At 40.5% G+C, this 105,602-nt stretch carries 91 protein-coding genes and 1 tRNA gene; 26 read left to right on the forward strand and 66 right to left on the reverse strand.

From position 1 onward, the window contains the following. The 6 genes from pnp to QZ576_RS12730 form a co-directional block, all read left to right on the forward strand. Nucleotides 1-1,983 (forward strand): polyribonucleotide nucleotidyltransferase (gene pnp / locus QZ576_RS12705; RefSeq protein ID WP_297097731.1); only part of this gene is annotated, 1,983 nt, incomplete at its 5' end. 132 nt (nucleotides 1,984-2,115) lie between these two features. Beyond that, entirely contained in the window at nucleotides 2,116-2,598 is a 483-nt protein-coding gene (locus QZ576_RS12710) for a SoxR reducing system RseC family protein (protein ID WP_297097733.1), read from the forward strand. A 109-nt stretch (nucleotides 2,599-2,707) separates the two neighbouring features. Next, nucleotides 2,708-4,834 carry a prolyl oligopeptidase family serine peptidase gene (locus QZ576_RS12715; protein WP_297097735.1) on the forward strand — a complete coding sequence of 709 codons (2,127 nt, stop codon included), beginning with the start codon at nucleotides 2,708-2,710 and terminating at the stop codon, nucleotides 4,832-4,834. Nucleotides 4,835-5,145: 311 nt separating this feature from the next. Further along, nucleotides 5,146-5,775 (forward strand): deoxynucleoside kinase, encoded by a 630-nt coding sequence (locus QZ576_RS12720; RefSeq protein ID WP_297097737.1) that lies wholly within the window; start codon nucleotides 5,146-5,148, stop codon nucleotides 5,773-5,775. Between the two features lie 95 nt (nucleotides 5,776-5,870). After that, nucleotides 5,871-7,622: a hypothetical protein gene (locus QZ576_RS12725; protein ID WP_297097740.1), complete on the forward strand. Its 1,752-nt coding sequence runs from the start codon at nucleotides 5,871-5,873 to the stop codon at nucleotides 7,620-7,622. A 143-nt stretch (nucleotides 7,623-7,765) separates the two neighbouring features. Continuing rightward, complete coding sequence (locus tag QZ576_RS12730; RefSeq protein WP_297097741.1) at nucleotides 7,766-9,136, forward strand: dipeptidase; 1,371 nt, start codon at nucleotides 7,766-7,768, stop codon at nucleotides 9,134-9,136. Between the two features lie 157 nt (nucleotides 9,137-9,293). On the opposite strand, the gene QZ576_RS12735 is transcribed toward QZ576_RS12730, so the two are convergent. Further along, entirely contained in the window at nucleotides 9,294-11,054 is a 1,761-nt protein-coding gene (locus QZ576_RS12735) for an alpha-L-fucosidase (protein ID WP_297097744.1), read from the reverse strand. Nucleotides 11,055-11,308: 254 nt separating this feature from the next. Between QZ576_RS12735 and QZ576_RS12740 the strand changes: the two genes are divergently transcribed. The 5 genes from QZ576_RS12740 to QZ576_RS12760 all read left to right on the forward strand — a co-directional run bounded on the left by QZ576_RS12740 (nucleotide 11,309) and on the right by QZ576_RS12760 (nucleotide 17,907). Continuing rightward, on the forward strand, nucleotides 11,309-12,088 hold the full coding sequence (locus QZ576_RS12740) for a hypothetical protein (RefSeq protein ID WP_297097746.1): 780 nt from the start codon (nucleotides 11,309-11,311) through the stop codon (nucleotides 12,086-12,088). Continuing rightward, the gene (locus tag QZ576_RS12745) at nucleotides 12,081-13,253 is read left to right on the forward strand and encodes a radical SAM protein (RefSeq protein ID WP_297097748.1); all 1,173 of its coding nucleotides are present in this window, start codon (nucleotides 12,081-12,083) and stop codon (nucleotides 13,251-13,253) included. Before QZ576_RS12740 ends, QZ576_RS12745 begins: the two co-directional genes overlap by 8 nt. Beyond that, nucleotides 13,165-14,838, forward strand: coding sequence for a polyprenyl synthetase family protein (locus QZ576_RS12750; protein WP_297097749.1), 1,674 nt, complete (start codon nucleotides 13,165-13,167; stop codon nucleotides 14,836-14,838). Before QZ576_RS12745 ends, QZ576_RS12750 begins: the two co-directional genes overlap by 89 nt. Then, nucleotides 14,831-15,664, forward strand: a complete 834-nt coding sequence (locus QZ576_RS12755) for a prenyltransferase/squalene oxidase repeat-containing protein (RefSeq protein ID WP_297097751.1) — start codon at nucleotides 14,831-14,833, stop codon at nucleotides 15,662-15,664. Before QZ576_RS12750 ends, QZ576_RS12755 begins: the two co-directional genes overlap by 8 nt. A gap of 446 nt (nucleotides 15,665-16,110) precedes the next feature. Continuing rightward, the gene (locus QZ576_RS12760) at nucleotides 16,111-17,907 is read left to right on the forward strand and encodes a prenyltransferase/squalene oxidase repeat-containing protein (protein WP_297097753.1); all 1,797 of its coding nucleotides are present in this window, start codon (nucleotides 16,111-16,113) and stop codon (nucleotides 17,905-17,907) included. On the opposite strand, the gene QZ576_RS12765 is transcribed toward QZ576_RS12760, so the two are convergent. The 9 genes from QZ576_RS12765 to leuS all read right to left on the reverse strand — a co-directional run bounded on the left by QZ576_RS12765 (nucleotide 17,904) and on the right by leuS (nucleotide 33,323). Continuing rightward, nucleotides 17,904-18,641, reverse strand: coding sequence for a hypothetical protein (locus tag QZ576_RS12765; protein ID WP_297097755.1), 738 nt, complete (start codon nucleotides 18,639-18,641; stop codon nucleotides 17,904-17,906). The two genes, QZ576_RS12760 and QZ576_RS12765, sit on opposite strands and share 4 nt — an antisense overlap. A 22-nt stretch (nucleotides 18,642-18,663) precedes the next feature. After that, nucleotides 18,664-20,280 (reverse strand): hypothetical protein, encoded by a 1,617-nt coding sequence (locus QZ576_RS12770; protein WP_297097757.1) that lies wholly within the window; start codon nucleotides 20,278-20,280, stop codon nucleotides 18,664-18,666. Then, nucleotides 20,273-24,121, reverse strand: coding sequence for a hypothetical protein (locus QZ576_RS12775; protein WP_297097759.1), 3,849 nt, complete (start codon nucleotides 24,119-24,121; stop codon nucleotides 20,273-20,275). Before QZ576_RS12775 ends, QZ576_RS12770 begins: the two co-directional genes overlap by 8 nt. Continuing rightward, nucleotides 24,103-25,698, reverse strand: coding sequence for a cytochrome c3 family protein (locus tag QZ576_RS12780; RefSeq protein WP_297097761.1), 1,596 nt, complete (start codon nucleotides 25,696-25,698; stop codon nucleotides 24,103-24,105). Before QZ576_RS12780 ends, QZ576_RS12775 begins: the two co-directional genes overlap by 19 nt. Nucleotides 25,699-25,702: 4 nt before the next feature. After that, a complete protein-coding gene (locus tag QZ576_RS12785) occupies nucleotides 25,703-27,037 on the reverse strand; it encodes an NAD(P)-binding domain-containing protein (RefSeq protein ID WP_297097763.1) in 1,335 nt (444 codons plus the stop codon). A 4-nt stretch (nucleotides 27,038-27,041) separates the two neighbouring features. Next, on the reverse strand, nucleotides 27,042-27,911 hold the full coding sequence (locus QZ576_RS12790) for a hypothetical protein (RefSeq protein ID WP_297097765.1): 870 nt from the start codon (nucleotides 27,909-27,911) through the stop codon (nucleotides 27,042-27,044). Between the two features lie 321 nt (nucleotides 27,912-28,232). Further along, complete coding sequence (locus tag QZ576_RS12795) at nucleotides 28,233-29,510, reverse strand: peptidoglycan DD-metalloendopeptidase family protein (RefSeq protein ID WP_297097767.1); 1,278 nt, start codon at nucleotides 29,508-29,510, stop codon at nucleotides 28,233-28,235. 116 nt (nucleotides 29,511-29,626) lie between these two features. Continuing rightward, entirely contained in the window at nucleotides 29,627-30,505 is an 879-nt protein-coding gene (locus QZ576_RS12800; RefSeq protein ID WP_297097769.1) for a YitT family protein, read from the reverse strand. A 166-nt stretch (nucleotides 30,506-30,671) separates the two neighbouring features. Beyond that, on the reverse strand, nucleotides 30,672-33,323 hold the full coding sequence (gene leuS / locus QZ576_RS12805) for a leucine--tRNA ligase (RefSeq protein ID WP_297097771.1): 2,652 nt from the start codon (nucleotides 33,321-33,323) through the stop codon (nucleotides 30,672-30,674). 233 nt (nucleotides 33,324-33,556) lie between these two features. On the opposite strand from leuS, the gene gdhA reads away from it, so the two are divergent. The 6 genes from gdhA (at nucleotide 33,557) to QZ576_RS12835 (ending at nucleotide 43,201) form a co-directional block, all read left to right on the forward strand. Continuing rightward, a complete protein-coding gene (gene gdhA / locus QZ576_RS12810; protein WP_297097773.1) occupies nucleotides 33,557-34,912 on the forward strand; it encodes an NADP-specific glutamate dehydrogenase in 1,356 nt (451 codons plus the stop codon). 138 nt (nucleotides 34,913-35,050) lie between these two features. Continuing rightward, nucleotides 35,051-35,902: a UDP-2,3-diacylglucosamine diphosphatase gene (locus QZ576_RS12815; RefSeq protein ID WP_297097775.1), complete on the forward strand. Its 852-nt coding sequence runs from the start codon at nucleotides 35,051-35,053 to the stop codon at nucleotides 35,900-35,902. Between the two features lie 80 nt (nucleotides 35,903-35,982). Then, on the forward strand, nucleotides 35,983-38,385 hold the full coding sequence (locus tag QZ576_RS12820; protein ID WP_297097777.1) for a TonB-dependent receptor: 2,403 nt from the start codon (nucleotides 35,983-35,985) through the stop codon (nucleotides 38,383-38,385). 494 nt (nucleotides 38,386-38,879) lie between these two features. Continuing rightward, entirely contained in the window at nucleotides 38,880-39,515 is a 636-nt protein-coding gene (locus QZ576_RS12825; RefSeq protein WP_297097779.1) for a hypothetical protein, read from the forward strand. Between the two features lie 49 nt (nucleotides 39,516-39,564). Continuing rightward, nucleotides 39,565-40,041 (forward strand): hypothetical protein, encoded by a 477-nt coding sequence (locus tag QZ576_RS12830; protein WP_297097781.1) that lies wholly within the window; start codon nucleotides 39,565-39,567, stop codon nucleotides 40,039-40,041. 550 nt (nucleotides 40,042-40,591) lie between these two features. After that, the gene (locus QZ576_RS12835; protein WP_297097783.1) at nucleotides 40,592-43,201 is read left to right on the forward strand and encodes a TonB-dependent receptor; all 2,610 of its coding nucleotides are present in this window, start codon (nucleotides 40,592-40,594) and stop codon (nucleotides 43,199-43,201) included. 137 nt (nucleotides 43,202-43,338) lie between these two features. Here QZ576_RS12835 and QZ576_RS12840 read toward each other — a convergent pair whose 3' ends face one another. The 10 genes from QZ576_RS12840 to QZ576_RS12885 all read right to left on the reverse strand — a co-directional run bounded on the left by QZ576_RS12840 (nucleotide 43,339) and on the right by QZ576_RS12885 (nucleotide 55,757). Then, complete coding sequence (locus QZ576_RS12840) at nucleotides 43,339-43,956, reverse strand: hypothetical protein (protein WP_297097785.1); 618 nt, start codon at nucleotides 43,954-43,956, stop codon at nucleotides 43,339-43,341. A gap of 104 nt (nucleotides 43,957-44,060) precedes the next feature. Beyond that, nucleotides 44,061-44,756 carry a hypothetical protein gene (locus QZ576_RS12845; protein ID WP_297097787.1) on the reverse strand — a complete coding sequence of 232 codons (696 nt, stop codon included), beginning with the start codon at nucleotides 44,754-44,756 and terminating at the stop codon, nucleotides 44,061-44,063. Nucleotides 44,757-44,918: 162 nt separating this feature from the next. Further along, nucleotides 44,919-46,760 carry a M56 family metallopeptidase gene (locus QZ576_RS12850; protein WP_297097789.1) on the reverse strand — a complete coding sequence of 614 codons (1,842 nt, stop codon included), beginning with the start codon at nucleotides 46,758-46,760 and terminating at the stop codon, nucleotides 44,919-44,921. A gap of 2 nt (nucleotides 46,761-46,762) precedes the next feature. Next, a complete protein-coding gene (locus QZ576_RS12855) occupies nucleotides 46,763-47,128 on the reverse strand; it encodes a BlaI/MecI/CopY family transcriptional regulator (protein WP_297097791.1) in 366 nt (121 codons plus the stop codon). Between the two features lie 487 nt (nucleotides 47,129-47,615). Further along, nucleotides 47,616-50,888, reverse strand: a complete 3,273-nt coding sequence (locus QZ576_RS12860) for a glycosyl hydrolase (protein ID WP_297097793.1) — start codon at nucleotides 50,886-50,888, stop codon at nucleotides 47,616-47,618. Between the two features lie 203 nt (nucleotides 50,889-51,091). Further along, complete coding sequence (locus QZ576_RS12865) at nucleotides 51,092-52,696, reverse strand: hypothetical protein (protein ID WP_297097795.1); 1,605 nt, start codon at nucleotides 52,694-52,696, stop codon at nucleotides 51,092-51,094. 55 nt (nucleotides 52,697-52,751) lie between these two features. Continuing rightward, nucleotides 52,752-53,501, reverse strand: coding sequence for a LytTR family transcriptional regulator DNA-binding domain-containing protein (locus QZ576_RS12870; protein WP_297097797.1), 750 nt, complete (start codon nucleotides 53,499-53,501; stop codon nucleotides 52,752-52,754). A 3-nt stretch (nucleotides 53,502-53,504) separates the two neighbouring features. Then, the gene (locus QZ576_RS12875) at nucleotides 53,505-54,554 is read right to left on the reverse strand and encodes a sensor histidine kinase (RefSeq protein ID WP_297097799.1); all 1,050 of its coding nucleotides are present in this window, start codon (nucleotides 54,552-54,554) and stop codon (nucleotides 53,505-53,507) included. 1 nt (nucleotide 54,555) lies between these two features. Then, nucleotides 54,556-55,278: a DUF5668 domain-containing protein gene (locus QZ576_RS12880; RefSeq protein WP_297097801.1), complete on the reverse strand. Its 723-nt coding sequence runs from the start codon at nucleotides 55,276-55,278 to the stop codon at nucleotides 54,556-54,558. A gap of 89 nt (nucleotides 55,279-55,367) precedes the next feature. Further along, entirely contained in the window at nucleotides 55,368-55,757 is a 390-nt protein-coding gene (locus tag QZ576_RS12885) for a hypothetical protein (RefSeq protein WP_297097803.1), read from the reverse strand. A gap of 404 nt (nucleotides 55,758-56,161) precedes the next feature. Here QZ576_RS12885 and QZ576_RS12890 point away from each other — a divergent pair, with 404 nt between their 5' ends. Continuing rightward, nucleotides 56,162-56,299, forward strand: coding sequence for a hypothetical protein (locus QZ576_RS12890; RefSeq protein WP_297097805.1), 138 nt, complete (start codon nucleotides 56,162-56,164; stop codon nucleotides 56,297-56,299). Nucleotides 56,300-56,525: 226 nt separating this feature from the next. On the opposite strand, the gene QZ576_RS12895 is transcribed toward QZ576_RS12890, so the two are convergent. After that, nucleotides 56,526-58,229 carry a glutamine--tRNA ligase/YqeY domain fusion protein gene (locus QZ576_RS12895; protein ID WP_297097807.1) on the reverse strand — a complete coding sequence of 568 codons (1,704 nt, stop codon included), beginning with the start codon at nucleotides 58,227-58,229 and terminating at the stop codon, nucleotides 56,526-56,528. A 110-nt stretch (nucleotides 58,230-58,339) separates the two neighbouring features. Between QZ576_RS12895 and folB the strand changes: the two genes are divergently transcribed. Both folB and QZ576_RS12905 read left to right on the forward strand, forming a co-directional pair. Then, a complete protein-coding gene (folB, locus tag QZ576_RS12900) occupies nucleotides 58,340-58,690 on the forward strand; it encodes a dihydroneopterin aldolase (protein WP_297097809.1) in 351 nt (116 codons plus the stop codon). A 540-nt stretch (nucleotides 58,691-59,230) separates the two neighbouring features. Then, nucleotides 59,231-59,301, forward strand: a tRNA-Cys gene (locus QZ576_RS12905). A 275-nt stretch (nucleotides 59,302-59,576) separates the two neighbouring features. On the opposite strand, the gene QZ576_RS12910 is transcribed toward QZ576_RS12905, so the two are convergent. The 4 genes from QZ576_RS12910 to QZ576_RS12925 form a co-directional block, all read right to left on the reverse strand. After that, nucleotides 59,577-61,250, reverse strand: coding sequence for a hypothetical protein (locus QZ576_RS12910; RefSeq protein WP_297097811.1), 1,674 nt, complete (start codon nucleotides 61,248-61,250; stop codon nucleotides 59,577-59,579). Nucleotides 61,251-61,338: 88 nt separating this feature from the next. After that, entirely contained in the window at nucleotides 61,339-61,893 is a 555-nt protein-coding gene (locus QZ576_RS12915) for a type II toxin-antitoxin system antitoxin SocA domain-containing protein (RefSeq protein WP_297097813.1), read from the reverse strand. A gap of 532 nt (nucleotides 61,894-62,425) precedes the next feature. Next, entirely contained in the window at nucleotides 62,426-63,169 is a 744-nt protein-coding gene (locus tag QZ576_RS12920) for a hypothetical protein (RefSeq protein WP_297097815.1), read from the reverse strand. Between the two features lie 195 nt (nucleotides 63,170-63,364). Further along, nucleotides 63,365-64,276: an Abi-alpha family protein gene (locus QZ576_RS12925; RefSeq protein ID WP_297097817.1), complete on the reverse strand. Its 912-nt coding sequence runs from the start codon at nucleotides 64,274-64,276 to the stop codon at nucleotides 63,365-63,367. A gap of 278 nt (nucleotides 64,277-64,554) precedes the next feature. On the opposite strand from QZ576_RS12925, the gene QZ576_RS12930 reads away from it, so the two are divergent. Together QZ576_RS12930 and QZ576_RS12935 are read left to right on the forward strand one after the other, a co-directional pair. Continuing rightward, on the forward strand, nucleotides 64,555-65,688 hold the full coding sequence (locus tag QZ576_RS12930; RefSeq protein WP_297097820.1) for a HEPN-associated N-terminal domain-containing protein: 1,134 nt from the start codon (nucleotides 64,555-64,557) through the stop codon (nucleotides 65,686-65,688). Nucleotides 65,689-65,738: 50 nt separating this feature from the next. After that, entirely contained in the window at nucleotides 65,739-66,347 is a 609-nt protein-coding gene (locus QZ576_RS12935; RefSeq protein WP_297097822.1) for an Abi-alpha family protein, read from the forward strand. Here QZ576_RS12935 and QZ576_RS12940 read toward each other — a convergent pair. The 6 genes from QZ576_RS12940 to QZ576_RS12965 form a co-directional block, all read right to left on the reverse strand. Then, entirely contained in the window at nucleotides 66,344-67,882 is a 1,539-nt protein-coding gene (locus QZ576_RS12940; protein WP_297097824.1) for a DUF4041 domain-containing protein, read from the reverse strand. The genes QZ576_RS12935 and QZ576_RS12940 overlap by 4 nt on opposite strands. A gap of 230 nt (nucleotides 67,883-68,112) precedes the next feature. Beyond that, nucleotides 68,113-68,586, reverse strand: coding sequence for a hypothetical protein (locus QZ576_RS12945; RefSeq protein WP_297097826.1), 474 nt, complete (start codon nucleotides 68,584-68,586; stop codon nucleotides 68,113-68,115). 125 nt (nucleotides 68,587-68,711) lie between these two features. Further along, the gene (locus tag QZ576_RS12950) at nucleotides 68,712-69,923 is read right to left on the reverse strand and encodes a hypothetical protein (RefSeq protein ID WP_297097827.1); all 1,212 of its coding nucleotides are present in this window, start codon (nucleotides 69,921-69,923) and stop codon (nucleotides 68,712-68,714) included. A 121-nt stretch (nucleotides 69,924-70,044) separates the two neighbouring features. Further along, on the reverse strand, nucleotides 70,045-70,254 hold the full coding sequence (locus tag QZ576_RS12955) for a hypothetical protein (RefSeq protein WP_297097829.1): 210 nt from the start codon (nucleotides 70,252-70,254) through the stop codon (nucleotides 70,045-70,047). 446 nt (nucleotides 70,255-70,700) lie between these two features. Continuing rightward, nucleotides 70,701-71,009, reverse strand: coding sequence for a helix-turn-helix domain-containing protein (locus tag QZ576_RS12960; protein WP_297097831.1), 309 nt, complete (start codon nucleotides 71,007-71,009; stop codon nucleotides 70,701-70,703). A 60-nt stretch (nucleotides 71,010-71,069) separates the two neighbouring features. Further along, nucleotides 71,070-71,363, reverse strand: coding sequence for a hypothetical protein (locus QZ576_RS12965; protein ID WP_297097833.1), 294 nt, complete (start codon nucleotides 71,361-71,363; stop codon nucleotides 71,070-71,072). A 196-nt stretch (nucleotides 71,364-71,559) separates the two neighbouring features. On the opposite strand from QZ576_RS12965, the gene QZ576_RS12970 reads away from it, so the two are divergent. After that, on the forward strand, nucleotides 71,560-71,835 hold the full coding sequence (locus tag QZ576_RS12970) for a helix-turn-helix transcriptional regulator (protein ID WP_297097835.1): 276 nt from the start codon (nucleotides 71,560-71,562) through the stop codon (nucleotides 71,833-71,835). Nucleotides 71,836-71,857: 22 nt separating this feature from the next. On the opposite strand, the gene QZ576_RS12975 is transcribed toward QZ576_RS12970, so the two are convergent. The 19 genes from QZ576_RS12975 to QZ576_RS13065 form a co-directional block, all read right to left on the reverse strand. After that, nucleotides 71,858-72,100, reverse strand: coding sequence for a helix-turn-helix domain-containing protein (locus QZ576_RS12975; protein ID WP_297097837.1), 243 nt, complete (start codon nucleotides 72,098-72,100; stop codon nucleotides 71,858-71,860). Between the two features lie 132 nt (nucleotides 72,101-72,232). Next, a complete protein-coding gene (locus tag QZ576_RS12980; RefSeq protein ID WP_297097839.1) occupies nucleotides 72,233-72,970 on the reverse strand; it encodes a UPF0489 family protein in 738 nt (245 codons plus the stop codon). A 621-nt stretch (nucleotides 72,971-73,591) separates the two neighbouring features. Beyond that, nucleotides 73,592-73,741: a hypothetical protein gene (locus tag QZ576_RS12985; RefSeq protein WP_297097841.1), complete on the reverse strand. Its 150-nt coding sequence runs from the start codon at nucleotides 73,739-73,741 to the stop codon at nucleotides 73,592-73,594. Nucleotides 73,742-73,768: 27 nt separating this feature from the next. Continuing rightward, nucleotides 73,769-74,320, reverse strand: coding sequence for a hypothetical protein (locus tag QZ576_RS12990; RefSeq protein ID WP_297097842.1), 552 nt, complete (start codon nucleotides 74,318-74,320; stop codon nucleotides 73,769-73,771). Nucleotides 74,321-74,351: 31 nt separating this feature from the next. Then, nucleotides 74,352-74,888 (reverse strand): terminase small subunit, encoded by a 537-nt coding sequence (locus QZ576_RS12995; protein WP_297097844.1) that lies wholly within the window; start codon nucleotides 74,886-74,888, stop codon nucleotides 74,352-74,354. Then, the gene (locus tag QZ576_RS13000) at nucleotides 74,889-75,218 is read right to left on the reverse strand and encodes a hypothetical protein (protein ID WP_297097846.1); all 330 of its coding nucleotides are present in this window, start codon (nucleotides 75,216-75,218) and stop codon (nucleotides 74,889-74,891) included. A 26-nt stretch (nucleotides 75,219-75,244) separates the two neighbouring features. Then, the gene (locus QZ576_RS13005) at nucleotides 75,245-75,517 is read right to left on the reverse strand and encodes a hypothetical protein (RefSeq protein ID WP_297097848.1); all 273 of its coding nucleotides are present in this window, start codon (nucleotides 75,515-75,517) and stop codon (nucleotides 75,245-75,247) included. A 107-nt stretch (nucleotides 75,518-75,624) separates the two neighbouring features. Next, nucleotides 75,625-76,599, reverse strand: a complete 975-nt coding sequence (locus QZ576_RS13010; RefSeq protein WP_297097850.1) for a DUF4373 domain-containing protein — start codon at nucleotides 76,597-76,599, stop codon at nucleotides 75,625-75,627. Next, nucleotides 76,599-76,970: a hypothetical protein gene (locus QZ576_RS13015; RefSeq protein WP_297097851.1), complete on the reverse strand. Its 372-nt coding sequence runs from the start codon at nucleotides 76,968-76,970 to the stop codon at nucleotides 76,599-76,601. The genes QZ576_RS13010 and QZ576_RS13015 overlap by 1 nt, the downstream gene beginning before the upstream one ends. A gap of 7 nt (nucleotides 76,971-76,977) precedes the next feature. Then, a complete protein-coding gene (locus QZ576_RS13020; protein ID WP_297097853.1) occupies nucleotides 76,978-77,301 on the reverse strand; it encodes a helix-turn-helix domain-containing protein in 324 nt (107 codons plus the stop codon). A 115-nt stretch (nucleotides 77,302-77,416) separates the two neighbouring features. Continuing rightward, nucleotides 77,417-78,259: a hypothetical protein gene (locus QZ576_RS13025; protein ID WP_297097855.1), complete on the reverse strand. Its 843-nt coding sequence runs from the start codon at nucleotides 78,257-78,259 to the stop codon at nucleotides 77,417-77,419. A gap of 4 nt (nucleotides 78,260-78,263) precedes the next feature. After that, nucleotides 78,264-78,494 carry a helix-turn-helix transcriptional regulator gene (locus QZ576_RS13030; RefSeq protein WP_297097857.1) on the reverse strand — a complete coding sequence of 77 codons (231 nt, stop codon included), beginning with the start codon at nucleotides 78,492-78,494 and terminating at the stop codon, nucleotides 78,264-78,266. A 143-nt stretch (nucleotides 78,495-78,637) separates the two neighbouring features. Continuing rightward, nucleotides 78,638-78,838, reverse strand: coding sequence for a hypothetical protein (locus tag QZ576_RS13035; protein WP_297097859.1), 201 nt, complete (start codon nucleotides 78,836-78,838; stop codon nucleotides 78,638-78,640). Next, entirely contained in the window at nucleotides 78,793-79,242 is a 450-nt protein-coding gene (locus QZ576_RS13040; RefSeq protein ID WP_297097861.1) for a hypothetical protein, read from the reverse strand. The genes QZ576_RS13035 and QZ576_RS13040 overlap by 46 nt, the downstream gene beginning before the upstream one ends. A gap of 26 nt (nucleotides 79,243-79,268) precedes the next feature. Further along, nucleotides 79,269-80,657, reverse strand: coding sequence for a phage integrase SAM-like domain-containing protein (locus QZ576_RS13045; RefSeq protein WP_297097863.1), 1,389 nt, complete (start codon nucleotides 80,655-80,657; stop codon nucleotides 79,269-79,271). A 525-nt stretch (nucleotides 80,658-81,182) separates the two neighbouring features. Further along, nucleotides 81,183-81,758 carry a hypothetical protein gene (locus QZ576_RS13050; protein ID WP_297097865.1) on the reverse strand — a complete coding sequence of 192 codons (576 nt, stop codon included), beginning with the start codon at nucleotides 81,756-81,758 and terminating at the stop codon, nucleotides 81,183-81,185. 313 nt (nucleotides 81,759-82,071) lie between these two features. Next, complete coding sequence (locus QZ576_RS13055) at nucleotides 82,072-82,548, reverse strand: hypothetical protein (RefSeq protein ID WP_297097867.1); 477 nt, start codon at nucleotides 82,546-82,548, stop codon at nucleotides 82,072-82,074. Further along, complete coding sequence (locus QZ576_RS13060; RefSeq protein WP_297097869.1) at nucleotides 82,532-83,137, reverse strand: exosortase/archaeosortase family protein; 606 nt, start codon at nucleotides 83,135-83,137, stop codon at nucleotides 82,532-82,534. The genes QZ576_RS13055 and QZ576_RS13060 overlap by 17 nt, the downstream gene beginning before the upstream one ends. Before the next feature lie 310 nt (nucleotides 83,138-83,447). Next, nucleotides 83,448-84,266, reverse strand: a complete 819-nt coding sequence (locus QZ576_RS13065) for a hypothetical protein (RefSeq protein WP_297097871.1) — start codon at nucleotides 84,264-84,266, stop codon at nucleotides 83,448-83,450. Between the two features lie 355 nt (nucleotides 84,267-84,621). Here QZ576_RS13065 and QZ576_RS13070 point away from each other — a divergent pair, with 355 nt between their 5' ends. Beyond that, nucleotides 84,622-85,368, forward strand: coding sequence for a 1-acyl-sn-glycerol-3-phosphate acyltransferase (locus QZ576_RS13070; protein WP_297097873.1), 747 nt, complete (start codon nucleotides 84,622-84,624; stop codon nucleotides 85,366-85,368). Here the strand turns inward: QZ576_RS13070 and QZ576_RS13075 are convergent. Both QZ576_RS13075 and QZ576_RS13080 read right to left on the reverse strand, forming a co-directional pair. After that, entirely contained in the window at nucleotides 85,352-86,713 is a 1,362-nt protein-coding gene (locus QZ576_RS13075) for an APC family permease (RefSeq protein ID WP_297097875.1), read from the reverse strand. The genes QZ576_RS13070 and QZ576_RS13075 overlap by 17 nt on opposite strands. Nucleotides 86,714-86,724: 11 nt before the next feature. Continuing rightward, a complete protein-coding gene (locus QZ576_RS13080; RefSeq protein ID WP_297097877.1) occupies nucleotides 86,725-87,360 on the reverse strand; it encodes an O-methyltransferase in 636 nt (211 codons plus the stop codon). 571 nt (nucleotides 87,361-87,931) lie between these two features. Here QZ576_RS13080 and QZ576_RS13085 point away from each other — a divergent pair. Together QZ576_RS13085 and QZ576_RS13090 are read left to right on the forward strand one after the other, a co-directional pair. After that, entirely contained in the window at nucleotides 87,932-88,369 is a 438-nt protein-coding gene (locus QZ576_RS13085; RefSeq protein WP_297097878.1) for a peptidylprolyl isomerase, read from the forward strand. A 514-nt stretch (nucleotides 88,370-88,883) separates the two neighbouring features. Then, nucleotides 88,884-89,207 (forward strand): hypothetical protein, encoded by a 324-nt coding sequence (locus QZ576_RS13090; protein WP_297097879.1) that lies wholly within the window; start codon nucleotides 88,884-88,886, stop codon nucleotides 89,205-89,207. A 64-nt stretch (nucleotides 89,208-89,271) separates the two neighbouring features. Here QZ576_RS13090 and QZ576_RS13095 read toward each other — a convergent pair whose 3' ends face one another. The 14 genes from QZ576_RS13095 to rsmH all read right to left on the reverse strand — a co-directional run. After that, a complete protein-coding gene (locus tag QZ576_RS13095) occupies nucleotides 89,272-89,721 on the reverse strand; it encodes a GatB/YqeY domain-containing protein (protein WP_297097881.1) in 450 nt (149 codons plus the stop codon). An 18-nt stretch (nucleotides 89,722-89,739) separates the two neighbouring features. Next, complete coding sequence (ftsZ, locus tag QZ576_RS13100; RefSeq protein ID WP_297097907.1) at nucleotides 89,740-91,128, reverse strand: cell division protein FtsZ; 1,389 nt, start codon at nucleotides 91,126-91,128, stop codon at nucleotides 89,740-89,742. 24 nt (nucleotides 91,129-91,152) lie between these two features. Further along, nucleotides 91,153-92,508: a cell division protein FtsZ gene (gene ftsZ / locus QZ576_RS13105; RefSeq protein WP_297097883.1), complete on the reverse strand. Its 1,356-nt coding sequence runs from the start codon at nucleotides 92,506-92,508 to the stop codon at nucleotides 91,153-91,155. An 11-nt stretch (nucleotides 92,509-92,519) separates the two neighbouring features. Next, nucleotides 92,520-93,803: a cell division protein FtsA gene (ftsA, locus tag QZ576_RS13110; protein WP_297097885.1), complete on the reverse strand. Its 1,284-nt coding sequence runs from the start codon at nucleotides 93,801-93,803 to the stop codon at nucleotides 92,520-92,522. Between the two features lie 2 nt (nucleotides 93,804-93,805). Next, nucleotides 93,806-94,558 (reverse strand): hypothetical protein, encoded by a 753-nt coding sequence (locus QZ576_RS13115; RefSeq protein ID WP_297097887.1) that lies wholly within the window; start codon nucleotides 94,556-94,558, stop codon nucleotides 93,806-93,808. Beyond that, nucleotides 94,555-95,943, reverse strand: coding sequence for a UDP-N-acetylmuramate--L-alanine ligase (gene murC, locus QZ576_RS13120; protein WP_297097888.1), 1,389 nt, complete (start codon nucleotides 95,941-95,943; stop codon nucleotides 94,555-94,557). Before murC ends, QZ576_RS13115 begins: the two co-directional genes overlap by 4 nt. 1 nt (nucleotide 95,944) lies before the next feature. Further along, complete coding sequence (murG, locus tag QZ576_RS13125) at nucleotides 95,945-97,051, reverse strand: undecaprenyldiphospho-muramoylpentapeptide beta-N-acetylglucosaminyltransferase (RefSeq protein WP_297097891.1); 1,107 nt, start codon at nucleotides 97,049-97,051, stop codon at nucleotides 95,945-95,947. After that, nucleotides 97,032-98,255 carry an FtsW/RodA/SpoVE family cell cycle protein gene (locus QZ576_RS13130; RefSeq protein WP_297097893.1) on the reverse strand — a complete coding sequence of 408 codons (1,224 nt, stop codon included), beginning with the start codon at nucleotides 98,253-98,255 and terminating at the stop codon, nucleotides 97,032-97,034. Before QZ576_RS13130 ends, murG begins: the two co-directional genes overlap by 20 nt. Then, nucleotides 98,255-99,592 (reverse strand): UDP-N-acetylmuramoyl-L-alanine--D-glutamate ligase, encoded by a 1,338-nt coding sequence (murD, locus tag QZ576_RS13135; protein WP_297097895.1) that lies wholly within the window; start codon nucleotides 99,590-99,592, stop codon nucleotides 98,255-98,257. The genes QZ576_RS13130 and murD overlap by 1 nt, the downstream gene beginning before the upstream one ends. A 1-nt stretch (nucleotide 99,593) precedes the next feature. Next, nucleotides 99,594-100,844 carry a phospho-N-acetylmuramoyl-pentapeptide-transferase gene (gene mraY, locus QZ576_RS13140; RefSeq protein ID WP_297097897.1) on the reverse strand — a complete coding sequence of 417 codons (1,251 nt, stop codon included), beginning with the start codon at nucleotides 100,842-100,844 and terminating at the stop codon, nucleotides 99,594-99,596. Nucleotides 100,845-100,853: 9 nt separating this feature from the next. Continuing rightward, on the reverse strand, nucleotides 100,854-102,311 hold the full coding sequence (locus QZ576_RS13145) for a UDP-N-acetylmuramoyl-L-alanyl-D-glutamate--2,6-diaminopimelate ligase (protein WP_297097899.1): 1,458 nt from the start codon (nucleotides 102,309-102,311) through the stop codon (nucleotides 100,854-100,856). Between the two features lie 92 nt (nucleotides 102,312-102,403). Beyond that, entirely contained in the window at nucleotides 102,404-104,503 is a 2,100-nt protein-coding gene (locus QZ576_RS13150) for a penicillin-binding protein (protein WP_297097901.1), read from the reverse strand. A gap of 2 nt (nucleotides 104,504-104,505) precedes the next feature. Further along, on the reverse strand, nucleotides 104,506-104,856 hold the full coding sequence (locus tag QZ576_RS13155) for an FtsL-like putative cell division protein (protein ID WP_297097903.1): 351 nt from the start codon (nucleotides 104,854-104,856) through the stop codon (nucleotides 104,506-104,508). Between the two features lie 2 nt (nucleotides 104,857-104,858). After that, nucleotides 104,859-105,602: 16S rRNA (cytosine(1402)-N(4))-methyltransferase RsmH (gene rsmH / locus QZ576_RS13160; protein WP_297097905.1), on the reverse strand; the 744-nt coding region annotated here is incomplete at its 5' end.

A 105,602-nucleotide genomic window follows, 5' to 3' on the forward strand; every position in this document is an offset into this window, starting at 1 on the left:
CCACTTTTCCCGGAAGATTACCACGCTGAAACCGCGGTAATGATCTCACTGATCTCATCAGGAAAAGATGAAATGCCAGATTGCCTGGCAGGATTAGCAGCATCAGCAGCTATCGCTGTTTCAGATGTTCCTTTCACTACTCCGATTTCAGAAGTTCGCGTAGCCCGCATCGGTGGCGAATTCGTTATCAATCCAACATACTCGCAATTGGCCGAGGCCGATCTTGACATTATGGTTGGAGCATCGTTCGACAACATTATGATGGTTGAAGGCGAAATGGATGAAGTGTCGGAAGATGTAATGTTGGAAGCGATTAAAGTTGCACACGACGAAATTAAAAAGCATTGTAAAGTTCAGGAAGAACTGGCTGCAGAACTGGGAGTTGTAAAACGTGAATACTGTCACGAAAACAACGACGAAGAATTGCGTGCACAGGTAAAAGCCGATCTTTACGAAAAAGCATACGACATTGCCAAACAACAAATTACCAACAAAAGCCTGCGTATGGAGTCTTTTGCTGCTGTTGTTGACGAATATGTTGAAGCTTACCTTGAGGCAAACGCCGAAAACGAGGAGCTTGATTTGGTAGCCAACGAAAAATTGATTCGCCGTTACTACCACGACGTAGAAAAAGAAGCTATGCGCCGCATGATCCTTGACGATGCAATTCGTTTGGATGGCCGTAAAACTAACGAAATCCGTCCTATCTGGGTAGAGGTTGATTATCTTCCTGGTGCACACGGATCATCGATTTTCACCCGTGGAGAAACCCAATCGTTAACTTCGATTACATTGGGTACCAAAATGGATGAAAAGATTATCGACCAGGTAACTGTTCAGGGAAAAGAGAAATTCCTTTTACATTATAACTTCCCTCCATTCTGTGTTGGCGATCCTAAAACGCCACGCGGAACCAGCCGTCGCGAGATCGGTCACGGAAACCTGGCACACCGCGCATTGAAGAAAATGCTTCCTGCAGATTCGCCTTATGTAGTTCGTATTGTTTCTGATATTTTGGAATCAAACGGATCATCATCGATGGCAACTGTTTGTGCCGGAACAATGGGATTGATGGACTGCGGATTGAAGATCAAAAAACCGGTATCGGGTATCGCAATGGGATTGATTACCGATAAAGGTGCTTCAAAATACGCCGTTCTTTCTGACATTCTTGGTGACGAAGACCACCTGGGTGACATGGACTTTAAAGTAACCGGTACTGCCGATGGTATTACCGCTACTCAAATGGATATTAAAGTTGACGGACTGCCATACGAAGTGCTTGCAGAAGCATTGCAACAGGCAAAAGAAGGCCGTTTACACATTTTAGGCGAAATGCTTAAAGTGATTCCTGAAGTTCGCGAAGACTTTAAACCAAATGTTCCACGTATCGAAACCGTTCAGATTCCTAAAGATATGATCGGTGCGGTAATCGGACCTGGTGGAAAAGTTATTCAGGCGATTCAGGAAGAAACAGAAACTGTAATCGTAATCGAAGAAGTTGACGATGCAGGTTTGGTTCAGATTTCTGGAGCAGGTTTAGAGCCAATTGAAGCTGCAAAAGCAAAAATCAAAGCAATTACTGCACTTCCTGAAGTTGGTGAAATTTACCAGGGAAAAGTAAAATCGGTTGTTTCTTTCGGAGCATTTATCGAGATTATTCCTGGAAAAGAAGGTTTGTTGCACGTATCTGAAATGGCTTGGGAACGCGTTGAAAACGCAGAGGACTTTGCCAAAGAAGGCGAAATTGTTGAAGTGAAACTGATCGGTGTTGACGAAAAAACCGGTAAACTGAAACTTTCGCGCAAAGTGTTGCTTCCAAAACCAGAAGGTTACGTAGAGCGCCCACCAAGAGAAAATCGTGGTGGTGACCGCAGAGGTGGAGATCGCCGTCGCGATGACCGCAGAGGTGGCGACAGAAGACGTGATGACCGCAGAGGTGGCGATCGCAGAGACTTCCGTCCTCGTCGCGATAACGACTAAGAGCTGAATAAATTTCAAGCAAAATAATAAAAACGCTCCGCCTTTTGGTGGAGCGTTTTTTGTTTCCCGGTGACCAATGACAAGTGACATTTCACTTCCTTTTCTTAACTTCGCCATCAAAATTTGAAAAACATGGGTAACTGGTCAGAAGAACTTCACAATAAAATAGACGAACAATTACAAGGCGGCAACGATAAAGACCTTCGCTTTTTCCGTATCGACGAGTTTAAACGCAACATCGCACGTGTTGACGATTTTTCCGGCAGCTGCCCCGAGTGTCAAAGAAACCGGATCGATATTGCAGAAGCGGTTGACACCATCCATCAGGCAGTAAACCATGTTGGTAAAGATCGCCGAACTTACGACCGACTGATTACCCGCCTCTCGAAACACATGCAAAAGGAACACGGTTTTTATGCACCGTATTATTTCACCTACCTCATTTCTTTCTTTGGAATTATAGCTGGTTCTATACTTGGTTACCTGCTTATGCAGCTAAATGCCGACATTAAACTCGAATTGTTCCTTATTGGTTTTTCCATCTGCCTGTTGCCAACCTATGTTTGGGGGCATTTAAAAGACAAAAAGCTCAGAAAAGAGAAGCGGCTTATGTAAGTCCGGTCAACAAAAACAGTGGTATGCTGTTACCTTTCCAACACTCGCATGACTGATATCAAGGAAATTGTAATCAAGAATTATTTATTTAGCGAAAAACAACTGCACAATGAAGAACACTGTTTTATTTGTACTGGCATCAATTGTTCTGTTTGCCTGTACTGAACAACAAAAAAAATTGGATTATCCTGTGACAAAAAAAGGAGACGTAAAAGACACCTATTTTGGTGTTGAAGTGGCCGACCCGTATCGTTGGCTCGAAGACGACCACTCGGCCGAAACTGCCGAATGGGTGAAAGCAGAAAACAAAGTAACTTATGGCTACCTGAACCAGATTCCGTACCGAGAAGAATTAAAAGAAAGACTTTCGTCGATATGGAACTACGAAAAAGTGGGTGCGCCGTTTAAGGAAGGCGACTGGACCTATTTTTACAAAAACGACGGACTGCAAAACCAATATGTGGTTTACCGTTTTAAAACCGGGGCAGATGAATCAACTGCCGAAGTTTTTCTCGATCCTAACACTTTTGCGGAAGACGGAACAACTTCGTTAGACGCTTTGAGTTTTTCGGAGAACGGTAAAATTGCCGCTTATTCGATCTCTGAAGGAGGTAGCGACTGGCGTAAGATCATCATTATGGATACCGACTCCAAAACGCAAATTGGCGACACTTTGATTGATGTGAAATTTACCGGTATTTCGTGGAAAGGCGACGAAGGATTTTTCTACTCAAGCTACGACAAACCAAAGGGAAGTCAGTTATCGGCAAAAACCGATCAGCATAAATTGTACTACCATAAAATGGGCACGGCTCAAAAAGAGGATGAGCTGATATTTGGTGGAACACCCGAGCAAAAACACCGTTACGTAAATGGGTATGTTACTGATGACAACCATTATTTGGTAATTACGGCCGCTATTTCTACTTCCGGCAACAAATTGTTTATTAAAAACCTTACAAAACCAAATAGCAAGTTTATTACCATTCTTGCCGAAGACAAGAGCGATACTCAGGTAATCGACAATGTGGGCACTAAACTCTACCTGGTTACCAATTTAAATGCACCTAACCAAAGAGTTGTTACTACCGATGTAAGTAATCCAACTCCTGAAAACTGGGTGGATTTTATTCCTGAAACAGAAAATGTACTTAGCACGTCAACCGGCTGTGGCTACTTCTTTGCCGAATACATGATAGATGCGGTTTCAAAAGTCTACCAATACGATTACAACGGCAAAATGATTCGCGAAGTAGAATTGCCCGGAGTTGGATCTGTTGGTGGTTTTGGTGCCAAGAAAAAGGCTACTGAGATGTATTACACTTTCACCAACTACATTACACCGGGAAGCATTTATCAGTATGATTTTGAGACCGGCGAATCGGAATTGTACCGCAAACCGGCTATCGATTTCAATCCAAATGATTTTGAAAGCAAACAGGTGTTCTACGCCTCGAAAGACGGCACGAAAATTCCGATGATCATTACCTACAAAAAAGGCACAGAACTGAATGGAAAGAACCCAACGATCCTTTATGGTTACGGTGGTTTTAACGTTAGCCTTACACCAAGTTTTTCGGTTACCAACGCTGTTTGGCTGGAGCAAGGTGGTGTTTATGCTGTTGCCAATTTACGCGGTGGTGGTGAGTACGGTAAAAAGTGGCACGACGCCGGAACAAAAATGCAAAAGCAAAATGTTTTCGACGATTTTATTGCCGCTGCTGAATATCTGATTGCAGAGAAATATACATCGAGCGATTACCTCGCCATCCGTGGCGGATCGAACGGTGGATTATTGGTTGGAGCGGTTATGACACAACGTCCTGAGCTGATGAAAGTGGCACTTCCGGCAGTTGGTGTAATGGATATGTTACGTTACCACACCTTTACAGCAGGTGCAGGTTGGGCCTACGATTACGGAACGGCCCAAGACAACAAAGAAATGTTTGAATACCTAAAAGGTTATTCGCCGGTGCACAATGTAAAAGCCGGCGTTGCTTATCCGGCAACACTGGTAACCACCGGCGACCACGACGACCGTGTAGTTCCGGCACACAGCTTTAAATTTGCTGCCGAATTGCAGGCCAAACAGGCAGGCGATAATCCGGTTCTTATACGTATTGAAACGGATGCAGGTCACGGAGCAGGAACACCGGTAAGCAAAACCATTGAGCAGTATGCCGATATTTATGGCTTCACATTGTGGAATATGGGTATTAAAACGCTGGCTGAATAAAATTCGGAGTCTCCGGATGATGAATATGAATAACCCCATCCTTTAGGGTGGGGACTAGCACATTCAGACTGATCGCAGGAATAAAAGGGAATTTTGTAAATTAAAAATTACAAAATTCCCTTTTATTCCTTTTTCTCTAACCTATTTTCCGTCCCCGCCTTAAAAGACGGGGCTAGTTATAGCTCATTCCCCAAAGCCGGAATTATATTGAAAAATTAATTGTAAACAAGCCGGAATTTTCAATCAAGAAATACTACTTTTGGATTCCCGGTAGCACGATTTGTTACCGGGAATTTTTATGTTGAAGGATAATGCAATTTCTGGTTATTGAGGGAAATATAGGGGCCGGCAAATCAACACTTTCGCGAATGATTGCCGAAGATTACAACGCCAAACTGGTGTTGGAGCAATTTGCCGACAACCCATTTCTGCCGAAGTTTTACAAAGACAAAGAACGTTATTCATTTCCGCTGGAACTATCGTTTTTAGCCGATCGCTACAACCAGATAAAAAACGAAGTGCTCAACCTCGATCTTTTTCACCCGTTTATGGTGGCCGACTACTATTTTGCGAAAACAGCAATTTTTGCCGAGAACACCTTAAAAAAAGATGAGTACCATCTTTTCCGGCAAATCTTCAACATTATTTTCGAATCGATGCCCAAACCCGATTTATACGTTTACCTCCATTCAGATGTCGACCGACTGATGAAAAATATAAAAATGCGCGGGCGCGATTATGAACAAAATATGGATCCTGTTTACCTGGCTAAAATCGGTGACGGATACTTTAACTTTTTTAAACAAATTTCCTCCTTCCCAATACTGATTATCGACATTAATGGCATCGATTTTGTGCAAAATCCTGACCATTATCAGCAATTGAAATCCGCCATTTTTAATAGTGAATATAAATTAGGGATAAACCGTCTGATATTGTGATAAAAACATGAGCTACAGCTTTCAAATAATGAAAAGCTTTTTATTTTTGTCTGCTCGAATGTGAATTTTTAATTTAAGTATAAATAATGTCTGTTATGAGAAGAATCAACTTTAAACCTATCGCCCTTTTCGTTGGTGTTGCGGTTGTATTGTCTGGATGTTCCGGACTAAACAAAATGAAGAAAAATGCCGATCAAATTAACTTCAAAGTTACTCCTGAAGTGCTCGAAGCACACGCGAGTGAAGTTGGGGTAGCAATCGACGCCCGTTTCCCCGCCAAATACTTCAATAAAAAAGTAACTCTAACAGCCACTCCGGTATTAAAATACGAAGGTGGCGAAACTGCTTACCAGCCGGTTTCTGTTCAGGGCGAAAACGTTGAAGCCAACAACAAAGTAATTAGCTACAACGGTGGTAACGTAAGTTATAAAGATGCTGTTGATTACAAAAATGCAATGGCAAAATCAGAGCTTTACGTAAACATCAAAGCTTCTCAAGGTGCTAAGTCTGTTGATTTCGAGCCAATCAAAGTTGCTGACGGTGTTATCGCTACAAGCGAAAAAGTGATCATGATCCCTAAAGCTATTTTAGGTGTTCAGCGCGAAGCTAACAACAGCGGAAAATACGATCCGAACATCGACGCTTTCCAGCGCATTGTTCCTGATGAAATGACAGCAGACATCAAATACCTGATCAACCGTTCGAACCTTCGCCGCGAAGAGACTTCGAAAACTGAAGTTTCGGCTTTGGAAGACTACACTAAAAAAGCAAACGAAGACGAAAGAATCGACCTGAAAGATGTTGAGATTTCGGCTTACGCTTCTCCTGATGGTGAGATCGATTTGAACACTGACCTTGCTGCAAAACGTAAAGAAACTTCTTCAGCATTTTTGGCTAAAAAATTAAAAGAAGCCGGTGTTGATGTTCAGTTGAAAACAAAATACACTCCTGAAGACTGGGACGGATTTAAAACATTGTTGGAGCAATCGAACATTAAAGACAAAGAACTGATCCTTCGCGTACTTTCTATGTACAACGATCCTGAAGTTCGCGAGCGCGAAATTCGTAACCTGAGTGTTACATTTACTGCTGTTGCTGACGAAATTCTTCCTGAGTTACGTCGTGCAAAAATGACTACCAGCGTTGATATGATCGGTAAAACCGACGAAGAATTAAAAGCTGCTGCCAAAGCTGATCCTGCTTCTTTAAATCCTGCAGAATTGCTTTACGCTGCTACTTTATTCGAAGATCTTAACGAACAACTTTCAGTATACAACTCGTTCGTTAAAGCCTATCCAAACGACTGGAGAGGCCCGAACAACGTAGGTTATGTAATGGTTCAGCAATACAAATATGCCGATGCAAAACCAATGTTCGACAAAGCTGAGAAATTGGCGAACAACGAGCCTATCGTTAAAAACAACGTTGGTGCTGTTACTTTAACTGAAGGCGATGTTGAAGGTGCTGAAGCTTTATTTGGAGCTGCTGCAGGTGCCGGCGACGCTGTAAACTACAACATGGGTATTGTTAGCATTAAAAAAGCAGAGTACGACAGAGCTGTTCAGTACTTCAACAAATTTGCTGATGTAAACTCAGGATTGGCAAAATTACTGGCCGGGAACAACAACGGCGCAGTTAAAGATCTTGACGCTTGTACAATTGAAGGTTGCTACATGACAGAATATTTCAAAGCTGTAATTGGTGCTCGTACTGCAAAAGAATCGTTATTGTTCGACAGTCTGAAAGCTGCTGTTGACATGAACGCGGACTTGAAAGCAGTTGCCAAAACAGATATGGAATTCGCAAAATATTTCGACAATGCTAAATTTAAAGCTATTGTTGACTAATTAAGTTGTGATAAACTTATTGAAAGGGCGGTCGTATGATCGCCCTTTTTTTGTGCGTCGGTTCATGACAAAACCTCTTTTTTAATCCTGCTAAAAACACTATTTTCATCGTCAATTATTTAAGGAAAACACAATTAAAAGTTATGGAATACATTAATAAATATGTAGAGGAAAACAAAGACAGGTTTTTGGAGGAATTATTCGGATTGATCCGCATTCCGTCGATCAGTTCGATTGCCGCCCACAAACCAGATATGTACAAAGCTGCTGAATACTGGAAAAAAACATTGCTGGAAGCCGGCGCCGACAAAGCCGATATTTTTGAGACCGCAGGTAACCCGGTAACTTATGGTGAAAAGATTATCGATCCCGCTCTGCCAACCGTTTTGGTTTACGGACACATGGACGTTATGCCGGTTGATCCTATTGATTTGTGGGATACCCCTCCGTTTGATCCGCAAGTGCGCGATGGTAAGATTTACGCCCGCGGGGCCGACGATGATAAAGGACAGGGAATGATGCACGCCAAAGCTTTCGAGCTGATGGTAAAAACCAACACACTGCCCTGCAATGTAAAATTTATGATTGAAGGCGAAGAGGAAGTTGGATCACCGAACCTTGGACTTTGGTGTGAGCAAAACAAAGAAATGCTTAAAGCTGATATTATTTTAGTGTCTGACACATCAATGTTGGCTGCCGATATTCCTTCAATTACAACAGGATTACGAGGTTTGGCCTACTGGCAGGTAGAAGTTACCGGCCCAAACCGCGACCTGCATTCCGGATTATTTGGTGGCGCTGTTGCCAACCCAATTAATGTACTTTGTTCGATGATCGACCAAATGGTTGACGAAAACGGAACAATTACCATTCCCGGATTTTACGATACGGCACAGGAAGTTTCGGCTGAAGAACGTGCGTTGCTGGCTAAAGCTCCGTTTAACGAGGAAAAATATAAAAAAGCCATTGGCGTTGATGAGCTGAAAGGAGAAAAAGGATTTACAACTAGCGAACACACCGGCATTCGCCCGTCGTTTGATGTGTGTGGTATTTGGGGCGGCTATACAGGCGAAGGTGCAAAAACCGTATTGCCATCAAAAGCATTTGCTAAAATCTCATCGCGTTTGGTACCCGATCAGGATCACGAAAAAATAGCCGTGCTTTTTAAAGAGCACTTCGAAAGTATTGCGCCCAACTCGGTAAAAGTTGAGGTTACCTCATTACACGGTGGCCCTGCTTATGTTTGCCCAATTGATATTCCGGCCTACCAGGCAGCTGAAAAAGCTTACACCGATACTTTCGGAAAGCGTCCTGTACCTGTTCGCTCAGGAGGTAGTATTCCAATTATCTCAACTTTTGAGAAGGTACTTGGAATTAAAACAGTATTAATGGGCTTCGGACTTGAATCGGATGCCATCCACTCGCCCAACGAGAACTACCCGCTGGAGCAGTTTTACAAAGGCATAAAAACCATTCCGCTATTCTATAAATATTTTGCGGAGATGAGTAAATAAAAACTTTAATAAGTGATGCGCTTAGTGGTTCAAAACCGCTAAGCGCCTTGCTTAATCCATACCAGCGGTCATTCTGAGCATAGCGAAGAATCTGTCACTTAGAAACTCTGCTGTAACAGATCTCTCTCCGTCAGCCGACGGATCGAGATGACAATCCTCATTGCTTCAGCTTTATCAACTCCAAATACATCAACTGTTTATCGCGATTATTTCCTGCAGCAGGCAACAACGAAATTGATTGTTCACCGCTTTCCTTTATTTCAATTTCACCCAGTTTCAATAATTCATACTCCTCTCCGGTATCGGGAATTTCAGCTTCTATTTTCTGATCGCCTAAGGTAACTGACACTCCTCCCTTTTCAGCACTCCATACCAAAGCTTCAACACGATATTTTCCCGGTTCTGCATCAAAAATCCACTCCAGTCGTGTTCGTGCATCTATCCAGTTTGTTACAACCGAATTTGATCCGCTGCCTTTTAAAACGGCGTGTTCTCCATAACCTGGATTATAAATATCGGCAAAATCAGCGGGCAGCAGTATACTTCCCTCTTTTAGATGTGGTTTATTACTGGTTACTGTCATCTCTCCGCGAATCTTCACAACCACAACCGTATTTATCTCATCAAATATCACCGATGGCGCATGAATATGTAAATCACCATCTTCAAATTTCCAGGCAAAATGCTGCTGCTGATTCGCCAAAAGATAAACATCTCGTACATTCGCTTCCAGTCCTGGCACCCGCAGCAAACCATCTTTTGGCCAGTCGAAAACGTGTAGATAAAGATTGGTTACGCCTCCTTCTTTTTTGGTAGTACAACGTCCCCACGGAAGTTTATAAAACGGACTCGCGCTGGTACCATAAATCGATTTACCGTTTTGTTGCATCCAGTGCCCCATTTCTTTTAGCCTTTCAACACTGGCTTTCGGGAATTCACCTTTTGCAGTTGGTCCCACATTCAATAACAGATTGCCGCCTTTACTGGCAATATCAACCAGCATCTTTATTAGCTCCTCTGATGATTTCCAATTTTCGTCGTACCATTTGTAGCCCCAGCTGGTGTTCATGGTCATACACACCTCCCAATCGTAATCCAGTCCTGTTGGCGGCACATGCTGTTCCGGTGTTTGAAAATCTCCGGGCCACGGACGATACAAACGGTTATTTGTGATCAGATTTGGATAATCATCGGTTACTGCTTTTAATGCGTTAGCCGCTTCTTCTATCATTCCGCGTGGCGTGTCCCACCACAAAATGTCAAGTCCACCGTAATTTTCGAGAATTTCTTTTACCTGTGGCACCGCTTTTCCATTAATGTAATTCATCAGTGGTTCGCGTTTCAGATCCGGATCCCAATGCGGTTCGCCCTCTTCAATGTTCCAGTACGTTCCGCCCGGCTCGTGCCAGTCTTGCGCCTGCGAGTAGTAAAAACCAAGTCGTATCCCTTCTCTTTCACAAACTTCAGCGAGTTCTTTTAACGGATCGCGATCAAATGGCGTGGCATCAACAATATTGTATTTGCTGGCTTTTGAATGAAACATTGCAAAACCATCGTGGTGTTTCGAAGTAATTACAATGTATTTCATTCCGGCATATTTAGCCAGTTTCACCCATTCTTCGGCATCGTATTTATCGGGATTAAACGATTCGGCCAATTTCTCATATTCCTTCACCGGAATTTTCGCATTCGCCATAATCCACTCACTAATACCAGGAATACGCTCGCCTTTCCATTCCCCTGCCGGCTCGGCATACAATCCCCAGTGGATAAACATTCCGAAGCGGGCTTCACGCCACCACTCCATTTTTTGGTCGTGAGCCGACAGTTCAACATTCTTTTTAGGTTTCTGCTCCTTTTCCGAATTGCACGAAACAAAAAGCAGGGCAAACAAGGCAATAAGCAATAAGCGGTTCATAATATTTTGATTGTCTGTTTCAATGTACTGGTATAAATTTCGGAATAATTATTACAAAATCAGGTCATTCCTCGTCTTTTGTGCCATTAATTCAATGTGCGTACCTTTTCCTCTGCCAATCGGGTCAACTCATCTGCAAAACAATTTTATTCATCGCGGTTAACAGCCTATCCGTCTTAATTGATTGTTAAAGGCGGGCAAGCATTTTTAAGTTGAGCAGAATTTTGCTTATTTAGCTTTTCATTACCAGAAAAATGACAAACAAAACTTGCCTGATTTTTTGCAACTGTGGTGCGGGCATCATTTCCGACGAAAAAAAGGATGAGCTTTCCGAAGCTTTCAAACCGCTCGGAGTTGATATTTACGAACTACACGACCTGTGTGCTTTTTCGCTCAATGAAAAAGATTTCCTGCACAATCTGGATAAAGATTACGATAAAACATTAATTGCCGCGTGCTATCCGCGAGCCATTAAAAATATGTTTGAGCAGAATGGGGTGCAACTGAGCAATTACGAGGTATTTAATTTCAGGGAAGCCGGTGCCGAACAAATTACTGCAGAGTTATCCGGGAAAATCGAAGAAAAACAAGACGAAACATTTTACGAAATAAAAAAGACCGACCTGAAAGTTCCGGCCTGGTACCCGATTATCGATAAATCGCGTTGTACCCTTTGCGGACAATGTGCACGGTTTTGTGTTTTTGGGGTTTATTCGTACAATAAAAAAAGTCTCGAGGTTGTTAATCCGTTGTCGTGCAAAAATAACTGCCCGGCTTGTGGACGAACCTGTCCGGCTTCGGCAATCATTTTCCCACGATTACCCGAGAATTCAGCTTTATCAGGAGCAGAACCAACAGGGGAAAAAACATCTGGAAACGATCAAAAAGGGAATTTGTTTGTTATGCTGAACGAACGAAACAACGCCCGGAGAAATATTTTCAAACAAGGCGCTTTTCAACAAGCCGAAGAAGAGAAAAAGAGAGCCCTGGAAGAATTAAAGAACAGCTTTAAGAACCCAAAAAACGATGCTTAAACAACTACTGAAAACAGATAAAAAATGCTTGTATAAGTTTGCATATAACATGGGCATAAAAGGCGCCCGTGGCATTCAGCGTTTTCAGAAACGCATAAAAAATGGCGATTTTTTCCCGGCATTCCATTTTATTTCGGTTACCGACGATTGTAACCTGAATTGTCAGGGATGTTGGGTAACGCATAAAAAACAAAATGCGCGAATGTCGCCCGAAATGCTGGATTCTATCATTACGCAATCAAAAGCAAAAGGATCCTATTTTTTCGGAATACTGGGTGGCGAACCATTGATGTATAAACCACTTTTTGATGTTTTTGAAAAACATTCTGATTGCTACTTTCAACTATTTACCAACGGCACATTGCTGACTAAGGAAATTGCTGAACGTTTGCGCAAACTGGCCAACGTTTCGCCACTGATTAGTTTTGAAGGCGACAACGAAGTTGCCGATGTGCGTCGCGGAGGAAAAAACGTTTACCAAAAAGCGCAGGCTGCCATCGATCATTCAACCGATGCAGGATTGATAACTGGTGTAGCCATGAGTGTTTGCAAATCAAATATCGATCTTGCTTTTTCGGATGAATTTATTCAATCGCTGATCGATCGCGGGGTGCTTTATTTGTGGTACTACATTTATCGTCCGGCGGGACAAGACGCCACTGTTGACCTCTGTCTTTCGGCAGAACAGATTGAGCAACTTCGTCAGTTTATGGTCGATGCTCGTAAGAAATACAACATTGCCATAATCGATGCTTACTGGGATGAAAATGGCAAAGGATTGTGCCCCGCAGCATCGGGATTGAGTCACCATATTAATGCATCGGGCGATATTGAACCTTGCCCTGTTATTCAGTTTGCCACCAACAATGTGGCCGATGGTGATCTGGAAAGTGTTTACCGCAATTCAACTTTTTTGGCAGGATTTAAAACAGAAATACCAAAACTGACCACGGGGTGCATCGTCATGGACGATCCGCAGTGGTTGGTAAATTATACAAAACAACACGCCGCAAAAGATACATCGGGCCGGGATAACGAAGCCGAACGACTGAGCAAAATGGTAAAAGTTTCCAGCCATGGCTCGGCAAAACCCGTTCGCGAAAAGAGTTGGGTGTATCGCTTTGCAAAAAAACGGGCATTTTTTGGCTTTGGCGCCTACGGATAATATGAAGGAGACAAACGGCATATTGAAAGTTCCTGAGGAATCGTTCATACGCAACAAAATGCGTAAGGCTGCTGCTGCTATGGTCGAAAAAATTGGTCTGCGCCCACCTGTCAACATTTTGAAACTGGAGCAACTTGCAACCGCCATGATCGCTGATCAGGAAATCTCAGAAGAGTTTATTCCTTTTGCCATGGTTTTGTTGGGCAACGAATCGTGGCGCAAAACGGTAAAAGCCACGCCCATGAGCCGTCGTCTTTTATTACTTCCTCAATGTTTAAACAATAAGGAAAAATGCGAGGGCATGTTCGACGAATTGGGATTGAACTGCGCCGGATGTAAAGCCTGCCCTATCGATGATCTGTTAATTGAAGCCGAATCGAAAGGTTACGCCAACCTGGTGGCCGAAGGAACTACCGTTGCCGTTGGTTTGGTGGAAGAAGGATCGATTGATGCCGTAATTGGTGTGAGTTGTATGCCGGTGTTGCAACGTTCGTTCGAGCCGGTGTCAAATGCTGCCGTTCCGGTAATCGGAATTCCGCTACTTTTTGATGGTTGCGAAGACACCCGCGCTGACATAAAATGGATTCTGGATGAAATGCGTTCGTTTGAATCTGATGAAGAACACCAGCCTATTTCGGTATCGTTGTTAAAGAACCGCATTGAAGATTTTTTCACCAAAGCAAACATCGAAAAATACATTCAGGGCCGCGATAAAACCGAACAAATTGTACAGGAATATTTGCTTGTTGATGGACAGAGAATACGTCCCCTGCTTACAGCTTTAAGTTATCTGGCTTACTCAAATACTGATAACGATGAGCTTTTACAGCCTTTAACGCTTATTATCGAGTGTTTCCATAAGGCATCCCTTATTCACGACGACATTGAGGACAATGCCAACCAGCGTTACAACACGCTTACAGCACATGCAAAATACGGCGTACCTCAGGCCATTAATGCCGGTGATTTCCTGATTGGCAAAGGCTATGAGTTGCTGAGTGATCTGGATGTTTCGAATGCAACCATCAAAAACTGCCTGCGTTTTATTGCACGCTCACACATACAATTAACACGCGGACAAGGTGTCGACATTCTTTTTAACGATGGCAAAATTCAGTTGCTGCCCGATGAGATGATCGGGGTTTTTAAAAATAAAACCGGCGAAGCCATTAAAGTGGCCTTGCTTTTGGGAGCAATTGTTGGTGAAGCAAACAAACAGGAACAACAAATTCTGGAACAATTTGCTGATTATATGGGAATTGCTTACCAAATTCGCGACGATCTGAATGAATATACAGAACCACACACCGCCGAAAAAACCGGAGATTATCCGTTCCTGCTGGCCTTGCTGAATAAACATTTTGCAGATCAGGATAAAGAGACACCAGCAAACTTGTTCGAACAGGTAACCGAATTCAGAAAGCTGATTGATGAAAACGGATTACAGGAAGTTGCAAAAGAATACCTACAGAAATACGTCGACAACTGTTACGCAGAACTCGATAAACTGGAAAATTCCAAGCTACGCCTGAGCCTTTATGGTGTGATGGGAAAAATCTTTAAGTCAGAAACTACCAATGAGTAAACCAAAGAAGATCGCGATCTACAAAAAACTGGTTCGGCGACTTTCTTTAGGATTTGAAACTTTATCGCCCGAAATACAACACGAAATCATTGATTTTATTAAAAGTCAGCAACACGCTTCGGGTGGCTTTTGCGATCGTGCCGGAAATCCAGATCCGTATTACTCGCTTTTTGGTTGCTGGTTAAGTTTAGCCATCGGACAAAACACCGAAATTGAGCAATTAAAAACATACATTTCAAAACACCCGGCAACATCAAGTAGAGTCGAAGATCTGGCGCTAAACCTGATGAAAACGGAGTTGTTTCCGCAACAAAAAAACGAATCAGTATTCTCGTTGCTCAGGAAAGTTTTTTCGGGTCACAACTTTATGGATATTTCTTACCGTTTTTTTCTGCTGGCATTAACCATTGATGCCACTGCGAAAAATCGTTTTCTCTTTAACCTGATGGCACGCGTTTGGTTATCCTTTTACAAGGTGAAAGAAAACTCGCCGTGTAGTTTAGTCGCAGCACTTTGTTTTGCCCGTTTCGATTTGGGATTGGGCTACAGAAAATACCAGAAATTGCTATTGGAATTTCACCAGTTGCAGGCAGGTTTCAGGGCTTTTGAAACTACACCTTTCAGCGACACATTATCAACCGGCGTAGCACTTTTTTCTTTGGCTGAAACCAATTACGATCTGCGACTGATCACTCCCGATTGCCTTGATTTTATTCAAATGAATTATCTTTCAGGAGCCTTTCTTTCCGGTGATGGTGACGAAACACGCGATTTGGAATATACGTTTTATGGGTTGCTGGCATTGGGAAGCCTTGTAAGAAATTAAGTAAAAAGGAAAAAGTTGAAAGGCAAAAGGAGAATGAATGATGAATACTCAGTGACACTCGGTTTTTAGGAACCGCAGATAGGCGGAGAACTAAAAATGGTTAGTGGAACTAGTCCCGACCGAAGTGTCGGAAATGATTAACGATTTTAGATTTCAGAAGGAGTTGGCAATTAGCAATTAACAGTTGGCATTGAGTCCTGTAGGGACGAGATATCGGTAGCCCAGTGCTTTAGCTCCGGGGTTAGAACATACAAACCAACTGCGCTCCACGACGAGGCATAGATCAGAGATCGATAAGAGTCTGGAGCAAGAAAGATAAAGCGATGATAAAAGAAAAGGAATATTGAATGATGATTAACGATTTTAGATTTTTGAAGGAATAGGTAATAAGCAAATTGCAATAGGCAAAATTCTAATGTGCCTAATGTGGTTTAAAAAGGAAGAAATTGAAAAAAGAACAGTTAGAAATACTATTTAAGGAACTCAGCGATATTTTGCTAAGCGAGCTTAACGATGACGGCTTCTGGTCGGGAGAATTATCGTCGAGTGCGCTTGGTGTGGCTGTTGCTATTGCGGCACTTCATTTTCACGATGCCACACTTCATCAGCAGGAAATTGAAAAAGGGCTGAAATGGCTTTCCTCCCATCAAAATGCTGACGGTGGTTTTGGAGACACACCCGAAAGTCCGGCCAATATTTCAAGCTCTTTACTTTCTTATGCTACCTTGAACCTTTACACAGAAAACAATCCTGAAGTAAAGTCAACACAGCAAAAACTGGCTGACTACCTAAAAACACAAAATGTTGATGTTCGCTCTGATCAGGTGGCAAAAGTAATTCTCGATCACTACCAAAAAGATTATACATTCTCGGTACCGATTTTAACGCTGTGTGCACTTTGCGGCATTCCCGGCGACGATGGTTTTAAACACATTCCGCAGTTACCTTTCGAGCTGGCTTTGTTGCCGCGCAAATTTTATCGTTTGCTGAATCTGAGTGTGGTTAGTTATGCAATTCCGGCACTGATTGCCGTTGGGATTGTGGTTTTCCGCAAGAAAAAATCTAACGGATTAACACGTGCCATTAGAGCAATAGCAGAAAAGAAAGCCCTAAAAATTCTGGAACGATCGCTACCCGAAAGTGGAGGTTTCCTGGAAGCGATTCCACTGACTGCATTTGTTGCCTTAAGCCTTATAAATGCGGGATTAAGAGATTCGATTGTTGTAGACAAAGGAATTGCCTTTTTAAAGCGTACACAACGTGAAGATGGCAGCTGGCCCATCGATATTGACCTCTCAACATGGGTAACCACACTTAGTGTAAAAGCGTTGGGAGAAAGAAAAGACGAAGTATTGTCGGAAACACAACAAAAGCGAATTGTCAATCATTTGCTATCGGTGCAGAATAAAACGGTGCATTCGTTTAACGGCACTTTGCCGGGTGGCTGGAGTTGGACAAACTACTCAGGTTCTGTTCCCGATTGCGACGATACGCCGGGAGCCATTCTGGCACTTTTAGATCTAGCACCTCATCATACAATCAGAGAAGAAATATTGAGTGGAGGAGAATGGCTGCTGAAACTTCAAAATAACGATGGCGGTTTCCCTACTTTTTCGCGTGGCTGGGGAAAATTACCTTTCGATCAGAGTTGTGCCGATTTAACCGGGCACTGTGTTTTAGCGCTTGCAAAACTACTGAATGTATACAAGTTAGAGCTGAGTTTAAAACAGAATAAACAATACTCGACTGCCATAAACAAAGCCGTCGACTATCTGGAAAACCACCAAAAAGAAAATGGTTCTTGGTTACCTCTGTGGTTCGGAAATCAACATACCGACAATCATGGAAATCCGGTATACGGAACTGCGCGGGTACTCACCTACGTTCAGAAAGCAAAATTATTGTTGAAAGATGAGCCTATTCTAATTAATCGAATTCAAAAAATGATCGCTGACGGAACGAAATTTCTGCTTAAAGTTCAAAACGAAAATGGCAGTTGGGGAGGAGACTTTGGAATTGAAGGTTCGATTGAAGAAACAGCACTTGCCGTTGCCGCTTTAAACGGCACAAAATCACAAGCTGAAATCGAAAAAGGATTGGCCTGGCTCGAGAATTATTACAAAAAAAATGGGCTAAAAAAAGCCCCTATTGGATTGTATTTTGCATCGTTGTGGTACGATGAAAAATTATATCCTTTAACAGCTTATCTCGAAGCTATTAAAGGATATATTGATACTTATTAAATCTGTGTTCCCTCTTTTTCTACCAGGGATCCATCTTCCATAATTACATCGTAGAAATAACCGGCGCCAAAATCTTTTTCCAACGTAAGTTTTCCTTTAAAAGTAACTACGTCGCCAACTTTAACATTGGCTTGTGTTGTAATTGTCAGGTCGAATTTACCATCGGTACCGGTACCATCCTGAATGTGCACCCAGTTTTTACCCATCACCTGCTCGTTCACCTTTACAACAGCTCCCTTAATTTCAAATTCTTTGCTGCTGTAATCAGCTTTATTGGCAAAAACATCAGCAATCTTCAGCTCTCCATCGGCTTTACTGATTTCAACTTCAGCATCATTTGCAGCCACTTTTCCCTGATGTGATGGCGGCATGGTGCCACCACCCATGGCAGGCTGCTCTGCTCCCGGTGTTTTGCTGATCTTATTGACAAAATAAATCACATCAAAAGTTTTGTCGATCTCTTTACTGTGGAAATTTTCCATTGGCAGCGCATCGTAGTAGTATAAAACTTCGCCCGGATTCACGTCTTGTTTGGCAACAGCAATCCACTTTGCAATGCCATTTTCGGTAGCACTAATGTAGGTGTAACTTCCTCCCTGAATCACTTCCGAGACTTTAATCATATTGAATGCGCCTTCGCTCTGAGCCTGAGCCGGCGTGTTGTTTTTGTTTCTTACACACGATAAAAACATGCCGGCAACTGCCAGTATCATCAAAATCTTAGTCATCTTCATCCTCATAATTCTTTTTATTGTTTTAAAATTTAATTCTCAAGTTAAGGTACAACCTGTTAAACAACTTTTGATCCTGAAATGTTGCCTCGTAATTGGCCGACAAATACAGTTTTTTGCTGAATTGCCACGACAAATCAAGCTCGCCAATGTGCTGCTGCAAATTAGTTAAAGTATTTACATATTGAAAATCTACCCAACGATAATGCAACATTGTATACAATTTTCCTGAAACCAGATCTTTTGATAACCGTGCGCCGTAAACCTGCCCGTCAAGATAGCTGGTTTGCATCAAATTGGCGGTGATACTCAACGACGCATTCAGCGCCGGAACTTTTGTCCAGGTTGCAAAGCCATTCAATGTTTTTGTGGGTCGCGGATCGTCGTCGCGAAAACGTGTCCCCGCGCTGGCTCCAACAATGAAACCATTTACTGGCCGGTAGTTTATTCTGGCGCGTATTCCTTGCCGGCTTGCCTGTTGCAAAATTTCGTCGGCATAATTCCGGAATGTTTCGTAGTAGATCACATTTTTCCGATTATCATACGAACCAAAAACTGAAAATCGTTTTGAAAAGCGATAACGCGCCGAAAAATACAGGCTGGTTAAACTCACTGTGTTCGTGGGCTTATCATTTTCAAGTTTGTACAAATCGAGCTCCAGCGAAGAAAATAAGGTTAGATTTTTAATGGCTGAGTTGGTGTGCTGCATGTAAACAAACCGGCGGTCGACATTCCCCGTATTTCGCTGCTCGAAATAAGCCATCGACGACTGCACAAAACCATTGGACGTTTTTTGGCTTTGCCCGACGTAAGCACCGTATTCGAACAAATCGAAATTGTAGCCGTAATCCTGGTAATCTGGCCGCGAACCGCCAACAATTCCGGCGAACATATTTTTAAATTTATATTCGAACTGAATCCCGTCAATGGCCCCAACATTTGCAATGCGCGGATTAATTTTTCGTCCGGCCCACAAAGTTGCCGACTCATTTATATCGTATTTCAGCGCCAGACTATACACTTTCAATGCATTATTCAGGTTCTCCTGCACCACATCCCACTGATTTAATTTATGCGTGAAAGACACATAAGTTTCAGCAGATATTTTTGATCCTGACAGATGCGAAGCTTTTGCCGACAAAGTATAACGAAAGCGGTGAATATTATCCGCTTCATCAGAAAAATTGGAGTAAGAAGACAAAGACAATCTGCCGTTTATATCTTGTGTTCTCGACGGTTCTTTTGTCGGTTCCTGAGCAATTAGAACCTGTTCATTCACATCCTTTTCAGGCAGTTCCGGTTGAGGTTCTATAACTTCCTGAATCGACTTTTTTGTTCTGACAAAAATGACATCATCTACTTTAAATGAGTGCTCACCTAATTTGGAACACAAACAAGAAATGGAAGATTGATGGTCAACAATTAGAGCTGGTGTCAAACCGTTTTCGTTTCTAATAAACAAGGTGTCCCCGTTTTCAATTTGCTCAGTAGAAGCAAAACGCACATAAATATTCTCTCCGGTTATGTACGACACTTTTCCTTCAAGTAAACCTGCAGATTCCTGAGCATTCGCCGCCATTGTTCCCAAAATCAAAAGAAACAATCCCAATAATCTGATATTTGGTTTTCGAATCTTAATCATCCTCTGCAATTCCAAGTGGGTGACAATCGAAACAACTTGTTGCCGTGTAGACATAATCATTTACCTCGTTGTGATGGCTGTCGGTTTCGGTTTGACTGTGCTCATGACATGTTATACACGAAAACAATGCAAAGTTATCGGCTTGATAATGGCAATCGATGCATGAATTCCACTGCCCATTATGCCTTCCGCTATAAATCGGAAAGTACTGACCGTCGTGATCAAAAGTGGATGGTTCCCAGGCATTTTCCGAATGACACGATTCGCAGTCGATCGGGAAATTAGCAGCCGTATGCGACGGATCTGTTGTGTTATTATATTCTGCCGAATGACAACCATAACAAGTGGTTGCCGTGGAGGTATAGTTTCCTTCGTGACACAAAAAGCAGTTGGCTGAGACCACGGCGTGCGCACCATTCAATGAATAATAATCGTTGTGATTTGGGAAAAGCGCCGGCTCCCACCCCGGATTAGTAGTGTGGCAATCGTCGCAACTTACAGCCAATCCCAATGATGAATGATTTGGATTTGCCGTATTATTATAATCCGTGAGGTGACACGAATTACACAACATCGATGTCCCGGCATAACCATCGGTATGACAGGCGGTGCATTCGGTTGCGATGTGAGCTCCGGTTAAAGGGAAATCGGTTAAATTATGATCGAAAGTAGCATCTTCCCAACTGTTTACACTGTGGCATTGCAAACAATCTGTCGGATAATTCGAAGCCAGATGATTTTCTGCTGAATTATAATTTTCCTGGTGGCAACTGATACAAGCCGGATCGGCGGCGGTGGTTGTTCCCAAATGGCAGTCAGCACATTGTCGCCCATCGTGGCCTCCGGTGAGTTCGAAACCGGTTGTTACGGTGTGATTAAACGGAGAAGGTATCCAGGCTGTTGTGGTGTGGCACGTTTCACATTCATTCGACAGACCGGCACTGGTATGATCAGGATTTTGGGCTGTGTTGTAATTTTCGATGTGGCATGAGTTGCAAAGCGTCGATGTTCCGGTATAACCATCTGTATGGCAAGCAGTACATTCCGTTGCAATGTGAGCTCCGGTTAACGGGAATTCCGTTAAATTATGATCGAAGGTAGCATCGTCCCAGCTATTTACGCTGTGGCATTGCAAACAATCTGTTGGGTAATTCGAAGCCAGATGATTTTCTGCCGTATTATAATTATCCTGATGGCAACTGATACATGCCGGATCGGCGGCGGTGGTTGTTCCCAAATGGCAATCTGCACATTGCCGACCATCATGGCCCCCGGTGAGTTCGAAACCGGTTGTTACGGTGTGATTAAACGGAGAAGGTATCCAGGCTGTTGTGGTGTGGCACGTTTCACATTCATTCGACAGACCGGCACTGGCATGATCAGGATTTTGAACTGTGTTGTAATTTTCGATGTGGCATGAGTTGCAAAGCGTCGATGTACCGGTATAACCATCGATATGACAGGCAGTACATTCGGTCGCGATGTGAGATCCGGTTAACGGAAACTCAGTTAAATTGTGATCAAACGTTGCACTTTCCCAGCTGTTTACGCTGTGGCATTGCAAACAATCTGTTGGGTAATTCGAGGCCAGATGATTTTCTGCCGTGTTATAATTCTCCTGGTGACAACTGATACATGCCGGATCGGCAGCGGTGGTTGTTCCCAAATGGCAATCTGCACACTGTCGCCCGTCGTGCCCACCGATAAGTTCAAAACCTGTTGTTACAGTATGATCAAACGGAGAAGGAATCCACGCCGTTGTGGTGTGGCACACTTCACATTCGTTCGATAGACCGGCACTGGCATGATCAGGATTCTGTGCGGTGTTATAATTTTCGATATGACATGAATTGCACATCGTCGATGTTCCTGCATAACCATCGGTGTGGCAAGCAGTACATTCCGTTGCAATGTGAGATCCGGTTAAAGGGAAATCGGTCAAATTATGATCGAAAGTAGCACTTTCCCAACTGTTTACGCTGTGGCATTGCAAACAATCGGTTGGGTAATTCGAGGCCAGATGATTTTCTGCCGTGTTATAATTTTCCTGATGGCAACTCATACACGCCGGATCGGCGGCAGTGGTTGTTCCCAAATGGCAGTCAGCACATTGTCGCCCGTCGTGCCCGCCGGTAAGTTCGAAACCGGTTGTTACGGTGTGATCGAACGGAGAGGGTATCCAGGCTGTTGTGGTGTGACACGTTTCACATTCATTCGATAGACCGGCACTGGCATGATCAGGATTCTGTGCAGTATTATAATTATCGATGTGGCACGAGCTGCATAGCGTCGACGTTCCTGCATAACCATCGGTATGGCAAGCTGAACATTCCGTAGCAATGTGAGATCCGGTTAACGGGAAATCGGTTAAATTATGATCGAAGGTAGCATCGTCCCAGCTGTTTACACTGTGGCATTGCAAACAATCAGTTGGGTAATTCGAAGCCAGATGATTTTCTGCCGAATTATAATTTTCCTGATGGCAACTGATGCAAGCCGGATCGGCAGCGGTGGTTGTTCCCAAATGGCAATCTGCACATTGACGACCGTCGTGGCCACCCGTGAGTTCAAATCCAGAAGTTATTATATGATCGAATAACGATGGAGTCCATCCATCTTCATTGTGGCACGGTTCACACTCCAAAGAAATACCTGCCGATAAATGATTCGGATTTGCAGCCTCGTTATAGTTTGAGGTATGACAACTACTGCACGCGCTTGAAGTCCCCGCAAAACCATTGGTATGACAGCTCAAACAATCGCTTTGTACGTGTGCGCCCTTCAGTGGAAATCCGGTTGTTTCGTGGTTAAATGCACCTTCTTCGCGGCCCAGCGGATGACAGGCAAAACAAGCCAGACTATTGTACGAGTAACCGTTTATTCCCCGATGTTCGTCATCCATTTCATTTTGATTGTGCTCATGACAATCGATACAGCTAAACACCGAATAATTATTTTGTTGCGTGTGGCAATCAAAACAATCGTTCCATTCACCACGGTGTTCGCCTGAATAAATGGGGAAATAATAATCATCGTGAACAGTAAACTCTGCCGGACTCCAGCCCGGATCGGTTGTATGACAGTCGGTACATTGCGTTGAAAAACCGCTGCTCTGGTGCGACGGATTTGTTGCCGAAGCAAAATCAGTTTCATGGCAGCTAAAACAGTCCGTTGAAACCGGTTCAAAAATTCCCGAAGTATGACATTCAATACAACTGCTTACTGCATGTCCTTTTGTCAACGGGAAAAAATCGTGATTTATGCCTTGTGCCGACCACGAAAATGCATCAACACGATGACATTCAATACAGTCGGTTGAGAAACCGGATTCCACATGATTCGGCTCTGTTGTTGCGTAATAATTCTGGCTATGGCAATCGATACACTCCACTCCAAGTGGCTGAAATTCTAACAACGATGCGCTGGTATGACATGCCGAACAATCGGCGGTGTTGTGCGCACCCAACAAAGGGAACCGACTGGTTTGATGAATTTCGGTGATGTTGCTGACCAGCCAGGAGCGGAAATCGTGACAACGGTTGCAATCGAGGCCAACTGTGTTGTTGTGCATGTCGTTGTGACAATCGATACAATTCGTTTTTGCATCGTTAAAAACCAGGGTTGTGTGGCACGCTCTGCAATCCGTAAAAGCATGCTGCCCTTCAAGCAAAAAATCGGTTGAATCATGCGAGAAACGTGCCGTCGCTTCCGAGAACGTCCACCCTTCGGTGGTGTGGCAGTCGAGGCAATCGAATGAAAGATCCGCACCGTGAGGATTCTCCTGTGCCCTCAGTTGAAAAACCGAAAACAACACCACAGCTATTAATGACAACTTGCGCATGTTATATCTTCAAATTTGTATACGATGTAATTACGGATTAAATTATCGGTGGGTTTATGGCAGGCAATACACTCCAGCCCTTCATGTTTTCCATCGATCTTAAACCGTGCACTATTATGATTGAATTTTTCGGGCAACCAGTTGTTAAACGTGTGGCACCGCTCGCAATCATTTTTCCCCAGTTCCTCAAACTGCCCAAAATGAATATCATCATGGCAGTTCGCACAGTCAGCCGCGAGTCCTGCAAATTGTTGCGTTACAACTCCGGCCGTTTCGTTAAAGTGGCAATCGCGACACGAAGCCGCTTTATGTTTTCCTTCAAGGTTAAATTTGGTTTTTGTATGATCAAATTCTACTTGACTCCAAATCACCTCATTATGACAAGTACGACAATCGAAATCAGGCATAAATTTGCTGCTGATCTTATTTTCATGAATATTTTCGTGACAGGTAACACAATTGATTTCTTCGAACTTAAAATTCCATTCTTCGCCTTTTTTATGGCACTCAAAACAAGGTGTCGCCATGTGTGCGCCGTTTAAGGCAAATTCGGTTTGGTTGTGCCGATCAAGACCAAATGAAGACGGCGAAAACCCATGAACGGAATGACAGGAATTACAATCGGGTGAAAGCCCGTTTTTAGCAAACTGACCTTTATGAAAATCGCTGTGACAATCGGTACAATTAGCATGAGGCAAAGCTTTTGTGTGATTCCCGGAGGTATGGCATTCTTTACAATCTACCGCAACATGTTTGCCTCGCAATGGATAATCGGTGTTGTTGTGGTTAAATGCGCCAATGTTCTTCACCTGCGTGAATGAAAACTCATCGTGACATTTCCGGCAGTCGTTGCCAAATTTATTGTTGTGTACATCCTCGTGGCAGCTGGTACAGTTGGCAAATTTTACGTCAGCAAACTGTTGAAATGTCTTGCCATTCAACGTGGTTTTTTCATGGCATTTGGAACAATCGACTTCCCGGTGTTTCCCAACCAATGGGAATTTAGTTGCTGCGTGATTAAAACCGGTAGCCGGGACAAAAGCTTCCTGGTTGTGACAAGCCGTACAATTCTGCGACAAAGTATTCTGGTGAACATCGGTATGGCAATCGATACATTCCGTGCCCATTCCGAGGTAAGTTTCGGCTGATTTTTTCTGCGAAATTTTGTTTTTAATTAACGCGGCTTTATGACAATCGGCACAGTTTATCTCAGCATGTTTTGCCTCCAGTTTAAAACCCGTTAAATCATGATTGAAAGTATCTTTATCAATCCGAATCACCTTAAAATCGCGACCATAATGTTCGCCGTGGCAAGCTGCACATCGTTGCCCGGCTACTTCTGACGAGGCATGATAACCTTTCTTCTGGTCCATCAGATTTTTTATTTCGGTATGACAGGCCAAACATTTTGCCGACGTTTCCTTCTCGCCCAAAACATGGCACTTTGTGCAGTTTGTAAGACCTTCCAAATGGGCATGCGCATCCGACAATTCTCCCGGCGACAATTGTGCAAAGGCCTTAACAGCAATAAAAAATACTGCCAAAAGAATTCCGGTATGTTTACCTACGATTTTCAAACTTCTAAGCGTGTTTTAATATTGCCTCGCCAAATTTTGTGGTTATTTCAATTCCTGCATTTCGTAAAAACTCGGTGGGCAATTCGCCACCAGCGAAAATGTATATCAACTGATTTTCAAGGACCAACTCCTCATCTTGCTGCGCAATTTCTATGTGCACACAATCTTCTTCAATAGCGTGTACGTTTGAATTTAAAATCACTTCCAGGAGTTTCGAGTCAATGGCTTCGTCAAGTTTTTTTCTGTTTTTCGGTTTTAGGCGCGAAAAAGTTTCTTTCCGGTACGAAAGAGTAACTTCATTTCCGGCAGCCAGCAACAAAGCTGATTCGATAGCCGAATCGCCACCACCAACAACCAATATTTTGTTGCCCGAAATAAGCTCAGGTTCGAGCAACCGGTAAGCAACTTTTGGTAAATCTTCGCCCGGAACATTTAATTTCCGCGGTGTACCGCGCCGGCCGATGGCCAGCAAAACGCGCTGTGAGGAATACAATTCTCCATTGCTGCATTCCACCCGAAATCCCTGTTCGGTTTTGGTTATTTTATTTACCTTTTGTTTTTCGTTGATTTTAATTTCGTTCTTCGACAGAACCTCGTTCCACAAATCCAGCAATTCGGGTTTGCTGGTTTCGTACAATTTTACCTTTCCATACAACGGCAAATCCATTGGCGAGGTCATTACAATTTTTGCCCGCGGAAAAGTGTAAACCGTTCCGCCCAGCGTATCCTGTTCGAGCGTAACGGTTTTTAACTTCAGGCGTTTTGCCTCCAGTGTTGCAGAAATTCCTGCCGGCCCGGCGCCAATTACAACCAAATCATATTCAGTACCACTTCCCGGTTTTATTCCTTTTGCCAGGTTTTGAACAGCTTGTCTTCCCTGCTCTACCGCATTTCTGATCAATCCCATTCCGCCCATTTCGCCGGCAATAAACATCCCTTTTACATTGGTTTCGAAAGTTTGATTAACATGAGGCAGATCAACGCCCCGCTTTTCGGTTCCGATAAAAAGTGAAATAGCTTGCGTTGGGCAGGCATGAAAACAGGCTCCGTGCCCCACACACTGGCTGGCATTTATAACGGTTGCTTTTCCATTTCGGATTCCCAGAATATCATGTTCGGGGCAGGCACGAATACAGGCTCCGCTCTGAATACATGAGTTGACATCTACCACCGGATGCAAGGAAACAGGTTCGTGCAATCCGTCTTCTTTTGCCCGTTGTATCTTCTCTTCAACAATTCTTGATTCACGTCGTAATTTCCGGATATAGATGAAAACTACTCCCAGCAGAAATAATACTACGGCGCCGTAAATCAATATTTGTTCAAGTAGGTTTTCCATAATTTTAAAAAATCCATGTGTAACCAAACAGCAAAGCCACAACAATATGAACCAACATAATCACCAGCATAATTAGGGCAAACGGAAGGTGTGCCACGTGCCAGTAGCGCATCAATTGTTGCATGGTTGAAAGCCACGCAATCCGGCGATTCATGATAATTTTTGACTTCAATATTTTTATTGCCTTCCGGTAATTTTTGCCTTTAAAGCCTTTCTCTTTCAGTTCTTTTCGCAATTCGGTAATTAACGACCGCTCAAAACGTAATCGATTTGCCAGTCGTTTCACGTAATTTCCTTCCTCTCGGTACGATTGTGTTTTTAATGCTGTATTTACTTTCTGTAAACCGGCTGACAGTGCCTCATTCCCATTGCTGAATTGTGCCCAAAGTTCAGTTTCCATTTTGTTCAATTCGTTAAGGCTCATCTCCCGTCCTTCTATGGTGCGCGGAATTTGAAGATAGATAACCCGGCCAATTACTCCGCTAATTACCACTGCCACCATACTCCAAAAACTTACAGCGACAATTCCTCCGAACTTAAATGAGGTGTGAAACAAGACCATGATCGGTCCCAGTGTGCATAAAAAAATATGAAACTCAAGCCAGTATTTTAATACTCCCAGCCGCGAAAGGAACTTGAATCGTTTGCGCGCCATATAACCAAACACGCCAACTACCATAAACGTAGCTCCGATAATTCCGAGTCCGTGACCGATTAATCCGGTTGGTCTCAACAATGCATCTTGTTCATGAAAATGTCGTTCACCAATAGCTGACACGTAATAATCAGCTCCGTAAACAAGCAAAAAGACAAATACAAAAATTGTAATTGATACTAACGTTAGTAAATACAACGAATGCCACAGCCGTCCCATTTATCTTCCACAATTTAGGTTTGTTACTTAAAGCTATAACTAATTTCTCAATTGATATACGTTCGAAACAGGTAGAATAGTATTTTAAACTGTCTCGAAATTAGAAAGTTACACTTTTGAGCTAATTTATTACAAACTATGGTGCATATTTTTACTGCACATTAGTTATCTGGCTTATTAACTGAGAATTAAATTGAAGATTTGGCAACCAGCAATTTATAGCGGGTCTAAATTTTAATTGGGGGATCTCTAATATGTTATTGAAGAAAAGAGCTGTAACCGAGAAACGTAGCGATAGCCCCGATTATAAAACTTGTGAGACTAATTTGAATTCGCAAGAATTTGTTCCAGATCATCCCACTGGATTTTTTGCAACTCTTGTATCATTGAGTCTTTAAATATGGTAAAGCGTTCCATATGCAAGGAATCTATAGGATCTACAGGATCTGCTTTCATTTTTAAAGGATCAATTGCCTTTCCATTCATGTGTACTCTAAAATCAAGATGCGGACCTGTTGCCAATCCCGTTGCTCCAACATAACCAATTTCATCGCCCTGCCGAACCCGAACTCCAGTTTTTATTCCTTTCGCAAATCCGGACAAATGCATGTATGTGGTAGTATAAGTATGGTTGTGCTTTATCTTAAGATAATTCCCTCCGCCACCTTTCTGGTAAGCTTTGGCAATAACGGTACCATCGCCAATAGTCATAACCGGTGTTCCTTTTGGTGCCGCATAATCCACTCCATGGTGCGGACGACGAATACGCAAAACCGGATGCATCCGACCGTTTGAAAAACGCGAACTTATACGATAAAATTCCAAAGGAGCTTTTAAAAATTCCTTTCTCAAACTATTTCCTTTGTCGTCATAATAATCCCAGACAGTATCCTGCTTGAACCAATACGCATAGTTGGGTTCACCGTAATGTTCGAATTCAACAGCATAAATGTTACCAATGCCAACAGATACCGAATCAACATATTTTTCATCATAAATTAAGCGATAACGATCACCTTTTTGAATTCCAAAAAAGTCGATAGTCCAGGCGTATATTTTAGACAGTTCAAGAGAGAGAACAGGATCTTGTCCGTTATCTATCATTGCGTTCCACAACGACGATTCGACAACACCTTGTGCAGTTCGTTGCCGGGTTTTAACTTCATTTTCGCCCTGGTAAATTCCCAATGTATCGGTTAACTCGAACACCGTATATTCAACCGGCGAGTTTTCGTAAACAAAATATTTGGCTACAGGAATTGAATCGCGTGTTGAAAGAATGCAGAAATTTTCGCCGCTTTTAATTTTACGCACGTCAAAAACGTCTTTTGATTTTCGGGCAATTTTATCGATGGTGCCCATGCCCACACCACGCGCATTTAAAATCTGGCTGAGGTACTGGTTGTTCTTTACTTTGCCCATTTCAAGCGAAAAAGAATCAACCGGAAGGCCGTATTTTAATACCGGCATCTTCACTTCAACAACGGTATCTAACACCGGTGCTTCCTCCTGTTGAACTTTTTTTGGTGCACACGAAAACAACTGACTCAGTGCAACTACGAGTCCCATCCCCACAACTATCGATCTCAATTTCCTCATCTTCAAATTTTATTAAACGCAAAAATAAGAAAACTGAATAGATAACAAGATTAGTATGTATTTATTTAAAAAATTGAATTTTTAGGGAAGAAAAAAATTAGTGCAAAGAGCAAAGTTTACAGTTTTAACTTGTCAAAGCCCTGACCATAAACGCCCATCACGCTGCCCATTGAAATAAACGCATCCGGATCGATTTGTTTGATCTTACGAAAAATAGCACCCGTTTCCTTTTTACGAACAACCGACATTACAATTTTTGTTTCCTTTTTGGTATACCATCCCGAACCATCGAGCAAGGTAACACCACGATAAAGATCCTTCCCGATATATTCAGCAATTTGTTCGTATTCGGTTGAAATGATAAACATTTGCGCCGAACGGTTGGCACCACTTAAAAACGAATCGAGCGCGTACGACACTACCCACATCATTACGTAACCGTAAACCAGCTTTTCAACCGATTGAAAAACAAAATACACCGACGCAATAATTACCACATCGCAAAGCATAATAACGCGGCCCGGACTAACATTTCGATATTTATTAACGATCATGGCAATAATATCCGTTCCGCCGGTGCTGCCACCACGCGAAAAAACAATGCCTAAACCAACACCGCTAATCATACCTCCGAGCACAGCCGACAGAAACATGTCATCAACCAGCGGTTCAGACAGAATATCCTGGAACACCCCAAAAAATGTAGAAACAACGACAATACTGTAGATTGTTTTTACACCAAAATTGGCGCCCAAAAACTTAATGGCAATCAACACCAATACAATGTTTATTGAGAAATAAGTGAGACTGACCGGAATTTTGGTGGCGTAAAATACCACCGCGGCCACACCACTAATTCCACCACCGGCTATCTCTGCAGGAATAACAAACATCGTCCATGCCATTGAAAAAAGAAACAATCCAAATGTCATGATCCCGTAATCCTGAATAATTTTAATCAGGTTCCTGTGTGTTGCAAAAAGTTTTGTAAACATCTCAGCAATTTTTGTGGTTTAAAAATCGCGCAAATGAACAAAGCCTTTACTGAAAAAATTGTGATGATTGTCAGGGATTTGCGAAATAATATAGAATTAAAAAACGAAAGGGCAACCGTACGATTGCCCTTCCAAATATCTCTTTAAATACGTAATCAGAAAATTACTATCCAATTGCTATATTAATAATCTTTTTCGGTACAAAAATAAATTTTCGAACGGTTTTTCCTTCCATCCACCTGGCAGCACGCTCGTCGGCAAGCACTGTCTTTTCAATCTCGTCTTTTGGCATATCCAAAGGTAACTCAATTTTAAAACGCATTTTACCGTTAAACGACACCGGATATTCGTGTGAATCTTCAGTCAGTAAACTCTGATCGACTGCCGGCCAGGCTTCGTAAGCCAAAGTTTCCTTGTTTCCATACATCGACCACAATTCCTCAGCCATGTGAGGCGCGTAAGGTGCCAGTATTTTGGCAAAAGTTTCAGCCGTTTGTTTGGTAACTTTTCCCTTTTTAATGGCCAGGTTATTGAATACCATCAACGCCGAAATTCCGGTATTGAACTTCAGGTTTTCAATATCGTGCTCTACTTTTTGTATGGTTTGATGCAGCAATTTTGCCACGTCTTTATCTTCTTCCCCATCAACAATTTTATCCATATCGGCAAAGAAACGGTAAGCGCGTGCCAGGAAGTTGAAAACTCCTTTCACACCGTTTTCGGCCCATGGTTTACGCTCATCAAGCGGCCCCATAAACATCTCGTACAAACGCAATGAGTCGGCACCGTAATGTTCGATCACATCATCAGGATTCACCACATTCTTCAGCGACTTCGACATTTTTGCTACGATCTGTCTCAGCTCCTCCCCTGTTTCTGTGTGGAAATATTTGCCGTCTTTTTCCTCTACCAAATCAGAAGCTACTTTCGCTCCTGTTGAAGTTTCGTAGGCAAAAGCCAGAATCATTCCCTGGTTAAACAGTTTTTGGAATGGCTCTTCGGTTGAAACAACGCCTAAATCGAACAACACTTTGTGCCAGAAACGCGAGTACAACAAGTGCAGAACAGCGTGCTCGGCACCTCCAACATACAAGTCAACAGGCATCCAGTATTGTTCCTTTTTCACATCAAAAATGCTGTCTTCGTTATTCGGATCGATGTAGCGCAAGTAGTACCAGCACGATCCCGCCCACTGTGGCATGGTGTTGGTTTCGCGACGACCTTTACGTCCGTTTTTATCGGTAACCATCAACCAGTCTTCGGCGTTTGCCAAAGGCGACTCACCGGTTTCACTTGGTGTGTATTCTTCCAGATTTGGCAATTGTAAAGGCAGATTTTCATCTTCTACCAAAGTAACTTCGCCATCTTCCCAGTGAATTACAGGGAAAGGCTCGCCCCAGTATCGCTGGCGGCTGAACAGCCAGTCGCGCAGTTTAAAGTTAACTGTTGCTTTACCAATTCCTTTTCCTTCCAACCACTCAACAACTTGTTGAATACCTGCAGCTTTATTTAGTCCGTTGATATCTAATCCTGTTTCATCACTCGATGAGTTGATGTATGCACCATCTTCTGTCCAGCAAGCATCGCCAGCTAAAATCTCATCGCGGTTCTCAGCATCTTTTGGATCAAGGATACAGTTGATTTGAATATCGAATTCTTTAGCAAACTCAAAGTCACGGGTATCGTGTGCCGGAACTGCCATAATCGCTCCTGTTCCGTAGCCCATCAACACATAGTCGGCTACCCAAATCGGAATCAACTGCTTGTTCACCGGATTCACAGCATAACGACCGGTAAATACACCGGTTTTTTCTTTTGCTAAATCCGTACGATCCAAATCCGATTTTAAAGCCGCAGCTTTTATATAAGCATCAACTGCTTCTTTCTTGTCTTCAGTAACAATTTCATTTACCAATTCGTGTTCAGGAGCAATTACCATGTAAGTTGCACCAAACAAAGTATCAGGGCGAGTAGTATAAACACGTAAGTTTTTATCTAATCCGTCGATAGAAAAATCCACCTCAGCACCGGTTGATTTACCGATCCAGTTACGCTGCATGTCTTTTACACCTTCCGGCCAATCCAGCTTTTCAAGGCCACTCAGCAATCTTTCGCCATAATGAGGAATACGCAGCAACCATTGTTTCAGGTTTTTGCGAATTACGGTGTTACCACATTTTTCGTGCGAACCATCGGTCAGCACCTCTTCGTTGGCACAAACTGTTTTACACGAGTTACACCACCAAACCTGTGCGTTGTCGTAGTAAGCCAGGCGTTTTTCGCCAATGTATGTTTTTACAGCCTCTTCGCCTTTTGCTTTTACATCTTCAGGAATAACCAACTCCGAAATTGGTCGTCCTTTTTGTTGCTCTTCATCAAAATAGGTGTCGTATAATTTTTTGAAGATCCACTGAGTCCACTTAAAATATTTCGGATCAGTAGTGTTTATCTCGCGGTCCCAGTCGTAGCTCAAGCCAATAGCTTTAATCTGGCGACGGAAATTATCGCAGTTTTTCTGAGTGGTAATTGCCGGGTGCGTCCCCGTTTGCATGGCGTACTGTTCAGCAGGCAAACCAAACGCATCGTAGCCCATCGGATGCAACACATTAAAGCCTTTCATACGTTTGTAACGGCTTAAAATATCGGTTGCAGTATACCCCTCGGGGTGACCAACATGTAGCCCCGCTCCCGATGGATACGGGAACATATCGAGTATGTAATATTTTGGTTTTGAGTAGTCGTCGTTGGTTTTAAACGTTTTGTTTTCCTCCCAGTACTTTTGCCATTTCGGCTCTATTTCTGCGAATTTATATTCCATTTTCTTACTTAATAAGATTCTGATTTTAAAGGCGCAAAGATAAAATTTTTGTTGGATGTATCAGGTGATTTTACACATTCAAAATAAATCAGATGAAAATGTTTGAGTTTACAACTAATTAGCCAACATAGCTAACAGACTAACATTTTGAGCATTAATTAATATGCTGAAAAGCAATAAGATAACTTCTGGCTTTTTCGTAACTTCAACATATAAAAACTAAAACCATTAAAATGAACACTAAAAACTGCCAATTATTTGTTCAGGATTTTATGAACTACGTGCGGGCCAAAGATCCGAGGCAACCCGAATTTCATCAGGCTGTGCATGAAGTTGTTGAATCGCTGGCCGATTTTCTGCTCGACAATCCGAGGTATCTTCATGCCCAAATTTTGGAACGACTGGTTGAGCCGGAACGTATCATTCAGTTTCGTGTTCCGTGGATCGACGACCGGGGAAAAATTCATATCAACCGCGGTTATCGTGTTGAAATGAATAGCGCAATTGGGCCTTACAAAGGAGGACTGCGATTTCACCCAACCGTAAACCAAAGCATTCTTAAGTTTTTGGCTTTTGAGCAGGTTTTGAAAAACAGCCTGACTTCGCTGCCGATGGGTGGCGGAAAAGGAGGTTCTGATTTTGATCCGAAAAACAAATCGGACAACGAAGTAATGCGTTTCTGCCAAAGTTTTATGACCGAACTGTCGCGTCATATCGGGCCGTACACCGATGTGCCTGCCGGCGATATTGGCGTTGGCGGTCGCGAAATTGGCTTCTTGTTTGGACAATACAAACGCTTACGAAACGAGTTTACCGGAGTGCTTACCGGAAAAGGTGTTGAATGGGGAGGTTCGCTTATCAGACCCGAAGCGACCGGTTATGGTGCCGTGTATTTTGCCAAAGAAATGATGGAAACCCGCGGCGAAAGTTTTAAAGGGAAAGTGGTTGCTGTTTCCGGATCAGGAAATGTGGCACAATTTGCTACAGAAAAAGTTATTGAGCTTGGCGGCAAAGTAGTGACATTATCCGATTCAAGTGGTTCGATTTACGATCCGGAAGGTATTGACCGTGAGAAACTGGATTTTGTGATGGAGTTGAAAAACGTGCATCGCGGAAGGATAAAAGAATATGCCGACAAGTATGCAGTAAAATATATGGAGAAACAGCGTCCGTGGAGTGTGAAATGCGACGTGGCTTTGCCTTGTGCAACTGAAAATGAACTGAATCTTGAAGAGGCAAAAATGCTGCTTGACAATGGTTGTTTTGTGGTTGCTGAAGGCGCCAACATGCCAAGTACTGAGGATGCCGTTCATTATTTCCTTCAAAAGCAAATTCTTTACGGCCCGGGTAAAGCTGCCAATGCCGGCGGAGTTGCTGTATCAGGTTTGGAAATGACACAGAACAGTATGCGTCTGTCATGGAGCCGCGAGGAAGTGGATACTAAGTTGCACTCTATAATGCGCAACATTCACGAAATGTGTGTGAAATACGGAAAAGAAGGAGCCGATTTTACCAACTACGTTAAAGGTGCAAACATTGCAGGATTTGTAAAAGTAGCCAATTCTATGATGGCTCAGGGATTGGTCTAATTACTAACCAATAATTTATATTCGATCCGGCCTGAATGTTCAGGCCGGTTTTTTCATGCAAAAACTTCACAAATAATTAGCTTTTGCTTTACACATAATTCATTACTGCACAGCATATTTGTAGCACACACTTGAATTATGGCAAAGCAAGTAAGAAAACCTGACATTGTTGTTGTTTCCGATTTTCACCTCGCTACACATGCCTGCAAAGCTGCAGAAATCCACAAATACCTAAAATCCATCCTTCCGAAACAGTTAATTCTGAACGGTGATATTATCGATGCCTGGAGATTTTCGCGGAACTACTTCCCTAAAGCCCATTTAAAAGTGGTGCGCCAACTGATAAAAATGATGGAGAAAGGAACCGAAGTGGTTTATATAACCGGCAACCACGATGAGTTTTTACGTGAACTGGGAAACACAACCATGGGGAAACTCCGGATAGTTGACCAAATTACCCTCCATCTGAACAACCAGAAAACACTGATTTTTCATGGCGACCTCATCGATTCGGTTATTCACAAAGCCAAGTGGCTGGCCAAGGTTGGAGCAGCGGCATATGGTTTTGTTTCGTTATTTAATCAGCTCCTGAACTTTGTTCTAAAGAGGTTACATATCGACGACATTGTACTTTACAAGTGGTTAAAGCAATTGTTTGGAGCACCAAATACCGATAAATCGAGATTTGAAACCAAGCTGGCAAAACTAGCCTACGATAAAAATGTAGATCTGATAATTTGCGGGCACACCCACCGTGCAGTCGATAAAATGCTCCGTTACAATAATCGTTCTATTCGTTACATTAACACGGGCGACTGGGTAGAAAATTTTACTGCTGCGGAATTTGAAAACGGCACCTGGAATTTGTGTAATTATGCAGCAACTTTTAAAGCTGTTGAGACTAACGATACTGAACCTGAAGACCTTGTGATTCCGACAAAAAAAGAACTTTACGCCACACTTTTTAATCAACTTGTATTTCATAACTAATCTCCCGCCGAAAGAAGGCATCGGGGCATAATTTTTGTTGTACTGCGCCCAATTAACAAATTTGCAATAAATTGTTTCCTGTGATAAAATTCAAACTAACTGTTTTTATACTTCTGCTTTCTTTTTCCGCGGTATATGCTCAATCTTATGTACGCGTATTAAATGCGAAAACCGGTTCGCCAATTGAGCATGCCATGCTTATTTCTGAAAACTTTATTACACAAACCGATGATAACGGGAAGGCCAATTTGGAAGGTTTTAAGCCAAATGAAAAAATACTTTTCAAACATTCATCGTACATATCGTATGTAAGTACCCGCCAAAAAATTGAAAACCAAAGCAGCACGGTATTGTTGGTTGAAAGTCCGGTTCGGTTAGATGAAGTGGTTGTTTCGGTTAACCGCTGGAAACAGTCGAAAACAGAGATTCCGCACACGATAAAATCGATACAGCCGGAAGAAATAATGCATTACAATCCGCAAACCACTGCCGACATGCTCGGTACCGAAAGTGGTATTTTTATCCAGAAAAGCCAGATGGGTGGCGGCAGCCCGATGATTCGTGGATTTGCTGCCAACCGCGTACTGATTATGGTTGACGGAATCAGGATGAACAACGCCATCTACCGCAGCGGAAACCTGCAAAACGTAATTTCTGTTGATGCGCAAAGCCTGCAAAATACCGAAGTTATTTTCGGTCCGGGTTCGGTAATTTATGGAAGCGACGCGCTGGGTGGCGTAATGAGTTTTAACACCCTTTCGCCCAAACTTTCTACAAACGATAATTTTGAGACTTTTGGAAAAGTATACGGGCGCTACTCAAGTGCCAACTTCGAAAAAACCGGCCATTTCTCGTACAATTTCGGTGGAAAAAAATGGGCATCGGTAATTAGCGCCACTTTTACCGATTTTGATGATCTGACCATGGGAACTTCCGGCCCCGACGAATATTTACGTCGTGAATATGTGAAAGATGCAGCGTATTCCGGAGAAGATCAGATTGTGCAAAACAGCAACGACCGTAAACAAATATACACGGGTTATAACCAGTTTAACTTGTTGGGCAAACTGCGTTACAGACCAAATGAAGCTGTTGATATTGTGTTGAGTGCTCAGCACTCGCAAACCGGCGATATTCCGCGTTACGACAGGTTAATTGAATACAAGGGTGATGAGCTAAAATATGCCGAATGGTATTACGGTCCGCAGGAATGGACGCTTGTATCGGGGCGACTGCAATGGGAAAAAGAAATGTTGTTGTTCAATAAAGCGAACTTGTTGTTGGGCTATCAGGATTACGCCGAGAGCCGCCACGACCGCAAACGGAATAACGACATACTGCGCAACCGTACCGAGAATGTAAATGTATATTCGGTCAATCTCGATTTTGGAAAAAATATCGATAAAAAGAGTGATCTGTTTTACGGGTTGGAAGGCTATTTTAACAAAGTCGGTTCAACCGGATTTTCCGAAGATCTGATTTCGGGCGAGCAGGAAGATATTGCTCCGCGTTATCCCGACGATTCGAAATATTCGAGTCTGGCTGCTTATTACTCGTTTAAATATGCCATCAGCCCAAAAATTATTTTCCAAATGGGATCGCGTTTTACCTATACACATTTGGAAGGCGAATTCGACACCGATTATTATCAGTTTCCTTTCGATGGTTTCAATATGAACAATTCGGCATTTAACGGCAACCTGGGACTTGTTTGGCACCCAACTACCGACTGGCAGATCAATATTCACGGCTCCACCGGTTTTCGCTCGCCCAATATTGATGATGTTGCCAAAGTTTTCGATTCGGAACCCGGAACAGTTGTGGTTCCCAATCCCGACCTGAAACCGGAATATGCCCGAAACCTGGAGATAAGCATCATCCGCTCGTACCAAAATAAGGTTAAAGTTGAACTCACCGGTTTTTACACCTGGTTAAAAGATGCCATGGTTCGGCGTGCTTTCGATGGATTGGGACAGGACTCTCTTTTATACGATGGCGAAATGAGCCGCGTGGAAGCATTGGTGAATGCCGAGTCGGCAACAATTTACGGAACAACCGTGAATGTAGATTACCTGTTTAATAACCAGTGGCGCACCCGCCACGATATTACCATTACAAAAGGAGAAGATTCGGAAGGATTGCCCATGCGGCATGTGCCGCCGGTATTTGGTTCGTCGCACATTATTTTCGAAGGGCCAAAATTGTACCTCGATTTTTATGTAAACTACAATGGCAAACTTAATTTCGAGGACCTCGCGCCCGACGAACAAGACAAACCACATTTGTATGTTCCCGATGAAAACGGCAACCCGTATTCGCCATCGTGGTGGACCGCCAATATAAAATCGAACTACCAATTGAATTCGAACCTGACGCTGAGCGGCGGAATAGAAAATATATTTAACAAACGCTATCGCCCTTATTCTTCAGGGGTTGTATCGGCCGGAACAAACTTCGTTATTTCAGCATTATTTAAATTTTAGATGCGGTTAGCTTTACTTTTCATCGATTAAAATTTTAACATTTCCTAAACTCACTGACAGTCTGCAACTTTCGATTTCTTTTTAATACAAAAGAAAATTTACCATACTAAAAATACGCAACTGCCGTTTTTACACAGAAGGCAGAAAACAATCTACGAGAGAAGATTTTATTTATTTAATTCGGTATTGCCTTCAAAGAGGGACGCCAGGCGTCCCTCTTTTTTATTCTCAAAAAAACACGAATAATATTTATACCCATCCTCTTATCCTTCCCTGCTTGCAAGGAAGGACGATTAGTTTGTGGTTCAAAAAATATACTCTAATCTCTGCAAGTCTCTATTGTTTTTGGAGGCCAATCGTCTCTCCTTTCATGAAGGGAGAGACAGGAGAGAGGGTAAGTTCACCAACTCCTCTCACTGGGAGTAATTCTCCGGAAATGAGTTTTTGCTAAACAAATTCTCTAAAAATCAGTTCTTCGTTATAACTATTTTAGCATGACCAGAATAAAAAACGAAAGCCATTTTAAAGAACTGTGCGACTGGTGCACCGGTTTAGAACCCAAACTTGAGAAGGTAATTCGCGAATACGATTATCCTCCACTTTGGTACCGGAAACCGGATTTTGCAACACTCATTCTAACCATTTTAGAGCAGCAGGTTTCGCTGGCATCGGCAAAAGCGGCATACAACAAACTGGTGGAGAAAATAAAAGATGTTACTCCTGAAAACTTATTGAAACTTACTGACGAAGAGTTGCGCGCTTGTTATTTTAGCCGTCAGAAAATACAATACAGCCGCATTCTTGCCAACGAAATAGTAAGCGGCAATCTCGATCTTGCTGAATTAAACGAAATGGACGAAGCAGCCATTCGCAAAATTCTGATAAAACTAAAAGGCATCGGTAACTGGACCATCGATATGTATGTTCTGATGAGCCTTCATTATTCCGATATTTTTCCTCCCGGAGATCTGGCAACCATAAAGGCGGTTTACGAACTCGAACTTGTATCTCCCGAAGCCACAAAAGATGACATTATTGATTACATGAGACGTTTTTCGCCCAACCGCTCGGTGGCAACTTATATTCTGTGGCATTTTTATATTCAAAAACGAAAGCTGGTTTTGGAGTAAAAGTTAAAGAAGAAAATCGGGCTCCAAAGATTTTCACTACCTTTAAACCATGCTCGTTTCAAACAAAATCTCAAGAACATTGGAAGGCCCCTATCGTTTTATCGGCTTCTATTTTGTCGTTGTAAGTGCAATGTCGTTGTACGAGCAAGCCTGGATAATTTTCAGTATTCATGCTGTTGTGGGTTGGTTTCTGCTGGGCTCCTATTCCGGCGTTGATATCGACACCGAAAAACAACGGTTCCGAAGTTTTAATATGTGGTTTGGCGTTTTAAAAACCGGAAAATGGGAACCGGTTGCCAAATACCTCGGCCTTACATTAATATCGATGAATAAAGTATACAGTTTGTATAGCCGTTCGAACCGTAATATAACTTCGAAAAAGAAGGAATTCAGAGTATATTTTGTGAATACAAAAAAACGACCTGCCATTGCCGTAAAAAAATGTAAAACAAACGATGAAGCACAACGATGTATGGATGAAATGGCCATTTGGTTGCATTTGCCGGTTTATAGTACAAAGCATTAATTCCTTAGGATTAAAGCTTTATTCATAGCTAATTTTTAGAATGTCTTTTCAGACAGAAAATCCTTTTTCCTATAGCTGAAAAAGGATTCAAAAAAGCCACCGCTGACGATAAAAAGCTAAAAATAAATTCCTTTCACTAAAATCAAGAAACTCCTCCTTTTAGCCCTTCGTACCTCAGTGCTAACGAGCGTCAAACAGACTTGATTTTTTCACGCTCTCTCCATTTATTTTCTTAACGCTTTTTCTCGAAGGCGGACTTGATGGCAAATTTTGTGCGGGCGTGTCAAAAATCCGTCAGTCGGGCTAACCCACTACATTGAAAAAACGCAAAGGTTTTTTTTGACAAGATTTTTGGTTCCTTTTGATCGAATGCAAAAGGAACTGCCCGTCTGGCATGAAGACAAAAGTTACAAATTGCGCAAAAAGTTGATTTCTATGCAGATTGTTTTGAGTACCGACAGCGTGACTAATGAACTTTATTTAAGTAGAATAATATTATTTCCCCCGAATTTCCGTTATTTAATCTAACGAACTCAGAAAATAAAGAAACATGAAGACTTTCCTCAGCATAATTCTCCTTGTAGTAGTTGTTTCAACCTCGTTTGGACAAAGCAAACGACGCGATAAAGTAAAACGCAAATACCGGAATGTGGAAGCTGTTTCGCGCGAACAGCCAACCGTTTATGTTCGTGGTTCGGTGTACGACAGCGATTACAACCCGCTACCCGGTGCAACGGTTACGGTTGACGGAACTTTCAAAGGGGTTAATACCAATGAAGACGGCGAATATTTTATCACGAACCTGGTACCCGGAAGGGCACGTATCCGGGTTTCGTTTATCGGTTATGAAACCCATACTGCTGATATTATTCTGCGGGAAGGCAGGAATGAGAAAAATGTAATGCTTCCAACCAACGATATCCATTTGGAACCCATTTTGGTGAGCGCACAAAAACGCGAACAACAATTGCTCGATGTTCCTACAGCCATTTCGTCGGTGAGCAACCAATTAATGGATGAAGCTAACATTACCGAACTTAATACACTTGGAGAATTTGTTCCCGGATTGTATGTACGCGAGCAGGGAGCCAACCGCCCTACTTTTGCCATTCGTGGATTAAGCAGCGACGAGGTAAGTCCCAGCGCCCAACCGCGTGTTTCGGTATTTTTTAACAATGTGCCGATAAACCGTGCCAATTCTGCTTCGCTCGAGTTGTACGACATGGACCGGGTGGAAGTGCTGAAAGGACCACAAAACACACTTTTCGGACGTGGTGCACAGGCCGGAGCAGTTCACTATGTTAGTAAAATGCCGGAGAACGACTTTTATGGCAGCGTTACCGCCGGATTGGGAGATTACGGACAACAGCAATACCGCGGTATGATCAACGTGCCGATTATCGAAAACAAATTGATGATGCGTGCAGCAGGGATTTACAATTCGCGCGACGGTTATATTGAAAATACTTTTGGTGGCGACCTGATGGGAAAAGAAGCCCTTGCCGGACGCTTTTCACTACGCTTCAGACCAGCATGGAACCATCGTTTTGATGTGGTGGTGAACTACCAGAAAGACGATACTCCGGGAATTGCTTTTATGCCCGACAGTCTGCCAAATACTAATGGCGATATTGGTATTTTCAGTGGTGTAGCCTCGCACGAGCAGGGCAAGAACCTGGGAACCGGAAAAGAAATATTTGATGCCACATTGAATTACCGCCTGTACATGACCGAGCATACTTACTGGACCAGTATCACTTCGTACCGTAAAACTGATGCCTCATCGCGATGGGATGGCGACGGTACGGCATCAGCAGCCATCGATATGGCCGAGTATGCCGGGTCATCACAATTCTACCAGGAAATTCGTGGAAATTTTTCGCAAAACAGCCGATTGAACGGTTCGTTGGGAGGTAGTTTCTGGCGCGAAAAAGCAGACCAGACTTACTGGTTTTCGCCAAACGAACAACATTTGGCAAGTTTGATGCTGCTGCCCCAGCCAACACCCGTTATGCCCGATGGCCAACCGATGGTAATTCCTTCCATTCCAAATTACGATCCGGAATTGGATACAACAATCTACATCCCTCTTCCAACAAATCATGAAGAAGAAATGTACAGCAAAGCCACGAATATGGCAGTGGAAGGATTTATGGACCTGAACTACCAGATTTCGCGGAAGTTTTTTGTTTCGGCAGGAGTGCGAATGGTTTACGACCGCTATAAACTGAACAGTGAATCTTCGTTTATAAGTGGTTCGCCATCAGTGCTGGGATCATTTACCGGCAACTATCCCAACGTTTTCTTTTTGCCTTACGACTCAAAAGAGATCAAGAAAAATACTCTTTCGTTTACCTGGCACGGTGGTTTAAAATACCGCTTTAACGAATACGGAAATGTTTATGCCAATTACTCGCGCGGACGCCGACCAGCCGTACTGCAATTTACGTCAACAGGTGAAGAGGAAGTGCTGGAACCGGAAATTCTGGACAATTTCGAGTTGGGTTTTAAAGGCGCATTTTACGACCGCGTGTTTGTTGATGTAAACGGATTCTATTCGCTTTACAAAGATTTCCAAACGCGTGCGTGGGTGGCCGACAGCGAAACAGGTGAATACAACCTGCTGTTTAAAGATGGTGGACAGGCAACATCGTATGGTGCCGAAGCGAATTTACGTGTAGCCATTATCGAGCAGCTTGACCTCTTTGCCAATTATGCCTGGTTAAAAACCGAGTTCGACTCCACCGATGTAGATGGAGCGGCACAGTTGTATGCAGGAAACGTTTTTAGTTTGGCACCGGAACACAGTTTTGCCGTTGGATTGAATGCGCGCGTGAACATCACACCCAACATTAAGCTGTTTGTAACGCCATCGTACTCGTATAAATCGCATATGTATTTCGAGGATGCCAATACTCCCGGCCTGGAGCAGGACGGTTATGGATTGCTGAATATTAGTGGCGGACTGGAACTGGCCGATCCTAACATTCGATTAACCGTTTGGGCCAACAATGTGCTCGACGAACAATTTATTACCAGTGCCGGAAATACCGGAAGCTTGTTTGGTGTACCAACCTTTGTACCGGGCTCTCCTCAGATGATCGGTACTAAGTTGACGTGGAACTTTACTAAGGAGGAAAGGCGAAGAAGGAGGAGATAGAAATTGAATTTCGAATGTTGATTAACGATTTGGGATTTTTGAAGGAATCAGCATTTCGCAGTTGGCATAACACCGAACCAGCCCTGCAATACATACCTTGTTACAAACAGTTTACATTTTATTCAACTTAATCACAACTAATGAAATCTTTTATAAATTCTTTTTGTGTCTACATCAACTAATTGACGGTGATTGGGTGAATACACAAATAACTCAGGTCTGTTTTGGCACTCATGTTCCGTCTCGAATACATAATTCTCGAATTTTATGGAGTCATTTATGATTTTATATTCTCCAATTAAGTCATGAATTAATTCACCTCCTTTTGCAGATTCTTGGTACTTGAAGATTCCATTAATCAGTCGTAACTCGACAAAACCATTTTCGTAGGTCGTATAATATTTCTTTCCAAATGAATTGTCATACGTTGATGAAAGACTTTTAACCTTATTCTTCTCGGGTTTCCTAATTGAATAAATAAGTTTCAAATCATTTCCGATTTCCTGCTTTGCATCTTTTGTCCCGAGTTTCTTAAAGTCGACGTAATAGCTGTCACCTACCGAATAAACATATTTAATTTTTCGACTGTAACTTTGTACTTGTTCATTTGGAAATATCTCAATTACTTTTCCTGAAATCTCACCGGTTTTTCCCATTAAAAACGTTTGTGTCTTAAATCCGGTCCAACCTGTATAGGCAAGTATCGAGCCCAATAAAACTCCTAAAACCCAAAGATTTAAATTTCCTTTTCGCATGTGTATTATATTGTTTGGAACAGTTACGTGTCTGTGGTCGGGTGTTAACATGACATATTACAAATTGTAATATACTGGTTTTATTTTTATCATTGGTGTACTTCTTAATCTCTTCCATAAAACTCCCTATCAAGAACTTTATACCCTAAAATGAAATAATGGTCGGAGTTTTTGAACGAATAATCATCTAAATCAGCAGGGGGATAATTAGGCCCGCAAAATTTTCGTACCATGTGCCCACCGGAATTTACTTCCCATCCGGCACTATATAACAATAGAGGTATATTTTTCTCTAGCTCAAATTCTGTTTCTGCGAATTTTCTTAGAAAGTATGTGTCGTACTCAGGTCTGGGCAATATACTTTTCCCGAATTGTACTCCACTACTAAGTCTGAACCGAAAACGAAGTCTCTCTGTTTTATCCGAACCGTCAGGTATCTCTGTAATGATCCTCAGATTTTTTACGTACTCATATCGAGCCCGATTATCCCTGATTTTCCAATGTTTTGTAGAAACTCCTCCAATTATCGTGTCTTTTACAAGTTTTGTTTTTTCATATTCTTGAATATAGAACCTTAATGAGTAATCTTTATCTTGAGGAATTGGAAGATTCCATTTATAAACGTTAATACCCAATTGTACCAGCGCATCCCTAAAATCATTCATGTTGAAGATCGTAAAGTTCTCATCAGAAACTGTGTCGCTGATTGTATAGTCCATATATTCGTTTTGGGCATTTGTGGAATAAGAAATACAAAGTACAAGAATAAGTACTGAGATAAGTGCTGATGTTGTTTTCATGGTTTTAAATTTTCTGGTTTTTAACTGTCTAGTCTTAGAATACGGCTACAAGACAAACAAAACTAAATAGCAGTAAAATTGTAATTAGTTAAAGTTTTTATTTGGGTTAAATTATCTACGACGTATTTCACTATCAGCTTGTAATGAAAAAAAGACACTTTTTTATTGAACTCTTGTAGTATCAGCAACAGCTAAAACATTTTTCATTCTTGCTGTTAGCTTATCCATCTCCAAACTAGGTCGGACTATCTCCTCCGGAAATAAATGATGGATCTGTTCCACATGCATACTATTTTTCCACAACATGTGATCAATTTTTTTCACATCCTTAGAACAAATCTGCTGTGTTTCCGAACCATGTTCGAAAGTCGTATTAACACGATAATAATGCCTCTTTTTTTCTTCCCTATCCAACTCATACAACTCCTTTTTCCACACCTTTAAATCGCGTTCGAATTCATCCAGGTCTTTGTATGTTTTATTTCCCAATACAATCGTCCCATCATAGCGCACGAGCATTTCCATTGGTTTTGGTTCGGGCGACGGTTTCCCGTCAAAAGGCAACCAAATAGTTGTTCTGGGATTTCTGGGCGTTTCGTACGAAAACCGTACGGGCACGATCTCGTTTACTGTTTTCTGCTGCTCTTCATCCAGATCGAAATATTTCTTTCCGAACAAAATAAATGCTTTTGCTTCCCTGGCTTCGAGGTAAGCTTCTCCTAGTTGCCGTAAGGTAAAGTTTATCGCTTCTCTCGACGATTCAATATCGTTGCGATATGAAATCAAGCCTTCAAAAACTTTAACTTTGCCGATTCCCGGAATTTCCTTTTCAATAAAATCAGGCGCTCCATTTCCTCCGGGATTGACTCCCTGTAAAAAACCGGAAGCTATTGTTTTGATACTTTCTTTCGAAGCCTTTTCACCCTCCACCAGGTATTCATCTTTTACATTCATTAAAATTACCAGAACATTGTTCTCCTTTTCCGATAGTTTATTCCGGTCAATTTCAGGATCAAAAAATCCATCGCCAATATTATCAATGTTCCATTTCGCGAGCCACTGCTCCGCCTTATTTTCCGTGTAACGTACCGGAATAAAATCTGCTGATTTTGTAATCAAATCGGGTCGTGCAAATGCTTGTAAAAGCACAATTATCAAGGGCACAAAGAGAATCATCTTCACCATGCCCCATTTCCGACGTTTTGTTTTTGTCATCATTTTTAATCGTTTTACAATGGGTTTTTGAGTAAAATGGTGTGCCATGGCAAAACGTCTTTCGCCAACGGCCTTCTCCAATACCAGTAACTGGTATTTTTGTGCATCGATGCCTGTATTAAGTACGGCCTCATCGGCCTGGTATTCGTGCACTAATTTCAAATCGCGGCGTAAGAGCCACATAAACGGATTGAAAAAATGTAGCGCAGTGAAGAGCTCACAAAACAATAAATCAACAGCATGTTTATGCTTGATGTGCGCGTATTCGTGAGCCACTACTATATTTTTGTTTTCCAGAAAATCCTTCTCCGAAAGGACAACTTTATTCAGAAATGTAAAGGGTTGTACAACCTCCTTTACCACTGCCAAAACCATTTTTCGGAAGCGATGTTTCTCGGCTCTTTTTATGATGCCGGAAACCCGGTAAATTCCATAAAGAAGCCGAAAGAGCAAAAGCGAAATAATTGCTCCATAAAAAATCACCCAATAGTTAACCGGCTGACTTTGTTCCACAACCGGAGTGTGAATAATCGCTGAATGATTCGCCGGTTGACTTAGAATAGGTGTTGAAACAATTTCGCGAACAATATTGGTCGGAGTCATTTCAATCTCCTTATAAAAAAGCTGAATGGTTAAGAATGGAATGGTTGCCGACAGCACCATAATGGAGAGCAAAATAAAGCGGTTTAAACGATGATTGGTATCGTTTCTGACGGTTACGCGAAACAAACAATAAAGCAGAGCTAAACTAACCGACGATTTTATCAGGTAGGTTAAAAAGGGTGTCATGCTTACTCGTTTTTGCTGTTTTCAATCTCCGAAATCAACTTGCGTAAATCCTCAACCGAGAGGTTTTCTTCATCAACCAAAGCAGATACAACACTTTTGTACGAGTTATTAAAATACTTTTTCACCACGTTGCCCAGCGTTTGTTTGCTGTATTCTTCTTTGGTTACTGCAGCAAAGTAGCGATAGGTATTTCCAAACTTCTCGTGTGTAATGAATCCTTTTTCTTCCATCGCCCGAACCATGGTAGAAAGTGTGTTGTAGTGCAGTTTCTGATCGGAATACAATTCCTTAAGTTCTTTAACGAACATGGGGCCTTTCTCCCAAAATAAACTAAGGATTTCTTCTTCTTTCGGAGTAAGTTTTTTCATGGTTCAGACTTTTAAACTTTAAGCGATTGGCAATCTTATTCGTAGATTACAAAACAAATGTAACTATATTTTTTAGTTTTTCAACTATTATTCATAGTTATTGAACTAATTTGAATAGTTTGAATAATATTAACTGATATTCTGCTTATGTAATTTTTACTGGATTTCTTTGCACCTTGGTTTTAGACATTAAAGACAACTTAAAGCTAAAGCCCTAATTGACAAAAATTATCTAACCCGTACCGGGTTATCGTTCCGGCAATTACACATTGCCTATTATAATCAAATCCGTTCCGGATTTTTAATATTATGCCATAAAACTCTGTAGGAGTTCGATTACAATAGCACCTAAATATATATGTTGAATTAACAACCCGGTACGGGTTGGATCAGAATAAAAAATGCCACCTGCTTATAAAAACAGATGGCATTTTTTATTATTCAGCAGGTGACTTGAAGTCACCTGCTGAATAAACTCGCGGCTAATTTACTCTTTCCATTCCGGTAGACGTCCCGGAGTCCATGGAGCATTCATCTTGTTAAGTTCGGCTTCCAGTGCAGGAACTTCTTTTTCAACAATATTTTTCAATGCTTCCAAAACAGGTGGGAATTCAGCTTTCAGAATTTCGTAAGCCTGCTTTTCAGTAGTGGTGATTCCCGTTGTCGATCCCATATGTGTATAAGTAATATTACTTAAGCGGTTGTTCAACGGTACCTGTGCAGGAGGAATTTCTTCCGAACTTGCGCGGGCAGGCACACCATCCATTCTAAAATTGAGCTCTTCTAAAGCCACTCCAATTGCGCGGGCTTTATCCATTAACTCCTGGCTGGCTCCCGGAGTAGCATAAATGGCTTGTTTAATTTTCTCCACTTTTGCAGTAGTTTCGCTAATCATCCGGTTGGTTCCAACAACTGCCAATGCCAGTTTATTCACTTTCTCTGCAAACTCAACATTTTCGTTGTAGTCTTCGGCAGGAAGTTCGGTATTGTTCAATTTCTTGCAGATAAACTCAACCGGCTCAACTAAATCGGTCAACTCGCCTTCGTGCCATAATTTCAGGCCCACTTTGTAAGTACCGGGCATCACCATAATACCACGGCCGGCACTGGTTATCGGATCATATTTATCGCGAATACGGGCATTAGCCGTTGCCGCATAAGTCATGTTCCAGTTCACGCGATTTACGCCTTTTGAAGGAGCTTTTGTAAACTGATCGATTACATTTCCATCATTATCGTAAATGGTAAATATCAGGTGCGTTTTTTCCTGCTGACCTTCCAGTTGCAATTCGCGCCAGGTTGGTTGCGGAATTGGCTTCCCTTCTTTAAACAACTCTTTCTCTTCCTCTTTACGAAGTTGCCTTTGTGTTTTTGGCACCTCATTCAGGTAATAGGTAAAAGTTGCTCCGTATTCCGGATTTTTAGCTGTAAAATAAGTACTTCCCTGGTTACTTTTTCCGCTGGTTTGTGCAAACATTAATGCATCTTTTATCGGGAAAATTTCAGCTTCGGTATTTTCAATATCCTCTGAAATTTCGCGCAACGGACTGTAATCGTCGAGAATGTAGAAACCGCGACCAAATGTTGCAGCGACAAGGTCGGTTTCGCGCTCCTGAATAGCAATGTCGAATACAGGAATAGTTGGCATTCCCGATTTCATTTGTACCCAGTTTTCGCCACCGTCAACAGTGAAAAAGATGCCAAACTCTGTTCCTACGAACAACAATTCAGGACGAACAAAATCCTGCATAATGGTATGAACCGATCCATTCTCAGGAAGATTCCCCGAAATGGAAGTCCATGTTTTTCCTTTGTCGGTACTTTTACAAACGTAAGGTTTAAAGTCGTCGCGTTTCAGGTTATCGAAAGTGGCATAAACCACATTCGCATCAAAACGGTCGGCGCAAATGTCGCTTACAATCGTCAGCTCCGGCACTCCCGGAAAGCTTTTTACCTGGCTCCAGTTTTCGCCATCTTCAGTAACCGAAATAACACCGTCATCGGTTCCGGCATACAACAGGCCTTCCTGTAATTTCGATTCTTCGAGCGCCACAATAGTTCCCCACTGCGATGTTGACACATCGCGAACCACAGCCTCGGCCGGCCAGTATTTACCCATAACCGGAATAGATGTGCGGTCGATTTGTGCAGTCAAATCATCGCTGATCACTTCCCAGGTATTACCGCGGTCGTCACTGCGGAAAACCTTGTTGGCCGCCATGTACAAACGCGTTTTATTATGCGGGCTGATAAACAATGGCGCATTCCAGTTCCATTTGTAGGTCAGTTCGCCCTTGCGTTCAATAGGTTTAATACTTAAACTCTCGCCACTTTTTTTATCGTAACGGTATACATTTCCGTACTGATACTCCGAGTAAACGATGTTTGGATTTCCGGGCTCGATAGCACCCCAAAAACCATCGCCACCCAGCGTTGGAAACCACTCGTCGTTGATCACACCGCTTCGGCTGGTTGTTTGCGACGGACCACCCATTGAGTTGTTGTCCTGTGTTCCGCCGTAAACGTTGTAAAACGGCTCAGCATCATCCAAGTAAACACGGTAAAACTGCGTAACCGGCAGGTTTTCTTTAAAATCGAAAGTTGTTCCGTTATCCCAGGTTTCGTAAATACCACCGTCGCCACCGATTATAAAATGATCGGTATCTGTCGGATCGATCCAAATGGCATGGTCGTCAACGTGACGGCCCGGATTTGGAATACGGTTCCAGCTTTTGCCACCGTCGTCGGTAACAAACGAGTAAGTCTCTGTTGAATATACTTTATCGCGGTCTACCGGATCGCAAACAATTTCGTTGTAATACTGACCACTTGAATGGTGATCGCTCATTTTCGACCAGCTTTCGCCTTTATCTGTCGAGCGGAAAAAACCACCTTTATCTTCAGCCGCTTCCACGATCAGGTACACGTAATTCGGGTCAACCGGTGATACGTCAATTCCCATTCCGCCAATGTGTACAGATGGAAGTCCTTTCATGATTTTGCGCCAGTTTTCGCCACCGTCGGTACTTTTATATACTGCCGATTCAGGGCCACCACCAATTTTGGTGAACGAAGTTCTGCGGCGTTGCTCCGATGTTGCGTATAAAATGTCAGGATTTGAAGGGTCCATCACTACATTATTCACACCGGTGTTTTCGCTAATCTCCAGCACTTTGTTCCAGGTTTCGCCACCATCGGTACTTTTGTACAGGCCACGCTCCTCGCCCGGTCCCCATGCAGAACCTTCTGCAGCAACAAAAATAACATCCGAGTTCCGTGGATCGATTACAATTCCACCAATCTGACGGCTTTCTTTCAAGCCCATGTTTTTAAACGATTTTCCACCGTCGAGCGATTTATAAACGCCATCGCCATAACCCAATGCACGCTGGTGGTTGTTCTCGCCTGTCCCAACCCAAACTACATTTGAGTTATTCGGATCGAGCACAACAACACTTGTTGAATACGAACCATAATTATCGAAGATCGGTTTAAAAGTCGTTCCGTTGTTCGTGGTTTTCCACACGTTACCCGACGCAACAGCAACATAGTATTCGCTGTGGTTGTTTGGATTTACAGCAAAATCAGCAATCCGGCCGCTTGCCCATGCCGGACCAATACTTCGCCATTTCAGGCCACTAACCAGCCCCGAATTCACAAAAGGCTTGGTTTCTTCTTTTTTCTCCTCTTCGTTCTTTTTCGAAAAGGCCACTGTTGAAATTAAAAATACAGCAGTTAAAACTAATGCGAGTTTTTTCATAGAATATTTATTTGAATTATGATATCATCAGTACGAAACGATTGGTGAATAATACGCGTGAACCATTTATCTTAAGCTCAATTTGCGCATAAACCTTAGGTTTAGTTTTTCGGTTGATGAAAATAATAAATATTACTTTGCTGAAAAAAGATTTATGTCACTAAGACATACTTCAACATTTTTGGACAAGAAGAATCGGGAGATTAGCGACCAATTTTGTTTTTATTATTATCCAACTCGATGGAAATACTATTTGCTTCCTCAATAATACTTTCCGGATAATCATTAATCTCAAGGATGCGGATCGCATTTCTTGTTTTCAGTTTCCCGTCCTTTATCCGATAGTCAAAATCCACCGTTTTATGATTGACGTTTTCGCTAAAATGGAACAAAGCATATTCTTCATGAAGCAAATCGGCCAGTTCAATATCGTGGGTAGAAACCAGAACAATATTTTCACCTCCGGCCAGTGACGAAAGTACCGCTTTACCTGCCGAAATCCTCTCAATAGTATTGGTTCCCTTAAAGATTTCGTCGAGCAAAAATAAGTTCGGAACGTTTTCTTTTCCGGCTTCCAACATTGTTTTTATCGTTAAAACCTCTTCGAAATAGTAGCTTTTATCATTTAGCAAATCATCGCTAATTCTGATGGCTGAAAACACCCTCATTCGTGGCATTTCGATATCCGCAGCAAAACAAGTATTTAAGGTTAATCCACTTATAACATTAATGCCAACTGTTCGAATAAAAGTTGTTTTGCCCGACATATTTGACCCGGTGAGCAAAACGGATTTCCGGTCGATATTGATGTCGTTCTCTACACAATCAGGCAACAAAGGATGATATAAATGTTTTGCCTGTAGTTTTTTGGCCGGCGAACCAATTTTAGGAATACAGTATTTTCGTGCGCCTTTTCGCAGTAATGCAACGGACAACAGCACATCAATCTTCCCAACAAAGCTGAACACGTCATCCATTTCCTTGCGCATGGAATCGAGCCGTTTTAATACACCAAACAAAAAAAGTGGCTCAATCAGAAACAGTATTTTGAACAGTTCTATAATACCAGCAACCAAAGCCGCCATATCATTATCCATTTTGGCTTCCAGCCTGAAAAACGACAGCCTTCTTTTTATGCCAGAAATGGCTTTAAGTGATTTTTCAAGCTCATTATTTTGTGCGGCAATTTGCTTATCTTTATGTAACTCGGTTGCCACTTTTGTTAAGCGCAGCAATTGAGGTATTGAACCTAAATACTGGTACAAGTTTTTCTTATTCCAAAAGTGGATCATCATATTAATAATGAAAATCCCGAAAAGGAAGAATATGATTTGTTGAGATACCGGAATTAAAAGCACTGAAACCAAACTCAGCACCGATAAAATCCTGGTTACGAAAAACCATTTGGGCGCTTTTTGGTGTTCCTCCTGAAAAAGCGTGCTGATATAGTAAGCATCTGTACTTTTCAACTCCTCCAATTGAAGTTGAACTGCTGTTCTGAAATCGGAATCGTTCAGAAAATGATCAATCAGTGTTTCATCCGAATCACTATTCGATTTTGGGATTGTTCGAAGTGTTTGATACAAAAACTGCTGCCCAACTTTTGAATGAGTTCGATCGAGGAACATGAACAACTCATTAAAGTCAAGATCGTTGCATGTTTTATCTGAAAGTGTTTGAAAAGCGTTCGAATTATCTTTTGCCTTGAAATACCGTTCAATTAAATCAAAATGAAATGAGTCGTCTTTGACTTTACCAAAAGTCTGTTGCAACTCTTCCCGTTTCTTCTTTTTTCGATTTAATATCACAAGGCTTGCTAATTGAGGTCTACATAGTTCTTTCGAAAATATCTTTTGTGAAACGTTAGAAATTCAGCACACCCTTCAGGTTTTTATAACCTGTTTTGCTGACTTTCAATTTTGTTTTGTCGTGCAGAATAACAATGTACGATTCCTTCTCGTATTGCTGAATTTCCTCGATCTCGTCGACCTTTACAATGTAGCTGCGGTGAATACGCACAAAGTTTTTCGGATTCAAGGCATTCTCGAAATACTTCATGGTTTTTTGTTTCATCCAGCGGCCTTCCGTAGTGTAAATCATTACATAATCGTCCATAGATTCGATGTAACGCACAGCGTCAACCGGGGCGATATGAATTTTATGACGGTCCTTCACCACCACACGGTCGAGGTATTCATCTTTTGGAAAATCACTTACTTTCTCAGCCACATCCGACTCTTTTCCTTCGGTTTGAATGCGTTCCAGAACTTTCTGAATGGCCTCATCCAAACGATCTTTCGAGTAAGGTTTTAGCAGGTAATCGGCTGCGTTATAGTCAAAAGCTTTTAAAGCGTATTGGTCGTAAGCCGTTGCAAAAATTATCTGCGGTTTGTGTTCGAGTAACTCCAACAGCTCAAAACCGGTGATCTTTGGCATTTGAATATCGAGAAAAACCAGGTCAGGTTTTAAGTCGTTGATTTGTTTTACGCCCTCGAAACCGTTTTCGCATTCGGCAATCAGTTCAATCGCTTCGTTATCGGCCAGAAACGACTTCATCAGGTTACGAGCCAGTTCTTCGTCTTCAACTATAATTGTGCGCAATTTTTCAGTCATGGTTTACAAATTTTGAGGAATGGTTAAAGTTACGGTAAATTCGTTTTGATTGTCTTGAATTTTCAGCAAATGCGGGTTTCCGTAGATCACCTGCAGGCGGTCGCGAATATTTCGCAATCCGATTCCTTCGCCCTTTTTGCTCAATACATCTTTATCGTAGGTGTTACTAATGGTCACCACCAGCTTATCATTATCGCAAGTACAGTGAGTAATTACATCAATGGTTTCAGTAGCTTCATACACGCCGTATTTTATGGCATTTTCGTAAAGCGGCTGAAGTATCATATTCGGGATTTCAGCCTTTAAACAGCTTTCTTCCACGGCAAAAACCGGGTTCAGCTTTTTCCCAAAACGTACCTTTTCAATCTTCAGGTACAGTTTATTATTATCGATTTCCTGCTGAACCGTCACTTTTTCGCTTTGGTCGTGTTTTAGCGAATAACGCATCAGCTGCGACAGGTTGATCACCATTTCCTGAGCTTTGCCCGGGTCGGTCATTGTTAACGACGAAATGCTGTTCAAACTATTGAAAAGAAAGTGCGGATTGATCTGCGATTTTAAAGCATGCAACTCGGCCTCTTTTACCAGTGCTTTCAGCTTTGTTTCATTCTTAGTCTTTTCTTTAAACGCCAGGTAATAATTTACCGCATAAAAGAATGCCACATTAAAAGTATAAAGCAAGTACCCGTTATACAGGCCCGTAAATAAGTAATTGTTTTCTTCCTCTAATTGACTCGGATCAATGAGTTTGGCGATTACAGTACCGATATATAACCAGATTAAAACGATTATGGTAGCTGCAATTACATGGGCCAGAATTACACGCCCGATACTGTTATCTTCGAGGGTACTGAATTTGATGACGTACCAAATGGCAACTCCTAAAAATCCAAAAAGGATAACATTGGCAAAGCGGTCGGTCAATGCGGTTAAGAAATCAGTTTCTCCTACCGATACAACTACCAAAACCAGTACAGCTGCCAGAACCAGCCAGAAAGCAATATACGTAATGGCCAGCCGCGGAGTTTTTATAAAGGGATGCCTAAAATCCATTTTACAGGTATTTGATCTCTACGCCGCCAAAGGCAGCAAAACCTTTTATCACCAGCGTTTTCGATGGATCGGGAACAATTTGATTTAGCGAAGCACCGCGTTTATCGGTATAACCGCCAAATATTGCTGTTACTTCATTTTTTACTGTCCAGTCGGGTGGCACTTTAAAACCACAACCGCCAAATAAAGCGAGTGTATCGATAACTGCGCCATTGGCCGAAAGTTTTGCCTGACGCAAGTCATATTCCGTTCCGCCAAATATAGAGGTGGTTTTTCCACCCATAAAATTCTGAGAATTTACGTACACTTCGCGGCCTCCAAAAATCACAAAGTCATCGAAATAGTCCTGCCCTTTTTGTTCTCCCGGATTAAAATTGGGTCCTTCAAAAGGGGTTTGTTTTCTGCTATGTGTTACCAGAATAGCTACACCGATACCGATAATTAATACCGGCCAACCAATTCGTCGTAATTCATAAGGAATGTGTGCGACCTCGGGAATCAGAAAGAATCCTCCGATTACAATTAAAACTGTTCCTGTGGTTTTGTTCCCTCCGATTATGGAGAAGACCCCAATTCCGATGAGTAACATTTGCCACGAGATCAGAATATCGTTCCAAAATGATGGAATAAGATCGAGGCGCTCGAAAATCCACAGTGCACCTACCACAATTAGAAATAAGCCCAAAAAGGCTCTTCTGTTTGTATTCTCCGGTTTATTATCCATGATAAAAGTTTTAACTGTCCTAAAATATTGATTATCCTCTAAACACTGTCCATTTTTTTAGCGGATTTCATCTCTTCCTCTGTTACGCGCTAAAACAAACGCGCGATTAAACCAATCCCCAAAGCAATTAAAATTACCGGGAAAAGAAATACAATTGTCGCTCCTGAAAAGAAAATCAGTTTGGGCAACAAAAATAATCCTCCAATAATCAGCAGTACCAAACCGCCCGAACGTTTACCGGCCATTAATACTGCTCCGATAATGATAAGAATAACAGGCCATGAAAAGACAAAATGCCCAACGCCATGAAAAGCACTCCTTATAGGACTAAAAATAGCGTGAAAGTTTAAAAACGGGAAATCAAAAAAGAAACCGGTTTGTTTTAGTATCCATACCAAACCAATACCGATTAACACTAAAGCCAATACTTCTTTTGAGTTTTCTTTCTTCTGCGTTCTTTCCTGTGGCACTTTTTCCATGATACTGTTTTTTGCATTTACACATCAAATGTAAAAATCGCAAGCCGGGCAAACAGTTTACATTCGGTTAACAAAGGTTATGAATCGGTAAATGGGTATATGTTGGTATTAACGGAAACGAGACTTTGCCGGGAGTTTGCTGCTGAAATACTATCTCGAAGTTTAAAACACTCGTGATTGCCGGGAATTACCAACAGAAATGGAAGTGGGGAATGTTGACAACATTTCATTGAAATTATCAGCATATGAGGCGCATAGAACGACCGTTCTTTGAATAGCTAATTGATTGCGCCTTTGACATTTTTTTCATAACCTCGGGTTTCACCCAAGGTTAATCATATTTTATCCCTTCGGGATTTGGAGCAGAATTATAACGTTAAGACGAGCTAACTGAACAGCGACGTTTGAATCCAAAGCTTTTTATGGCGCTGAAAGCGTCGAAAGTGAATAACCCGGTGCGTAGCGCCGGGATGAAACCGAAGGAAAATCGTCCGGCGAAAGAAGTCGATCGAAGCCAAGTGGTTTTTCCGGACGAAATTTAAATGGCAATACTCATAAGAATTTGGAGGACGTTCATAAAAAACATTCATGATTTATAGAATCATCAAAAGGAATGAAAGGATATCAATATTGTTTCACCCAAAGATATAGAATCTGTTTTGCGTGCTTTGCGAAAACTTAGTGATCTCTGCGTGAACTTTTTTGTATTGATCAAAGTGACTTTCATAAAAAAAGGTTGTTCCCGATACGAAAACAACCTTTTGGCTTTTATTTTTTTTGTGCTTTTGCCCACGAATCACGCAAGGGAACCGTTCGGTTAAACACCGGTAGTTCGGGCGTTGAATCCGGATCCAGGTTAAAATACCCGGTTCGCTCAAACTGAAAATGATCAAGCGCTTTGGCCGTTTTTACAAATGGCTCCAGGTAACAGTTATCCAGTACTTTTAACGAGTCTGGATTCATAAACTCTTTAAAGTCTACATCCTTGTGTGCATCCGGCTCTTCATCGGTAAACAAACGATCGTACAGGCGCACTTCTGATTTAACAGCATGTTTTGCCGACAACCAGTGTACCACACCTTTTACTTTTCGGCCATCAGAAGATTTTCCTCCTTTTGACTCCGGATCGTAAGTACAATGCAGCTCAACAATTTTACCGTTTTCGTCTTTAATAACTTCGTTACATTTTATCAGGTAACCGTAACGTAAACGAACCTCGCGGTCGGGCCCCAAACGGAAGAACTTACGTGGCGGATCTTCCATAAAGTCGCTTTGCTCGATGTAAACCTCGCGCGAGAATGGTACATCTCTACGCCCCATCGACTCATCTTCAGGGTTGTTTACGGCACTTAATATTTCTTCTTTATCCTCAGGATAATTGGTAATTACCACTTTTAGCGGATCGAGCACGCCCATTACACGTTGTGCAATTTTGTTCAGGTGATCGCGCACGCTGAATTCCAGCAATGACACATCGGTCATTCCATCTACTTTGGTTACGCCAATTTTATCCGAGAAATTACGGATCGATTCAGGCGTGTAACCACGTCGGCGTAAACCCGAAATAGTTGGCATCCGCGGATCATCCCAACCACGAACGTGATTGTCTTTCACCAATTCGAGCAATTTACGCTTACTCATTACGGTGTATGTAAGATTTAAACGCGAAAACTCGATCTGGCGCGGACGGTAATCCGAATCCATCAATTGCGTAATAAACCAATCGTATAACGGACGGTGCACCTCAAACTCCAGCGTACAAATGGAATGTGTAATTCCTTCCCAGTAGTCGCACTGACCATGGGCAAAATCATACATCGGATACACACACCAGCTATTTCCAGTGCGGTGATGTTCGGCTTTCATAATCCGGTAAATAATCGGATCGCGCATGTGCATATTCGGCGATGCCATATCTATTTTTGCACGCAGCACTTTTTCTCCCTCGTTAAATTCGCCCATAGTCATTCGCTCAAACAAATCGAGGTTGGTTTGTACCGAACGATTTCTGAACGGACTTTCAGTACCGGGTTTTTGCGGCGTTCCTTTTTGCTCGCTTATGGTTTCAGCATTCTGATCGTCGACATAAGCTTTGCCTTCTTCAATCAACTTAACGGCAAAAGCATGTAGTTTTGGGAAATTATCGGACGCGTAAAACAAACGATCCTCCCAGTCGAAACCAAGCCAACGCACATCTTCCATAATCGATTCAACATATTCTGTCTCCTCTTTTGATGGGTTTGTATCGTCGAAACGAAGGTTTGTTTTACCACCATATTTTTGTGCCAATCCGAAATTTAAACAGATTGATTTAGCGTGTCCAATGTGCAAATAACCATTTGGCTCGGGGGGAAAGCGTGTATGCACACGTTTATCATTTTTTCCTGCGGCCAAATCGGCGTCGATTTGTGCATGAATGAAGTTAGCCTTTTTCGGCGCTTCAGCATTTGTGTTGGTATTTTTTTCTGCCATTTTCTTGAATTATCCCCTATTGAATAAGACCACAAAATTAAAAAATGATTTGTGAGTACACTTAACACCTGTTCAAATTATTACTTTTGTTGCAATAATATTAATTCGGAATGGGAGTAATTGAGATAGAGGGAATGAAATTTTATGCCTACCACGGGCATTTTGCGGCCGAACAAATTGTTGGCAACCACTTTGAAGTTTACCTGAGACTGGAAACGAACTGCGATGCTGCAGGCCAAAGCGACAATCTGGATGATGCGCTGAATTACCAGGCGGTGTACGAAACTGTAAAAGAGGTGATGCAAACAAAATCGGCCTTACTTGAAAATGTAAGCAAACGAATTTTAGATACCCTTTACAACCGCTTCCCTGCAATTGATAAAGCCCGCGTTAAAATCTCGAAAATGAATCCACCAATGGGAGGCGAAATCGAACGGGTAAGCGTTACGCTGGAGCGATAGTTTGTGGTCGCAGCTTACAGCTCGTCATCCTGAGCGAAGTCGAAGGATGGACTGAAAGGCTGAAGGATTGAAAGGCTGAAGGATTGAAGGATTGAAAAACTGAAGGACTGGTGTCTTGAATGAAATAATGCTTTAATGCAGAAATGCTTTAATCAAAGAAACTCGAAGCTAGTAGCTCGCGACTCGAAGCTAACATAACCACATGTTATTAAATATTTAATCCCCAGCGCAATACTGACAATTATCAAATTATTCGAACTTCTTTTTCGTATTTTCGAAAAAAATAATTCAACCTTATACTCATGTTTTATAGTTCGAATAATTTAAACGAAGGGAAGTGCCGAAAATCGTGCGCTACAGAGAAGAAGCGAGAGCTTCATGAGGGAAATAATCCAAAATCGACAGACGCCGGTTGGCAGCTAGGTGCCAGCGACTTGCATGTAAATGCAAACTGGCAAAATCGCAGAAAATAATACGATTTTATTTTTTGTGTTGCGAGAACTGCAAAATTTTATATTTTTGCAGTCCGAAAACGTACAAGGTTCCTTGGCCGAGTGGCTAGGCAGCGGTCTGCAAAACCGTGTACGGCGGTTCGACTCCGCCAGGAACCTCATCGCAGAAATGCAATGAACTCAAAAAGAGAATCTTAACGATTCTCTTTTTTATTTTGGGCGACCTTTGGGCGACATAAATATTTCAAGGAGTTTTATATTGATTAATTACTTGTAAACTTGAAATGATTTCTGACGCAGAAAAACACGATTTTATCAGCTGAAGAATTGAAATAAAATTGAATTCTGACATCTATCTATACAGACAGAATAATTCGGCTTAATAAACTTGATGGATTTTAATCATTTCCTTCAATCTCCAAAGGAATGTAAAATTACAACCAGGGAAAGATATTAAATGCAATATCAAAGATTAGGGCTGTAGAGACAACAATTATAACGATGATCCAAATGTGTATTTTACTTGCTTTAAAAGAACTATGATCTCGAGTAATTAACCATATTGCTAAAACAAAGAGGACTAAGGAATAAGAAAATACTAAAGAAAAAGTTGAGGCCTGTTCTAACGAAGGCGTATTTTTAAAAATACTTATTTCTCCGGCAGCAAATAAGACAACAGCTGAAAAGATCCCCAAAATCTCAACTTGTTTACGATCACTCGACATTACATCATGCCTAATCTTTTCAATTGTTTTTCTCTCCCTGTTCAGGCTTTTATAAATGGACAAATGACTTTTTATATCTTCTATATCCCTTTTAAGGAAATTACAATCATTTAAAACTTTGTTATAATTAATTGGCAAAACAAAACTACTTGCAAGAAAGATATTTATCGATTCATCCCTATAAGAAATCTGTTTTGTACTTGAGTCTTTATCCAAAATATATCTTTGAAAATCCACATCTTTACACCATTCAAACTTAACGAATAGCAATTTCAGTATTTCGTCAAAAACTGATATTCTATTTTCAATCAATACCTCATTAAAATTTTCGGCATCCAAGAGTTGTTTCGTCGCTAAAGTATATTTTTTAAGAAATCTTGAATAGGGGAAATAATTGTGAACGTTTGTATCGTCTTGAATTGTTTTTATTCTATCCAACTCTTTTATAACATTATCCCAAGAATCATCGTTCTGTAATCCAAAGCTAAACCGATTATTCAACAAGAAATTTAGAGCCAGTTCTCTTGTACGTTTCTCGTATCCAGAAAAATGGATTCCACTATTGTTAAACTGATCCTCATACTGAGCGACAAGGTTATCTATTTGAATATGATTTTTATTATTATCCTTATAATGACGAATCAAATAGTAAATATCGGCCAAAGAATAAGGTTTATTTTCTTCCCTTTGGTTTTCTAAGGACTGAACTCTTTTCTCCGTTTCTTTCCTTGTTGTATTTCGAAAAAAGTTTTCTTCCCAAAAACCTTCATAATATTTAACTTCATATCGAAAATTATCTATTTCTCGATCTTGAAAGTCAAACGTATAGAAATAACTCTTGGTATCCTCCCCAATTTTTTCAGAGATCTTTGATATAAGAAACCTGCACTTATCCATTAACAAGTCCTTATAATAAGTATCCGTATCCTTTTGCAGTGATACATAAGTCACGATTAGATCATTAAGAATATCAGTCTTTACAGATATTAAATGATCATATCCTGCAATCTCGCAATTCGCTTCAAAAAATTCCGCTTCATGGCGAATGCCAAAGTCATTATAATCTAACATTATTGCCTTCCCATAAAGCTGAAATCCACTCATGATGGACTTCTCTCCATTAATCACATTACTTCGCAGTACCTTACACAAATTCTTAAGATGTTGAATAGAATGATTTTGAAAAGGAAGAATAAAAGAATGTAAAAAATGATCTATATCCTCCTCTTCGGCTTCAGAACTGTACACTCCATTGAGTATTCTATCAACAATAGGATCAATTTTGCTCTTTATGATCTCTTCTGTTTCAGCAAGATTTACGTACTCCCCTGATAATATTATAAGATTAAGCTGTTTGTAGATTTGCTTAACTGCATCCGTCATTGTATCGAAATACTGGGTCTTATCAGATACAAACTCATCAAAGTCCCAACTTTCGGGAAAAATATCATTCAGCCTGGTTATTAGCGCATTAAGAGGCATATTCACGAGAAGAATGCGAAAGAAGCAAATCTAAAGATTCGACCTCTATTAAATTATCTGGTATTTTAAAAGAATTCTTATGTAAATGCTTAGCAAAGCTATAAGCTCTTTGCCAACTATCAAAAGTGTGACTTAAATTTACTAATTCAAAAGCAGATGCTCCAATCAAATCAAAATTTAATTCTTTGAGTATCCTTATCGACTCCTTAATCTTATTCTCTGTCTCAGGAGAATCAAGTTCGTTTATGAACGGATTCTTGATTGACAATGAGTCTTTACCAAGCCTATAATATTTCAGTTCGGATATTGAGTTATAAACATCACTCTCAACTGGCCCAAAAGGCAATGCATAAAAGTTGTTGAAAACTTCAAGTAGATTTGTACTTTCATCCTTCGCAGAGACTGTACAAACAAAGAAGTGAATCTTAAACACTTTCAATCTACTAAGGTTATTATTCTCGAAGGAACCAAAGGCTTCAATGTACCAATTTTCGAGCTGTTTGAGCAGAAATTCAAAAGCTGCTAATTTGTCTGAGTACGCCATTATTGATTGATTTGTCTTAAAGTTAGCGAAAATAGAATAAAATTAAAAGCGATATACATTCTTTGACTAATTATTTTTGTTAGTAAATAACCATTCTATTGGTGTGCTGTGTTGCAACAGAACGATATTCTCATTACTATCGTTTTATCTAAGTCTTATTTCCATTGCTGTTTATGTAATATTACCACCTCTTGGACCAGTATAAATCGTTCTTCCTCCGGAATACGAAGATTTCCTGTAGGACTAACTGGGTTGGGTTGTTGTAGTGCGACCTCCAATTTGATTTTGATGAACATAGCAATACCCGTTGGCATTCAAAGTTTTGATTTTACACCGTACTCCTCTGTCTTGGTTGTACCTCAATGTTTGGCTATATTTTTTCTTTTCTCTCCTTTTTTGCCAATTCAACATCGTACATTTCATCAGAACAACGTTCTCTATTTAACTCATTGTCATTTTTCTGAATTATTTCATCAATCCAACACCAGCTGCCGGAATTGCAACAAAAGTACCTACTGCCGGAATCCAAAACCTATTCATACAATCTAACTTCATCTTTCACTTTTCTTATTAATTCATCAAATTCCATAAAAGCAGAAGCCAGTTCCAATGCAATTAATCCAATACTATATTCTGGGTCTTCTGCTTCTCCTATTCTGAACTGCTCCTCCCATAGCTTGACACCCTTCGTTGTATTGAACATGTTAATGTTACGAGATTCTATCTTTTTTAAAATCTCAATGATTCCGATTGTAAGATACTTATCAAAAAACTTAAAATGTTCGCTGCTCTGATATGTCAGTTGATTAAAAATATCACTAAGTCCGTTTAAAATGGACTCAACTGATGATTCTCTATCAATATCCAACTGCTCAATAGTCCCATCAACTTGTTCCTCAAGCTTTCCCTTGAGACTTTCCTTCAACTCATTTTCATTTAAATGGAATACAATTTCATAATCAGTTGGTTTATACCCTAAATACCACAAAATCGTCTCTTTAGCGGTTTCTACCTTTTCGACATAGTATTCCAAGGTTGGATTAAATAGAATTCGATCCCTGAGCCTGGGAAATTCGTAAGTAAGCAGATAAAATGGATAGCCGGTAATAATGCCAGCCGCAAAAGTTGCATAAACCTGCCCAAGCACAACAATGATTTTATAATTAGACTCAACATCTAATAAAATAAGTTTGTACGCGAAAAGCCAGCTAAGATGGAAAAGAAATAAACTAAAAATCGTTTTATTTTTATTACGCCAATAAAGTGTAATCTTCATTAGATTCATTTTTTATGATAATTCCTCTTTGAGTTTGGTTGCAAATACTACCAAACGCTCATTCAAAATATCAAAAATATTAAATATTGAACACTTCTTAGTCGCATACCTGCTTGTCGGATACTTGAATTCAGCAGCCTTGATGATATACATCTGTTTTTAGGGACCATCACGATATTAACAGGCATTAGCAAATTATATCTCAATATCTTTTATACAAGCCTTTAATAATAAGTTTCCGAGATCTGTAAATTCAAAATAGCCTCTCTGTAATTCGACTTCATACTTATAACCTTCCTGGTTGTCTGAATCCATTTCGAGTTCGATTGCCGTCTCTCTTATTTCCTCTATTCCACCTGCATGTTCATTTTCAATTTCAGAATACTCATTCTCCAATCCACCAAGATGCTGATCTCTCAGAAATCGAATTAATCCATTTAACTCAAGATTCTCAATATACAAATCGATATTTTCCGGGAAACTCAATCCATTCAATTTTTGCAAAATAGTTAGATTCCAAGCGCTTCTTACTTTATGAAAAGGTATGATCCCATTAAGAGTGCCCATCGTTATCAATTTTCTCTCTTCAGACATAGAAGAATACTTCTCTGGTAGTTTTGGCATCTGTGTAATATAAACATCAATTAGAGGAACGAACTGCCGTTCCTTTAGCGCAAATAAAATTTTAGCTTCATCAGAAGAAAGCGTTTCCAATATGGTTAATAATCTCGGATGCACATTGCTAAGTGTTGATTCAAATGATGCATTAACCAGCAGGTTTGCAAACATTTCAGCTAAATATTCATCATTCAAATAAGTAAATTTCTCCAAAATTGGCATTCCAATATACTCAGGGACCTGAACATCAGATGCCTTTTCAATAGCGTCCAACTTCCGTTCATACCTTTTAATGTTATTGTGAAAAAAAAGTCTGGCTCGTGCATTCAACAGCTTTAATGGCAATATCGGGGTTGTTCCGAACTCCATCAATGTGCCCAATGCCTCTCCTGCCTTAACAAAACTGGGACTCAATAAGTCATTGTACATCTCCTTAATAGGAAAATTTTTAGCTGTCTCACTCCATTGTTTTAATTCTTCAGGTGTCATATTAGCACATTTTTAAGATCACGAAAATTCTTCCGAACAATATTACAGCACAATATACAAAATGCTTATTTTAACCCGACCGATATAATTAACAAATGAAAAAATGCTCTGAATCAAATTCTCAAATAATTACACATTACAATACGTTAGTAAACCAACTGAAGGAATATTTTACTTCAAAATGAAAAAGACAAATTCTAACAACTTTAATATAACACAGTATAACCAATCCTTTTCATTTCTTAATTTTACTTGCTAATACCAAATCAAATTAATCAATGGACTTCATTTGCTCTGAGTGCCTGGACAATAATAAGGCGTTAAGTAAATACATAAACGATAACGGCTTTGACGACACTTGTTACTATTGTAATAATTCAACCAAAGTCATTCAAAAAGTTGAAATTTTAGAATTAATTGAAACCTCAATTTACTCTGAATGGGATGCAGCTGAAAATGTTTTAGGCCGGATGGACGGAGACTGGGTTGGCGAAACATTTCTAACTTCGGAAATTCTTCGGGACTTCATGGGACTGGGAGAAGTTGAAATATTTCAAGAAATCGATGATTATCTACCAGATAATGCATGGTGCTGGAAAGACCCCTATGGTATTTCGGACTCAGAGTTGATGATATATTCATGGGAGGATTTCTGTGGACATATCAAATATAAAAGTCGTTTTTTTTTCCAGGATGAAATTACAACATCCTCGATGCAAATTTATCCATCTACAGCGACTGGAGTTTTGAGAAATGTTTGTAATGAAATTCTTGACCTCGATATTATAACGAACATTCCAAAGAGCACAAAAATATTTCGTGTTCGTCCATGTGCCATAAAAGATAATTTTAAAACCACAGAAGATCTTGGTGTACCCCCAAATGAAGCAATAAAATATCCAAATAGATTTAGCCCATCGGGAATCCAAACATTTCATGGAGCCAACGATATAGATACATGTCTACAAGAAACCAACAAGCCTGAGCACGCAATAATCAGCACCTGGGAAACAACAACACAAATTAAGGTATTAGATTTTACAGAAGATTTTCATCTCGTTAAAAACAGTGAAATTAAATATAATGATTTCCCTGATATTTTAGAACCAGAAAGAAGACATCTAAGACATACAATCAGGTTCTTAGAAGCTTTAGCTGATGATTTTATCAAACCAATTGTGCATGACGGAAGGGAGCACATAGATTACATACCTACACAAGTTGCAGCAGAATTTTTCAGAAAGAACCTACTGACTTTTGAAGATGATATTCCAATTGATGGCATAAAATATTATAGCTCTAAAACTGGTGGCATAAATTATGTATTCTTTTATACTCCTGAGAATTGCGACACGGGCCCCCATCAGAAGCTAAAACTTATAAAAGTCAAGAAATACAATCGACCTGTTTAACTAATTTTTAAATACATTTATCTTATTAATCCACAACATTCTCTTGAACTATGCTCGAACCGGAATCAACACAAAAAACCATTGAAGTAGTTACACCGTTTCTTGAAAAGATAGTTAATCCTCCCTTTAATGAATTAGGATTACTATTTCAAGACAGAGTGAGACTCTGGCGGTTTAACAATCAACTCAAGATTGTTGCCAAAGCACAAAAAATGGTTGAAGAACACAATATTACCATTCAACCGGTTTCCTTAAAAATATTAGCACCTCTATTAGATATGGGCTCACTGGAAGAGGAACCCAAATTACAAGATATGTGGGCAAAATTATTGGTTAGCTATACCGATGCAAGCCTTCATCTAAAATCAACAATCTTCCCACATATTTTGAGTCAGCTATCTTGCAGGGAAGCTGAAGTTTTAATTTACAATTTTCAAAATGATCAAATATATCGTTTTAAAAATATGTCATCTTCAGATGGAACTGGAGAATTGAAATCCCATGAGCTAACAAATCTTTCAAGACTTGGATTGCTTGAAAACAATTATCAAAGTCTTGGGAATTTTGGAGGCATGTTTAAGAACAAATTATTTAAAGAAATTCATCTTACTCCCTTATGTGAAGAATTTCTAAGGGCTTGCACTAAAATTCGCGACTAATTTTTTTCAATATCAAGCAACCTTCTCATGGACAAAGACTCTCTATATTCTGCAGCTTCTGCCTTTAGAGTCCACTTTGCCTCGATCCCCTGACTTTCAATTTCCGATTTAATATCAGCGATACCCACTTGAAAAAATTCCTTTCTCAGATTAACTTTATTTACTCTCGAATCTTGAAAAACTTCATGTAAGGATTTTTCCAATGAAGGAGCATCTTCAGCATGTATCATTGCATGAACATCAAAACAAAACGGGACGCTGGCGTCTCCAAGCTCTTTCACTCGATCCAAAGGTTCAAGTCTTCTTGTTAATCCTATTTTGTATACATTCTCACCAAATGAACCCACATTTGAAATTATGTATACATGCCCTCTTCTTGTTTGCTGGGCCATTGACAATGCTCTTTGGTTCTTTTGTTCAGCCTCATCCAACTTGATTTGTAATTCCTCCAATTCTTGTTGATACTTAAGCTTTTCTTGTTCAGAAGCATCTTCAAATTGCTTTCTGACCTTTTCCATTGCTTTCTGAAGCATCTTCTCTTCTTTCTCTGCTTCACGGATGGCCTTCTCATATTCACGCCGTGCCTTTTCTTCCTCACGAATGGCTTCCCTAATTTTTCTTTGTTCCTCCTTTTCTTCCGCGCGTAAAACGTGAACCCTGACCGCCCAATGCAATTCATCTATTCGAGAATCCAAATACTCCTTGGTTATCACAGCATCCCTAAAAGCTTTTCCGTTGTTGTTAACCAGACTAAAAGCATCATTCATCTCTTGCTCAAGTTTCCCATAATTATCTGCCTTAGAACGACCAAGAATTGCCTCTACTTTCCCGTTAAATGCATCAAGAACAAAATTAATTGCGGTAGTACGTCGATGTGTCTCAACATATTTACATGTTGCAGCCTGTCCACCCGTGATCATTAACTTGGTTCGTTCTCTTGCATTTTTCAATTCAATTCCTGCTTCTTTATAACTATACTCATCAGCCAGGTCATCAAGCAAAGAATGAGTCGGCTTCAAGTATTCATCTCCGTATCCCTTAATGACATTCTTCATAGCCTTTATTGCCTCTTCATAATGGTCGGCATTTCTTTTCGCTTCTATTGCCTCTCCTGCAATCTCCTTGGCCCTCTCCTCTGCCTTTTCAAGTATAGTAGCATATTGGACATTCGATTTCTCCATAATAACCTGCGCTTTTGCTTTTAATTCTTTAGCTTTCTCTTTGGCCTCCAGAAGTAATTCCTCTCTTTCTTTCTCAGCAAGACCTAACTGTTCATCGATATTTTCTTGAGCTTTCTGATATTCACTTTCCGCCTTTTCCCTAATCTCGTTGGCATATTTTACGGCATCAACAATTTGTTTGTACTCTGAAAGTTCATCTATTTCTCTATTCAACTCTGTGATTTTACTATCATTTTCATTTTGAATAGATTGAATTATCTTTTTATGAGAAACATTTTTTGTGACGACAACTCGCCAAAGAATAATAACAAATACAATTGCAAGTGCGATGAGTGCTAATTCGTAATAATTCATGTCTTTGGTTTTATAAGATTTCAGTCTTTGGTTCTTTCAAATTTAGAAAATATTAATTAATAAACATAATTTCATTAAATACGAGAATTAATGGTGGTATGAAAACATGAGTCCCGGAATATTAACTAAGTATTTGAGAACATCAACCAATTTGCCAGTCAACAAAACGAATAATCTATAAATAAATGCCTCATCTACCAAAACAGCAAAAGTCTCCTTCCAGAAAAAAGTTAAATTAATCCTTTTAACTGAAGGTATAGATTAATAAAAAATGCAAGCCAACCAGAAATTGCAACAATTAAGGCTAATATGAACTGATTCTTACTAAGAGTAAACTGTTTTATTTGAATATCCAGAGCTTCATCCTCCTTTTTTTGTTTACCTGAAATATATTCCATTTCCGTTTGTTCCTCCTCGTACACTTGCATGAAACCTCCAGCTCTTAAGAAATCATTTGTAAAATCATTCATTCTAATTTTTATTCCAAAATCGGTTTCATGGAAATTAACAATTGGTGCACCTTCATAAGTTTGCGAAATAATACCTCTAAGCAAATGCTCTGTTCTTTCTTCAGAAATTTTCAAAGCTTTGTAAAATTGATCTGCGCCTAAAGTATTGCCAGGGTATTGTTGATCTGAATTCTTTAATATTGCTATAATAAGATTCATTTTTACAGCTTGCTCTTGAGTAAGATTGTCGTTCATTGTATTAAGAGATTAATTGATTGTATACTGCTTCAAAATAACTATGGCATAAGAAACATTTCCAGTTACAGATAAACAAACCTGGTAAGCTTTGTAGAATTTAATAAATTCAAAATTATCTATCTTCAGCTTTTCAGCTTTTTCTTTATGCTCCTTTTGTGAATCAGAAATGGCTGTTTTAGAGAATTTCTCTCATACTCAACTTTAATCATTTCATCGGTAACGTATTCAAACTTTAATGGCTTGGGTAAATCATTTCGTTTTATATCCAACCAAGAGTCTGATAAATAATTTGCGAAACTTTCTTTTGTTAATTTAGGTTTATGGCTCCTTGAGGTTAAATTTGAATAATACAAAACAACTGTTTCTGAAGACACCTTTTCTCCCATATTATATTTTGTATACTCGTCGAACCCCACTAAAGTAAGCACTCTTTTAAAAAAAGGATCATCTTTAAATTTATTGTGCTCCAGTAATAACGGAGCATAGAGTTTTCTAAAATACAAAAGCTTTGCAATTGACTTAGTGGTTTTTACAACAGCTCCAGCACACTCTTTCAAATAAGGCATCGAGGTTGCATTAACCATATCAGTATAAAACAAACACAGCATTGAATCCTTGTCATAGTTGACACCAAACCTAAAATCTTTGAATTTCGTCATTTCCCCATCACTGACGAATCGCTTTATAGGCTTTGTAACGACTCTAAAACTTTTTATTTCTGTTTTCACAGGAACAGGAACTACCTGAGAAGAATACTGTACAACTTTGCCTAAGCTGTTTACTACAAATACAAGTATGTCAGATGCGAAAACATTAAATGTTTTATCATAATAGTCAAATCTTCTTGCATATTGCCTTACTGTACTTCTTAAGTAATACATCAAGGTCGCAACTTCTGTACTACTGTCTTGAGCAATTAAGTATCCTTTTTCAAGCGCATTGGCAAGATTGTTTACATCTTCTTTACTGAGCCTGTTGAAGTTATGAACTTCCGGTGTATAATCACTTATGAGTTTTTGACAATATTTTCTAACATCCAGGTTCGATTTATGAATCTGATCGATTCTTTGAGTTACGTGGTTTTCAATTAATTTTCTTTTTAATAGTGGCCTTGCTGCTATAACAGCATAAAGCGCAACACCCGGCCCCAACAAAACCACTAAGTAGCTCCAAATCATATTGAATGACAAATTGGATGTACTTACATTTGATTCTGAAATTTTGCATAAACAAGTTTGAGACGAATTAACTGCGGCCAAATCGTTAAAAAAGATGAAAGCAAGACCTATAAGAAGTAGTGTGCGTTTTAAATAAAATGATTTTGTAGTGTTCATCCAGATTAGCAATGTATGTTATTAAAGGATTCTAAATATAGTTAGTTTTTTTTACAGTTATCATAACTGGTGAGTATATCAAATGAGGATCTACCACATAGCATCAGAGTTGAGTTTGTTTTCAACGGCCTAAAACAGCAACACTACCCTTCCGTATATCACGAGTTCGAATAACCAGAGAACTGTCAACAACTAATTTTTCAGTCTGGCCACCTTTCGGCATCATGCCGGCTGCAACCATTTCCCGGACCAGTACCGGCACATCATCTTCGTGGATGATTACATAAGTAGTTGTTAAGCCTTGTTTTTCAGAAATAGTCTCGGCTTCCACCTGGATAGCTTTTAATATGTTCGTACCTCCGTGAAATATCATAATCTTATTTATAACAATTCTACATAACTGCTCGTACAATTAATTAGTACAGGGACAGTGTACTAAACATTATTGTTTTCATGGCAGTTTCAGACTTAGTTAAATTAGATGATTGAGCATCCCTGTTAATCCAGGGATGTTTTTTTATAGCGTTGTTCAAAGATATAACAAAGCCCGATATTAATTACCAGGCTTCGCCATTACGTGACGTACTTATCTGTTGTGTAGGTTTTAGCGGCGTTTTATTATACGTGATTGACTAAGGTAGGTTAGACAAGAGCCAGAAAAAAAGACCAGCTCTACAGCCGGTCTTTACTAATGTTAACCCCCAAACACACATTGGCCGAGTGACCAATTAACCAAAGTAACAAATTTTTATGTTTAAATGAATTGAAATAATCACTCTAAAATAAATCCGATTCAACCCGGTGCATCATAAAATATTTGTCAATATCTGTTCTCTTTATACGAATCACAGCACCTAATTTTGAAAACGGCAATGTCTTGTTCGTAAAGCTCGTTCCTTCTATTCTATATCGATCTAAATTTCTTCTGCTCAATCCAGCATATTTTGCGGCCTCTTCAACCGTTAGCCATACTTTTGTTTGAATCAAATTCAGTTCAATTTCTTCTTTCGTTCTCGTTAAAAACTGGCATCCCACACATTCATGCGGAAATTTCTTCTTAAAATGTTCTTCAAAATCTCTTTCCATAATTAAATCTTTTATAAGTTGCAATTCCTTAAAAATAAAGCACCATGATAGTCCAATGCTTTATTTTTCCAATTTGTCTAAATCCCAAACTGCTTCATGCAGAATACTAACGTCTAAAGTCTTCATCATCTCCACTTTGCTAATATCTTCACCACTTACGGCTGCGGCCAATAAAGCGGAGTAACATTTATTCTGTTCTTTTAAGCATTGACAAATATCGCTAAATGTCCATTTCATACTTACCAGACTTTCAAGGTTTAGTTTTGTTCCTCCAATTTCTAAAACATTACCACTTACTTTAACCTCCTGATTTTCTCCTTTCACATTAATTGTGAGTTCAATTATTTCTGCCATTATTAGATTTGTTTTAAAATGAAACGTTAATACATTTATTCACATCAAATATAAATGAGAATATTTAAATTAACAATTAAAGAGTAATAAAAAATTAAAAAAATAACAAGCAATATATTAACATTCTGCCAATTTTGAGAATATAAAGATTTACATTACCTTTATTTTAGAAAGTCATAATGATTAAAATGATGTTATGGAAAATGTTAACATGATACTTAAAGAACAAGGCCTGACAAAACAACAACTGGCTAAACGTATGGGAATATCGAGAGAGAACCTCTACCGAATTCTCAACGGGAATCCTACTCTTGACAATATCAAGAAAGTAGCAAATGCCTTGAATGTACCAATCTGGAAATTATTTACGTCTAATGGGAGCAGTCTTTTTGGGATTGTGGTATACAATGAAATAAGTTACACGATCAACTCTAAAAAGGACCTTGAAAACCTGTTAGAACAGATCGAATAAGCGCAATTATAATTCATCAAAATCACTCCCTTGGAACTCTATGTTTCATTAACCACTTATCAACTTCGTTTCGGTTGTATCTGATGAATTTTCCACCAATACATACATAGGGGAGTGTTCCGGCTATTTTTGTTCCGTTATTCCTGTAATTCCGCAATTGGTCCCTGTTAAAACCAGTGTATACAACAGCTTCTTTTTCTGACAACCATGTTTTATTTTGTATTTCAATAACATTGATAGTTTTTTTCTGCTTAGGTGTTGTCATAATTAAAAGAGTTTAGTGTCATCAATAATTTCGTAATAAAATCACCTCCCATTTCGACCCATTTATGAAAGTAAAGTGTTCCACTTCGTTTAAACAGCGTTGTATATTTTCGAAATTGTTGTTTTGATGGATTCAAAGGTTAAATTCTATTCTAAGTCTTTCTGCGAAAAACTTCATTAATCCTAACGAGTTTTCCCAACCTCCACAACATTCCGGACTTAACGCAATTGTTACAACCTTTATTTTATTGTTTGCTAAATAGGTATTAAGTTTCTCCAAAAAGAAATCAATGGCCTCATCTGATATAAATTTCAGCGTAATATCCGTATCATCAATTTTTTGAAAAAAGTAATCCAAGTCAATATTGACGATCCACTCATAAGGGCCTGACGTTCTTTCCTCAAATAAGTAGTCAATAAGATTAAAAAGTCCTGGAATTGGATGTTCATCCAGTTTATCTTCCATCTCTCCAAATAGCGTACCTCCTTTGTGCGTGAAAAAGTGATAAGAATTGATGTTTTTACCGTATAGTCTGTGAAAAATTGGGAAATAATTATCCCATCGCATTATTTCATAACCATCTATAAAATCTCTGTCATAAAATTTTAAAGCCAGAAGTTCAGTTATATCAAGTTCTTTAAGGTTATTTGGCAAATATTCCAACCAGGTATCAAGACGGCTTGACATAGTGTCGTAATGCGCATCAACATGTAAAATGTTATACTTTTTATTTAGCTCAATCTCTTGCAACCAGCACCATACAGCTGCAACATGATTGTCCATTATGTAAATATTTCTTTCCTTGTTCAACAGGTTAAGGTTTTTAACCCATGAAACATTCTTCCCCTTAAACTTTACAATTTCGTTCATTAGTGGTTTTGAGTAGTTGCTTAGTAATGATTTATTAATTCACTCCCGGTATTCTCATCCGTAATCCCAGGCGAATTGCTTTAAGAATCTCCAGTTTTGTTTTACCGGTTTCATCCGCCTTCTTTTCTACGAACCTGTGAATCGTTGCCTTCAATCGCTCTCTTTTTTCCTCTCGCTCTGTCATTGCATAAATTTACAGATTTATCTCGGATTTCCGGGAATTAAGGCACAGTGAATTCGCACTGGCTGGTGATAGGTCAGAACGGAAATTAATTGCTTAATTTAGTCTGTGCAGATTGCTGATTGTATTCTGGTTGATCTTTTTCACTTTCTCAAAAAAACGCTGCATTTTCGGTGATAACCCTGATTTGTTCGTGCATGAAGGTTGTGAATTGTGCCTATTGTTTTTATCTGTTTTCATGTCCTCTCAAAATTACAAAAACCCATACAAATAAGATCGGATTCCCGCTAATTAAAGATTCCTATATCTGTAAGTGTATTCTAAGTACATCTTGTAGAATTCCGACCTCTGTATAAAAGAAGTGCTTCGGAAATACCCAAACCACTCAATTTATAAAACTCAAGAACGTTCCCCCTGCGCTTTGACGATTTATATTTTAGTTAATTCATTTTTGTTTGTGCAACACCCGAAACAAGTGGTCCCTCCGATTCGAGACGGTTGAAAAAGCTTTTCCATCCTGAACCACGTTCGTTAATTGAATTGGCTTTTATGACTCTGAAAGCTCCAATCTGGTTTTGTACATAAATCAAATAAATAATAATGTCAAAACATGGAGACTATTCAACTGGGGGACTAATAAGACTTCCCGCTCCGGATATTATCTTTCCAATTCCATCTAAATTATCAAAGAATGATTGCCACCCAGTGCCTCTTTCGTTTATTGAGTCGGCTTTTATGCTTCCGTAAGTTCCTAACTGGTTTTGCTGTAAATTCTGTAAGGCATTTACCTGATTAATTTTGTTGGCTTCTGCTCCGGCAGCAATTTGACCGGCAGCGGCACCCAATCCTTCGGTAACGGCACCCTGCGACGCAACGATTGCTTCTGCCGAAGCATTAGCTCCCATCGTGTTTAATGCCCTGGTTTGATACTGCCTTGCATTTCTGGTAGCTTTTTTCATAACCGATTTTGCAGATGCACTTTCAAACGAATTAGATGCTTTTAATGTATCAATCTCATTCTGAGTGTTATCTGACAAAGCTTTGAACTCACCGGCCAGTCCCGCTTTCTCTTTTCGCCTTTTGTTAGATCCGAAAAGATTAGGATCTGCACTTCCGTATACGCTTTTAACAACTCTCACAATTGATTTTAAGATTCTAAGCTTTTTCATTTTGATAATTTTTTTTGTTCTAAATATCTTCTTATTGTTTTATACCTTTTAATAAATCTTCCAGGTGACTTAAATCTTCAAACTGCACTTTCATTTTTGCATCCTGATAGGCTCCAAAGTGCTTCATAAACTGGTCGGAAATAGCTCGTTTATCGATTAGTTTTACTTTTTTCAGATAACCGATCATTGTTCGGTCTTTGCCTTTTCCTTCAAACAGTTCAACCACTTCGAAACTTGCAATACAAGCAGCTTCATCGTCGGTCATTTCCTCGAAACTTTTCATGGCCCCATCTTCCTTCATTATCGATTTGATGTTAAACCGGAGCCATCGAGCCATTTCCTGCAGAACCTCATTCAGTACAACTTTGTTTCTTTCCTGGATTTCTTCCTGAATTTCTTTCACCCTTACCAGAACCTTACCATTAGTCATTAATTCAGATGATTTAACCCAAACAGCTTCATTCTTCCACTTTTTTGAGGATGGATAAGCTTCACGGTAAGCATCGGCATAGGTTTTCCCTTTGGCAACTGCCTGAGCAAATAATTCCTGTTTCGCTGTTAAATCCATTTAACCGGCATTTATTGTTTTTTCTATTACTTGTTGCAATTCTTCGCATTCGTCGAGAAAATCTCTTAATCGCTGGGTGTCAGCGCCCATTTGAGTTAGGTTGTAAAAGATCATTGACAGAGCCATCGGAATCATTGGGCAATTCCCACTTTTGAGTTCGCTTAGGAGTCGATCACAGAAGTACTGCAAACGCTCCTCTGCCATTGCTGTAACTTGATTTTTAATTCTTTGGAGTTTACTCAATTCGAAAAGGATATGATCTCCCTGCTCCGGCGAGAAATAGCCTCCATGTACCAGACGCTCAATGGTACCTTGGTAGAGGTATGACATCGAGTTATTGTTTGTATCGATCCTATTTAGTTCCAAAGTAATTTCCATAATTCAGATTCTTTTAATTCGTTTTTTAATGCTTTGCTCGTATTTATTATTTGCTTCATCGATGCTGTATCAATGCCTGATTGCGCAAAATAAAAGAGGGCAGAGGACCAGAGTAAAGGGTGCGGATTGAGTCCGTCTTTCATATCATGGAGCATGATGTTATAAAGTTTTAATCGTTCTGCCATATTATAGGAGTCAATCGCTGTTTTTACCCAATCAATATCATTCAGTATCTGGTGAAGTGCATCCATCTGAAATCGATTGAAAGTGTTTAACACCATTTGTTTAATCGTGTAATCGTAAATGTCCGCGATAGGAACTTCGACGTTACTTTTAATGATATGTATTTTAGTTGCCCTCATGCTGTTGCAATTGCTTTATTGGTCTCGATTGTATATTTCTGATTTTTACTAAATGCGATACCAAATGCGTTATTAAATGCGGCTACGAGGGGTTTATTCCCTTCTATTTGAGCACGAACATGTTCAGACATTTTAAACACCATAAATCTGTCGGCTTGTCGAAATATGATGCCGGAGTATAGGAATAAGTGATAATCCTTCGATTTGCTTTTGATAATATGAAAGGCTATTTGCCAGTTCTTTAAAATATCATCGGAACTGTTTTTGCCCTTCGTGGTATGATTGTTCCAGTTTCGGGCTGCGGCCTTAATGTCTTTAATTGGTCTTCCGTTAGCATCATTCCATCCGGTTTTCTCATAATGATTGAAAAAAGTTTCGGCCACATCCCAGGGTTGATTGTAATTTTTAAAATAAAAGAGCTCTAATATTTCATTAAAATATTTCTCTCTGGGAAAGAGATTTCTTTCATTTACTTCCTTTCCTTTCCTTTCTTTTCTTTGCGCACTTTCCTCTGAGTTTTCGACAGTTTCTTCCAAAGAAACTTTTGTTTCTTCCGAAGAAACTCCGCTTTTTTCTTCAATAACACCATTCACCAGATATTCCGGCAGAATCTCTTTAACTTTACGTTTCGATGTTTGGGTCATTGTTAACCAACGTTTCTGAATGCCTCTACTGGTTAAAATACCATTGCCAAACTTTTCTTTGCAAAAAAGGTCAATCTCTGCGCAGTACTCGATAATAGCTTTTACCTTAGCCTCATCCATGTGAAATAAATCTGCTATATCAAATAAATAATCATCATCCCAAATAACATAATAACCTTTATCGCGGTAAGCCTCGCATTTAACCGAATGATAAATGGTAAAGCCATCGCCTCCGTATTCTCGTAGCAATTTCTTTATCTTCCTGTCGGTGAAAATATCCGTATCATCAGGGAAAAAGCTAAATCCTATTCTTTCAGGTCTCGACATTAGAAAAGATTTAATTGTTTGAACTTTGATTTTCGAAGCTTGTCGAATTCACTTGGATTCGTCGATAGTAGATGTGCAGAATGCTTTGTTACGGGACATTTCACCTCATCGATCGATTCAACGAGTAAACCATCCTTTTCAAAATTGCGTTTATAACGACAGGCAGCTTCAATTGGAATTCCCATTGCTTCACTAATCGCTTTCTTGGTTGCGCTTACATACTGTAAGGCAGTGAAGAATAGTTTGTCTTCTGCAAATTCTGATTTTAGCTGGAAGAATGACTTCCCGGTTCCACGCTCTATTTGTTCACGAAGCGCATTTACAAAAGAATTACTATCGTCGATATTTTTTAAGGTATCAATTGACTTCATGACACCATTATTTTAAAGGCTGGATAGAAGCTTCTACTTCTGACCACTTCAGATATACTCTATTTCCTATCTGCCAGCCTCTAACGACACCTCTCTTTCGCCAATTATGTAATGTTGACTTATCGACGTGAAGTCTTTTGGCAGCCTCATCTAATGTAACATATTCTTCTGGTTGGCGTGGCTGGAATTCAGTAAGAAGCATTTTGAATCCATTTCGGATTTCATCGATTATTGGCTGAGTTGCTTCTTCCGGGGTAGTATCAACGAACTGAATACGTCTTGTAGCTCGTTCAATTAAACTACCTGTTCTTTCTTGATTTTGTTGAGACATGTGAATGATTTTAAATTGTCATTCACAAATAGAATAGTATTTTTTTTGACCTTCTGTTCGAGAGCTATTCAAACTTTCTTCGAAAAATGTTCAATTCAATTTTATTCAGGAATAATCAGTTATTGCGAGGATTATTTTTTTTAAATTCTAACTTAATACTATTGAGTTTATCTTCGTGCTCGTTCATTTTTATGTTGTCATTTGAGTAATACTTTTGCTGTATTCTACTAAATTGATCAAGGTAGTTTCCTCTCACAAATTTCTCAAATCTGGTTTTATTAGGGTAGATGCAATTCCCGTCATCTTCTAAAACGTAGTAGATATAAGACATTCGTACTGGTTCTTCGTAACTGTCTTTTACATACTGGTTATACATCTCTAAGAATAAATGATAACTCCACCCATCTCTAAATATGTCATTATGCGGATTATCAAATTTTGAGATTGACTTTTGCGGATTATCCGACATTACATTTGCCTTGGCAAGAACTTCATGTTTGGCTTTATTTAATTCCAAATCATGATACATTTCAAGGAATTGCAATTTTTTGCTCCAAGAAAATTTAATGCTTTGATAAGTATCCTTGTCGCAAATATCGTATAACCTATGAGCTTGCCAGTTTAAACCTCTTTTCTTTATTGCATCGTATTCCAATTCAATAAAATATGATTTATCTACCTCAGGTTGCTTAACTCTAAATTCCTGAAATGCCTCATCGAACGTATTCTGATAAACATGAATGCTACAAAATTCCCAACGAAAGTTATCCTTTGCAGAATTTTGGTACAAGCCTCTCAAATCTTCTCTAATCTTATAAATTGAAGGTGGATCATAGATATTATTTCCTTTGTCATCAACAACAGGATACTGTCCTTTGAAATAGCAAAATATAGTTCCAATGCTATCAAATTGTTTCAAACGATCAATTATATCTGCTCTTTTTTCGTTCCAATTCATCGATCTAATTCGGTTGTAATTCAAAACTAACCCTTGCTCCAAGCGCAGCAGCTATTTTATCTATACTTGCCAGAGTAAGGTTATACCTTCCGTTTTCTATTCTTGATACTTGTCCTTTTTCTACACCTAAGCGGTCGGCTAATTGCGATTGAGTTAGCTTATTCTTTAAACGTAACTCTTTAAACTGTTGTGCAAGAACGGTCTTTAACTCCTCATCGTGTGATACTGTTTTCATAATCCTTAAAAGTATTAAAGGTTGTAATGAACTACAACCTTTTAAAATGAATGTTATAAACACGATGTCCACCAGGTAATTAACAACTATGCATTCTTTCTTCTCGCATTAATAAACATCAACAGTAATAATCAGATTTGTTCTTACATTGAGATATACTCAACCTCATCGTTAAACTTCCCCCATCCTTCTTTTTGGATTGCCATTTTTAACGCAACAAATTTTTGTAAATCTTCAAGGAAATAGCGCTCCCAAACATCCTGTGCTGCATTATTCTGACTGTCAATTTCCTTTAGCTTCAAATAAAGCACCTCGCGCTTGTTCCGAATCTTATTTGAAGCCATTGCGTTTTGATCGCCGTATATCCCTGTGCTCCTTCACCAAAAGCATAAAGCGCATCGGCCCACCTGGAACTTCTCTCTCGCCTGACAGAATCATAAATCTCATCAACTAAATATTGCGGAGGATCTGTTAACTCTGGACCTTCATAAAGATTCATAAATTCGGAAATATCCTTCTTTATTTCATCCGGGGCTATCTTCATTACTGTTTCGATGATATTGTCTTTATACTGTTTCGACAGGTTTCCGGAAGTAATGCTCTTGAAGTCTACATCGTAGTATATTGCTTCACGCTGGATGATTATTTCGAGTTTCTCATTCTTCTTTGCTATCTTCTTTTGTGTACTGCAGGCAAATGTTGCAAAGATTAGAACAACGATTAAAATAAGTTTGGTAATAGTTTTCATGATCACTTGTTTGGTTAGTTATGTAATTAATTCGCTTTTCCTAATACTGTCATTTGAGGCTCTTTCTTTTTATTGGCAGCTTGTTTACTCCAATATTCAGCGACCTGCAGTGCACTATCAGAACTACTCTTACCGATATAGGCTAAAAATTGTTGTTCCGTTGAATGTGCCGTTATATCCTTAAGTAGAGAAGTAGGAATCTCACCATAAAAGTTTGATGCAAAAGAGCGCCTACAAATGTGAGAAGAAACCAATTCATGCTTCGGAAACATTCCAAACTGCTTCCGTGTTATTTTGGTTTCTTTATCCTTTACCATCTTCCCTCCGTAGGTTGCCTCATCGATACCGGCAATTTCGCAAACATCTTTAATGTGTTTATTGAATTTCTGATCTGCTATTTTCTTTGGAAACTTACCATTGTTCTTTTTTAAAATCGCTTTCACTTTTTCATGGACCGGTATCATTACTTGCTTTCCGGTTTTTTGTTGTTTAAGGCTAATCATTTCCATTCCCGATACTGTTGTAAGGTTCTTATGCGTTAGGTTCAACAAATCACTAACACGTTGTCCAATATAGCATCCAATTATCAACCAGTCTTTAGCATTATTCAATGCTTCACGTTCAAATGTCTTTCCCTCTATTTTATCAAGTTCTTCAAAAGTCAGATAGATTACATCTCGTTTAACGCTATACCCCCGAATTGCATGAAAGTTTTTATGTGTAAGCACTTCATTGCTACTGGCAAAACGACAAACAGTTTTTAAATGCTTCACATACCGGCCGGACGTATTGGGATTCAGCTTATCCACCTCAAATAAGTATTTCTCAAAAGCTTCCACCCACTTCGGGGAAATATCGGAAACTTTAAATTTCTTCCCTACATACGCCTGGTATTGTTCAATCTTTGTCTTTAAAGATTTCTGTTTTTGGATTGTCCCGGCACTTGCTCCAACTTTCCCATTATTAAGTTTCTTTCGAGGAAGGAAATCCACATAAGCCTGAATTTGATACACGAGACTGTCAACATCAACTACCTCAACCTTCCCATGGTGTTTGTCAATCTGCTCCTGGAGCCACTCACCATTAACAGTTACTCCCTCTTTTACGGCTTCGTTATAACTTTCAATTACCGAATCGGAGAGATTTTTTAGGTTATCCCTCATCGCCTCCTGTTTATCTTCAACAGTTCGGGCCACTTTGGGAAAACCAGTTTTACCTATGATGGAATACTTCTTCCCTTTCGCTTCCCGATTTTTCCTTTGCTTATCGGTTTCCTTATTATCTGTATTCCATTTACCAGGATCGATAACATAACCAGATTTCCGTTTTAGTTCGACTCCTCGCTTAACTGAAAGTTTTAAATAAATATTAGATGGATTGCGTTCGCTTTTTAGAAAATATGCGATGGTTGCCATTGCTTATAATTTTATCATTTAAACACATACCAAAGATAAGCAATATTTTTAATTAGGGCGACCGCTGGGCGACCTAAATTAATCAACATTCAATTCTATTAAATTTCATTCAATATCTCAAACGCCCCCACAAACGCCCCTTCTATTGATTTAAATACCATATTTAGGGGATTTACAGGTGTTTCAAAACACCTCAAAATGGATAGTTTCGGGTTCGCCAGGAACCTCAACAAAAGGCGATCTAAGAAGATCGCCTTTTTTATTTCAAAACAAACAAAAGAAAATCTAAAAGATTTTTTGTTCATTTATTATCTTATAAGAAATTTATGAACAAAGATTACACTATAACTAAAAGGCTAGATAGTATATAAAAAAACTTATTTTTCTTTACCATTAAGGCAAACACTACAAAATAAGCTCTGCAATCAGTATATTACCATCCTCACTGGAAAGGTATTTATTCCCAAAAAAAATGTCCGGTATAATTTAATACCAGACATTTTTTTTAATGTATTTGAATACTATTTATGCAATATTAAAGATCCTTTTGCGGAGTTTAAAAACTATTACACCGCCTATTAAAGCAAATAATGCTAAAATTGAAAAGATAGAAACCGGAACAGGTTCCCCCGGAGGAAATGAAAAGGTGAAAGTTTTAATAGTAGCAGAACCAACTATACCATCAGTTGTAGATGCACCGAAACCAAAAGTTTGACCAGCAGTTACAACAAAACTCTCAGTGCCGGATTGCGAATTTGATCCAGATTCGTTGTATGTACTAAATGTATACTTATCGCCATCAATAATGTAGAACGGGTAATCATATTCTGCTCCATCCACAGTAGTATAATCCCATTCAAATGACACAATGCCATCGTTTGGAGCTGTAATTGTCATATAAGTATCATCTTCATATCCGGAGTTTCCACTAACAAACGTAATTTCATCAGGGGCATTGGATGTAATAATTGATCCGGAATTTTCTATTAAAGTCCAATTCAGAATATCATAATACCCTGTAAGACCCGTTTGAGCCATTGCCGAATTTGCAACTACTATTAACAGGAATAAAAACGTTAATGTAAGTAAATGTTTTTTCATATTGTTTGAATTTAAAATTTGGAATTTCTATGCTAAAAATACTTAATTCTTGTACATCTGCAACATAAAGAACATTAAAACCCGACAAATATACTCCCTGAACAATAAGAAGTTAAAATAGCTTCTACATACTTATTAAAAACTTAAGCAAAATCCGCTCCCTAAATTCCCATCTCTATCCGTTGTCAACAACTAATTCGATTTCAACTCTTCTGTTTTATCAAGTCAGCTATCTATTTTGCACCTAGAGATAAAATTCATTTAATTGTCACACTATTTCTCTCTGACTATTCTCAAAATTCCATAACCTGCGTTATCTTTTTAACCTAATTATAAACGTATCTTTAAGAATTATAAAAAAAACAAGAAACGAGAATATCTGCGTACCAATGAACATTAGGCTTGATTTAGACCTCATAACTAAAGGATAAGTTATCTGCAACAAATAGATAATTAGAAAATTTATGGCAAATAACCACAATGCTTTTTTCATATTGATCCTTTTATCAAAAAAAAGAGCTATTTGCCATGCAAAAAGCAATACAACTGGCAAATAACTTTCCATTGAAACACCTGATTCCCCTTTTGGATATTTATAAGCAATATAATATTGATCGTCACTTTTAAAATAATTTACAGTAGCACTGGTAATATCCGATTTTTTTGACACAATATGTTCAATTCCAAAGGCAATAAATTTTCCATAAAAACGATCACCTCCGTAATTCCACAATAGGTAAAATGCAATACCCAATAAAATAAAAATAATATTCCTAATTTTTCTGTTCATGTTTTTTGGTTAGCCTGTTATTAACAAATTCATATAATCCCCATAGTATTACCACCATTAGAATGTTCCACACATAATCATGAATCAAATCAAATAATGCAGGAAATTTTTGACCAAGTACCCCTAGTAAAACTATACGTAAACTATTTATAAATGCTAAAATTCCAAAAATAATACTTCCCCAAAAAATCTTACTTCTCAACTCCCATTTGGCAAAGATGATTAAAGCCACCATGGCAAGATATGCCTGATATGCAGAACATTCTAACTCGATTATCATTGGATAAGAGCTAATCATTATAGAATCATAACTCCCTTCGAATACTCCGATATTGAAAGTTCCTTGTCCGAATAATCGAACCGGAACAAATAACACTTTACTTAACCCATAAGTTAAATAGGTTGTAAAGTGCACAAAAAGCATCGAAATCCATCTAAGTTTAATATAGTCAATTGCAACAATCCCCACTAAAAACAACCACAAACCAAATGCTTTAATTAAAGGCATTAAGTTGACTATTAACTCTTTTCTATTAATACTTTTGAGTTCTTTTTCTGAGTATTTCTTTTTTCTTTTATTATATCCCAAAGCTTGTGAATTTATTTAAACAACTCCGATTATCATCTATTAACATTCCGCCTCCACTCCTTATTCCATAACTGCTATAAATTAATACCTACTACTTATTTCAACTACTGTACTGTTAATTCGGCATAAGATAGAATCCAAGCAACTATAGGTTTAATCAAAGAATCAGATCTTTCATTTTGAAAAATTAGAATAGTATGCATTTAATTGCATTATGCCACTCACAACAGATTGTTTTCCTCAAACAAAAATGTCTGGTATACAAAAATATACCAGACATTAATTTATTATGTAATTCTCAAGTTTTTATTTATACAATATTAAAAATTCTTTTGCGCAGTTTAAAAACCGTTACACCTCCTATTAAGGCAAATAATGCAAAAACTGAATAAATAGAGAATGGAACAGGTTCTGCATTCGCTTTATTAACAATTAATATACTTTTAGGAAGAGTGTTAAAAAAACCAGCGTCATCATATGCAACTTCAAGACCTTCTGTCCCATCTTTTTGTACTCCTACAACAAAATTCTCATCGAAATAACTTGCATCCATAGATTTATATCTTATTTCAATATTACCATTTTTATATAGTACAACCTGTGCTGTTCCATAATAATCTGTATCATCGTGATCTTGATAATCTACAAATTGAACAATAGTGTAATCTGGAAATGTTTGATAATAAACTTCTGTACCATCGTCGTCATCCATTTCCAAATCAGCCCAATGCCATGCAATTAAAGATGTAATATAATTTTCACCATCATCTGAAGCATAACTAGTAGGTAACTCATAATATTCATAATCTAACTCTTCATCGTCAAAATATATTCCACCATTCGTACCAAAATAAAATTCAGTAAATGTATTGTCATAAAATGGGAAACTAAAACCAATCGGGAAAGAACCATAGTAATCATCATCATCCGAACCATCAAGAGTAACCTCGGTTCCAGTAGAAGAAATATCGGTCCATGTATAGGTAACATTACTCCACGAATAGTAATCGCTAGTGGTTTGCCCGGCAGAAATGCTGGCAGATTTCATTCTTTCTTTTTTAACTTTGTCTTGAGCAAAAAGACTCACTGCAAAAATTAATGCAATTGTAACAAGTAAGAGTTTTTTCATATTAATTGAATTTGGAATTTAATTTTTATGCTAAGATACTTAAATCTAATAAAGATGCAACATGAAAACAATTAGAGAAATGAAATATTTTCCACATATCTTAAAAAGTTAACATGATTAGTATTCTCATTATAAGTTATGGCATTACAATTATATCCGTGCACTTTGTCAGATTAAAACAACCACTCCATTATAACCATATGCCAATATAAGACATATCAGCTATAGCACCATAGTTCACATCTCTCATCTTATTCAATGAATTAAAAAGATAGAAAAAATATATTCCCAACATTGGATTTATCATATTTTCGTAATTTCAGACTAAATAATTTATCAGAGTAGACGCAGTTTAATGAAGATCGTTCGTATAATTCTATTCTCGCCGCTCGCTTTCATCAGGCTTTTATTAGTGCTGTTTATGAGCGCCTACGTTACTATAATCGGCTGGTTCTGGCTAAAAACCTTAGGATTTAGCCGGCGTATGCAACAGTGGGTGGCCGGCACCTGGGGACGAAGCATTCTTTTTGTTTGCGGCATAAAAGTAGATAAAAACGAAATTCCGCAATCGGGCAATTATATTCTAATGCCCAACCACCGGAGTTACATCGATATTTTTATCGTGGCGGCAATGACACCCGCAGCGATGGTAGGAAAGGCAGAAATTGCAAAATGGCCTTTCGTAGCATTGGGTGCGCGCGTTACCAACTCCATTCTTGTTGACCGAAAAAACCAGAAAAGCCTGCTGCTGACGATGAAAAAAATAAAAGAGTCGGTCGACAGCGGAATTCCGGTCATTCTTTTTCCTGAAGGAACCACCTACAAAGGACCACTGACAAAGAAGTTTAAAAACGGGAGTTTTAAAATTGCTGCCGATGGAAATATTCCTGTTATTCCGATGGCAATTGATTTTAAAGATGTAAACGATGCCTGGATTGACAAAGACACTTTTGTAGGGCACTTTTTCCGTCAATTGGGAAAACCGATTACTCACGTTACCATTCGCTATGGTGAACCGATTTTAGATGATGACCACAAACAGTTGCAGGAAAAGACAAAAGAGCAAATTGAATCGATGCTAAAAGCTATTCAGTCTGTTTAGCTTTTTTTCGTTGAAACCAATAATAAACCGGAATACCCGAAAGTGCCGTCAGAACAGCAATACTCGACTCAACAGGACGCTCAAAATACGCAAGAACCAGAATAGACATACTCACTACAATAAAAAATACCTGCGCATACGGATAACCCGGCAAACGAAATCCCTGATTTCCGGATCGACGTAATTTAATATTACCGGCCACGGCAATTATCGGGAATATCCCCAGCGAAAATCCCATGTAGGTTAAAATCTGCTCGAAAGTACCCGATAAAACCAACACAATTGCAATAGCCGCCTGCAACAAAATTGCATTCGATGGGACTTTATGTTTTGTGTTGATTCGGGCAATGGCCTGAAAAAACAAACCGTCGCTGGCCATTTTATAATAAACCCGCGGCCCCAAAATGATAAATGCACTTAATGATGAAAAAAGTGCAAAAGAAATAAGCAAGGAAATAATGGTTTCCGCTGTTGCGCCAAAAGCCAGCCCGGCTGCCAAACCACCAATTTCGGGCTCATTGCGCATTTGCGATGCCGGTACTGCATAAACAAAAAACAGGTTCAGCAGGATGTATAAAACAGTTACCGTTAAGGTTGAAATGAGTAAAGAACGTGGAATTACTTTGCGCGGTTCTTTTATTTCAGAGCCAATATAGGTTGCCGAATTCCAGCCGCTGTAGGCAAACATTATAAACATTAGCGAAAGCCCAACAGCTTTCCAGCTATCGAACGAAAACTGAAATGGCGTTGCCGGTCGCACATTTTGCATACTTCCATCGCCCAGCAGTAATCCGGCGGTTATTAATCCTACTACCAAGAGTATCTTTAATAAAGTAAGCGCGTTTTGCACCCGGGCTCCCAAGACAATCCCCCTTGAATGGATAAAACTAAAACCCAGAATAACCAGAATTGCGATACACCGGCTAAAGTTATCTACGCTGAGGGTTTCATTTAGCATCAGCCAGTTTTGTAATTGAGGAAACGCCCAGGTAAAATATTTTGCAAAGCCAATTGCCGATGCCGCAATGGGCGCCGAGAAACCAACAATTAGCGACAGCCAGCCACTTAAAAAGCCCAACATTGGCGAGTACAATTTTGAGATAAATACATATTCGCCACCGGCTTCGGGAAAAGCGGCTCCCAACTCACCAAACGAAATGGCCCCACACAAGGCTACCAAACCGCCAATTCCCCACAAAATGAGCATAACCCCGGGGTTCTGTAAAAATCCCATTAAATAGCCGGTGGTAGTAAAAATTCCGGCACCAATAATATTGGCAATAACGATATTTGTTACAGGAAATAAGCCAAGTCGGCGTTCTAATTTCTTTTGCAGATTATGCAATATGAGTTAGTTTATTTTTTAAAGCTTTTTGATATTCCGGCACGACTGGAACGGTCGATAGTGGTATCGTAAGTATCCAGGTTTTCAACATAACGCAAAAATTCACCAATGCCATTCACGCGTGTTGCAGTGTTGTGCGCCGTAAAACAACCTCCCTTTTTCAACTTCGGGTCCATGGCAATAAAATAGTTTTTGTACCAGTATTTATCGGCATCGCAGAAAACAAAATCATACTCTCCTTCCAATGCCGGCACTAACTCGTGCGCATCGGCTAGCCTAACATCGATATATTTTGATACTCCGGCTTTGCGGAAGTTTGCTTTAGCTTGTAAATAGCGGGTTTTATCGATTTCAATGGTAGTTAACTTACCTCCTGTTTTGCTCAATGCCCAGGCAATCCAAATGGCAGAGTGCCCGGTTGAGGTTCCTATTTCAACGGCTGATGTGTAGCCATTTTCCACAATAATATCGTAAAGAATTTTTCCGTCGGTGAGCGGAACATTCATATCGCGCCATTCGCTGGAGTTTTTTTCGAGAAAAGCTTTGACCTTTTTGTCGAGTGAATTTTCTGTTTCAGGATATTGACCACAAGCAGAAAAAGCGGTCAGAACTCCCAATAAGCATAGCATAAATAGTCGGTACTTCATTATCGTAAATTGAAATCAGTATTGGCTTTTAAGCAAGCAAGATAATAAATTCTGCTCGAAATTTTTAAGGTTTTTGGATTTCGGTGCACCCGGAAATACTTCAGTCGAACTAAAAATCCGGCACAATGCGGTACAGAATTGAAAAGTAGAACATAATTTTTATGTATTCGATTAGCAACGTATTAAATCATCTAAATTCCTAGATAAAAGAATAAATTATTTTGTAATTGCTTTTTTAATGCTGGAGAAAAACATATATTTGTAATGCATTTGGGATTCATCCCATATTGTGTGTTTGGGGGTTAACATTTAGGAAGGAGACTGTTGAGTCTCCTTCTTTCTTTTATACAATCTCGGTAAACACCGCTACTCATCAACCTTTTAGCACATCTCAAACGCTTTGCTAACCCAATTACTTTCAGTGGCTTGCAATTGGTCATTATGAAAATTGTTCTTTTTTTCTACATTTGTGCCGAATTAAAATTTTTAAGAATGAAACGAGCATAACAAAATGCCTTTTTTAAAAACAGGTTATTGCTTATGCGAGTTCGAAAAATAGAAATATAAACGAATGAAAACAGCTGAAATACATACTTCAAAAGGAGTAATGAAAGTTAAGTTTTACGAAGAAGATGCACCGGGAACTGTTGCTAATTTTATCAAACTTGCTGAATCGGGTTTTTATGATGGGCTAACTTTTCACCGTGTGATCCCTAATTTTGTAATTCAGGGAGGATGCCCGGACGGAACCGGAGCTGGCGGACCAGGCTATTCGATTGATTGCGAATTGGACGGAAACAACCAATACCACGATAAAGGTGTTTTGTCGATGGCACACGCCGGAAGAAACACCGGTGGGTCGCAGTTTTTTATCTGCCACAACCGCGAAAACACACAGCACTTAGATCGTCATCATACTTGTTTCGGACGTGTTTTCGAAGGATTGGATGTAATCGATGACATCCGCCAAGGTGATGAGATTGAAAAAGTAATTATTTCGGAAGAATAATTTCACCTCAATATAATGGAAGGGAGCCTTAAAAGGGTTCCCTTTTTTTATGCCCTAAACTTAAATCTGACGAACTTCTCAGTGGCTTTCCCTCTCCCATTTTTTCGACCATTTATTATTTAAAATCGATCTTTTCTCGTTTCCCACATTTTTGAAATATGAAGTTCTGTTTTTTCACTTTTAACAGCAATACATTCGAGAAATAAAAACCGAAACTATCGCAAACACAAAACACTCAACATCTGCAACTTACTAACTCCGCAAACCTCCAAAGAAACTTTGACTGGAGCTAAAAAGCAAGGTCCGTTAAACCGTTCTTAATAATTCAACTTTTTGACTCGAAAAGTTTAGTTATGAAAATTGCAAAATTTAATATTTAGCTATTGCAAATGTCGTTTCCATCCTATTTATTTGTTCGTGTAATGTAGAATTAAACTCTAACTGTAGCGAAGATTAAAACCAGTAATCTTTTGATTTATAAAAATTATTTTTCACACACTTAACTGGTATAAAAATGGCAGATATTAAACCGAAAGTAATTAAAGATTACAGCAAACTTGACAAGGATTTACAAGAGCAAATCAAGCTAATTTATGCTGATGGTTTTGCTGAAAATCTTATCCATTTTTTTGATAAAACCGGGCAAAAAATTACGGTTTTACCATTTGAAACGGAGGACAAATATTACATGTTAAGAATGACCGAAGGCGAAGCCGTTGCTCTTGTTGACGAGGACGACGATTACGATGATGACGGATTCTTAAAAGACGAGGTTAAACAAGATTACGAAGATAAATATTCGGACCTCGACCACGTAGCGGATCAATTGGAAGATTAAGCATAAAAAAAGCAGGTCTGTATGTACAAACCTGCTTTTCTTTTCGCTTTAAACGTTTCGTTTGCTATGCTAATAGTGCCTTAACTTTATCGGCAATATCTTTTCCGTCGGCCTGTCCGGCCAGTTTCTTTGAAGCCATTCCCATTACTTTCCCCATGTCTTTCATGCTGCTTGCGCCAACCTGCTCGATAACGGCTTTTACAGCTGCCGTTAAATCTTCGTCCGACATTTTTGCAGGCAGATAACTTTCGAAAATAGCCACCTGTTTCATTTCCTGCTCGTAAAGGTCTTCGCGGCCCTGTTCTTTGTAAATATTTGCCGAGTCGGAACCTTGTTTGGCCAGTTTTGAGATTATTTTCAGTGCATCTTCATCGGCCAAAACATCGCCGGCACCTTTTGCTGTTTGCGCCTCGAGCATTACCTTTTTAATGCCACGCAAAGCTTCCAGTTTTTCCTTTTCGCGGGCTTTCATAGCCGCTTTTATGTCATCATTAATTTGATCAAATATTGCCATAACTTTTAGTTTTTTTTATTAATCTACGTTATCGTGAAGATAACTGTTTCTGTCTGAAATACGGTTGTCGCGATCTACCGAATATCCCGAACGGTCGCGCTTGTATTTTGGATCGTTAATGCGAATATTACGGCGTTTAAATGCCGGTACATTTTCCAGCTCGTCCACATCATCGTCGCTCAGATTAGCGTAATCATTAACGTCAATTTCCTTTTCCGCACTGTTTCTTTCGCGCGAAGTTATTGGGTATAACGATTCAAATTCTTCGTCTTCGTTTTTGCTTTTGTTCTCCACATTAAATTCAAAAGTCGACTGACTTCTGCTATCCTCGTTTTTCTGCTCTGAAAAATGTTCATTCTTCGTCACCGATACCGTTTCTTTTTCGAGCGTATGCGAAACTACTTTTCGCTGGCTTTGCTCTGACAGCTCAGAAATGATACTGGTTGGAAACCCGGTTGCAATTACGGTTACCGACAATTTATCGCCCAAGGTTTCATCGGTGCCATTTCCCCAAATCAAATCGGCATCAAAACCAGCCATGTTTTGCACATAATCGGTAATTCGACCCACTTCATCCATGGTAACCTCTTTATTTCCCGAGTTGATGTTTACCAAAATATTTCGTGCTCCGCGAATTTCATTGTCGTTCAACAGTGGCGAGTTCAACGCTTTTCTCACGGCATCTTCTGCCCGGTCCTCTTCGTCGCTTACGCCGGTTCCCATAACTGCCATTCCGCTTTTTCGCATTACGGTTTCAACATCGGCAAAGTCAACATTTATATATCCGGGAACGGTAATAATTTCGGCAATTCCTTTGGCTGCGGTGGATAGAACATTATCGGCTTTGGCAAAAGCTTCGGAAATTCCAAAATCGCCAAACATCTCGCGAATCCGTTCATTGTTGATCACCAGCAACGAATCGACATAAGTTGCCAGTTCTTTTATTCCCTCGTAAGCTTGTTTTATGCGTCTTTTTCCTTCATTTCGGAACGGAATGGTAACAATGGCCACAGTTAAATATCCCTGCTCTTTACAGCACTGCGCAATAACAGGAGCGGCTCCGGTTCCGGTTCCGCCGCCCATACCGGCAGTTACAAATACCATTTTTGTATTTTCCGACAAGGTCTTTTTTACATCCTCGATGTTTTCAATAGCCGCCTGCCTGCCCACTTCCGGTTTATTACCGGCTCCGCGTCCTTCGGTTAACGACGCCCCGAGCTGCACCCGGGTTCGGATAGCACTTGCCTCCATAGCCTGCGCATCGGTGTTGCAGATTACAAAATCCACATCGCGAATTCCGTGCTTAAACATATGGTTTACGGCATTGCCGCCACCGCCACCAACACCTATTACCTTTATCGCGGCACCAGGAGTTTTTTCCATTACAAAATCAGCCATATCTTCCATTTTCTTCACCTTGTTTTGTCGTTACTAATCAAGAGGTTGATCTTCATCACCATCATTAAAAATCTTGCTGCCAAAATTTTTATAAAACCAGTTATCGATGTTCGATTCGGTAACAGGCTCGTCTTTCTTTTTCTCGGCCTTTTCCCTGGTTTTGGTCTTTTCTTTTGACTTCCAGCCAAAACCCGTGGATTTAGATTTTGGCTTGGCTTTTGGTTTTGGTTGCGGAGGAACAAACATTATCGTTTCTTCCTCTTCCGGCTCTGGCTCGTATGGTTTTTCTTCGTATAAATCAGATGTAATTGACTCTACTGCCTCGTTTATCGGCTCCTGTTCGTTTACAGGTTCTTCCAAATCGTCGTCGAGATTAAAGTTTTGCACCTCTTTTTCAGGTTGCAGTTCTTTGTTCGGATTGATGTCAAAACCGGTGGCCAAAATGGTCACACTAATTTTGTCGCCCAAACGCTCGTCGTAGCCATTCCCCCAGATGATATCGGCATCCTGACCAGCTTTTTCCTGTAGCGATTCAATAATTTCACCAATCTCTCCAATCCTTATCTCCTCACTTCCGGAGATAATATTCAGCAGTATATTTTTTGTTCCGAAAATATCGTTACTATCCAATAATGGCGATTCCAGCGCGGCATTTACAGCGTCCATGGCACGGCCTTCGCCCGTTGCAAAACCGGTTCCCATAATGAACACTTCGCTCTTTTGCATCACTGTTTCCACATCGGTGTAGTCGATGTTTACATTTCCGTGAACGGTAATAATTTCGGCAACTCCTTTAACGGCAGTTGCCACAATGTTGTCGGCCATTTTAAACGCCTGACTTGCCGGCAGGTCGCCGTAAATATGATGCAATCTGTCGTTACTGATCACCAACATACTGTCGACAAATTCGGCCATTTTATCAATGCCTTCCTGTGCTTGCGCACGGCGTTTGTTTCCTTCGGCCGGCGACGGAATGGTAACCACCGCAATGGTTAAAATGTCGAGTTCACGGGCCAGACTTGCAATTACGGGAGCAGCTCCGGTTCCGGTTCCGCCACCCATTCCTGCCGCGATAAACAACATTTTGGTATTATCACCCAGCACCTGTTTCAAGTCTTCGTAATTTTCGCGGGCGGCTTCGGCTCCTCGTTCGGGTTTATTTCCGGCGCCGCGCCCTTCGGTTAATGTGGTTCCAAGCTGAATTTTAATCGGCACAGGACTATTGTCCATGGCTTGCGAATCGGTATTACAGATGATATAATCAACACCCTTTATTCCCTCTTCGAACATGTGATTGACCGCGTTGCAACCACCACCGCCAACTCCAATTACCTTAATAATTGATGATGCTGCCTTCGGAAATTGAAAATTTGCTAATTCTTCGGTCATATCTTTTTGTTTTAATTGAATTCAAGGTCTTCGTTGTCGTCGCCAAAAAAGTTGATCGCACTTTGCAAAGCTCCTTTAACGTTGGTCATTAAACCACGTCCACTGCGGTGTACTTTTGGCTCGGGCAATATTCTTTCTTCTCCAACATTTTGCGAAATGGAAAGTTTCAAGGCTCCCAATGCGGTTAAGAATGCCGGATTTTTTGCTTCTTCCCTACGATTTGCCGGAAGAATTACCGGATGTGCTCTGCGCGCATCCAAACCCGTGTGAAATTTAACCAGCGTAATAATGTGCCCCAGATTTGAGGTACCTCCGGAGAGAACAATTCCGGTTCCCAAACGGTCGGCAACTCCGGATCTTTCAATCTCAGTTACCACACAATCCACAATCTCTTCCAAACGCGCCTGTATTATGTAGGCGAGACTTCGGATGGTAATTTCTTTTGGTTCCCAGCCATTATTTTTGGCTATAGTAACCGTATCCTCCGTTTTAATCTGATCGCCCAAAGCTTGTCCGTAACGCACTTTTAGCAACTCTGCTTTTTCAAGAAATGTGGAACAACCCACTTTTAAATCGTTGGTAATAACAGCTCCGGCAAACGGAATTACAGCCGTATGCACCAGTGCATTTTCGTAGTAAATGGCCAGGTTGGTTGTACCGGCTCCAATATCCAGCACCACGCCTCCCATTTCCTTTTCAGGTTTTGAAAGTGCAGCCTCTGCCAGTGCCAGCGACGAGTGGAAAACTTCACCCAATTCAACACCAACACTTTCCAAAACGCGGGTCAGAATCTGGTATTCCTGCTCAGGCATAATCACCAGCTTGTAACGGGCTTCAATCTTTTTCCCTGTGGCTCCAACAGGTTTCAGCTCCTCCGTTTCATCGTCGATGATAAAAGAAGTTGGAATTACTTTCAGAATTCGGTAATCATTTTTAATCTTCAGGTTTTTAGCTTCATCATACAGCTCATCAATATCGAGACTCGTTACCACGCCGCCTTCGCCGGTAAAACGCGAGGCTTTGTAATCGATGGTTCGCATGCGCTTTCCGGCGTATGCCACATCAACAATCGTGATTTCGTCTTCCAGCTGTGCATCCAACTGTTCCAGCACTGCCGTGATGGACTCCGTTGCATCAGCGAGATTAAAAATCATTCCTCTTTTAATGCCTTTCGATGGCACCTGGGCAGTACCCAAAATTTCCATTTTCCCCTCGGCTGTTGCCTGCCCTGCAAGCGCAACCATTTTTGAGGTTCCCATGTCGATAACAACTGAAAGATTTGTTTTTGAAGCCATAATTACCTTCTTTTTGCTATTACCTGATCTTTGTATTTTAAACTGATCGTTTTGTATTTATTCCAATTATTTTTTGCCATAATCTGCTTGTAAAAAGCTTTCATATTCCGCAATTTCTCCGGGTAGTTCTCCAGCGTTCCAAACTCAATGGTATGGTCGCCAACCAGCGGAATCAACAGCACATCGCCATCCTTTTGCACATGAATCTGCTCAATTTGTGCATTCCAGAATTCATCGTTTTCTATCGTTAAAACACATGGCAAAAGTGCTTCTTTTGCATATTCTTCACTAATGTCACCGGTAGCCACCAACACGTTAGCGGCATAATTTGTCGACACCGGAATTTTACCACCAAACTCATCGAGGTAGTAATTTCCTTTATCAGAAAAAACGCGAACCACCGGCTTACGATGTTTCAGATCGATGGCCAAAACTCCTTTAAAAGTTGCGCTGTCGGTGCGGGTAACAACTTTATAAACCTCAGCATTCAAAATCGCTTCGTGCTTTTCAACCGCCTGCTCGATCTGCACCGTGTTTATGCTGTCAAAATCCTTCCCGATTATATTTTTATCGATCGATTTCACCAGGTTCACCAACTCCGCCCGATCAACTTTTATTACCTCATCCGGATCGTAATTGAATTCGATATCGTTGCAAGTGGCATGATTGTACTTCAACGAAGTAAACGCCAGCGTTACCAGCAGAAACACCAGCAACACCAACAAACCGCCTATTTTTGCAAACTTCTTTATCATTTTTCTTTACTTTCCAACAGTTCAATTATACTTTCCACCATCCGGTCGATATCGCCGGCCCCCATTGTTACCACAATTTCGTTCGGATCTGATTTTAGTATTTTTAATACCTCATCGCGCTCAGCCAGCATCCGGTTCTCCAGCTTCATTTCTTTGTAAATGATTGCCGATGAAACGCCGGGAATTGGTTCTTCGCGTGCCGGGTAAAGCGGTATAAGAATAGCTTTATCCAACAAATCCAGACTTTGTGCGAACTCAGCAGCAAAATCCTTTGTGCGCGAAAACAAGTGAGGCTGAAAAATTCCGGTCACATTTTTATCAGGAAACAAAGCTTTAACCGAAGTTATAAACGCCTCCAATTCCGCGGGGTGATGTGCATAATCGTCGATATAAATCCTTTTCTCCGAACGGTAACGAATATCAAAACGACGGGCAACACCTTCGTAATCTTCAATTCCGGCTTTTATCGCATTTGCCGATGCTCCGGCCAACCAGGCCAAAGCACTGGCACCAACCGTATTTTCAACGTTTACCAGCCCCGGATAATTCATTTTGCAGTTGGCAATTATTCCTCCGGGTGTTTTTAAATCGAACGAATAAAAACCCGTTACTGCATTCAATTGCAAATTCAGCGCAGCAAAATCGGTTTTACCCTTTAATGAATAGGAATAAACTTTTGCTTCGGTTTTCGACGTATCCAATTCCACTCCTTCTTTTAGCACCAAACTTCCGTCGGGATGGATCTGCGAAATAAATTTCTCGAACGACTCTACGATCTTTTCCTTTTCGCCATAAATATCCAAATGGTCGGCATCAACCGAAGTAACCAATGCCAACTGCGGTTTTAGGTGTAAAAACGAACGATCAAACTCGTCGGCTTCAGCAACAATCCATGGCGAATCGTTTTCCGGAAGCACCAAATTGCTTCTGAAGTTCTTTGAAATACCGCCCAAAAATGCGCCGCATCCTTGTTCAGTTTTACTCAGAATATTGGTAACGATAGTACTTGTCGTTGTTTTTCCGTGTGTGCCGGAAACACCAATTCCTTTGCGTTCGTTGCAAATCATTCCAAGCACTTTTGCCCTTTTAAACAAACCGATAGGCTGGCTTTTAAACCAGTTCAGTTCTTTATGCTCGTCGGGCAAAGCCGGTGTATACACTGCTATGGTTTCTGCAGGATTCCATTTCGATGGAATATTTCTGATATCATCATCAAAATGCACATCAATCCCCTCTTTCTGCAGCGCGTCGGTCAGTGCCGTTTCAGTGCGATCGTATCCTGCCACATTGCGCCCCGAGTATTTAAAATACCGGGCCAGCGCACTCATCCCTATTCCTCCGATCCCAAGGAAATATACATTCTTTATTTTCTGAATGTTGTCCATTCTATTGTCTCACTAATTTTTCTACTTCATCAACTATTTGCTTGGTAGCCTCAGGTTTCGCCAGCTCTTTACTTTTTGCTGCCAAAGCACTGCAACGCGCTTCGTCTTTCACCACCTCAAATGCCAACGGAAATAATTTCTCATTAATCTCATCATCGCGCACCATTAAAGCAGCATCCTGCTCTACCAAAGCCATCGCGTTTTTTGTTTGATGGTCTTCCGAAACATTTGGCGACGGCACCAACACCGACGCTTTTCCAACCAAACACAACTCCGAAATTGTTCCTGCTCCTGCTCTTGAAATCACCAAATCGGCAACTTCGTAAGCCAGATCCATTCGAGTTATAAACTTGTGAATCTGCAGATTTTTCGGTTTTGTTTCTTTCAGGTCTTCCTGAATTTTATCGTAATAATAAGCACCGGTCTGCCAGATCACCTGAACACCCGAAGCAGCTATTTCCTTTATATTTTTAAGCACAGCCTGGTTTACTGAACGTGCACCAAGACTGCCACCAACAATCAATACAACTTTATCTGATTCGCTTACTTTGAAAAACTCAAAAGCTTCTTTTCTATTTTGTTTTTCGGTCAAATTTTCTCGCACCGGATTTCCTGTAAAAATCAGTTTTTCGGCTGGGAAAAAACGCTCCATTTTGTCGTAAGCCACACAAATTGAATTCACCTTTTTACTTAAGAGTTTATTGGTAATTCCGGCATATGAGTTTTGCTCCTGAATTAAACAAGGAACCTTAGCTTTTGCAGCTGCACGCAACAACGGGCCGCTGGCATAACCGCCAACTCCAATCGCTACTTCAGGATTAAAATCGGCCACAATCTTTTTTGCCAGCTTCGAACTCTGGCGCAGCTTTTTAAAGAACGTAATCATTTTCATGCTGGGTTTCCGTGGAAATCCCATCACGGGCAAGCCAATAATTTTATATCCGGCGGCTGGCACTTTCTCCATTTCCATCCGGTCTTCGGCACCAACAAACAAAATGTCAGCGTCAGGATTACGCTTTTTAATTTCGTTGGCAATGGCAAGCGCCGGGAAAATATGTCCTCCGGTACCACCTCCGCTTATTATGGCTCTATTTATCTTTTGTTTCATTTTCAATTTCGTAATCTTCATCGGGAGCTTTAATCATAATCGGTTGCTCCTCAACTTCTTTATTCTGCTGATTTTGGTGACTCACACTCAGAATCAATCCAAAAGCCAGCGATGTAAATAACAGCGATGTCCCTCCCAAACTTATCCAGGGCAGCGGTTGTCCGGTTACCGGTAATGCTCCGCTTGAAACGCCGACATTAATCATGGCCTGAAAAACCAACACCAGTGTTAATCCAATTACCATAAACGCCGGAAACGTTCTGGTGGCCCGCCTGACAATCACCACGCCCCTGAAAAAGAAAATCAGGAAAAGCATGATTACCGCAATACCTCCCAACAAACCATATTCTTCAACGATTATGGCAAAAATAAAATCGTTATATGCCGCGGCCATGTAATTACTCACATCTGAATGGCCCGGGCCTTTTCCAAAAATTCCGCCGGAATAAATGGCCAGTTTTGCATAGTCGGCCTGTGTAATTCCCTGCGATGCTTCAGGTGGCGGAGGATCAATAAAACGCTCGATCCTTCCTTTCATGGTATGCACGCGCCCTAAACTTTCGGGCAAATGATCGGCAGTAAAATAGATTGTAACCACCAACGCAATGCCGGCTCCTACAACCGAAAACAAATATTTCAATGGAATCCGGCCGCAAAACATCATGGTCATGATCGTTGCGAAAAGCAATGCCGAGGTTGAGAAATCGGATATAAAAATCAAACCGCAGACAATAGCTGTATAAAAAATTATCTTCTTAAATGCTTCCCACAAATCGCCTTTTGTTTTTTGGCGTTTTCCTAAAATTTTAGCCGAGAATAAGACCAGTGAAATCTTGGCCATTTCGGCCGGTTGAAATGTTGCACCCCAGAAATTAAGCGTACGGCCGCTGGTAGAAACAAATGATGTTCCGCGCATCACAATGGAAAATAGTAAAAATCCGATGCTTGCCAGCAAAGCCCACCACGCCAGTTTTGAATACAATTTTATGGGCAGCACATTTACCATGAGCAAAATTACTCCTATCCCGGTACCCAAAAATACGACCTGGCGAAACAGGTATTTCAATGTATTTCCCTGAGCCACACGATAGGCCAATGCACCCGTTGAACTGTACACAATAAGTAGCGACAACACTGATAAAAGCATCAGCACCATCCAAAGCACGCGGTCGCCCTTAAATAATTTCAGAATGGGATGTTGCATTACAAATTCCTTACTTCTTTTTTAAATTGATTTCCTCTGTCTTCGTAATTCTCAAATAAATCGAAACTTGCACATGCAGGTGATAACAGCACTGTGTCGCCATTTCTGGCCAGGTAGTAAGCAGCTTTCACCGCTTCTTCCATGCTTGATGCATCTACAATATCGGCCACACAATCGCCAAAAGCTTCGTGCAACTTGGCATTGTTTTTACCCAGACAAACAATGGCTTTCACCTTGTTGGTTACAAGCCCCTGCAACATAGTGTAATCGTTGCCTTTGTCCACTCCGCCGGCAATCCAGATCACCGGTTTGTGTACACTTTCCAACGCATACCACGATGAATTAACGTTCGTCGCTTTCGAGTCGTTGATAAACTCGATGCCATGAACTTTCAGAAAGCGCTCCAAACGGTGCTCAACACCCGTAAAATCCGAAAGGCTTTCTCTCAATTGTTCATCCCTGATTTTTAATACCATGCTTGCAATGCCTGCGGCCATGCTGTTGTAGGTATTGTGTTTCCCCTGTAGTGATAAATCCAGTATCGACATGCTGAATTGATTTTGATTAAAGTTGATAATTATCCGATTGTCTCTCACACCTGCTCCAGGCCCGGCAGCCTCTCCCAACCCAAAAGGAAGTTGAACAGGTTTTATCTCTCTTTTTTGTATTTCTTTTTGAATCACTTCGTCGTCGGCACAATACACGAAGTAGTCATTTGCTGTTTGATTTTGAAGAATCCTGAATTTCGAATCCGTGTAGTTTTGCATGTCGTAGCCGTAACGATCGAGATGATCGGGTGTGATGTTCATCAACACAGCTACATCTGCTTTGAATTCATACATTCCATCGAGCTGAAAACTGCTTAACTCAATAACATACACATCAAAATTTTCTTCGGCCACCTGCCATGCAAAGCTTTTTCCAACGTTTCCTGCCAGGCCAACATTCAATCCTGCTTTTTGCAGAATATGATAAGTGAGCAAAGTGGTAGTTGTTTTGCCGTTGCTTCCGGTAATACAAATGGTTTTAGCCGACGAAAAACGACCTCCAAATTCAATCTCCGAAATTACCGGTGTACCTTGTTCTTTTAGCTGCTTAACCAGCGGAGCCGTTTCCGGAATTCCCGGGCTTTTAACGACCAGTTCCGCGCCTAAAATTTTCTCTTCAGAATGATGGCCTTCTTCAAAATCTATCTTATAATTTGAAAGAACGTTTTTGTATTTCTCCTTGATTTTTCCAAGGTCGGACACAAACACCTCGTATCCTTTTTTTTGTGCAAGAATGGCTGCTCCAACGCCGCTTTCGCCTCCTCCTAATATGGCTACCAATCTTTTCACGCTATCTCATTTTTAATGTTGCAATTGTTATCACTGCCAGAATAATTCCGACAATCCAAAAGCGTGTTACAATCTTTGGTTCGGGGAAACCTTTTTTCTGAAAATGGTGGTGAATCGGGCTCATCAAAAATACTCTGCGCCCTTCTCCATATTTTTTCTTGGTGTATTTAAACCAGAACACCTGAATTACCACCGACAGGTTTTCGATTAGAAAAATTCCACACAAGAGCGGAATCAAAATTTCTTTGCGAATGATTACGGCGAACACAGCCAGGATTCCACCCAAAGCCAAACTTCCGGTGTCGCCCATAAAAACCTGAGCAGGAAAAGAGTTGTACCACAAGAATCCCACAGTAGCACCAATGAAAGCGGCAATAAATACAGTCAATTCACCAATGTTCGGGATGTACATGATATTCAGGTAATCGGCATAAATTACGTTACCACTTACGTAGGCCAAAATTCCTAAGGTCGCCCCACTAATCGCCGACGTTCCGGTTGCCAGTCCGTCAATTCCATCGGTAAGGTTTGCGGCGTTTGAAACAGCTGTAATAATCAATATGATTGCGATGGCATAAATCAGCCATTTCAGCCAAGATGCAGCATCACCGGCAAAAGCTACCAGCCAGGCATAATCAAATTCGTTCTTTTTAATAAACGGGATGGTTGTTTTGGTCGATTTCACATCTTCCATCACAAACTGCTCGGTACTTTCCCCGGTAGCCGGATCAGTAACTTGTTCAGTCAGAAAAGCTCCATTTTCATCACTTATATGCTCACGAACTTTTACATCTTCACTGATAAAAAGTGTGGCGGCAACAATTAACCCCAAACTCACCTGACCCAAAATCTTAAATTTACCGGCCAGTCCTTCTTTATTCTTTTTAAAAACCTTGATATAATCGTCGATAAAACCGATCATTCCTAAAAAAGCAGTAGTGATCAGCATCAACAGGATGTAAATATTATCGAGGCGAGCGAACAGCAAAGTCGGAATGATAATGGCCATCAGGATGATAATTCCGCCCATTGTTGGCGTTCCCTGCTTTTGCATTTGACCTTCAAGTCCAAGGTCGCGCACTTCGTCGCCAATTTGCTTGCGCTGCAAAACGCGGATCAGCTTTTTCCCAAAAATCGTGGTAATAAACAACGAAAGGATAATTGCTGCTGCCGAGCGAAATGTAATACCCGGAAGCATTCCAATTCCGGGAATATCGTATCCTGCTAAAAGTTCGTATAGCCAGTAAAACATATCTTGCTTTTAATTTTTTAGTCCAAAACAGTTCCTTACTTCTTCTCTGTCGTCAAAATGATGTTTCACACCATTTACTTCCTGGTAGTCTTCGTGCCCTTTTCCTGCAATGAGAATAATATCGCCGGGCTGTGCCAACATCACCGCTGTTTTTATGGCATCGCGACGACTTACAATCGACACCACTTTATTTTTATATTGCGCTTCAACGCCGGCTTCCATGTCTTTTATAATTGCTTCAGGATCTTCACTACGCGGGTTATCCGAAGTGAGAATTACTTTGTCGCTGGCGGCCAAAGCTTCCTGAGCCATTTCCGGGCGTTTTGTTTTATCGCGGTCGCCACCTGCGCCAACCACAGTTATTACCTGCTCGTTTCTGGTTCTGATTTCAGCAATGGCAGCCAACACATTTTTTAATGCGTCGGGCGTGTGTGCATAATCAACAATGGCGTATTTGCCGTCTTCACTACGAATGGTTTCGAACCGGCCTTGCACTGATTGTAAATTGCTGATAATGGTTAAAACCTCGCCTTTATCCTGCTCCAACTCCACAGCCGTAGCATAAACCGCCAATAAGTTTGAAGCATTAAAAAGCCCAACAAAACGTGTCCATATTTCCTGGTCGTCCATACTCAGCAGCATTCCATCAAAATGGCTTTCAATCACTTTGCAGCGATAATCGGCCATAGTACGATTGGAGTAAGTCAGTTTTCGGGCTTTTGTATTTTGCAGCATTACCAAACCGTTTTTATCGTCGGCATTCACCAATGCAAAAGCATCTTTTGGCAAACCATCGAAAAAGGCTTTTTTGGCTTTAATGTATTCAGCAAAAGTTTTGTGATAATCGAGGTGATCGTGCGTGATATTGGTGAAGATTCCTCCCGCAAACCGAATGCCTGCAATACGTTGCTGATGAATAGCATGCGAACTCACTTCCATAAAACAATACTCGCAACCTGCTTCCGCCATTTCAGCCATTAACTGCTGAATTTTCAGCGCATCAGGTGTGGTATGCGAGGCAACCTCTTCTTTCTCGTTTATTTTGTATGAAATTGTGGAAAGCAGACCAACATTATAGCCCTGCATGCGGAAAAGTTTGTGCAACAAACTGGCAATACTGGTTTTACCGTTTGTTCCGGTAACGCCAACTACTTTCATTTTTGATGATGGCACACCATAAAAAGCCGCGGCAATTTCACCTAATATTTTATTGGAATCTTCAACCTTTATATAAGTAACAGCAGGTTTTGTTTCTTTCGGAAGATCTTCACATACAATTGTAGTAGCACCTTTCTCTATTGCTGTATCAATAAAACGATGCCCGTCAACAGAAACACCTTTTTGCGCTACAAACAAATTATCTGATGTGATTTTCCTTGAGTCGAATTGAATGCCGGCAACTTCCCTATCGGTTTCACCAATGCAATCAACAATCCCTATATGTTCCAATAACTCTGCTAGTTTCATCTCATCATAATTGTTAACTCTCAAAGGCATTCGATGTAACTCGCTTATCAAGTCCTTCTTGTAAATGATATTTAGTGCATGCTCGTTTCATCTTAACTTAATGAGAGATATACCGTTTGTCCCGGGCGATATGAGCTACCGGGTTTCAACGATTGTTTTTTAACTTTTCCTATTCCGCTTAGTTTCACTTTTAATCCTGCATTTTCCAACAGGAAAATGGCGTTGCTGGCCCCCATACCAACTACATCGGGCACCGCATTTACCGGCACCACATTTTCTTCCAGTATAATTGTACTATCCTGAGTATTCAGCGAAACCATTCTTGAATCGGGCAATCCTCGTACATTTTTCAACTCCAGCTCTTCGGCCAAGCGAAGAATATCGTCGCGCTGCCCACTCTTTATCTGAGGAATATCTTCGCCTTCGCGTTTATCATCTTTTGGAGCGGCATTCGTAATCTGGCTGGCATATACTTTCTCCGAAATCTCTTTGAAAACAGGGCCTGCTACTGCTGCTCCATAAATCGAGTTTCGTGGTTTTTTAAAGGTCACTATCAGAGAATACATTGGATTGTCTGCAGGGAAATATCCCACAAACGATGCGTAATAAGCTCCGTATTCGTAACCTTTGCCGTCCGAACGGGCAACACGGGCAGTACCGGTTTTTCCGGCCACTTTAAACTGATCTCCCTGAACACCGCGACCGGTTCCGTTTTGACAAACACCTTCCAACATTGCCTGCGCCTTTCCAATGGTTTCTTTCGACACGATCATAGGATTCAGCAATTCAGGTTTAAATGTTTTTACCAAAGCTCCGTTGTTGCGAATTTCTTTTACCAAACGCGGTTTTACCATGGCACCATCGTTGGCAACGGCGTTATAAAAGTTTAAAATTTGCAATGGCGTGAGACGCAAATCGTAACCGTACGACATACGACCTAAAGTGGTAGTACCCCACCAATCGGCATTTCCGGGGTACTTTATATATGGTTGTCCTTCTCCGGCCAATTCCAATCCCAGAGGTTTCTGGATACCAAATCCATAAATCCGGTCAACGTAATCTTTTGGATTGTTGGTGTATTTCGACAAAATCACTTTTGCTGTTCCGATATTCGACGACTGCTCCAGAATTTGTTTCACATTCACTTTTCCGCAAGCATGGTCGTCGGTAATATTTTCCTGTGCCCAGTAACCGTTCCCGGTATCGAAAACATCGCTGGTATCTACAACGCCGTCTTCCAACGCCACCATCAACGAAACCAGTTTAAATGTAGAACCCGGCTCGTAACAACCACGGTGACCCAGTGCGTAATTATCTTTTTCGTAGAATCCGTCTTTGGTTTTGCCGAGGTTGGCAATTGCTTTGATCTCGCCGGTTTTCACTTCCATTAAAACTGCAGTTGCCCATTCGGGATTCGATTTCAGCGCCTGTTTATACAACGCACTTTCGGTAATGTCCTGCATTTTAACGTCGATGGTGGTTATAATATCCATCCCGTTTTGCGGCTCAATTTCGGTGCGGGTCACCCAGCGTCCCGACAGGTTTTGCTTGTAACTGATCCCGTTTTCGCCACGCAGGTACATTTCGTACGAGCGCTCTAAACCATTATAACCCACCGGAACCGGAGTTAAAGCATTGGCTTTATTTAAACTACCGATTGTTCGTTGAGCCAAAATTCCGAGAGGGTTGAGACGTTTGTTTTCCTGTTCAATGATCAACCCACCACCAAATCGTCCACGACGTAAAATCGGGAAGTCCTTGAATTCTTGTAGTTGGTTGTAATCTATTTTTTCAGGAGTGAGCAGATAACCACGATTCCTGTTTTTATAAGCCGAACGCAATCGTCTTGCATATTCGCGTGATGAAGCATCTTTGTAGAAATCCGACAAATACCAGGCTAACGAATCCACCTCGTTGTCGAATACTTTTTTAACTCCTTCGGCTGCCAAATCAATGCGGATTTTGTAGCCCGGAACCGACGTAGCCAAAACACTACCATCGTCGGCACAAATCGTTCCCCGCACCGGCGGAATAATCACCGTATTGTTGCTCAGGTTTTTCTCGATTTTCTGCCAGCGTTCGTTTTTAATCTGCTGAACAGAAACAAGCCGAACTACAACATAAGCTCCGAACAACGTCAACACGAAGTATACAATTGCAATACGCGATAATATGGTTTTCCTGATCCCCACTTCTAATCTTCTTTTTCAACCGTTATTTTTTGCGGAGGTCGCATTGGCTCCTGCAAACCAATTCCGGCCTCTTCAACTCGTTTTGCTACTTCCGACGGACGGCTTGCGTCCATCAATTTGGCAGAAAGCGTTACCGATTCCGATCGCAACTCGTCCAGCTCTTCCTGCAACACAACAATCTCGCGCAGTGTGCTTTCCGACCAGTTTCGGTTAGCGATCAACAGCAACCCCAAAACCGCAAGAAATGCCACAAACGGCATCTGCCGCAAAGTGCGCTCATCGGTAAGAATGGTGCCCCCGATAAAGGATTTCATTCCCGTACGTTTCCTTGTATTTTTATTTTGTTCTGCCATCGTTAAATTCGTTCTGCTATTCTCAGTTTTGCACTTCTCGACCGTGGATTGGCGCTCAGCTCCTCTTCACCTGCTACAATCACTTTTCGGTTTATCATTTTAAAAGGTGACTGTACATTACCGTAAAAGTCCTTCTCGATCTTACCTTCAAAATTTCCCGACTTGATAAAGTTTTTACACAGGCGATCTTCCAAACTGTGATAAGTAAGAATCACCAGGCGACCGCCGGGTTTCAGAATATTGAGTGTTGTAGCCAGAAATTCGCGCAAGGCCTCCATTTCTTCGTTCACTTCAATCCGAAGTGCCTGAAAAACCTGCGCTAAATATTTATTCTCGATTGCTTTTGGCGCACACGACGAAGCAATTTCTTTTAAACGCGTAGTTGTTTTAATCGGGGCTTCGCTTCTGGCTTTTACAATTTGTGCAACCAGTTTACGGGCATTTTTAACCTCGCCGTACATCCGAAATATCATCTGAAGTTTTTCTTCGTCGTACTCATTCACCACTTTCGCGGCATCAAGAGCTGCTTCGCGATTCATACGCATATCGAGCGGAGCATCAAAACGAAAAGAAAATCCACGTTCGGCCTCATCAAATTCGTGCGACGAAACTCCAAGGTCGGCAAAAACCGCGTCCACCTGTTCAACATCGTAATACTTCAGAAAATTCCGTACGTAACGAAAATTATGACGAATAAAAAAAAGCCGGTCATCCTCTATGGCATTCCCGGCAGCGTCTTCATCCTG

Source organism: uncultured Draconibacterium sp. (genome assembly GCF_913060805.1).
In the GTDB taxonomy this organism is placed as follows: domain Bacteria; phylum Bacteroidota; class Bacteroidia; order Bacteroidales; family Prolixibacteraceae; genus Draconibacterium.

Excerpts from the sequence above, each read along its gene's own strand:
- QZ576_RS12710 (WP_297097733.1), top strand. The coding sequence starts at position 2,116 with ATGGGTAACTGGTCAGAAGAACTTCACAATAAAATAGACGAACAATTA.
- QZ576_RS12715 (WP_297097735.1), top strand. The coding sequence starts at position 2,708 with ATGAAGAACACTGTTTTATTTGTACTGGCATCAATTGTTCTGTTTGCC.
- QZ576_RS12720 (WP_297097737.1), top strand. The coding sequence starts at position 5,146 with ATGCAATTTCTGGTTATTGAGGGAAATATAGGGGCCGGCAAATCAACA.
- QZ576_RS12725 (WP_297097740.1), top strand. The coding sequence starts at position 5,871 with ATGAGAAGAATCAACTTTAAACCTATCGCCCTTTTCGTTGGTGTTGCG.
- QZ576_RS12730 (WP_297097741.1), top strand. The coding sequence starts at position 7,766 with ATGGAATACATTAATAAATATGTAGAGGAAAACAAAGACAGGTTTTTG.
- QZ576_RS12735 (WP_297097744.1), bottom strand. The coding sequence starts at position 11,054 with ATGAACCGCTTATTGCTTATTGCCTTGTTTGCCCTGCTTTTTGTTTCG.
- QZ576_RS12740 (WP_297097746.1), top strand. The coding sequence starts at position 11,309 with ATGACAAACAAAACTTGCCTGATTTTTTGCAACTGTGGTGCGGGCATC.
- QZ576_RS12745 (WP_297097748.1), top strand. The coding sequence starts at position 12,081 with ATGCTTAAACAACTACTGAAAACAGATAAAAAATGCTTGTATAAGTTT.
- QZ576_RS12750 (WP_297097749.1), top strand. The coding sequence starts at position 13,165 with ATGGCTCGGCAAAACCCGTTCGCGAAAAGAGTTGGGTGTATCGCTTTG.
- QZ576_RS12755 (WP_297097751.1), top strand. The coding sequence starts at position 14,831 with ATGAGTAAACCAAAGAAGATCGCGATCTACAAAAAACTGGTTCGGCGA.
- QZ576_RS12765 (WP_297097755.1), bottom strand. The coding sequence starts at position 18,641 with ATGAAGATGACTAAGATTTTGATGATACTGGCAGTTGCCGGCATGTTT.
- QZ576_RS12770 (WP_297097757.1), bottom strand. The coding sequence starts at position 20,280 with ATGATTAAGATTCGAAAACCAAATATCAGATTATTGGGATTGTTTCTT.
- QZ576_RS12775 (WP_297097759.1), bottom strand. The coding sequence starts at position 24,121 with ATGCGCAAGTTGTCATTAATAGCTGTGGTGTTGTTTTCGGTTTTTCAA.
- QZ576_RS12785 (WP_297097763.1), bottom strand. The coding sequence starts at position 27,037 with ATGGAAAACCTACTTGAACAAATATTGATTTACGGCGCCGTAGTATTA.
- QZ576_RS12790 (WP_297097765.1), bottom strand. The coding sequence starts at position 27,911 with ATGGGACGGCTGTGGCATTCGTTGTATTTACTAACGTTAGTATCAATT.
- QZ576_RS12795 (WP_297097767.1), bottom strand. The coding sequence starts at position 29,510 with ATGAGGAAATTGAGATCGATAGTTGTGGGGATGGGACTCGTAGTTGCA.
- QZ576_RS12800 (WP_297097769.1), bottom strand. The coding sequence starts at position 30,505 with ATGTTTACAAAACTTTTTGCAACACACAGGAACCTGATTAAAATTATT.
- leuS (WP_297097771.1), bottom strand. The coding sequence starts at position 33,323 with ATGGAATATAAATTCGCAGAAATAGAGCCGAAATGGCAAAAGTACTGG.
- gdhA (WP_297097773.1), top strand. The coding sequence starts at position 33,557 with ATGAACACTAAAAACTGCCAATTATTTGTTCAGGATTTTATGAACTAC.
- QZ576_RS12815 (WP_297097775.1), top strand. The coding sequence starts at position 35,051 with ATGGCAAAGCAAGTAAGAAAACCTGACATTGTTGTTGTTTCCGATTTT.
- QZ576_RS12825 (WP_297097779.1), top strand. The coding sequence starts at position 38,880 with ATGACCAGAATAAAAAACGAAAGCCATTTTAAAGAACTGTGCGACTGG.
- QZ576_RS12830 (WP_297097781.1), top strand. The coding sequence starts at position 39,565 with ATGCTCGTTTCAAACAAAATCTCAAGAACATTGGAAGGCCCCTATCGT.
- QZ576_RS12835 (WP_297097783.1), top strand. The coding sequence starts at position 40,592 with ATGAAGACTTTCCTCAGCATAATTCTCCTTGTAGTAGTTGTTTCAACC.
- QZ576_RS12840 (WP_297097785.1), bottom strand. The coding sequence starts at position 43,956 with ATGCGAAAAGGAAATTTAAATCTTTGGGTTTTAGGAGTTTTATTGGGC.
- QZ576_RS12845 (WP_297097787.1), bottom strand. The coding sequence starts at position 44,756 with ATGAAAACAACATCAGCACTTATCTCAGTACTTATTCTTGTACTTTGT.
- QZ576_RS12850 (WP_297097789.1), bottom strand. The coding sequence starts at position 46,760 with ATGACACCCTTTTTAACCTACCTGATAAAATCGTCGGTTAGTTTAGCT.
- QZ576_RS12855 (WP_297097791.1), bottom strand. The coding sequence starts at position 47,128 with ATGAAAAAACTTACTCCGAAAGAAGAAGAAATCCTTAGTTTATTTTGG.
- QZ576_RS12860 (WP_297097793.1), bottom strand. The coding sequence starts at position 50,888 with ATGAAAAAACTCGCATTAGTTTTAACTGCTGTATTTTTAATTTCAACA.
- QZ576_RS12870 (WP_297097797.1), bottom strand. The coding sequence starts at position 53,501 with ATGACTGAAAAATTGCGCACAATTATAGTTGAAGACGAAGAACTGGCT.
- QZ576_RS12875 (WP_297097799.1), bottom strand. The coding sequence starts at position 54,554 with ATGGATTTTAGGCATCCCTTTATAAAAACTCCGCGGCTGGCCATTACG.
- QZ576_RS12880 (WP_297097801.1), bottom strand. The coding sequence starts at position 55,278 with ATGGATAATAAACCGGAGAATACAAACAGAAGAGCCTTTTTGGGCTTA.
- QZ576_RS12885 (WP_297097803.1), bottom strand. The coding sequence starts at position 55,757 with ATGGAAAAAGTGCCACAGGAAAGAACGCAGAAGAAAGAAAACTCAAAA.
- QZ576_RS12895 (WP_297097807.1), bottom strand. The coding sequence starts at position 58,229 with ATGGCAGAAAAAAATACCAACACAAATGCTGAAGCGCCGAAAAAGGCT.
- folB (WP_297097809.1), top strand. The coding sequence starts at position 58,340 with ATGGGAGTAATTGAGATAGAGGGAATGAAATTTTATGCCTACCACGGG.
- QZ576_RS12910 (WP_297097811.1), bottom strand. The coding sequence starts at position 61,250 with ATGACGGATGCAGTTAAGCAAATCTACAAACAGCTTAATCTTATAATA.
- QZ576_RS12915 (WP_297097813.1), bottom strand. The coding sequence starts at position 61,893 with ATGGCGTACTCAGACAAATTAGCAGCTTTTGAATTTCTGCTCAAACAG.
- QZ576_RS12920 (WP_297097815.1), bottom strand. The coding sequence starts at position 63,169 with ATGAAGATTACACTTTATTGGCGTAATAAAAATAAAACGATTTTTAGT.
- QZ576_RS12925 (WP_297097817.1), bottom strand. The coding sequence starts at position 64,276 with ATGACACCTGAAGAATTAAAACAATGGAGTGAGACAGCTAAAAATTTT.
- QZ576_RS12930 (WP_297097820.1), top strand. The coding sequence starts at position 64,555 with ATGGACTTCATTTGCTCTGAGTGCCTGGACAATAATAAGGCGTTAAGT.
- QZ576_RS12935 (WP_297097822.1), top strand. The coding sequence starts at position 65,739 with ATGCTCGAACCGGAATCAACACAAAAAACCATTGAAGTAGTTACACCG.
- QZ576_RS12940 (WP_297097824.1), bottom strand. The coding sequence starts at position 67,882 with ATGAATTATTACGAATTAGCACTCATCGCACTTGCAATTGTATTTGTT.
- QZ576_RS12945 (WP_297097826.1), bottom strand. The coding sequence starts at position 68,586 with ATGAACGACAATCTTACTCAAGAGCAAGCTGTAAAAATGAATCTTATT.
- QZ576_RS12950 (WP_297097827.1), bottom strand. The coding sequence starts at position 69,923 with ATGAACACTACAAAATCATTTTATTTAAAACGCACACTACTTCTTATA.
- QZ576_RS12960 (WP_297097831.1), bottom strand. The coding sequence starts at position 71,009 with ATGGAAAGAGATTTTGAAGAACATTTTAAGAAGAAATTTCCGCATGAA.
- QZ576_RS12965 (WP_297097833.1), bottom strand. The coding sequence starts at position 71,363 with ATGGCAGAAATAATTGAACTCACAATTAATGTGAAAGGAGAAAATCAG.
- QZ576_RS12970 (WP_297097835.1), top strand. The coding sequence starts at position 71,560 with ATGGAAAATGTTAACATGATACTTAAAGAACAAGGCCTGACAAAACAA.
- QZ576_RS12975 (WP_297097837.1), bottom strand. The coding sequence starts at position 72,100 with ATGACAACACCTAAGCAGAAAAAAACTATCAATGTTATTGAAATACAA.
- QZ576_RS12980 (WP_297097839.1), bottom strand. The coding sequence starts at position 72,970 with ATGAACGAAATTGTAAAGTTTAAGGGGAAGAATGTTTCATGGGTTAAA.
- QZ576_RS12990 (WP_297097842.1), bottom strand. The coding sequence starts at position 74,320 with ATGAAAAAGCTTAGAATCTTAAAATCAATTGTGAGAGTTGTTAAAAGC.
- QZ576_RS12995 (WP_297097844.1), bottom strand. The coding sequence starts at position 74,888 with ATGGATTTAACAGCGAAACAGGAATTATTTGCTCAGGCAGTTGCCAAA.
- QZ576_RS13000 (WP_297097846.1), bottom strand. The coding sequence starts at position 75,218 with ATGTCATACCTCTACCAAGGTACCATTGAGCGTCTGGTACATGGAGGC.
- QZ576_RS13005 (WP_297097848.1), bottom strand. The coding sequence starts at position 75,517 with ATGGATGCACTTCACCAGATACTGAATGATATTGATTGGGTAAAAACA.
- QZ576_RS13010 (WP_297097850.1), bottom strand. The coding sequence starts at position 76,599 with ATGTCGAGACCTGAAAGAATAGGATTTAGCTTTTTCCCTGATGATACG.
- QZ576_RS13015 (WP_297097851.1), bottom strand. The coding sequence starts at position 76,970 with ATGAAGTCAATTGATACCTTAAAAAATATCGACGATAGTAATTCTTTT.
- QZ576_RS13020 (WP_297097853.1), bottom strand. The coding sequence starts at position 77,301 with ATGTCTCAACAAAATCAAGAAAGAACAGGTAGTTTAATTGAACGAGCT.
- QZ576_RS13025 (WP_297097855.1), bottom strand. The coding sequence starts at position 78,259 with ATGAATTGGAACGAAAAAAGAGCAGATATAATTGATCGTTTGAAACAA.
- QZ576_RS13030 (WP_297097857.1), bottom strand. The coding sequence starts at position 78,494 with ATGAAAACAGTATCACACGATGAGGAGTTAAAGACCGTTCTTGCACAA.
- QZ576_RS13035 (WP_297097859.1), bottom strand. The coding sequence starts at position 78,838 with ATGGCTTCAAATAAGATTCGGAACAAGCGCGAGGTGCTTTATTTGAAG.
- QZ576_RS13040 (WP_297097861.1), bottom strand. The coding sequence starts at position 79,242 with ATGAAAACTATTACCAAACTTATTTTAATCGTTGTTCTAATCTTTGCA.
- QZ576_RS13045 (WP_297097863.1), bottom strand. The coding sequence starts at position 80,657 with ATGGCAACCATCGCATATTTTCTAAAAAGCGAACGCAATCCATCTAAT.
- QZ576_RS13050 (WP_297097865.1), bottom strand. The coding sequence starts at position 81,758 with ATGAAAAAACATTTACTTACATTAACGTTTTTATTCCTGTTAATAGTA.
- QZ576_RS13055 (WP_297097867.1), bottom strand. The coding sequence starts at position 82,548 with ATGAACAGAAAAATTAGGAATATTATTTTTATTTTATTGGGTATTGCA.
- QZ576_RS13065 (WP_297097871.1), bottom strand. The coding sequence starts at position 84,266 with ATGAAAAAACTCTTACTTGTTACAATTGCATTAATTTTTGCAGTGAGT.
- QZ576_RS13070 (WP_297097873.1), top strand. The coding sequence starts at position 84,622 with ATGAAGATCGTTCGTATAATTCTATTCTCGCCGCTCGCTTTCATCAGG.
- QZ576_RS13080 (WP_297097877.1), bottom strand. The coding sequence starts at position 87,360 with ATGAAGTACCGACTATTTATGCTATGCTTATTGGGAGTTCTGACCGCT.
- QZ576_RS13085 (WP_297097878.1), top strand. The coding sequence starts at position 87,932 with ATGAAAACAGCTGAAATACATACTTCAAAAGGAGTAATGAAAGTTAAG.
- QZ576_RS13090 (WP_297097879.1), top strand. The coding sequence starts at position 88,884 with ATGGCAGATATTAAACCGAAAGTAATTAAAGATTACAGCAAACTTGAC.
- QZ576_RS13095 (WP_297097881.1), bottom strand. The coding sequence starts at position 89,721 with ATGGCAATATTTGATCAAATTAATGATGACATAAAAGCGGCTATGAAA.
- ftsZ (WP_297097907.1), bottom strand. The coding sequence starts at position 91,128 with ATGGAAGATATGGCTGATTTTGTAATGGAAAAAACTCCTGGTGCCGCG.
- ftsZ (WP_297097883.1), bottom strand. The coding sequence starts at position 92,508 with ATGACCGAAGAATTAGCAAATTTTCAATTTCCGAAGGCAGCATCATCA.
- ftsA (WP_297097885.1), bottom strand. The coding sequence starts at position 93,803 with ATGGCTTCAAAAACAAATCTTTCAGTTGTTATCGACATGGGAACCTCA.
- QZ576_RS13115 (WP_297097887.1), bottom strand. The coding sequence starts at position 94,558 with ATGATAAAGAAGTTTGCAAAAATAGGCGGTTTGTTGGTGTTGCTGGTG.
- murC (WP_297097888.1), bottom strand. The coding sequence starts at position 95,943 with ATGGACAACATTCAGAAAATAAAGAATGTATATTTCCTTGGGATCGGA.
- murG (WP_297097891.1), bottom strand. The coding sequence starts at position 97,051 with ATGAAACAAAAGATAAATAGAGCCATAATAAGCGGAGGTGGTACCGGA.
- QZ576_RS13130 (WP_297097893.1), bottom strand. The coding sequence starts at position 98,255 with ATGCAACATCCCATTCTGAAATTATTTAAGGGCGACCGCGTGCTTTGG.
- mraY (WP_297097897.1), bottom strand. The coding sequence starts at position 100,844 with ATGTTTTACTGGCTATACGAACTTTTAGCAGGATACGATATTCCCGGA.
- QZ576_RS13145 (WP_297097899.1), bottom strand. The coding sequence starts at position 102,311 with ATGAAACTAGCAGAGTTATTGGAACATATAGGGATTGTTGATTGCATT.
- QZ576_RS13155 (WP_297097903.1), bottom strand. The coding sequence starts at position 104,856 with ATGGCAGAACAAAATAAAAATACAAGGAAACGTACGGGAATGAAATCC.